This window comes from Ancylomarina euxina (assembly GCF_003863355.1).
In the GTDB taxonomy this organism is placed as follows: domain Bacteria; phylum Bacteroidota; class Bacteroidia; order Bacteroidales; family Marinifilaceae; genus Ancylomarina; species Ancylomarina euxinus.
Window position 1 is genome coordinate 115,343 of record NZ_QQWG01000006.1, and the last position, 96,470, is coordinate 211,812.

General features: G+C 36.4%; 73 protein-coding genes, 1 tRNA gene and 1 riboswitch (1 of these 75 cut by a window edge). Of the genes, 32 read left to right on the forward strand and 42 right to left on the reverse strand.

Translation table 11 applies throughout. The features are described from left to right. A protein-coding gene (locus tag DWB61_RS08015; RefSeq protein WP_125030380.1) for a ligand-binding sensor domain-containing protein crosses the window boundary here: on the forward strand, nucleotides 1–2,849 show its 3' portion. 544 nt of this gene lie to the left of the window's left edge; 2,849 of the gene's 3,393 nt are visible here — the last part of the coding sequence; its start codon lies beyond the left edge, outside the window; it ends in the stop codon at nucleotides 2,847–2,849. Nucleotides 2,850–2,933: 84 nt separating this feature from the next. Here the strand turns inward: DWB61_RS08015 and DWB61_RS08020 are convergent, their stop codons facing one another. Further along, entirely contained in the window at nucleotides 2,934–3,752 is an 819-nt protein-coding gene (locus DWB61_RS08020) for a TlpA family protein disulfide reductase (RefSeq protein WP_125030381.1), read from the reverse strand. Nucleotides 3,753–4,154: 402 nt separating this feature from the next. On the opposite strand from DWB61_RS08020, the gene gatE reads away from it, so the two are divergent. Together gatE and gatD are read left to right on the forward strand one after the other, a co-directional pair. Further along, on the forward strand, nucleotides 4,155–6,125 hold the full coding sequence (gene gatE / locus DWB61_RS08025) for a Glu-tRNA(Gln) amidotransferase subunit GatE (RefSeq protein WP_125030382.1): 1,971 nt from the start codon (nucleotides 4,155–4,157) through the stop codon (nucleotides 6,123–6,125). 9 nt (nucleotides 6,126–6,134) lie between these two features. Next, entirely contained in the window at nucleotides 6,135–7,517 is a 1,383-nt protein-coding gene (gene gatD / locus DWB61_RS08030) for a Glu-tRNA(Gln) amidotransferase subunit GatD (RefSeq protein ID WP_125030383.1), read from the forward strand. Nucleotides 7,518–7,627: 110 nt separating this feature from the next. On the opposite strand, the gene DWB61_RS08035 is transcribed toward gatD, so the two are convergent. The 3 genes from DWB61_RS08035 to DWB61_RS08045 form a co-directional block, all read right to left on the reverse strand. Beyond that, a complete protein-coding gene (locus DWB61_RS08035) occupies nucleotides 7,628–10,822 on the reverse strand; it encodes an efflux RND transporter permease subunit (protein ID WP_125030384.1) in 3,195 nt (1,064 codons plus the stop codon). A 132-nt stretch (nucleotides 10,823–10,954) separates the two neighbouring features. Next, nucleotides 10,955–12,040 (reverse strand): efflux RND transporter periplasmic adaptor subunit, encoded by a 1,086-nt coding sequence (locus DWB61_RS08040; RefSeq protein ID WP_125030385.1) that lies wholly within the window; start codon nucleotides 12,038–12,040, stop codon nucleotides 10,955–10,957. Nucleotides 12,041–12,078: 38 nt separating this feature from the next. Further along, entirely contained in the window at nucleotides 12,079–13,410 is a 1,332-nt protein-coding gene (locus DWB61_RS08045) for a TolC family protein (RefSeq protein ID WP_158614382.1), read from the reverse strand. Nucleotides 13,411–13,702: 292 nt separating this feature from the next. Between DWB61_RS08045 and DWB61_RS08050 the strand changes: the two genes are divergently transcribed. The 4 genes from DWB61_RS08050 (at nucleotide 13,703) to DWB61_RS08065 (ending at nucleotide 17,715) form a co-directional block, all read left to right on the forward strand. Next, nucleotides 13,703–14,923 (forward strand): 6-phosphofructokinase, encoded by a 1,221-nt coding sequence (locus tag DWB61_RS08050; protein WP_125030387.1) that lies wholly within the window; start codon nucleotides 13,703–13,705, stop codon nucleotides 14,921–14,923. 168 nt (nucleotides 14,924–15,091) lie between these two features. Continuing rightward, nucleotides 15,092–15,535, forward strand: a complete 444-nt coding sequence (locus tag DWB61_RS08055; RefSeq protein WP_125030388.1) for a hypothetical protein — start codon at nucleotides 15,092–15,094, stop codon at nucleotides 15,533–15,535. Between the two features lie 1,031 nt (nucleotides 15,536–16,566). Continuing rightward, a complete protein-coding gene (locus DWB61_RS08060; RefSeq protein WP_125030389.1) occupies nucleotides 16,567–17,145 on the forward strand; it encodes an acetate uptake transporter in 579 nt (192 codons plus the stop codon). A gap of 153 nt (nucleotides 17,146–17,298) precedes the next feature. Further along, nucleotides 17,299–17,715 carry a BLUF domain-containing protein gene (locus DWB61_RS08065; protein WP_125030390.1) on the forward strand — a complete coding sequence of 139 codons (417 nt, stop codon included), beginning with the start codon at nucleotides 17,299–17,301 and terminating at the stop codon, nucleotides 17,713–17,715. A gap of 60 nt (nucleotides 17,716–17,775) precedes the next feature. On the opposite strand, the gene DWB61_RS08070 is transcribed toward DWB61_RS08065, so the two are convergent. Then, nucleotides 17,776–19,383: a BCCT family transporter gene (locus DWB61_RS08070; protein ID WP_125030391.1), complete on the reverse strand. Its 1,608-nt coding sequence runs from the start codon at nucleotides 19,381–19,383 to the stop codon at nucleotides 17,776–17,778. 20 nt (nucleotides 19,384–19,403) lie between these two features. After that, on the reverse strand, nucleotides 19,404–20,528 hold the full coding sequence (locus DWB61_RS08075) for a hypothetical protein (protein WP_125030392.1): 1,125 nt from the start codon (nucleotides 20,526–20,528) through the stop codon (nucleotides 19,404–19,406). Nucleotides 20,529–21,135: 607 nt separating this feature from the next. On the opposite strand from DWB61_RS08075, the gene DWB61_RS08080 reads away from it, so the two are divergent. Beyond that, nucleotides 21,136–22,299 (forward strand): ATP-grasp domain-containing protein, encoded by a 1,164-nt coding sequence (locus DWB61_RS08080; RefSeq protein ID WP_125030393.1) that lies wholly within the window; start codon nucleotides 21,136–21,138, stop codon nucleotides 22,297–22,299. Between the two features lie 76 nt (nucleotides 22,300–22,375). Here the strand turns inward: DWB61_RS08080 and DWB61_RS08085 are convergent, their stop codons facing one another. Continuing rightward, entirely contained in the window at nucleotides 22,376–23,671 is a 1,296-nt protein-coding gene (locus DWB61_RS08085; RefSeq protein WP_125030394.1) for a voltage-gated chloride channel family protein, read from the reverse strand. Nucleotides 23,672–23,695: 24 nt separating this feature from the next. Then, nucleotides 23,696–23,758, reverse strand: a riboswitch (Fluoride riboswitch). 351 nt (nucleotides 23,759–24,109) lie between these two features. On the opposite strand from DWB61_RS08085, the gene DWB61_RS08090 reads away from it, so the two are divergent. Next, nucleotides 24,110–24,499 (forward strand): hypothetical protein, encoded by a 390-nt coding sequence (locus DWB61_RS08090; RefSeq protein ID WP_125030395.1) that lies wholly within the window; start codon nucleotides 24,110–24,112, stop codon nucleotides 24,497–24,499. Nucleotides 24,500–24,576: 77 nt separating this feature from the next. On the opposite strand, the gene DWB61_RS08095 is transcribed toward DWB61_RS08090, so the two are convergent. The 6 genes from DWB61_RS08095 to DWB61_RS08120 all read right to left on the reverse strand — a co-directional run bounded on the left by DWB61_RS08095 (nucleotide 24,577) and on the right by DWB61_RS08120 (nucleotide 32,963). Beyond that, nucleotides 24,577–24,912, reverse strand: coding sequence for a heavy-metal-associated domain-containing protein (locus DWB61_RS08095; protein WP_125030396.1), 336 nt, complete (start codon nucleotides 24,910–24,912; stop codon nucleotides 24,577–24,579). Nucleotides 24,913–24,976: 64 nt separating this feature from the next. Then, nucleotides 24,977–26,851: an efflux RND transporter periplasmic adaptor subunit gene (locus DWB61_RS08100; protein WP_125030397.1), complete on the reverse strand. Its 1,875-nt coding sequence runs from the start codon at nucleotides 26,849–26,851 to the stop codon at nucleotides 24,977–24,979. Beyond that, nucleotides 26,832–27,194, reverse strand: coding sequence for a four helix bundle protein (locus tag DWB61_RS08105; protein WP_225423365.1), 363 nt, complete (start codon nucleotides 27,192–27,194; stop codon nucleotides 26,832–26,834). The genes DWB61_RS08100 and DWB61_RS08105 overlap by 20 nt, the downstream gene beginning before the upstream one ends. Nucleotides 27,195–27,302: 108 nt before the next feature. Then, nucleotides 27,303–28,550 (reverse strand): TolC family protein, encoded by a 1,248-nt coding sequence (locus DWB61_RS08110; protein WP_125030398.1) that lies wholly within the window; start codon nucleotides 28,548–28,550, stop codon nucleotides 27,303–27,305. 43 nt (nucleotides 28,551–28,593) lie between these two features. After that, nucleotides 28,594–32,400: an efflux RND transporter permease subunit gene (locus DWB61_RS08115; protein WP_125030399.1), complete on the reverse strand. Its 3,807-nt coding sequence runs from the start codon at nucleotides 32,398–32,400 to the stop codon at nucleotides 28,594–28,596. Between the two features lie 89 nt (nucleotides 32,401–32,489). Then, the gene (locus tag DWB61_RS08120) at nucleotides 32,490–32,963 is read right to left on the reverse strand and encodes an HYC_CC_PP family protein (RefSeq protein WP_125030400.1); all 474 of its coding nucleotides are present in this window, start codon (nucleotides 32,961–32,963) and stop codon (nucleotides 32,490–32,492) included. 204 nt (nucleotides 32,964–33,167) lie between these two features. On the opposite strand from DWB61_RS08120, the gene DWB61_RS08125 reads away from it, so the two are divergent. Then, nucleotides 33,168–36,002, forward strand: a complete 2,835-nt coding sequence (locus DWB61_RS08125) for a PAS domain S-box protein (RefSeq protein ID WP_125030401.1) — start codon at nucleotides 33,168–33,170, stop codon at nucleotides 36,000–36,002. A 188-nt stretch (nucleotides 36,003–36,190) separates the two neighbouring features. Continuing rightward, nucleotides 36,191–37,414, forward strand: a complete 1,224-nt coding sequence (locus DWB61_RS08130) for a class 1 isoprenoid biosynthesis enzyme (protein WP_125030402.1) — start codon at nucleotides 36,191–36,193, stop codon at nucleotides 37,412–37,414. A 5-nt stretch (nucleotides 37,415–37,419) separates the two neighbouring features. Here DWB61_RS08130 and DWB61_RS08135 read toward each other — a convergent pair whose 3' ends face one another. Next, nucleotides 37,420–37,932 carry an RNA methyltransferase gene (locus tag DWB61_RS08135; RefSeq protein WP_197091164.1) on the reverse strand — a complete coding sequence of 171 codons (513 nt, stop codon included), beginning with the start codon at nucleotides 37,930–37,932 and terminating at the stop codon, nucleotides 37,420–37,422. A gap of 69 nt (nucleotides 37,933–38,001) precedes the next feature. Then, the gene (locus DWB61_RS08140; RefSeq protein WP_158614383.1) at nucleotides 38,002–38,724 is read right to left on the reverse strand and encodes an RDD family protein; all 723 of its coding nucleotides are present in this window, start codon (nucleotides 38,722–38,724) and stop codon (nucleotides 38,002–38,004) included. A 176-nt stretch (nucleotides 38,725–38,900) separates the two neighbouring features. Between DWB61_RS08140 and DWB61_RS08145 the strand changes: the two genes are divergently transcribed. From DWB61_RS08145 to DWB61_RS08170, 6 genes are all read left to right on the forward strand, one after another. After that, nucleotides 38,901–39,878 (forward strand): stage II sporulation protein M, encoded by a 978-nt coding sequence (locus DWB61_RS08145; RefSeq protein ID WP_125030404.1) that lies wholly within the window; start codon nucleotides 38,901–38,903, stop codon nucleotides 39,876–39,878. A gap of 26 nt (nucleotides 39,879–39,904) precedes the next feature. Then, on the forward strand, nucleotides 39,905–40,753 hold the full coding sequence (locus tag DWB61_RS08150; protein ID WP_125030405.1) for a hypothetical protein: 849 nt from the start codon (nucleotides 39,905–39,907) through the stop codon (nucleotides 40,751–40,753). Further along, nucleotides 40,746–41,498, forward strand: coding sequence for a DUF4129 domain-containing protein (locus DWB61_RS08155; protein WP_125030406.1), 753 nt, complete (start codon nucleotides 40,746–40,748; stop codon nucleotides 41,496–41,498). Before DWB61_RS08150 ends, DWB61_RS08155 begins: the two co-directional genes overlap by 8 nt. Nucleotides 41,499–41,580: 82 nt before the next feature. Continuing rightward, nucleotides 41,581–42,780, forward strand: coding sequence for a DUF4350 domain-containing protein (locus DWB61_RS08160; protein ID WP_125030407.1), 1,200 nt, complete (start codon nucleotides 41,581–41,583; stop codon nucleotides 42,778–42,780). Nucleotides 42,781–42,798: 18 nt separating this feature from the next. Further along, on the forward strand, nucleotides 42,799–43,779 hold the full coding sequence (locus tag DWB61_RS08165; protein WP_125030408.1) for an AAA family ATPase: 981 nt from the start codon (nucleotides 42,799–42,801) through the stop codon (nucleotides 43,777–43,779). A 165-nt stretch (nucleotides 43,780–43,944) separates the two neighbouring features. Next, complete coding sequence (locus DWB61_RS08170) at nucleotides 43,945–45,276, forward strand: DUF58 domain-containing protein (RefSeq protein WP_125030409.1); 1,332 nt, start codon at nucleotides 43,945–43,947, stop codon at nucleotides 45,274–45,276. A 147-nt stretch (nucleotides 45,277–45,423) separates the two neighbouring features. On the opposite strand, the gene DWB61_RS08175 is transcribed toward DWB61_RS08170, so the two are convergent. Continuing rightward, nucleotides 45,424–45,765 carry an MBL fold metallo-hydrolase gene (locus tag DWB61_RS08175; RefSeq protein ID WP_125030410.1) on the reverse strand — a complete coding sequence of 114 codons (342 nt, stop codon included), beginning with the start codon at nucleotides 45,763–45,765 and terminating at the stop codon, nucleotides 45,424–45,426. 26 nt (nucleotides 45,766–45,791) lie between these two features. After that, nucleotides 45,792–46,094 carry an MBL fold metallo-hydrolase gene (locus DWB61_RS08180; RefSeq protein ID WP_125030411.1) on the reverse strand — a complete coding sequence of 101 codons (303 nt, stop codon included), beginning with the start codon at nucleotides 46,092–46,094 and terminating at the stop codon, nucleotides 45,792–45,794. Between the two features lie 220 nt (nucleotides 46,095–46,314). On the opposite strand from DWB61_RS08180, the gene DWB61_RS08185 reads away from it, so the two are divergent. Continuing rightward, entirely contained in the window at nucleotides 46,315–49,209 is a 2,895-nt protein-coding gene (locus DWB61_RS08185) for a sensor histidine kinase (RefSeq protein ID WP_158614384.1), read from the forward strand. Between the two features lie 182 nt (nucleotides 49,210–49,391). On the opposite strand, the gene DWB61_RS08190 is transcribed toward DWB61_RS08185, so the two are convergent. Both DWB61_RS08190 and DWB61_RS08195 read right to left on the reverse strand, forming a co-directional pair. Next, nucleotides 49,392–50,249 carry a restriction endonuclease gene (locus tag DWB61_RS08190; RefSeq protein ID WP_125030413.1) on the reverse strand — a complete coding sequence of 286 codons (858 nt, stop codon included), beginning with the start codon at nucleotides 50,247–50,249 and terminating at the stop codon, nucleotides 49,392–49,394. A gap of 241 nt (nucleotides 50,250–50,490) precedes the next feature. Next, nucleotides 50,491–51,207 (reverse strand): hypothetical protein, encoded by a 717-nt coding sequence (locus DWB61_RS08195; protein WP_125030414.1) that lies wholly within the window; start codon nucleotides 51,205–51,207, stop codon nucleotides 50,491–50,493. Between the two features lie 411 nt (nucleotides 51,208–51,618). On the opposite strand from DWB61_RS08195, the gene DWB61_RS08200 reads away from it, so the two are divergent. The 6 genes from DWB61_RS08200 to DWB61_RS08225 are packed head-to-tail and all read left to right on the forward strand — an operon-like array spanning nucleotide 51,619 to nucleotide 57,702. Next, entirely contained in the window at nucleotides 51,619–53,160 is a 1,542-nt protein-coding gene (locus tag DWB61_RS08200; RefSeq protein ID WP_125030415.1) for a hypothetical protein, read from the forward strand. 21 nt (nucleotides 53,161–53,181) lie between these two features. Continuing rightward, nucleotides 53,182–53,898: a 3-oxoacid CoA-transferase subunit A gene (locus DWB61_RS08205; RefSeq protein ID WP_125030416.1), complete on the forward strand. Its 717-nt coding sequence runs from the start codon at nucleotides 53,182–53,184 to the stop codon at nucleotides 53,896–53,898. Beyond that, the gene (locus tag DWB61_RS08210; RefSeq protein WP_125030417.1) at nucleotides 53,889–54,548 is read left to right on the forward strand and encodes a 3-oxoacid CoA-transferase subunit B; all 660 of its coding nucleotides are present in this window, start codon (nucleotides 53,889–53,891) and stop codon (nucleotides 54,546–54,548) included. Before DWB61_RS08205 ends, DWB61_RS08210 begins: the two co-directional genes overlap by 10 nt. A 35-nt stretch (nucleotides 54,549–54,583) precedes the next feature. After that, entirely contained in the window at nucleotides 54,584–55,939 is a 1,356-nt protein-coding gene (locus DWB61_RS08215) for an aspartate aminotransferase family protein (protein WP_125030418.1), read from the forward strand. Nucleotides 55,940–55,952: 13 nt separating this feature from the next. Further along, nucleotides 55,953–57,155, forward strand: a complete 1,203-nt coding sequence (pcaF, locus tag DWB61_RS08220; protein WP_125030419.1) for a 3-oxoadipyl-CoA thiolase — start codon at nucleotides 55,953–55,955, stop codon at nucleotides 57,153–57,155. Between the two features lie 55 nt (nucleotides 57,156–57,210). Continuing rightward, nucleotides 57,211–57,702 carry a GNAT family N-acetyltransferase gene (locus tag DWB61_RS08225; protein WP_197091165.1) on the forward strand — a complete coding sequence of 164 codons (492 nt, stop codon included), beginning with the start codon at nucleotides 57,211–57,213 and terminating at the stop codon, nucleotides 57,700–57,702. 118 nt (nucleotides 57,703–57,820) lie between these two features. On the opposite strand, the gene DWB61_RS08230 is transcribed toward DWB61_RS08225, so the two are convergent. Beyond that, nucleotides 57,821–61,528, reverse strand: a complete 3,708-nt coding sequence (locus tag DWB61_RS08230) for an ABC transporter permease/M1 family aminopeptidase (RefSeq protein WP_125030420.1) — start codon at nucleotides 61,526–61,528, stop codon at nucleotides 57,821–57,823. Between the two features lie 2 nt (nucleotides 61,529–61,530). Then, nucleotides 61,531–62,406 (reverse strand): ABC transporter ATP-binding protein, encoded by an 876-nt coding sequence (locus DWB61_RS08235; protein ID WP_125030421.1) that lies wholly within the window; start codon nucleotides 62,404–62,406, stop codon nucleotides 61,531–61,533. 431 nt (nucleotides 62,407–62,837) lie between these two features. Between DWB61_RS08235 and DWB61_RS08240 the strand changes: the two genes are divergently transcribed. Then, nucleotides 62,838–63,227, forward strand: coding sequence for an FKBP-type peptidyl-prolyl cis-trans isomerase (locus DWB61_RS08240; protein ID WP_125030422.1), 390 nt, complete (start codon nucleotides 62,838–62,840; stop codon nucleotides 63,225–63,227). A 129-nt stretch (nucleotides 63,228–63,356) separates the two neighbouring features. Here DWB61_RS08240 and DWB61_RS08245 read toward each other — a convergent pair whose 3' ends face one another. The 4 genes from DWB61_RS08245 to mnmE all read right to left on the reverse strand — a co-directional run bounded on the left by DWB61_RS08245 (nucleotide 63,357) and on the right by mnmE (nucleotide 68,870). Next, nucleotides 63,357–63,872 (reverse strand): tetratricopeptide repeat protein, encoded by a 516-nt coding sequence (locus DWB61_RS08245; protein WP_125030423.1) that lies wholly within the window; start codon nucleotides 63,870–63,872, stop codon nucleotides 63,357–63,359. Nucleotides 63,873–64,201: 329 nt separating this feature from the next. Continuing rightward, on the reverse strand, nucleotides 64,202–66,667 hold the full coding sequence (locus DWB61_RS08250; protein WP_125030424.1) for a DUF294 nucleotidyltransferase-like domain-containing protein: 2,466 nt from the start codon (nucleotides 66,665–66,667) through the stop codon (nucleotides 64,202–64,204). Nucleotides 66,668–66,718: 51 nt separating this feature from the next. Continuing rightward, the gene (locus tag DWB61_RS08255; RefSeq protein WP_125030425.1) at nucleotides 66,719–67,348 is read right to left on the reverse strand and encodes a metallophosphatase domain-containing protein; all 630 of its coding nucleotides are present in this window, start codon (nucleotides 67,346–67,348) and stop codon (nucleotides 66,719–66,721) included. Between the two features lie 124 nt (nucleotides 67,349–67,472). Further along, nucleotides 67,473–68,870: a tRNA uridine-5-carboxymethylaminomethyl(34) synthesis GTPase MnmE gene (mnmE, locus tag DWB61_RS08260; protein ID WP_125030426.1), complete on the reverse strand. Its 1,398-nt coding sequence runs from the start codon at nucleotides 68,868–68,870 to the stop codon at nucleotides 67,473–67,475. Between the two features lie 283 nt (nucleotides 68,871–69,153). Between mnmE and DWB61_RS08265 the strand changes: the two genes are divergently transcribed. Together DWB61_RS08265 and DWB61_RS08270 are read left to right on the forward strand one after the other, a co-directional pair. Next, complete coding sequence (locus DWB61_RS08265; protein ID WP_125030427.1) at nucleotides 69,154–69,501, forward strand: hypothetical protein; 348 nt, start codon at nucleotides 69,154–69,156, stop codon at nucleotides 69,499–69,501. A gap of 382 nt (nucleotides 69,502–69,883) precedes the next feature. Then, nucleotides 69,884–69,965 (forward strand) — tRNA-Leu (locus DWB61_RS08270). Nucleotides 69,966–70,852: 887 nt separating this feature from the next. Here the strand turns inward: DWB61_RS08270 and DWB61_RS08275 are convergent. Then, a complete protein-coding gene (locus DWB61_RS08275; protein WP_317124881.1) occupies nucleotides 70,853–71,353 on the reverse strand; it encodes a GNAT family N-acetyltransferase in 501 nt (166 codons plus the stop codon). Between the two features lie 87 nt (nucleotides 71,354–71,440). Continuing rightward, nucleotides 71,441–72,301 (reverse strand): YkgJ family cysteine cluster protein, encoded by an 861-nt coding sequence (locus tag DWB61_RS08280; RefSeq protein WP_125030429.1) that lies wholly within the window; start codon nucleotides 72,299–72,301, stop codon nucleotides 71,441–71,443. A gap of 876 nt (nucleotides 72,302–73,177) precedes the next feature. On the opposite strand from DWB61_RS08280, the gene DWB61_RS08285 reads away from it, so the two are divergent. Next, nucleotides 73,178–75,646 (forward strand): PAS domain S-box protein, encoded by a 2,469-nt coding sequence (locus DWB61_RS08285; RefSeq protein WP_125030430.1) that lies wholly within the window; start codon nucleotides 73,178–73,180, stop codon nucleotides 75,644–75,646. Nucleotides 75,647–75,764: 118 nt separating this feature from the next. Here the strand turns inward: DWB61_RS08285 and DWB61_RS08290 are convergent, their stop codons facing one another. The 5 genes from DWB61_RS08290 to DWB61_RS08310 form a co-directional block, all read right to left on the reverse strand. Next, nucleotides 75,765–76,469, reverse strand: coding sequence for a type 1 glutamine amidotransferase domain-containing protein (locus DWB61_RS08290; RefSeq protein ID WP_125030431.1), 705 nt, complete (start codon nucleotides 76,467–76,469; stop codon nucleotides 75,765–75,767). 29 nt (nucleotides 76,470–76,498) lie between these two features. After that, complete coding sequence (locus DWB61_RS08295; RefSeq protein ID WP_125030432.1) at nucleotides 76,499–77,491, reverse strand: NADP-dependent oxidoreductase; 993 nt, start codon at nucleotides 77,489–77,491, stop codon at nucleotides 76,499–76,501. A gap of 132 nt (nucleotides 77,492–77,623) precedes the next feature. Continuing rightward, the gene (locus tag DWB61_RS08300) at nucleotides 77,624–78,286 is read right to left on the reverse strand and encodes an NAD(P)H-binding protein (protein ID WP_125030433.1); all 663 of its coding nucleotides are present in this window, start codon (nucleotides 78,284–78,286) and stop codon (nucleotides 77,624–77,626) included. A 10-nt stretch (nucleotides 78,287–78,296) separates the two neighbouring features. After that, the gene (locus tag DWB61_RS08305) at nucleotides 78,297–78,875 is read right to left on the reverse strand and encodes a TetR/AcrR family transcriptional regulator (protein WP_125030434.1); all 579 of its coding nucleotides are present in this window, start codon (nucleotides 78,873–78,875) and stop codon (nucleotides 78,297–78,299) included. Nucleotides 78,876–78,878: 3 nt separating this feature from the next. Continuing rightward, on the reverse strand, nucleotides 78,879–79,268 hold the full coding sequence (locus tag DWB61_RS08310) for a DoxX family protein (protein WP_125030435.1): 390 nt from the start codon (nucleotides 79,266–79,268) through the stop codon (nucleotides 78,879–78,881). 255 nt (nucleotides 79,269–79,523) lie between these two features. Between DWB61_RS08310 and DWB61_RS08315 the strand changes: the two genes are divergently transcribed. Further along, entirely contained in the window at nucleotides 79,524–81,647 is a 2,124-nt protein-coding gene (locus tag DWB61_RS08315) for a tetratricopeptide repeat protein (RefSeq protein ID WP_125030436.1), read from the forward strand. A 99-nt stretch (nucleotides 81,648–81,746) separates the two neighbouring features. Here DWB61_RS08315 and nhaA read toward each other — a convergent pair whose 3' ends face one another. From nhaA to DWB61_RS08340, 5 genes are all read right to left on the reverse strand, one after another. Next, nucleotides 81,747–83,078, reverse strand: a complete 1,332-nt coding sequence (nhaA, locus tag DWB61_RS08320; protein WP_125030437.1) for a Na+/H+ antiporter NhaA — start codon at nucleotides 83,076–83,078, stop codon at nucleotides 81,747–81,749. Between the two features lie 232 nt (nucleotides 83,079–83,310). After that, nucleotides 83,311–83,964: a response regulator transcription factor gene (locus tag DWB61_RS08325; RefSeq protein ID WP_125030438.1), complete on the reverse strand. Its 654-nt coding sequence runs from the start codon at nucleotides 83,962–83,964 to the stop codon at nucleotides 83,311–83,313. Nucleotides 83,965–83,987: 23 nt separating this feature from the next. Continuing rightward, nucleotides 83,988–85,238, reverse strand: coding sequence for a sensor histidine kinase (locus DWB61_RS08330; protein ID WP_125030439.1), 1,251 nt, complete (start codon nucleotides 85,236–85,238; stop codon nucleotides 83,988–83,990). Between the two features lie 222 nt (nucleotides 85,239–85,460). Beyond that, nucleotides 85,461–86,399 (reverse strand): universal stress protein, encoded by a 939-nt coding sequence (locus DWB61_RS08335; protein WP_125030440.1) that lies wholly within the window; start codon nucleotides 86,397–86,399, stop codon nucleotides 85,461–85,463. 19 nt (nucleotides 86,400–86,418) lie between these two features. After that, complete coding sequence (locus tag DWB61_RS08340) at nucleotides 86,419–87,246, reverse strand: adenine nucleotide alpha hydrolase family protein (RefSeq protein ID WP_125030441.1); 828 nt, start codon at nucleotides 87,244–87,246, stop codon at nucleotides 86,419–86,421. Nucleotides 87,247–87,989: 743 nt separating this feature from the next. Between DWB61_RS08340 and DWB61_RS08345 the strand changes: the two genes are divergently transcribed. Further along, nucleotides 87,990–88,613 carry a YqaA family protein gene (locus DWB61_RS08345; RefSeq protein WP_125030442.1) on the forward strand — a complete coding sequence of 208 codons (624 nt, stop codon included), beginning with the start codon at nucleotides 87,990–87,992 and terminating at the stop codon, nucleotides 88,611–88,613. A 54-nt stretch (nucleotides 88,614–88,667) separates the two neighbouring features. Here the strand turns inward: DWB61_RS08345 and DWB61_RS08350 are convergent, their stop codons facing one another. The 3 genes from DWB61_RS08350 to DWB61_RS08360 all read right to left on the reverse strand — a co-directional run bounded on the left by DWB61_RS08350 (nucleotide 88,668) and on the right by DWB61_RS08360 (nucleotide 90,537). Continuing rightward, complete coding sequence (locus DWB61_RS08350) at nucleotides 88,668–89,060, reverse strand: DUF302 domain-containing protein (RefSeq protein ID WP_125030443.1); 393 nt, start codon at nucleotides 89,058–89,060, stop codon at nucleotides 88,668–88,670. 175 nt (nucleotides 89,061–89,235) lie between these two features. Then, nucleotides 89,236–89,925, reverse strand: coding sequence for a spondin domain-containing protein (locus DWB61_RS08355; RefSeq protein ID WP_125030444.1), 690 nt, complete (start codon nucleotides 89,923–89,925; stop codon nucleotides 89,236–89,238). A 186-nt stretch (nucleotides 89,926–90,111) separates the two neighbouring features. Next, on the reverse strand, nucleotides 90,112–90,537 hold the full coding sequence (locus DWB61_RS08360) for a GNAT family N-acetyltransferase (RefSeq protein ID WP_125030445.1): 426 nt from the start codon (nucleotides 90,535–90,537) through the stop codon (nucleotides 90,112–90,114). A 366-nt stretch (nucleotides 90,538–90,903) separates the two neighbouring features. Here DWB61_RS08360 and trpB point away from each other — a divergent pair, with 366 nt between their 5' ends. Next, nucleotides 90,904–92,124 (forward strand): tryptophan synthase subunit beta, encoded by a 1,221-nt coding sequence (trpB, locus tag DWB61_RS08365; RefSeq protein WP_125030446.1) that lies wholly within the window; start codon nucleotides 90,904–90,906, stop codon nucleotides 92,122–92,124. Between the two features lie 64 nt (nucleotides 92,125–92,188). On the opposite strand, the gene DWB61_RS08370 is transcribed toward trpB, so the two are convergent. Both DWB61_RS08370 and DWB61_RS08375 read right to left on the reverse strand, forming a co-directional pair. Further along, entirely contained in the window at nucleotides 92,189–93,103 is a 915-nt protein-coding gene (locus DWB61_RS08370; RefSeq protein ID WP_125030447.1) for a YitT family protein, read from the reverse strand. 374 nt (nucleotides 93,104–93,477) lie between these two features. Further along, nucleotides 93,478–95,514 (reverse strand): M3 family metallopeptidase, encoded by a 2,037-nt coding sequence (locus tag DWB61_RS08375; RefSeq protein ID WP_125030448.1) that lies wholly within the window; start codon nucleotides 95,512–95,514, stop codon nucleotides 93,478–93,480. Between the two features lie 314 nt (nucleotides 95,515–95,828). Between DWB61_RS08375 and DWB61_RS08380 the strand changes: the two genes are divergently transcribed. Beyond that, entirely contained in the window at nucleotides 95,829–96,131 is a 303-nt protein-coding gene (locus tag DWB61_RS08380) for a Dabb family protein (RefSeq protein WP_125030449.1), read from the forward strand. Nucleotides 96,132–96,470: the final 339 nt, after the last annotated feature.

Consider the following 96,470-nt stretch of genomic DNA (forward strand, 5'->3'; position numbering starts at 1 on the left):
CTTATCAAGATGAAACTCTTTTGATTGCTTCGGATAAAGGGCTTCTTTATTACGATAAAAATTCAGATGAAATTCGGACTAGCTCTTTTACTGAATTTAACTCAATAGAAGTTAATTGCCTTTATTCTCAAGACAATAAACTCCTAATCGGTTCATCTACCGGACTCTTTACATTAAACAGTCAAAACAACTTAAATCAGATCAGTTCTGATATCCTCCTCAATAAACAACATATTGAAAGCATTCATATCGATAAAAAAGAAAACCTCTGGATAGGGAGCCAGGAAGGGCTTTACAAAAAAAGGAAGGGCGAAAATCAGTTTAAACTATTCCTGGAAGCTCATGATTCTTCAAATAGCCTAGCGACCAATACAGTCAAGCCTATTATTGAGGACAAAAAGGGCAATATTTGGTATGGTACCTTTGGTTCTGGTCTCTATAAAGTTGATAGTAATAGCTGTATAATTAGTCATTACAGTCACAATTCAGCCGATCCTCAAAGCTTATCTCAAAATTCTATAAACTGCTTATACGAAGACAAATCAGGTTCGATTTGGATTGGAACCTTTGGTGCTGGTATCAGTATTTACGATCCTCAGGCACATAAATTTGAATTACTCAAACACAATGCTCTATCAACTAACAGCCTGGCAAGCAATTTTGTTTGGAGTATTTGGGAAGATCACAAGCAAATAGTATGGATTGGAACAAATGATGCTGGACTGAGTGCTTATGACAGATCAACAGGAAATTTTAAGCATTACACCTTTGATAATACGCCAGCTATTCGCGACGTTTATGAAGATAGCAGGGGACAAATCTGGGTTGGAACCCATGGCGAAGGCCTTTATAAGCTAAATCCTGAAACAGGACAAAAAACAAACTACAGAAACCATGCGAACAAAGCCAATAGTCTATCTCATAATTCAGTTCGCGTTATTTTCGAAGATAGTGAAGGTATCTTATGGATTGGAACCCGCCAGGGCTTAAACCGTTTTGACTCTAAAACAGAAACCTTTAAAAGGTATTTACACTCGAGTTCAGATCCACACAGTATCTCACACGATTTTATTTATTCTTCGATATATGAAGATCGTAATGGGCAACTTTGGATTGGGAATTATGGCGGTGGCTTTAACATTTTAGATAAGAAGACAGAAAAATTCACCTCCTATCAATTTATTCCAAACGCTAAAAACTCACTATCTGATAATATTGTCTTCTCTTTTTATGAAGATACTGATGGAGTCATGTGGATTGGCACCAATAATCAGCTCAATCGCTTCGATTCCGAGACTAAAATCTTTAAACATTTCTGTGTTAGCGAAGGACTACCTAATAATGTGATTTATGGCATTTTGCCCGACCATCAAGAGAATATCTGGTTGAGTACCAATTCAGGAATTTGTCGATTCAATACCAAAGATTTTTCAGTTAAAAATTTCACAATCCAGGATGGACTTCAATCCAATGAATTCAATGGAGGAGCCTTTCATAAGGGTAAATCAGGTCTACTCTATTTTGGAGGTGTTTATGGTTTAAACATTATCGATCCGAAAAAGGAAATCAAAGCTGAGCCCGTATATAATGCAATCATCACCAAGATGCAAATATTAGGTAAAGAGGTCGTTGTGGCTCAAGAGATAGATTCCATCAAAGACTATTGTCTGCACTACGACGCCATTAAGGATCGTTACAAGATTCAAAAAAGTATCATTTCTACGGATAAAATTATACTCGACTACCAGCAAAGACATCTCTCTATGGAGTTTTCATCTCTATCAAGCTTTTCACCTAAACAAATACGATACAACTATAGAATGCTTGGTCTTGATAAAAATTGGATTGATGCCGGGGAGCGAAATTTTGCATCCTACTCAAACCTAAAACCAGGTAAATATCTATTCCAACTAAAAGCTCTTAATTCTGATAGCATTGGGAGCACAGAGATTCGAGAATTAGGCATAAAAATCAATCCGCCTTTTTGGATGGAATGGTGGTTTATTTTGCTTGAGATACTACTGGTGATTGCCATCATCATTTTTAATTACAGATATTTATTGAAAATTAGAACAAACAAACTGCTTCGTGTTCAGAATGAAAAAATCAGCATTGCCAATCAAAAATTAACAAAATCGGAGCAACATCTCAAGGAACTCAATACTACAAAAGATACTTTCTTTAGAATTATTTCGCATGACCTTAAGAATCCTTTCACCAGTCTGATGTCGATATCTCAAGTGATACTCGAAAACTATGACGCTATAGATAAGGATGAAAAGAAAATGGGTGTTCAAAAAATTAATCAGGGCATCAATCATATTTATGCACTATTGGAGAATCTCTTAACCTGGTCGCGATCGCAAACGGGTAAGATTACATATAAACCTGAAAGCTGTGATCTTGCCGATCTGATAAAAGAAAACATCAATCTTTATATGATGAGTGCTCACAAAAAAGGGATTAAAATCGATTATCAGTTACCTGATAAAGTCATAGGTTATGCAGATAAAGAAATGATTAATACCGTCATTAGAAACCTGCTTAATAATGCCATAAAGTTCACTAAGCTGGATTCCACAATCAACATTTCGCTTAAATCAGAGGATTCGAACTATAAAGTAGAAATTACTGATAAAGGTGAAGGTATTTCAAATGAGAATATAGACAAGCTATTCCGAATCGATAAAAAATACAAGACTGTGGGAAGTTCTGGCGAAAAAGGAACTGGTTTGGGCCTACTCCTTTGTAAAGAATTTGTTGAAATCAATAAAGGTCAGATTGGCGTCAAGTCCACATTGGGGGAAGGCTCTTGTTTTTATTTCACGGTACCTAAGGCATCGAACTAAAGAAGCTCTATAATAACAACACCTCAAACAATTATAGTTTGAGGCGTTTTGCATTTACATTCATTGCTACTACACGTGTTTTATTTATTTCTCTGAGACCTTCAATAATTCATCAATCTTCTTAACCAATTCACTCAATTTCTCTTCGCTATAACCTACCGAAGTGTATACAACTTTTCCATTTTGATCGATAAGAAAGTTTCGAGGAATAAAGTCAGTCGCATATTGCTTATAAATAACCTGATTAAGATCTAATCCCGCATTAAATACAATGTCTTTGGTTTTTAACTTCTCCATTCTTTTTCTTACCACATCTTCTTGTTCACCTCGTGAAACCGCAAGTAAAACAAAATTATTAGAAGCAAAAGGCTTAATAATTTTATCAGGAAACTCGTAAAGTTCTTTCATACATGGTGCACACCATGTAGCCCAAAAATTAAGCAAAACAACTTTCCCTTTCAGATCCTTCAGTTTAATTTTTTGTCCATCTAACATATCAACTACAAAGTCCGGAGCCATATCACCTGTGCTAATCAATGTCGATTCCTTGATTTTTCTTTCACGCTCATCAGCATTCTTTTTATTAATTACAGCAGCTTCTTCTGGTGTAATTGATTTTACAGTCTTCATTTCTTCATCGGTGTAAAGATCAAGTATTAACACAGTACTTTCGTTAACTCTTTCGCCGTACTTTTTTATTAGGGCTTCTTTGGCCTCGCCTGAAACGCCCATATTCATTTGTTTAATTCGTTTAGTATCCAAACTAAACGCATACTCCTGAGTCACCTCTTCACCATTAATGATAAACATTTTTGCTGGTTTCTTACTATTGGAATCCTGAGCAAAAGAGCCCAAGGCACAGGCTAGGCTAATTAAAACGACAAATACTAATTTTACTTTCATATCTATATTATTTTTAAAATTGTTACTAAGCTTATTTTATTCTTTTTACAGAAAAAAGAAAAGCTCTATTAAATTAATCATACTAAGACTAACAACAATCATACTAAACAGTATTTTAATTTAAAGTAAATTTAAAATTCCACATAAAATAGAATGAGTCTTCCTAATTTGCATAAAGATTAAATTGGGATTCCTTACTTAAATCGATTTTAAAATACGCCTTAGTGCATGCCTCTTAAAATGCTCTAAATATTCTTCAAGCACAGAGTATGCCTTTCTTCCAACAAACTTGACTACTTCACAGAAGCCATATAAGCGATTAAGACCTAGCCAATTCAACAATTCAGGCTTGGTAAACTTAATAATCTTATCTACCTTATGGCTTCCAAAATTAAACCCACTATGCCTAAATTCAACCCAGTTAAAAACTACCAGAATACCCGCAAAACCATAGGGTATGTCACCAGAAAAGAAGCGACAGAAAAGGACTATAAACGAATCGGATTTATGTCTGGCTTGGAAGTTCATCAGCAGCTTAAAACCGAAAAGAAACTCTTCTGTCATTGTCCAGCAGGTGTCCTGCACAATCACAACGATTTTGATGCTGAGATTATTCGCCATATGCGTCCTACGCTTTCGGAGCTTGGCGAGTATGACGGAACGGCTTTGATGGAGTTTAAAACCCGTAAAGAGATCACCTATCGTTTGAATAACAATTCGGCTTGTACCTACGAAATTGATGACACCCCACCATTTATCATAAATAAAGAAGCCCTGGAATATGCGCTTGAAATCTCCTTGCTTTCCAATCTGAATATTGTGGGAGAAGTCCATATCACGCGTAAGCAGTATTTGGATGGCAGTATCCCCGCAGGTTTCCAGAGAACCGCTATTCTTGGAGTAGAAGGTCATATTCAGTTGAAAAACAAGAAAGTTCGTCTGATTCAGTTGAGTATAGAAGAAGACTCCTGCCGGGAAATCTCGGATATTGGTCACAATAGAGTCTACAAGACAGATCGCCTGGGCATGCCCTTAATTGAAACAGTAACCTATCCTGAATGTTATACACCTGATGAATTGAGGGAAGCAGCGGAATATATCCGTTTTCTTAATCGAAGTACAGGAAAAGTACGTACCGGCATGGGTGCTGGGCGCGAAGATGTTAATGTGAGTTGTAAAGGTGGTACGCGTATCGAAATAAAAGGTGTCGCTCATAATAAATGGATACCTGAACTTTCGCACAATGAGGCTTTCCGTCAATGGGCTTTGCTTCATGTGCAAAAACGACTGAAAGACCAGGTTAAAAACCCAGAGGCTTGGAAAATCAAAAGTCAAAAGATTGATCCTACTCAATTGAAGCTTGAAAACAAGTTGATGACAACTATCGATTTCTCCGAAAAAGAGGTTTATGCTGTCAATCTGGAAGGTTTCCAGGGTATACTCTCCCACTTTACCCAACCAGGTCAATGCTTTGCCAATGAAATCACCGATCGATTAAAGGTTGTGGCTTGTATCGAAAAGCCCAATATGATTCATTCGGAAGAAATTGATGGCTCAAGCATTGAGGCAGACTTTAATCAAATCAAAGAACTTTTAAAAGCAGATGATAAGGATGCTCAAATGATTTTCTGGGGTCCCAAAGACGACATACCTACGGCACTTGAAACCATAGAGGAACGCTGCACTATGGCATTCGATACCATCCCAGAGGAAACTCGTAAATCCTTTAAGGATGGGACGACCATCTTCGAAAGAGTTTTGCCTGGTGCCGATAGAATGTACCCTGACACCGATTCGGCTCCTATTCCACTGCCTAACGATTATATCGAAGGACTCAACAAGAATTTACCCATTGATATTTCCAAACGATATGAGCAACTCCGAAATTGGGGTATCCCAACTGATGCCGATCATTATATTTTAAGGAACAATTTGGTTCCGGTTATCGAGAAAATCGAAAAACTAAAGATCCCTGCCAAGTTTGTTGGAACCTTCTTCGCACATAACTTAAAATATGCAGAAGGGAAATACAAAAAGCACGACGAGTTCAAATATAATCGTATTGTAAAAATGTTTGAATACATACAAGAGAACAAACTTCATTATGCCATCTCCAAGCTGATGCTTCCTGTTCTATTAGAGCACCCTAATATGGATTTCTCATCGATTCTTACCAGCATTAATTTTAAGAAAAGAAATATTGAGGAATTACTGGCTCCTGTTAATTATCTGATTGAAAAATTCAGAGAGACCAATGGTCAAACTGATAAAAAGAAAACCGTTGATTGGATTATGGGCCAGCTTCACAAGCAGGCTACAGGAAATTTAGCATTAAGCGAATTGAAAACTAAAATCGAAAAAGCTATTAAATAGTCGACTATTATGGAAGATATTTTTCAAGGATATAAAGGCGGTGCGTTAGAAGTACTCAAAAAATATAATGTCAGAGTTTGGGGAACGGCAAAGATTACCACAACCCGTGGCGATTTTGAAGGCACCATTCTACCTCGATCGGAAAATGATGATGATCAGCATATTGTTTTAAAACTTATAACGGGTTATAATATTGGTGTTGATATCATCACCATAACCGACATGAAGGAAACTGGCTATAAAAAGGCCAATTATAAAATTCCCGAAAAGGAATTCCCGACTACAGAAGGCTTGCCTAATGTGAAGCTGTTCGGAACGGGAGGTACAATTGCCTCGCGTCTTGATTATAGAACTGGTGCTGTTATTCCAGCTTTCTCTCCGGGAGAATTGTATGGTGCTGTGCCCGAATTGGCTGACATTTGTAATTTAACTACCGAGAAGGTCTTTGCAGTATTCAGTGAGAATATGGGTCCCAAGCAGTATTTACAACTGGCTAAGGCTATTGGGAAAGAAATTGAAAATGGTATTGATGGTATTGTTATTGGTCATGGTACCGATACCATGCACCACACGGGAGCTGCCCTAACTTTTATGGTACAAAACTCACCTGTGCCTATTGTTATTGTGGGATCACAACGTTCGTCAGACCGCCCAAGTTCCGATGCCGCTTTAAACCTGATGCATGCGATGTTTGCTGCGGGAAATTCGGATATTGCTGAGGTCATGGTTTGTATGTTTGGGCCTACTTCTGACGAATATGGCTTATTACATAAGGGAACCCGTGTTCGTAAAATGCACTCCTCCTACCGATCGACCTTCCGTACCATTGGCGATACGCCGCTGGCTATGGTTAACCGTCATAAGATTGAGCCTATCAAAAAGGAATATAAACACAGACGTAAAGATAGGAATGTAACGATAAAGCCTTACTTCAGCGATAAGGTCACCATGTTGTATTACTATCCGGGCATGAAACCTGACGTTTTGGATGCTCTGGTTGACTGTGGTTATAAGGGAATCGTGTTTATTGGAACAGGCTTAGGTCATGTGAATAAAGAGCTGTATCCATCCATTGCTAGAGCCAAGAAAAAAGGCGTGTATATGTTTATGACCCTTCAAACCTTGTGGGGCTATGTTCAAATGTTTGTTTATGAAACCGGTCGTGAGATGATGGCCAGAGGCATTGTGCCTGGTGGCAATATGCTACCTGAGGTTGCCTATATCAAACTGGGTTGGGCATTGGGTCAGACTGACGACCTTGAAGAGGTGCACAAATTGATGATAACCCCTATCAACGATGAAATAACTGAAAGAGAACCTTATAATGGTTATCTGCTGTATCAGGGTGGCATTCCTGAAGTTGAAGCGTTTATTAAGGCAGTTCATAAATAAAACAAATTACTACCCTTCGACTCCGATCAGGGATCAGGAAGATAGAAATTGTATTAAAAACGCCCCAAACTTTAACTAGTTTGGGACGTTTGACTCAATACAAAATCGTATTACTTATAATTTTTCTTCTCAGTGATGTAATAAATCAATGGGACAATTAACAGAGTTAAGAATGTTGATGCGATAGTTCCACCCATGAGTGAAATAGCTAATCCCTGGAAAATCGGGTCGAATAAAATTACTACGGCTCCAATCACAACGGTTCCTGCTGTTAGTAGAATTGGTGTTGTTCTTACGGCTCCCGCTTCAATAACTGCCTCTTTTAAAGGACTGCCCTCAGCCAGTCGGAGGTTAATAAAGTCGATGAGCAATATGGAATTCCGAACCATGATACCCGCCAGTGCAATCAAGCCAATCATCGATGTTGCGGTAAAGAAAGCACCCATCAACCAGTGACCAACCAAAATACCTACAAGTGATAACGGAATAGCAACCATCATCACAAAAGGAACCTTAAAGTTTTGGAACCAGCCAATAATCAGCATATAGATTACGAGTAGAACCACAGCAAAAGCAGTTCCCAGATCGCGGAACACCTCGTAGGTTATTTGCCACTCACCATCCCACTTCAGACTATAATCATCCTCGAATAGAGGCTGTTGTGTATACTCCTCGGTTAAAGAAAAACCTTGTGGTACCTTAATCTCATCCAAGTTTTCTGAGATGTCCATAATACCATAAACCGGGCTTTCAAGTTTGCCTGCAACGTCAGCTGTCACATAAACGACACGCTTCTGATTTTTGCGGTAAATACTCTTCTCTTTGGTAATTTCCTTAATCTCCACGATATCGCCGATGGCAAGCATCTCACCTGTTTGAGTTAAAATGTTCACCTTTTTCAGATCATTCAAGCTTGATCTCTCCTCCTCTTTCAAACGTAGATTAATTCCAATTTGGTCATGCTCTTTTTCTCGATAGAACTGAGACACATCCTGTCCATTCAGGGTCATTGCAATAGTCTGAACAACTTGCTGTGTATTAACACCTGCCAACATAGCCTTCTCCTTATTCACATCAAACTGGTATTCTTTCTGATCATCTTCAATCAACCAATCCACATCAACCACATCAGGTGTTTTGCTAAATAGTGTTTTCAATTGAGAAGCAATAGCGATTTGTTCCTGATCATTAGGACCATAAATTTCAGCAACAAGAGTCGACATAACTGGAGGGCCTGGAGGAACTTCTACAACTTTAACATTGGCATTAAACTTCTTACCAATGGCTTGTAAACCTGGTCGCATCGCCTTTGCAATATCATGTGATTGTTCGTCTCTATCGTGTTTATGAGTCAGATTCACCTGAATATCGGCCATATTAGCCCCACGACGTAAATCGTAATGACGAACCAAACCGTTGAAATTCATTGGAGCAGCTGTTCCAATGTAACACTGATAATCCATTACATTGTTTTGCTGTGCTACATAGGCCGCAAGCTCTTTAGTGACCATTGCTGTACGCTCAAGAGTTGTCCCCTCAGGCATATCAATAATCACCTGAAATTCATTTTTATTATCAAAAGGCAACATCTTAACCGCTACCATTTTGAAATAAACCAAAGTAGTCGAGGCCAATAAAAGAACCGTTACTGAAATGATAAATGACCAGCGTAATTTTGGAGATTCCAACATAGGACGCATGGCTTTATTGTACAGTTTGTATATCAAACCATCCTCCAGCTTAAACTTACTCTCAATATCTTCTTCTTCATGTTCTCCGCCTTTCAATAAACGATAGGCTAAATAAGGCGTAATGGTTAAGGCAACCAATAGTGAAAATATCATGGCAATGGATGCACCAATAGGCATAGGGCTCATATAAGGACCCATTAAACCTGATACGAAAACCATAGGAAGAACTGCTGCAATCACAGTAAAAGTTGCCAGGATAGTTGGATTACCCACCTCGTCTATTGAAGTAAGAGCTGCTTCCATAAAGGATTTCTTCTTCATCTTAAAATGCCGGTGCATATTCTCTGCAATAATAATGGAATCATCCACCACAATACCCGTTACAAATACCAATGCGAAAAGGGTAATTCTATTTAAAGTATAATCCAGATAATAGTAGCTAAACATAGTCAATGCAAAGGTGATAGGCACCGATAGGAAAACCACTAAACCACCACGCCAGCCCATAGCTAACATCACCACAAAAGTCACAGCTAAAATAGCACCTAAAAGGTGTAATAAGAGTTCTCCTACCTTATCGGATGCAGTCGCGCCATAGTTTCGGGTCACTTCAACGTGAACATCAGAAGGAATCAAATCCTTTTTCAAAAGCTCCAGTTTATTTAAAATCTGATCTGAGATTTTCATCGCATCGGCACCTCTACGCTTAGCAATAGAAAGTGTTACAGCTGGATATTCACCTTTAAAAGAGGCCTGTTTATCGTTAACTTCTCCATAACCAAAACTCACATACTGAGAAGGAATTTCTGGTCCATCAACAACCTCAGCCACTTGTTTCAAATATACTGGGCTACCCATACTTATTCCTATAACCAGATTAGAAAGCTCTTCAGAATTCTCAATAAAACGACCTGTTTTAACAAGAAATTGATTGTCATTATTATTAAAAGAACCTGAACCCATTTGTTGGTTCGAAGCTTTAATTTGTTGAGCAATACTTAATGCATCAATATGGTAGTTGGCCATCAACTCGCGATTCAAAACAACTTGCATCTGACGTGAACGTCCCCCACGAATTGATGTTGATGACACTTCGCTAACTTTCTCAACCTCATTATTCAATTCCTGAGCCATTCGACGCAACTGAAAATCATCATACTTCTCACTCCAAAGCGTCAATCCTAAAACGGGAACATCATCAATTGCACGCGTTTTGATTAGTGGAAACGAAATACCTTTAGGCATTTCATCCATATGTTTCATGATCTCATTGTACATCTTGACAAGAGAACGCTCTACATCCTCTCCCACATAAAATTGCACAATCAGCATAGCCTGTTCCGACATGGAAGTTGAATACACATACTCTACACCTGGAATGTTAGCCACCACTTTTTCAAGAGGCTTCACAATTCTGGATTCAACCTCGGCAGGGCTAGCACCTGGATAGGCTAAAAAGATATCGGCAATGGGTACATCAATCTGAGGTTCCTCTTCTCGAGGTGTTAGGTACGAACTATAGGCTCCAATGATCAAAAAAGCAATCATTAATAGAGGTGTTAGTTTCGATTTTATAAAGAGTTTGGCAATTCCGCCAGCAAATCCTGTTTTCATATGTTTATAATTTCATGTTCTGCCATATGGATATCGCCAAATAATCATCTTCCTGTGTGTGGAAAGCTTTGATTATGGCTCGTTTCATATGATATAGAAAATTAGTCTTGTTTTTTTGAGAAACTTAATTGATTACTTCACGCTGCTTACTTTTAGTTTAGCGCCATCCCAGATTTTACCTTCATAGGATAAAATATATTTCTCACCCGAACTTAAACCTGAAAGAACTTCAATTGAATTTCCATATGTTTTCCCAACACGAATCCAACGTAAGAGGGCTGTTCCACTCTGACTTAAAGTATATACACCTATTAGTTGTCCTCTTTCTACCAATACCGATTTTGGAATAATAATGCGATTTGATTCTCCCATACAAATAGAAACTTTTGCAAACATGCCTGTGTAAAGTTTCAATTTAGGATCTTTAATCTCATCAAGTTGTAATTTAACTTCAAACTGATTGCCAGAATCAAGAGCTGAAGGGTTTATTTCAGAGACTATAGCCTGAAGACGGCGATTATTCAGTGCTGGCAATTCAACCTCTACATAATCGTTAAGCTTAATCTGTGAAATCTCCGACTCAGGAATACGAGCAAGAACTTCATAATTCCCTTTTTTCTCAATCGATAATAATGGCATTCCGGGAGAAGCCAAATCACCGGTCTTTACAAAATGCTTGGTAACACGACCTCTGTATGGTGCTCTAATATTCGCATATTTCAAACTTTCGTTTATGGAAGCCAACATGCTCTTTGCCGCTTCCAATTTCGATTCAGCAACTTTTTTCTGAATTTGCATATCTTCCAATTCTTTCATCGAAGCTGATTTCTTATCGAATAAGGATTGATAACGCTCCAAATTCTTTTCAGCGTCAGCTAATAAGGTTTCTGAAACTGCAATATTAACTTCAGCTTGCTTTTTATTTGCAAGAATATCATTATTGCTGATTTGTAATAGAAGTTGTCCTTTACTAACCGTCTCTCCTATTTTCACATGTATTTTTTCAACTTGTCCCATAATTCGGGTGCTCAATTTCGAAGATGTAGCAGCCTCAAGTTTACCTGTAAAACTCAATAGTTCTGGCTGCTGAACATTTTTTGCTTGTGCAACCTCTACAATTAGGTCGAAACCCTCTGCTTTCTTTTTAGCTGGTTCATTGCTACATGAAGCTAATAATCCGAGTGCAATAAAAAGGCTTAAATAATATCGTGTGTTCATAATATGTTTATTGGATGATTGTTATCGATTTTTTGATTTTATTTTAATTCTTTTTCTAAAAGAAATTCCAGGTAAAACTTAGCTGAATAGTAATTATTAATAGCATTCAGATATTCTAAATTTTTAGTTGCGTAAAGGGTTTCTGATTGGATTAAATCAGTCATTTTCTCCAAACCTTGTTTAAAACGGTTGGTACGAATTCTCAAAGCTTCGCCTGACTGCTCTTTAGCCAAACGTCCAGTTTCAATTTTCTGAATACTCAAAACCAATGAACGTTTAGCTTCTTTCACCTTCAGGTTATTTTGCTCTAGATAATCATCGAAATCAAGCTTTTGAAGTTGAAGCTCTGCTTTTGCTTTTTTAATCATACCAATGTTCTTATAGCCTTTAAATAAATCCCATGATAATGAGGCTCCAATCATATAATTATTAGCACTTGTACCTAAGAATTCTTTATCGTTCCATTCATAGGCTCCAAAAGCATTTAAGCGAGGTAAGAACTTATTTCGGGCTGATTTCAACATTTGCTCCTTGGCCAAAACACCTTTCTTGTAAGCTAAAATATCTGACCGATCTTCGTTGGTCTTCTCATCATCAACACGTGACCCCATAAATGGCTCCTGAAAGGGATCAGAAGCGATTAAATCATTCGATGATTCAAATCCTAGCAGAAAAGCTAAATAATCTACTGCTCCTTGACGTTGATTCTTTGTTTGGTTCAGTTGATCTTCAACCTCTAATGCACGAACCTTGGCAGCTAAAACATCAACTTCCTTAATCAAATCCTCTTCAAAGAAATCTAAGCTTTGTTTTAAGTTAGCATCAGTACTTGCTTTAACTTCTTCAAAAACATTGACCGCTTCTTGTGCGATCTGTAATTGTTTATAGGCTTTTTTCACTTCGAACTTGACATACTCTGAGGTTCTTTCCGATTGCAAACTCACAGCCTCATAACCATATTTAGCTGCTTTGCGTTCATGTATACCGTCGAAATTTAAAAGAGGTTGTTCTACTTTAATCTGAGTTTGAAAATTCTCCATAGAACCTGGATCATTTAATAATACAGGATTAAAGTCAGCAGTTGTAACGACCTCTTGCTTCAGTTTAAATCCAAAACTCGCTAAAGGATCATTTGTTCTAACTGCTGTGTGGGATAAATTAATTCCTGGTAAGAACAAGGAATGAGATTGTAGATAACTTGCCTTTGCAATATCTACTCGGGCTTTTGATTTTTGAATCTCTTTATTATTCTCTTCAGCCTTTAAAAGAGCTTCCTCTAGACTAATGTTATTACCATTGGTCTGAGCAAGAGCAAAAAAGGGAATAAAAAACACTAAAAAGATAATCAATCGATAGGATAACTTTTGCATATATTTTTGATTTTGGATTCTTTTACGTCTCAAAACTATATAAAAACAAGCACACATCCAACTATCTACATATCTAAACTATCTATCTTGTCATAGATTAACCACATCATTTTTTATATTAAAGAAAATTAGCACTTTAGCTCGATAACTGCAAATTATATTTTGTATTAAATCTGATAGGTTTATCTTTGCCAACTATATCATGAAAAAACAAAAATCCAGTTTGATGATTTTTCTTTTAAGCTGGATCGTAAAAATTGAAGACTAGACTTATAATACAACTAATAAAACCATGAGAGATTCAATAGTAATATTATGTGGCGGAGGACCTGCTCCGGGAATAAACACAGTAATAAGTAGTGTAGGAAAAGTTTTCTTAAGGAATGGCTACCGCGTCATTGGAATGCACGAAGGATACAAAGGTCTTTTTTCTGAAACTCCTGAAACTCAGGATCTGGATTTCCCATTTTTAGATGGCATCTTCAGTAAGGGTGGTTCTTCTCTTAAGATGAGTCGTTTCAAGCCCAAAGATTCGGATTTCAACACGAACTTCTTCGTTAAGAATAATGTCAAACTATTGGTTACTATTGGTGGTGACGATACGGCTTCAACAGCCAATCGTATTTCTAAATATCTGGAAGACAACCAAATTTCAATCTCAAATATTCATGTTCCTAAAACCATTGACAATGACCTTCCATTGCCAATAGGCTCTCCGACCTTTGGATTTCATTCAGCAAAAAACGAGGGGGTTCGTATAGCAACAACGGTCTATGAAGATGCACGCACCTCACAAAACTGGTTTGTGTTGTCAGCAATGGGACGTGAAGCAGGTCACTTAGCTTTTGGTATTGGAGCATCCGCTCATTTTCCAATGATTATTATTCCTGAGATGTTTAATAAGACAAATATTTCTGCTGAAAAAATCGCTAATTTGGTTATTTCATCAATCATCAAACGTCGAATCCTAGGTCTGAATTACGGAGCTGCTATCATTAGCGAAGGGGTTTTCCATTTTATGGATACGAAAGAAATTGAGAGTACAGGTATTAATTTCACTTACGATGCACATGGTCATCCAGAGTTATTTAATGTGAGTAAATCACACGTATTCAACATGTTTATTCAACGCAAGATTAAATCTTACAATCTAAATATTGGGACTCGCCCAGTAGAATTAGGTTTCGGATTGCGTTGTTGTCCTCCTGTAGCTTACGACTTGGATTTATGTACCATGCTAGGAAATGGTGTATACAAGCTATTTAAAGCTGGACAATCAAAATGCATGGTAACTGTTGATCCCAAAGGAGATTCTTCGCCTCTATTTCTTAAAGATGTTGAGGATGAAAACGGAAAGGTAAAACCTCGTTTGGTTGATGTCAATAGTGAAAAAGTTGAAACAGTCATGAATAATAACCTACACTACCTGTGTGAGGAAGACTTGGAAGCTGCTAAAGCATACCTACCAGATGCAGAGAACTACTTATTTAAAAAGATCTTGAACTGGGAATAAACTATCCCACACGATAAATTTTAAAACCCATTTCGTTTCGATTTGGGTTTTTCTTTTATAAAGTAGGTCCTTTTCAAGGCTGATAAGAACCTGATTTTTGATAAATATTTCTATTGTAGATTTTTTTCGCTAATTTGTATACTGCTATTAATCAAATCAAAAGGAAAAATGGAACTAATTAGTCATTATAAAATTTTTCATAACAAAAGATTTGTTGTTGAATATCATGAAGGTGTAGGTACGCTTGAAGAAGTTAAAACTTTCAAAATAAAAGAGGCGAACGACCCAAGCTACTCGCCCGACTTTGATTTACTCATGGATATTAGAAAGGTTACTATTAAAGGGATAAAAAATGATGTAAAGGAATATATCGAGTTTGCAAACTCTCACCAAGGCATTTCTGGACATCGTAAATTAGCTGTTATTACCAATACGCCTCGCCAGGTCATTTTCTTTGCCTTTCTGAATATGTTTAAAATGAAATTACCCCAAATCATGAAAATATTTAGCTCTGTGGAAGCAGCGCTGCTCTGGCTTGGGGAACCCATTTCATTAGAGGATATGGATTCTTGCTTAAATAATTTGAAGGATAAGGCTAAATCATATTTATAGAACAAATTCCCTATAAACTCGACTTTAAATTTAAAGTGCTAAAAAAAACAGCTCACTATAGACATCTGACAGATAACTCATTAGTCATACTGTATTAAATTGTTTTCAATAAAAAGTCAGCAAACACTTGTTTTATATAATAAAAGCAATACTTTTGTCATCGCTTTGAAGCTATACAAACTCTGTAAGTTGATAAGTTTAAACTGATCAATCATTCTTTTAATAAGAATTCGATATAAAGATCTTTCTCACACCTGGCTTCCACCTGTGTGAGTTAAGCTAAACCGTCATCATTTATTTGATGACGGTTTTTTGCTTTTAATATTTTTCAAGGCAAAGCATCAGACCAGCAACTCACAGGTATCATCAAATAAAAATATTTTTATTTGCTTTATCATGCCTTACTGATAAAAAAACAGCATATCACTGACTAATAGAACCTTCTCTCGAATACCTCAAGTACTAACAAACATGGGTATTTTCCATTAACATCTCCTAATGGAAATCAAAATCAACAGAATTGACTTTCACTATTGTTTTATTAAATAAAAGGTCTACTTTTGCAGCTCTTCTGAACAAAACGAGAATTTCTGGTTTCATACTTCAAACTCCGATTTTGTAAAGAATTTAATCGATCAATTGTCCTGCATTATAGGATCAGATATAAAGATCTTTCTCACACTTGGCTTCCACCTGTGTGAGCTAAGCTAAACCCTTATCATTTATTTGGTAAGGGTTTTTTGCTACTAAATTATCACGTTTTCACCTCTCTAAAAAATCATAATTTATCTACTTTCAAAATGAGTTTTCTTATTTAAAATGACTCTAATCACAAATAAAAACACACATACACCAAACCGTAAAATACTGCATATCAATCCATTTTCAATGTAATAACAAAACTCAAATAAAAGTTTTATGTTGCCTCAACACTAAGTTTAATAGAGTTCCTAGTATTATTTAAATAATGGCGTTGCTATATCTAATAAAAAGAATACTTTTGCGGCTGCTTTTTACAACAAAACTTAAAAATGGAAAACACTCAATTCATTATTCAGAAGGACAACACAGCGAATCCTGGACCATTAGGACTTTGCGGATTTGGATTATCAACTATCCTATTAAATCTTCATAATGCAGGTTTATTCGGAATGGATACTATGATTCTTGCAATGGGAATCTTTTTTGGAGGAATCACACAAATCATTGTGGGAACTATGGAATGGAAGAAAAACAACATCTTCGGAACCATGGCTTTTACATCTTACGGTAGTTTTTGGTTGATTTTGGTATGTCTATTAACAATGCCTAAAATGGGATTAGGAGAAGCACCTACATCTACTTCAATGGGATATTTCCTATCAGTTTGGGGTATTCTTTCGTTAGGATTCTTCGTAGTAACTTTAAAGTTAGGTAAGGCTATGGCAATTCTATTTGCTTCTGTAGTATTATTATTTGCTTTATTAGCTGCTGCAAACTTTACAGGCAGCCACATGATTCATACAATTGCAGGTATCGAAGGTGTTATTTGTGGTTCTATAGCTATTTATATCGCAATGGCTCAACTTTTCGAAGCTGTATATGGCAGACAAATACTTCCTTTGAAGTAATATATATAAAGATCTTATTTACACTTGGCTTCCACCTGTGTGAGTAAGTTAAGCCCTTATCATTAATTTGGTGAGGGCTTTTTTAATTGGCTTTATTTTTCCTCTTAGAGAAGTATTGGTATATTTAGTAGACATGAATCAAAATCCCCTACTATGGCAGATTTAATCCATATTGTCTATTTGAGTTATTCCGAAAAAGAATTATCCGAAAGTGAATTGAATGGCTTTCTGGCAACAATTCGTAGAAAAAATGAGATTCAAAATATCACTGGCTTACTTTTATATAATGATGAAGCCTTTATTCAAGTCATTGAAGGTAAGCGAGAAATAATACAGAATCTTTTCAAACTCATATCTAAAGATTCACGACATTCCAACATGGTTAAACTTTTGGAAGAGCCAATTGAAAAACGAGATTTTCCTGGTTGGTCAATGGGATTTCGTAAGCTGAATAAACAGCAAACCCCTCGAGTACCCGGCTACTCGGATTTCATGCAAAATAAAGATGCTATAATGGATTGTAGTGATGCAGTTATGCATCTTTTATATAGCTTTCGAAAACACACATAAAGCCAAACATCCTAAAATAAAAAAGAGACGCAGTACCTCATACGTCTCTTTACATTTATTCTAAAAAATACAATCGACTTCTTTCTCTTCCGCTTTCAGGTCTTCAAGTTCATCCAGATCTACAAGAGTGAAATCTTCCTGATAATCCGATAAGGATTTATAAAAACTATAACACATGACAATCAAAATCAATGAAAAAGGTATTGCCGTCAATATCGATGCCGTTTGCAAAGCTGTCAAACCTCCTCCAATCAAAAGGATTGCGGCAAGTAATCCTTCCATAGATGCCCAAAATATCTTCTGCCCCTTTGGTGCATCGTGTCGTCCGCCAGAAGTCAATGTATCCACCACAAATGAGCCTGAATCTGAAGAGGTAACAAAGAAACTAGCCACCAAAATCACCGTAATGATCGACGAAAAGGTTGTGAATGGATACTGCTCGAGAAGGTGATATATGGCAGTTGCTACATTATTATTCACTGCTTCAGTAATCACGTGGTTTCCTATCAATTCCTGAAAGATGGCAGATCCTCCAAACACAGTTAACCAAAGCATGGTCAATAAGGTTGGCACCAGCATAACACCTAAAATAAACTCTTTGATTGTTCTTCCTTTTGAAATTCGGGCTATAAAAATCCCAACAAAAGGCGACCATGAAATCCACCATGCCCAGTAGAAAACTGTCCATGAGCTTTGCCAATTTTTAGCTTTACCTACTCCGTTGTAGGTATTCGTCCAAAAACTCAATTCGAAAAATTCACCGATATAATGCCCTATATTTTGAATAAAAGATTTGAATAAGAACAATGTTGGACCTGCAAAAAGCATAAAAATCAACAAGAATATAGCCAAGCGCATATTCCATTCACTCAACTTTCGTATCCCCTTGTCTAAACCTAAAATTAGAGAGAGTGTTGCGAAAAGAGTGACAACAACAATTATGATAACTTGAACACGATCACTGTTTTCCCACTGAAAAAGGTATTCCAAACCAGCATTAATTTGTTGAGCTCCTAGTCCTAAAGATGTTGCCAAGCCAAATAGGGTTGCAATCACCGAAATGATATCAATTACGTCTCCTATAGGCCCATAAATTTTATCACCCAACAAGGGGTGAAAGATAGACCGTATGGTCAAAGGCAATTTCTTGTTAAATGTAAAAAAAGCCAGGGCTACCCCAACAATTGCGTACAATCCCCAGGCGTGAACGCCCCAATGCAGAAAAGTAATACCCATTGATGTTTTTGCAGCAAATACATCAGCCCCTGGAGATTTCAGGAAAGGGTTACTATTAAAATGAAAGATAGGCTCAGCTACACTCCAAAACAAGAGGCCTATTCCCATTCCTGCACTAAAAAGCATTGCAAACCAGCCCATTCTCGAAAACTCAGGTTTGGCATCCTTACCACCAATTTTAATCTTGGAGAATTTTCCAAAACCAAGATATAAGGCAAATATTAGTAAGGCATTTACCAAAAGGATGAAGAACCATCCAATTTTATTAGCAACAAAGTTTTGTGTATCGGCAAACCATTGTTCCATAGGCTTGCCAACGATTAATGTCGTACTTACCAGTGCCGCTATTATAAGTAAAGAGGTGATAAAAACCGGTCCGTTGGCTTTTATTCCTAAAAATGTTTTTTTGTCACTTCGTATTATTTCACTCATTCTATATAATTCCTTTTTGATTAAAAGTAGTAGCCTATATTAATATTGAAACGCATCTCCCAGTCGGCGTCACGAGTTCCTGCAGCCAAGGCATTGGTCCACTCAGATCCTAACCAAGGTTGATTTTTAGCCGCAGCCAAATCGAAATAGGTGTAAATATTACCTGCGGTAAACATGGCACCCGTTACATTCATGATGGAGTTTTCGAAATGACTTTCAGCCTTATCCATATACCCAAAATCGTTATAGATAACCACACTCGATACAAGCCCCCATTCAAGAGGAATGGCATAACTTAAGCCAAGGGTATATATGCTTGCTTCGGCGGCAACCAAATAAGGCGCACCATAAGCCGTCATAGCGATCACATCATCAGGTTCTCCAGTCAAATTTTCAGGACTGTATTTGTAGTTGGCTATCTGGGCTTTTACACCGAATTTACCCGCTTGAAGTTCGTAGTAGGTAGCTAAAGCATAGTGTTCTCCCATTTGTTCAGTATCCAAATTGAACAGAGCTCCATGTTGCGCTGAAACACCAAAGCGATGCTTGGCATTCGCATTATCAATTTTATAAGATAAATTTCCATTCAATTGATTCACCTCTTTATTTCTAATATTGAGATTGCTATCACCATTCAAATCGATTGAACTGACATCATAAGAATAACGACTATTTGAGACATCGGAATTACTCCCAAAGCGAAGTTCTTCGGCATTCTTAAAGAAAGCCAAGCTGTAGTCCCATTTTTCACCCAGATGAATAAACTTAAGCCCCATATCGTGATCATCTTCGAGACCAACATAGTAATTTAAGCTAAAGAACCAGGAGTTTGAATTGTATTTTGTGATGCCAAAAGGTACTTGAATCAAACCGAATTGCAGCTCGTCATTTTCATTAAAATTATAAGCAATCCAGCCTTGTTTTAACATAGCGCCTCCAAAATCTTGAGAATAGAATCGATATTCTGCATTGAATTTTAAGCCTTTATATTCTGCTTTGGCATTCAATCGGAACACATCGTAACCCAAATCGCCACCACGTTTTTTTTGTGCGTCTTTCCAGCTGGAATAATTGTAATTGAATCGCAATGCTCCGCCAATGTCGACAAGAGGTTTCTCCTGTGCACGCACGGAAATAGTGGACATGAGGAAACAGATCCCCAGCCACGTTTTTAAATAAAACATAAAAGAGTATTAGATGAATATAACATGCAGAATAATGGGTGCATGCAATTGGATTCCGTCTAAAAAACGGAAATTTAGGAAAGCTTAGATGTTGGTGGTGGAATGAATTTATTGGACAGTATCCTGAAAATTAGAAACTGAAAACTATAGATTCTGGTATTCCTTTTATCGTGAAGTTCACTTGGTTTTAATCCCATAGCGCGCAAATGTAGTCATTAATTACTCCCTCGCAAGATAATTAACTGATTTATAGATGCATTTTATTTTGAAACCGATCAACAATCATCCAACTACTGTTAAGCAAAGTCAACGATATACGCTGATATAAAGTTAAATGATGGATGCTTAAGTTGACTTTTGTCTCATGAAACAAAAGATCTCATGACTTGGCTCAAATAAGACCAATCATCACATAAATCTTAAAGTTTATTCCTATACTGGAGTATTTTCACAAGAGTAAAATTTAATACCCCAGTATAAGTCTTCATCTTAGAGTACAGGATTAGAATCACAAATTTTGTAGCTTTGAAAACAGTGATAAGACCTACAAACACCTAAACCTATAAATATGATTTTATTAGATAAGCCCTATGTTTCCCAATTTCTAAAGGACACAATTACCAAATATAATTTTTCAGCACTTGATACAGGCAATATTATTGAAGATGGAGAAATCGCTTTGATAAAGCCTGAGGCAATCATCCAGCAATTTGAGCACGAACCCAATAGTCGTCTTTATACCAATTCAGAGAATTCAATAAATTGGGTCAGCACGCATTTAGCCTTTACAAAGCTTCCTGAATATATCAAGCTCTTCAAAAACAAGATTGAATTTAGAAAATTGATCAAAAGTATCTATCCCAATTTCTTTTTTAAGGAAGTTTCTCTTCAAGATCTTGATCATATTAACTTAGAAGATCTTCCTATGCCATTTATTATCAAACCAACGGTTGGCTTCTTAAGTTTGGGCGTCCATAAAGTCGTAAATAAAGAAGAATGGCTTAAGGTGAAGCAAGACATACATAAGGAATTTAGCAATGCTAAAAGCTTATTTCCAATCGAAGTAATCAATGCCTCATCTTTTATCATCGAAGAAGTGATTGCAGGAAATGAATTTGCTTTCGATGCCTATTTTGATGAAAAAGGAGAAGCTGTCGTTCTTGGTATAACACAACATTTATTTGCATCTGAAAAAGATGTGAGTGATCGTGTTTATTTCACTTCAAAAGAGCTTATTCAAACTTACTTGCCTCAATTCACACTATTTGTTAAGTCTCTGGGCAAACAAGCCGATATTAAAAACTTCCCTGTTCATATTGAGGTTCGTGTAGATCATAAAGGCAAGTTAATCCCAATTGAAGTAAATCCTATGCGATTTGGAGGCTGGTGTACCACCGCTGACTTAACTCATTTAGCAATGAGTTTAAATCCTTACCATTGCTTTTTAAAAAATATCAAACCTGACTGGGAACAGATATTAAATGATATGGATGATGAGATTTACAGTTTAATCATACTTGATAACTCAACAGGTATTTCGTCTGGGAACATTGCACAATTTGATTACGAAAAGCTCCTTAAACAATTTTCAAACCCACTGGAATTACGCAAAATCGATTACAAGACCTATCCTATTTTCGGGATGTTATATACCAAAAGTGAGAAATCTAAATTCAGAGAGATAGAAGAAATCCTAGTTTCAAATCTTCGCGAATTTGTCACAGAAAAATAGAAATGATTAACATACTATATATAAAGAGGCCTGGCAGATTGTTAGACCCTTTATGTATCAGGCTTTATAGAACCATTTATACTTCACCCAATGTTCGACCCGTCTCTCGTAGTTTGGTAACCGATTTAGCATCACCAATAACCTGAGAGCTGTATATACCATGATGCCCCGAAATGAGATAAGCCACAATACAGGCAATAGCAACATAGGGACTACAAGCTATACCGAAGAGCTCGATGGCCATAATACTGGATGCTAGTGGTGTATTGGATGCACCGGCAAAGACAGCTACAAAACCCATTGCTGCCAGGAGACCGACCGGCAGTGGAAGAAACAGAGACAAAGCACTACCCAAAGCAGCTCCTATAAAGAATAAGGGCGTCACCTCTCCCCCTTTAAAACCCGCCCCTAGCGTAATAGCTGTCAGTAAGAGTTTAAAGAAAAACACGTAGGGAGCCTGCTGTACCGTAAAGGACTCAACAATAGTAGGCAAACCTAAACCCAGGTATTTGGTCGTTCCCAAAAGTCCTGCAATGGCTATTATCAAAAGCCCCCCAAAGAAAGGTCTCATGTAGGCTTTTTTGATGAATTTGCTACTGATTTTACTGTAAGAAGTTGTCAGCTTAATAAAGCTGAGAGAGGCTAAACCAAAGCAAATACCTACCAAAATCGTGATAAGAAGAGCTTGCAGATTCATATCGGGCACAAGGCCTAAAATGTAATGGGAATGGGATACGCCATAAGATTTGGTGACATAATCAGCCATAAAGGAAGAAGCAAAGGCCGGGAAAATAGCATTGTACTTGATTTTTCCCATGTGATAAACCTCTAATCCGAAAATTGCTCCGGCAAATGGCGTTCCGAAAACAGCACCAAAACCGGCACTCATTCCTGATATTAAAACAATCCGTCTATTATACTTGCTTAGTTTAAAAACACGGCTAAGTTGATCGGAAATAGCAGCAGCCATTTGGATTGCTGTTCCCTCACGACCTGCCGATCCACCAAAGAGATGGGTAAACACGGTTCCTCCCAGAATAAAGGGAGCCAATCGAAAAGGAATGATCTTTTTTGGCTTATGAATGTTACTGATCACCAGATTATTTCCTGGTGCAATTTCTTTTCCCCAACGGTAGAACACGTAGCCCAAAAGAATTCCTGCCAAAGGCAAAAGATAAATAAGCCACTCATGTGCATTTCTAAAATCGGTGGCATATTCCAAACTGATTAAAAAGAAGGCACAGGCCGAACCCACACAAATGGCAATGACCATAGATAACAATAGCCACTCTAATATGGATAAAAGAGCAGGTTGCTTACTTAGAATAAATTTACGAGCAAGTGAATATGAGCTGTACAGATTTTTTTGCATAACAATCCTGTGAAATTGAAAAAAATATTCGCAGGAGTCATCAGCCATTGGGCAGTTAAGTAGGAAAACTCCATTTCCTTTGGGTTGACAAATTTATGACTTTTTTTTAAGATCAAAAATCTCTAGGTCAAAAAAAAGCTTATCTAAGTTCGCAGAGCAATATAATGTCACAAATCAATCTTTTGTAATTGTTGTCTTTTCATTAAAAAAAATAAATAAAGATTAAACCACTAAGCACACTAAGAACGCTAAGAAATAATGTATATCAACTTTGTGTTCGTTGCGTTCTTTGCGGTTAATATTAATGATTTATGAAATCACAGTGGAATTTCGTAAATTAGATCGTATGTGTTTTCAATAACAATCAAGCTCTACCCTTGTCTCTAACACGAATAAATCTTCAATAATTCATAATACTCACTTTAAAAATATGAAGCTATGGGAACCAATTATTTATGCCCACATTGCAGAGGAATATTGAATGTTAAGGGGCATATTATTTTGTCTGCAAAAAATTCTAAAGATGAAAGTGGACTGCTTTTGCTACATCCTGAGATCGGCAACTATACCAGTTATAAGAATACCGAATTTAAGCTCACTATTGGCGAAAAACTTTCTTTATACTGTTCTATTTGTCATTCAACTCTAGATAGCAATAAACACGAAAACTTTGCACAAATACAGTATCAAAACATCAAGGAGAAAGAATCTACAGTTATTTTTTCTAAAATTTATGGCGAAAAAGTAACGCATCTTTTGGAGGATAAAAAGGTATTCTCTTACGGTGAACATTGTAAAAAATATGCTGATCCTGAATGGTTTTTATAGAGATCTATCGATTATAAAAGAGGGTGTCCGTCTACTTTATGGACACCCTCTTTATCAATATCTAAAATTCTAACCGTTTATTGGGCTCTTTCGTATTGACAACAGCCAGGTAATTTCTTGTAGGCCTCATCACTTGCCTTATGCATCTCGGTATCGTAGCCTACTTTAGCTATTGCCATATGCACTTTATGAAGGTTTGTTTTCGACTCATCAAAGGTCACTTCTATCATCTTCGTTTTCTTATCCCAATCAGCAGAAGTGACTCCTTCAACTGCTTTGGCAGCTTTTTCAATTGTTTTTTCACACATGCTGCAATTGCCAAACACCTTGAATTTTCCGGTTTTGTTTTGTGCAAATAAACTTGCAGTTCCCATTATAAAAATAACCAGTAGACTTAATAATTTTGTTTTCATCTTTTAAAATTTTAATTCTGTCCCGATAAAGTTCGGGATCAGGATAACACATTTGTTTATAGAATTATTTTCTATCGTACTGACAACAGTCTGGTAATTTCTGATAGATCGAATCAGAAGCCTTATGATTTTTTGTATCGTAACCCACAGCAGCAATCGCTTTTTCAACGGCATCAACATTGTTTGAACCCAATTCAAAATCTAAATTTAGGGTATGTGTCTCTCCGTTCCAATCGGCACGAACAACACCTTCAGTAGACATGGCAGCCTCTTCAATTATTGCTTTACACATATCACAATTCCCATTAACCCAAACAGAGGCTTTTTCCATACGGGAATATTGACAACATTCAGGCAATTCGGTATATACCTTATCGTCTGCACGCAAAGCACCTGCATCATAGCCCTTTTCGGTAATTGCTTTTTGCACTTTTTCAGGATTCACTTTTTTCGCATCGTAATGCATCGTAAGTTCCTTAGCTTCCTTATCCCAGACAGCATGAGCAACACCCTTCACTCCATAGGCAGCCATTTCAATATTCTCTTTACACATTTCACAAGCACCATTTACAAAAAACTTAGCCTCATCCAGACCTGACATCATTTTTTTAGTCTCTCCTCCATGATTATGACCTGCAGGAGCAGCTCCTCCAGCAGGATTCATCATACTTCGTAAACCAACCAGTTGAGCCGCAGCATCGATTTTAAATACACCATTGGTTGCAATTTCCTCACCTTCCTCTAAACCTTCCGAGATCACATAATAGGCACTTGCTTCTGGCCCTAAAACAACTTCGCGATAAAGAAATGAAGGTGATTCTCGATCGGCAATTTTCACATAAACCACTGATCGTTTCCCTGTCCACAAAACAGCAGACTTAGGCACCATGATCACACTGCTACTTTCAGCAATTTCAGATTCTAAAATGCCTTGAGCAAACATTTCTGGTTTTAATACCTGTTCCTTATTTGTGACTTCCAATCGAACTTTAGCCACACGGGTTTTCCCATTAATAAAAGGATCGATATAAGTCACCTTTGCCGTATAAGATTTCCCTGGCAAACTCTTCAGATAAAAACTCACCTTATCCCCCAATTTAATCCATGGCAAGTCACTCTCATAAGCATCAAACATCACCCAAACTTTTGAAAGATCAACGACTTTAAATAAAGCCTTACCTTCTTTCACATAGTCGCCCAAAGCAACGTGTCGCATGCTTACAGTTCCTGTAATAGGTGATAATATATTGAAATAAGCCTGAGGCTCTCCATTTTCTTCAATCGCTGCAATTTGCTTATCTGTTAAATCCCAAAGTTTCAACTTACCTTTAGCAGCAGTATATAAACCAGGACGACTTTCTTTAAAACTAATTGCCTCAAGCAGTTCTTTCTGAGCACTCAACAATGCCGGAGAATAGATACTTGCAAGTTTTTCTCCCTTACGGACATACTGCCCCGTATAATTAACAAAGAGCTTCTCGATACGGCCACCAAAACGGGCAGTTAGTTCTGAAATATTTCGCTCGTCAACCTGAACTTTTCCCTGAAGGTTGATTGTCTTTATTGGTGTTCCCTTTTCTACTCTTATTGTCTGAATAGAAGCTAACTTAGCTGCCGATTCCGACATTACAATTTCATTAGAATCCACATCATCACCACCCGATTGCATGCTTTTTAACGGAATTAAATCCATAGCACATATAGGACACAAGCCCGGTTTATCCTGCTTGATTTGTGGGTGCATAGAACAGGTCCAGATTTTTGGATGTGATGATGTGTTGATGTGTTGATGCGATGATTCGCTCACATCATGATTGCTGAGCGAAGTTGAAGCATGATTTGTTGATTTGCCAATGACAAAACCGACAATACTCCCAATCACAAGTATGACTGCAATCAGTTTTATATTCTGTTTCAGACTATTTATTATTTCTTTCATAACTTTTATATTCTGGTTTCTTCTTTGCTGAAGAAATTATTTTATTCAATAGCTTTTTAATTGAAAGCAGTTTGTCTTCTAATAAAGTCGATGGATTCGGATAAGTTTCACTGTGTTTCATTAAATCCATCCAATATTCTGTTTCGAGAGCTTCTTTATGTGCAATTTTTAATTTGTGTACAAAATCAGCTTTGCTCTCTGCACTTTGTGCTTCTTTTACATTTGCACCAATCGAAGTTCCTGCTTTCAATAATTGTTTAGCTACAACATATTTACGTTTAGTTTCTAAAACTTCACTCATTTCAATAATGAGCAATGCAAATTCAAAACTAATTTCTACTATTTCGTTTTAATGTGTCATGATTGTAATGTGTTTAAAATGAGAAAAAAGAATTATTAAATTAATCAATTTTATTTAATCAACTTATCCTCAAACCATCACATCACCGCATCAATTTCCCATTAGGTAGGAGATAAATGAAATAGCTGCTTGCTTGTCTGCTTTAGCTTTTTCTAATTCTAAATTATATTTCAAGACTTTGCGTTCCATTCTTAAGATTTCCTCGAAATTCTTATTCCCAGTCGCATAGTTCGTTTCTAATAGGCGTAAGGCTTTTCTGGCCAACTCGAGTTGTGAATGAAAAAGATGGATGCGCCTTTCGCCATCACAGTAATCTTTCCATCCCTTTTCAAATAGACTCTCAAGAATATTGCTTTTGTTATCCTGTTCAAGAGCTTTAGCTTTTTCCAGATAAACCACCTCTTTAACCAATGCCTTATACTTATTTCGATAAAGAGGAATGGTTAACCCTATTTTAGGAAAAACAAACGCATTGGTTCCAGCCAGATTCATATCACCTTTACCCGTTACGATATAGTCAAAGCCAATATTGATATTAGGATTTCCAGCCTTCCTGGCCACCTCTTTTTTGAAACTTAAAGCTTCTTGTTGAAAACTTAAGCTTAAAAGTTGGTGATTATTGCTTTGAATAGAATCTAGTATAGCCTCTTTGCTTAATGCCAAATCTGTACGCCATAATTCTTTTGGAAGCCAGATCTCTTTTTTACTTTCTGAGTTCAATAAATTATGAAACACCACCTCCAGAACAAACTGCTTATCCTTAAGCAAGGCCAGCTGGTTTTCTAAATCACCCATTTCAATCTCAATACGATAACCATCGAGTGCAGATACGAGCCCTGCCTCTAACTTAATCTCAGACACCTTTCTAAAAGATTGAAGAATTTCTATATTCTCGAGACTAATGGCAATGGCTTTTTTATTAAAATAGAGGTTGTAATAAGTGGTTCGAACCTCATGAAAGAGCTTAACCTTTGCTTCTTCAAAGGCTTCATATTTAGCCTTAGCAGCTTGAATGGCACTATTTTCTTTTGCCTTTAAAGTTCCAAACCATGGAAACATCTGAGAAGCAGAAAATTTAAACTCCTGTGGTCCCATTCTTGTTTCAATCGGCTTTATAAAATAAGCAAACGCCAATTGTGGATCTGGCAAGGCCTTTACCTGAGGAGCACGTTCCAATGCTGCCAAATAATCGTTGAACTTAGATTTAAGTCCGGGATTGTTTTCTGCAGCCTCTTCCAAATAGTCCCCAAGTTCGCTTTGTCCCAATCCTGTGATAGGAATCGCGATCAATAGAAAGAGATAGAAACAGATCGATATATATTGTTTTTGTATGTTCATGTCTATATATTTTAATGAAATCTATTCAGGCTTTGTTTTCAACTTAATTCGTAATTCCTAAATCGTCATTCTTAATTTTCCTCTCCTGCCACATGCTATAAAGGACTGGAACGACCAACATGGTTAACACCTCAATGGTCATACCTCCAAATAGAGGAATTGCCATCGGAATCATGATATCCGAACCTTTTCCTGTGGATGTTAATACAGGTAGAAGAGCGATAATCGTTGTAGCTGTCGTCATTATGGCTGGACGTACTCTTTTTGAACCCGCTTCGATAATCAGATCTCGAATTTCCTTTACTGATTTAGCTGGATTCTTATCCTGTAATTGCTTGATATAAGTACTAATCAAGACACCATCATCAGTTGCTACACCAAAGAGAGCGATAAAACCAACCCAAACGGCGACACTCAGATTAATGGTCTGTACCTGGAATAAGTCCCTAAAATTCATGCCTGCCAAAGAAAAATCTAAGAACCATGTCTGACCATATAACCAAAGCATGATAAATCCTCCTGAGAGCGCAACGATAATTCCTGTAAAGATCAATGAAGTCGAAACAACCGATCGGAACTGGAAGTACAGAATCAAAAAAATAATCATTAGCGATACAGGAACCACAATCATCAAACGTTTGGTCGCTCTTATCTGGTTCTCATAATTACCCGTAAAAACATAAGAGACTCCTGCTGGCAAGACAAATTCACCTGATTCAAGTTCTTTATCCAGATATTCCTGTGCATTCTCTACCACATCGATCTCAGCAAATCCATCTTTTTTATCGAAAATCACATAACCTACCAGGAAAGTATTTTCTGACTTGATCATTTGAGGGCCACGTACATAATGGAATGTAACTAAATCACCCAAAGGAATCTGAACACCTGTTGGTGTTGGAATCAGAATCTTCTTTAAAGCTTCAGGATTATCTCGGTATTCACGTGCATATCTCAACCTTACAGGAAAACGCTCACGACCTTCTACTGTCGATGTCAATTTCATCCCACCAATGGCAGAACTGATAACAGCTTGCAGATTCTTAATCGATAAACCATAGCGCGCAATAGCATCACGATCGATCTCCATTTCAAGATAGGGCTTACCTACAACTCTATCTGCAAAAACAGACATGCCATTTACACCCTCAACGAGTTTCAGCTGTTTTTCCAATTCGAAACCTACTTTCTCAATACTTTCCAAATCAGGTCCAAAAACCTTAATCCCCATAGGAGCTCGCATACCAGTTTGTAGCATCACCAATCGGGTTTGAATGGGTTGCAACTTAGGAGCTGAGGTCAGACCTGGTATCGTTGCATTGCTGATAATCTCATCCCAAATGTCATTGGGTGATTTGATTTTATCTCGCCACTGACGGAAATATTCACCGTTTTTATAAACAACTAAGTTTTCCTTAGCAACCAAACGGAATCCTTCTTCTTTGGGATTATAAACCGATCCATCCTTTAAAATAAAAGCTTCATCTCGATCTACTTTAAAACGCATCTTATGCCCATCTTCATTTAGAATGTATTCTGACTTGTAATTAATCACATTCTCGTACATAGAGGTTGGTGCTGGATCGAGTGCCGAATTCACACGTCCCCATTTACCGACTACGGATTCTACTTCAGGAATATTGTTTAATTTTTTATCAAGTATACGAATCACTTCCAAATTTTCTGCAATACCTGAGTGAGGCATCGTAGTAGGCATCAGCAAGAAAGAACCCTCATCCAAAGAAGGCATAAATTCTTTTCCAATACCTGGCAAACTTTCATCCAGACTCTGATAAAGAGACGTTTCCTTTGCAAAATTAGGTGCAAAACCAAACATCTTATCGAAGCCCTGCCAGCTGGTAATTCCAAATAGGACAATCAAAATTGGCAGACTCAAGAACTTCCATTTGTTATTTAAACACCAAGTCAAAATTCTTGAATAGAAATACACAAAGCTTGACATCAATCCTAAAATCAATGTAACAATTAGGATAACAAACGTGAAATTGGCAAACATGCTGTATTGCGCCCCCATGGGCATCCAGGCCTTTGTCAGAAAGAACACAATGACCACTATTGTGATGGCAACATTGATCACATTTACCCAATATTTCTGGCTTTCTTTCCATCTGTCAGCCATGAAGCTATTTAATCCATAGGCCGAAATCACAATGGCAATATAATAACCCGAAAAAATGGAAATGAGTACACCTGCAGCGATCAAAAAGATATTCCAGATTTTCTTATACTTATTTTTATCTACTCGAATTGAGAAAATTAAGTGAGCCAAAGTTGGGATAATAATCAATCCAATTAAAAGGGCTGCAAGCATGGTAAAGGTCTTTGTAAATGCAAGAGGTCTGAAGAGTTTCCCCTCGGCAGCCTCCATGGCAAATACAGGTAGAAAACTGACAATGGTAGTGGTAAGCGCCGTAATCACAGCACCCGCTACTTCAACAGTTCCTTCGTACACCACATTCAGTAAGCGCTTCCCCTTGGCTCCCAGGTTTTCAGGCAAGTCGATATGACGAATTATATTTTCTGTGAACACAATACCCACATCAACCATGACACCAATTGCAATAGCAATACCTGAAAGAGCTACAATATTAGCATCTACACCAAACTGACGCATGGTAATAAAGGTGATTAAAACCCCGAGAGGCAATAAAGAAGAGATCAAAAATGAAGCTCGAAGATTCATAACTAAAACGATCACAACCAGAATACTGATGAGTAGTTCAAGTGAAATTGCCTCTTCAAGGGTTCCAAGTGTTTCTTTAATGAGACCTGTCCGATCGTAAAAAGGTACTATCGTTACTTTCGAAACCGTTCCGTCTTCTAAAGTTTTTGAAGGTAAGCCAGGTGTAATTTCTGCAATTTTTGCTTTTAAATTATCAATCGCTTCTAGGGGGTTAGCTCCATATCGAGCAACAACCACACCACCAACGGCTTCTGCTCCACCTTTATCTAAGCCGCCACGACGAGTTGCCGGACCAAAATTGATTTTCGCCACATCTTTCAATCGAATAGGCACATTATCGCGCACCGCAACAACTGACTTCTCCAAGTCTTCAAGGCTCTTGATATAACCCAAGGCTCTCACTAAGTATTCAACCCGATTGAATTCAAGGGTACGAGCACCAACGTCAAGATTACTATTTTTTATAGCAGCCATAATCTGAGCCACATTCACCCCATGCGCTCTCATGGCATGTGGATCTATATCAATTTGATATTCCTTTACAAAACCGCCTATTGAAGCGACTTCTGCAACACCTTTTGCAGCTGTTAATGCATAACGAATTTGAAAGTCCTGAAGACTTCTCAACTCATGAGGATCCCAACCTCCTGCAGGATTACCGTCCTTATCTCGACCTTCAAGAGTATACCAATATATTTGCCCCAAAGCCGTGGCATCAGGGCCTAAAGCTGGAGCGACATCATCTGGTAGTGTACCCGATTGAAGCGAATTTAGTTTCTCTAAAATTCGTGTTCGACTCCAATAAAACTCCACTTCCTCATCAAATATGATATAGATACTTGATAGGCCAAAAATGGAGTTACTTCTAATGGTTTTTACACCAGGTATTCCCAATAGTGAAGTTGTTAAAGGATAAGATATCTGATCTTCAATATCCTGGGGCGAACGACCTGGCCATTCAGTATATACGATTTGTTGATTCTCTCCAATATCAGGAATAGCATCGACAGGAACTGGGTCTTTCGGTAAAATACCAGTATCCCATCCAAAAGGTGAATTGATAACACCCCATGAAATGAAAATAGTAAGTACCAAAAAAGTAACCAGTTTATTCTCAAGGAAAAAACGGATAAGTTTATTAAGCATAGTTATATTTTTATGACTTATTATACATTGTAATTTATGCAAAAAGAATGCAATATAACGCATTCATTCACATGATTATAATGTTTAAATCATAAACGATAGACTTGCAAATTGGAAAGGACAGTTTGAATTCTTAGCGGTGGAGGCTTATGGTAAGCAAGCTGCTCAATCTCTTCTGCGAAAGCAGGAACCAAAAGAAGTTCAATGAATGCCGGTAAAAAAGAAAAATCTTGTGTGAAATCAAAATTTATCATTTGGATCGTAAAATCATCCTCAACTTTCACCTTAATAATTTCATTGTGACAGGAGTCACAAGAATCACCACAACAAGAATCTGATGCGGTCACTAGCTGAACAGATTTCAGTTCACCACCACAATAATGTGCAGATACAGTCATTCCCATAGTGGTCACCAATACGAGCAGGGCTATAATAATATGACTGATCTTTTTCAACATTATATTTAGATTCTTTTTACAAATATAGCTTAAGATACTTAAATCAAGGGTTAATGAGATGTTAATTCTACTGAAATTATCAATCAAGAATTGATACTTAATCATAAAAAAACACCTTTAAAAACTCAATAAACTTCAAAAGAAATATAAGAATTTACAATATTCATACCCATAACAAATAAAACTAACACTTTAATAATCATCAAAACCAAATCTTCAATATTCTTGCATTTTACAGCTGTCCTAGATCTAAAGTTGCAATAAAATAGGTATGTTTAAAGTAGGAAAAAAAACGTTCACATTTAGCCTATGAAAATTCAATATACCGCCGCTAGTTCAAAATATCATTTTCCTGATACAACTGTGTCCAAATGGCAAAAATTAATTGATTTACTAAGCAAAACATTTAAGCTGCCATCAACTCTCATTATGGAACTAGATGGGGAATGGATGAAGGTGTTTGCAAGAAATGAAAACACACAAAATCCATATCAAATTGGATATCGTGAAAGCTTACATGGGCTGTATTGCACGACCGTTATAAATACCGGTAAAAAACTAAGTGTCCCCAATGCCTTAAAAGATCCAGATTGGATGAAGAATCCAGATATCAAACTGGGCATGATTGCCTATTTAGGCTTTCCTATATACCTACCTAACAAAGAACCATTTGGGACAATTTGTGTTTTAGACAACAAGGAAAATGTCTTTTCTAAAGATATTGAACAGCTTCTTTTACAAATAAAGAATATTATTGAATTGGACATTGCCAGTTTCCAAACCTTTGAAAGTAAAAGTCAGCTTTTGGAAGAGAATGCTCTGGAACAGATGCGGATTATTAATCAAACTAAAAAATCGTATCAAAAAATTAGTCGCGAATTAAAAAAAGAACAAGACTTACACCAAAATCTCAATAACAACAATAAGCAATTAAATCATAAACTTAAACAAAGTGAAATTAAATACACCACTCTTTTTTCTAAACTGAATTCTGGTGTCGTTCTTCTTTCTCCAATTTGTAGTCCTGATGGTAAACTGGTTGATGCCACTTATCTTGATATGAACCCTATGAATGAGAAACTATTGGGGATGGACAAAAAAATTCTAATTGGTAAAAATCTCATGTCATTTTTTCCAAAAACGGAACAAGCTTGGCTTGACACTTTTGAACCCGTTATTAACGAAGGGAAAACAATAAACATTGAGCTTTACAACAAAAACTTTGATCGTCATTTTTCAGTCAATGCATTTCCAATGGGCGATGGTTCCTTTTGCATCAACTATTTTGATATTTCAGATCAGATCCACTTGAGAGAGAAAATTGAAGAAAGTGAATTTCGCTACAAATCTTTTTACAATTCAATAGAAGCAGGCATTGCTATTTTTGAACCCATCTTCAATACATTAGGCAAACTAATAGATATCAGATATGTTGATATGAATCCTGTCAATGAAACCATAATAGATGCTAAATGTGAAGATTTAATTGGTAAAAGACATTCTGAATGTTTTCCTGATACACATGATGAATTTCTAGAATATTTTAAAGATGTTTTGACACATCATAAAGGGAAACGATTCGAGAAATATTATCCATACTCATCAAAATATTACTCAACTAATATTTTCCCTATCGACAAAGGACTCATTGCTTTCACCTGCTACGATATTACTGAAAGCGTTCAAGCCAAACAAGAGTTAGAAGCAAGTGAAAAGAGACACAAAGCCATATTTGAAAACAGCAGTTCATCAATGGTGTTGATTGATCCTGAAACAGGAACGATTCTTGACGCAAATAAAGCCGTCCTGGCCTATACTGGCTATTCCAAAGAGGAGTTTTTAGACATGGATCTGGGGCAGATCAGTCAATCAGGTGAAGAAGAATTAAAAAGACAGCTCAAACTGGCTCTTGATAATGAGAAAAATTATTATGAATTAAAATATCGCCTTGCATCCGGAGAAGTTAGAGATATAGAGGTTTATACCGGAAAGATTGAAGTGAAAGGAAAAGATGTTTTACATTCGGTTGTACATGATATTACGGATAAAAAAAATGCCTTTAAGGAGGTTCTAAAACTATCGAAAGCTGTTGAGCAAAGTCCTGTATCGGTTGTCATTACAGATCTTAATGGCAACATAGAATATTCGAACCCCCGAAACTGTGAACTGACGGGTTATACTGCTGACGAATTAATCAGTAAAAACCCACGAGTATTGAAATCGGGAAAATTATCAAAAGATGTTTATATAGATTTATGGAACACCATATTAGCAGGAGAAAAATGGGAAGGTGAATTCTATAATCGAAAAAAAGATGGCAGCTTTTATTGGGAGGTTGCCAGCATTGCTCCTATTACGAATGAAGAAGGTACTCCTATCAATTTTATCAAGATCGGTAAAGATATTACTAATCGAAAAATGATGGAGTTGGAACTCCGTAAATCTAAATTAGAGGCTGAGGAAAGTGATCGATTAAAAACAGCTTTCCTTGCAAATTTAAGTCATGAAGTCAGGACACCACTAAATGGAATAATTGGGTTTACGAATCTTATGATGAATGAGGATACGACAGCTGAAGTTAAACATGAATATGGAAATGTAATTCTAGAATCCGGAAATCAGCTAATGATGATCATAGACGATCTTGTAAAAATTGCTGAAATTGAAGCTGGAAAACTAAGTATTAAACAGACAGAATTTTTAATTATTGATCTTTTTAATGAGATACTTCAATTTTACAAACCTGAAATTGCTGACAAGGCATTGAAAATTAAAATTTCAAACACGTTTAATATTGCCTGTCAGATTAAAAGCGATCATAAAAGAATTCGTCAGATTATGGACAACTTGATTAAGAATGCCATTAAGTTTACAAATAAAGGTGAAATAACACTTGGTGCCCAATGCCACAAAACGCATGTATTGTTCTCGATAAAAGATACTGGGATTGGGATTTCAAAGACACATCAAAAGGTTATTTTTAATCGTTTTAGGCAAATAGAAAATCATAACACAAGACTTTATGGAGGTAATGGTTTGGGGCTATCTATATCAAAAGAAATTGTGGAATTAATGGGAGGTGAGCTCTGGGTGGAATCTGAAGAAGGAAAAGGATCAACATTTAATTTTACAATCCCCATATAAAAATGTAAAATGACAAGTATGGCCTAGATAAAAACATGTCTCAGATCTAAACTATGAAGAAGTCTACTATGAATTGGACCATGCAATAGTCTATTTTATCTTGTATATATTCCCCTACAACAATTTTAATTTTCTATTCCATCTTTTTTTATTCTATTTGTTATAAGTCAAAAATCAAAAAATATGTCATGACCTTCCATTCAGACTTGCGCAATAGAATACAAAATGAATACACAGCCCAATGGATGAATTGTCCTGATCATTTCCCTGAGTCTAAAAGGCAGTTCTCATATTTAGAAAAGCGAATTTGGGAAATCAAGTTCAATCACTTTTTACGATTAATAAAAAAGGAATTTAAGCTTCATCATCCCAATAAAACGAAAATACTGGATCGATCTAAGGCCTTTTTTGAAGAAAATTTGGCTTATCCTCATGAGCAACTCACAATGATCTTCTCTGCTGAGATGCTTAATGCCACAAAAGACTTTATTCGAAAAGCTTGGACCTTTGATTCAGAATTAAGTCAGATTGAAATCTTCCAAGCCCTACGTAATGTATGGGTCATGCTTGGTTTGCAATCCTTTTTCGGGAAAGAAATCAAAATTACAGCTTCACTTCTCGCCTATAGTCTACTTTATCCTTACACCGACAATTTAATTGATACCCCAACGATTAGTAAGAATGAAAAGCTGGATTTCTGCGATCGCTTTGCACTCAGATTAAATGGCAAACATGTCGATGCTAAATCTTCGATAGAAAGTCGAATCTTCGATTTGGTTGCGATGATAGAAAGTGAGTTTGAACGAAAAACACATCCTGAGCTATTCGAAAGCCTTCTTGCTATTCATCATGCTCAAACTCAAAGCTTAAAACTGGTCAGTACAAAAACAGAACTATCAGAAGATGAACGTTTTCAAATCTGCATAGAAAAGGGAGCCACCTCGGTTATTGCTGATGGCTTTTTGGTTATGGGTCATCTGGATGAAAAGCAGTACCATTTTCTCTACGAATATGGTGCCTATCTTCAAATTTTAGATGATTTACAAGATGCCCGAGATGATTATGAAGAAGGTATCATGACCTATTTTTCTAAAAACATATCACAAAGCCAGTTAGACCACTTACTTTGTAAAACGTATTATATGGGAAAATCATTCTATCAGAATATAGAGAAATGGTATCCTAATGAACTTTCGTTTAAAGACCTTATCCAGCGTAGTTTTAGTTTCCTTCTTTTGGCTTCAGTCTATCAGAATCAAGCCGATTTTAGTGATGTTTTTGTTCAAAACATTGAAAAACACGCCCCATTCCGCTTTTCTTTTCTTCAAAAGAAAAAAGTAGAACTGGACCCGCTTCGTCATTACCTATTAGAGAAGGTCGAAGCATATAAAGCCAAGGAATTTGCACACTAATTCATCTAAAGGCTTCTGAACTTCAGCTTCAGATTTCTATCGTACATGATAATACTACCAGCGACGGATACATTAACACTCAATCGCGTATCAAACTTTACCAAATGATGTGACTTATCGATAGCATTCTTAGTTAAACCATTATCCTCAGCACCCAATAAATAAACACAACGACGCGGGTGCTTAAATTCTTCTAAAGTAACCGCCTTTTCATCGAGCTCAACCCCAACCAGTACGGCTCCCTTTGGTAAATGATGATAAAAATCCTCGAAATTTTCGTAATGAAAATAAGGCATGGCTCCTACAGCCTTGTGGGTATCGCAAGCCTGCTTGGCGTAACGCTTCCCAACTGTAAATATAAAGCTGGCACCCATATTCTGAGCCGATCGCCAAAGCACACCCAAATTCTCAGGTGTTTTTCCATTCTGTATGCCTATGCCAAAAAATCCTTGCTCTAGAGTATCTATCATCGCCTTGTAATATATCTTAAATGGTGGCGCAAATATATAGCTATTCATGCATTGAGCAAATAATAAAAGCTGCACTTTTCAGTACAGCTTTATCCACTAATTACAATACATTATATATTACAGTTTTTTGGTACGATATAAGTAGTTATAATCTCTTAGTAGGCATACAAAAAACAAATCTGGTTTCATCTGAGTTACAATATCTAACTGTTCCATCACTCTTTTACGGGCACGTAATCCAAATTGAACTTTCTCTATTGGGTCATCAAGACTTGCCAGTTGTGTTATAACTTTTCTAATCAGACGCAAATCTTTTTCTGTTAATCGACTTGCCTCTGGAAAACTCAACTCATAATCTTCTGGCAGCTTCTCGAGTATTGTATTCTCCAATTGAATTTTCTTTCCAATACGAATGACACACGTTTCAGCAAGCAAATCACCCAAACGTTGCCCTTTTCCACCTATTACAACTGTTAGTATAGCACAGATATAAGAAGTTAACAACATATCAACCAAACGAAACAGCCATCGAACAAAATAATGACTGAATCTAGGAGCACCACCATCAATTCGACTTACCTTAATTTTCATGACTTTTTTTCCTGGACTTTGTCCATCCATAAAGGTTTCAAATAGCAAGGAATAAAACATGGGAATAATGAAAAATACATATAAAATTGGTGACGGACCTCCAGTAGAACCAACAATAAATGCCAATACCATATATAAAACAAACAAAAATAACCCATCTAGTAAGGATGCTACAATTCTTTCTCCTACGCTCGCAACCTTATAACTTATCTGTACGTTTTGAGAAGTTTCTACTCTTATGTTTTCCATTCTAATAATATTTTTTACTTTTGCTAAGATAGTTATCATAAAGAAAAATCAAAGCAAATATTCTTTCTTATCCTGAAATAAAAGAATAAAACTCTTGATTTCAAGCCTTTATAATAGCACATAAAAAAAAAATCTTTTTTTATGATAATGGGAGAGCTAATACAAATTAAGACAGTATGAAGGAAGTTGTGTTTTTAGATAACAACGCTAATCGATGGAAAACGTTTGAAGAAATGTTAAACTCTCCAAAGAAAATGGAGAGTGATAATATAGCTGACTTGTACATCCAACTTACCGATGATCTATCATATGCCCAAACCTACTATCCTGAATCTGAAACAACTATCTATCTGAATCAGCTTTCAGCTAGAGTTCATCAGCATATATACAAAAATAAGAAAATGAAAACCGGGCGCCTCAAAACGTTCTGGACAAGAGAATTGCCTTTAATCATGTACGATGCAAGAAAACAGCTGCTTTACGCCTTCTTAATCTTTGTTGTATCTATGCTTATAGGTATTATTTCTGCCAAAAATGATTTGAATTTTGTTCGCATCATCATGGGAGATAACTACGTCAACATGACACTCGACAACATTAAGAAGGGAGATCCTTTAGCGGTTTACAAACAAAGTGGAGAAACACTGATGTTTCTTCAAATTACAATTAATAATGTAAAAGTCGCCTTTATCGCATTTCTCTTTGGCATATTCACAGCATTTGGAACCGGTTTTATGCTCTTTAAAAATGGGGTGATGTTAGGCAGTTTTCAATATTTTTTCGTTCAACACGATCTATTTTGGGAATCAACTCGTGTTATCTGGATACATGGCGCTCTCGAAATATCAGCAATCATTTTAGCCGGTTGTGCGGGTATGGTTATGGGCAACAGTTTAATTTTCACCAAAACCCTTCCTCGTAAAACATCACTTAATATCGGTGTAAAAAAAGGATTAAAAATAGTCGTCGGAACCGTCCCTCTATTTATAGTGGCTGGCTTTCTTGAAGGCTTTGTTACGCGACATACCGAAATGCCAATTATTATAAGTTGGATCATCATTCTACTTTCTTTTGCATTTATAATTTGGTATTTTATTTTATACCCCTACCAATTAATAAAAGCAGACCAAAAGCTGCTAACCACTGAAAACTAATTTTACTATCTATTAAAACTTAATTTATGAACGAAAACTATCTTAATCTGCATGAGAAACGTGAATTTGGTGATGTTATAAGCGCTATATTCTTGTTTCTAAAGCAAAATCTTGGACGTATTTTTAAAATTTTAATCATTTATGTTGCTCCTTTCGCACTATTATATGGCATCAGCTCTTCTATAGGAAGCTATAAGATTTTATCATCAATAGGAAATGGGAATGCTCTTGATCCATTCGCAAATTTCAACTCTGCTATCCTATTGAGTTACGTTTTTATGTTTTTATCATATACCATGGTATATGGTGTGATTTTGGAGTATATGAAATTATACCAAGCAGAAGGACCTCAATTCAATTTATCACGCGTAGGAACAGAATTGATGAAGGATACGCGTAAAATTTTATGGACCAGTTTTATTGTAGGTTTGCTAACAGTTGTAGGCTTTATATTTTTCCTAATACCTGGTATTTTCCTAGGTGTCTGCTTTAGTTTGGTATTATCGATACGTATTTTCGAAAATATATCTTTAGGCGATGCTTTAGGTCGTAGTTTTAAACTTATTAAGAATAATTGGTGGTGGACATTTTTGATTCTGTTTATCGTTGGTTTAATTGCTGGTGTACTACAAATGGTTTTTGGAATTCCTGTAACAATTTACCAAGGTATTTCTGCTCTGCATATGACGCAAAACGGAGGCATGGAACTTAACCAGCCTTTAATGATATTGCTTTATACAATAGCATCACTCGGAACAGTAATGCTTCAAACACTCCCTATAATGGGCATAGCATTCCAATACTTTAACCTAGTGGAAGAAAAAGAGAGTGCCAATCTTCTAAAAGAGCTTGAAACCATAGGTGGAAATGAATAATAACTTTCGATACATATTATTAGTATTCTGGTTCCTCTTAACTGCAGGAACTGGAATTACTTTTGCACAACAAAATCAATCTGCTGATACTCTGAGTTTCGATCATGGACAAGAACCAATCTGGAAGAAGGAGATTGGTCATGGGCTTATTGAGGAATATCGTCAGATGCCAGAATATATCTACGATTTGGATCCTGTAGAACAGGAAACACCTTGGCAACGATTTAAAAGGTGGTTTTCCCGACTCATTTCAAGCTTTACAAAAACGCTTAGTTTTCTATGGTTTCTACGTTATGTTTTGATAGGTGGTTTGTTTGTTTTCTTCATCGTTGTGCTTATGAGAGGTTCCTTAACGGGATTGTTTCGCCCCGATAAAGCTGTATTACCAATGTCTTATAGTTTAAGCGAAGATCCAACTCAAACCGATTGGGAAAAAATGATTACCGAAGCTCTTGGAAATAAAGCATACCGCCAAGCTACTCGATTTCATTTTCTACAAATACTGAAACTACTTAACGATTCAGGCTGGATCCATTGGAAACTGGAAAAAACCAACCGTGATTACCAATATGAAATCAAAGACCAAGATCTTAATCAACATTTCAAGGATCTGACTCGCCTTTACGAAGCGGTTTGGTATGGCAATTTCCCCATTTTAGAAGGTGATTTTATTCAAATTCAAGATGATTTTACCGATATGAAAAAAGTCATGCAAAATAAGGATAAACCAGTTGCTTCGGCATAAAATCAGAAATTTCACTTTCGCTCATAAACCAGAAAAACGGGCTAATTTAATCATACAATAACTATTACCAATCCACAGAAATATGAAGCTTCACTTCTCCAGAAACATGATTCCTGCATTAATACTGCTTATACTAGTTGTATTACTGGAGCTTTTTGGCCCTAAACCTATAGATTGGACACCTAATTTTAATAAAGACGACAAAAGGCCTTTTGGAGACAAAATTCTAGTTGAACTCATCGAAAAAGATTTATTCCCTCAACAAGAAATTGAAACACGGTACGTGCCCATCTATAACTATTCCGCAAAGGATAGTCTTAATGCAGGTAAAAACTACATCTATATCACAAAAAATCTGACTCTAGCCCCTTGGGATGGTAAAAGATTACTTCATATGGCTGAAATAGGTAATCAGATTTTTATAGCTGCCGACTATATTGGTGATTACCTTGCTGATACTCTTAAACTGAGGATAGAAGATAACTTGAATTGGAAAAATATTTCAGGACTTAAAGAGCAAAGCCAACATTTTGAGCGCTCAGAATTCAAAAACAAACAGACTTATTTATATAAAAAAGGACATGGACGAAGCCAAATTTTAGGCTTTCCGAAAGAAAAAGTTGTCGTTTTGGGGCGAGACGATAATAACAACATTCAGTTTATTAAAATTCCTTTTGGAAAAGGGAATATATTTTACCACACTCAACCACTAGCATTTACAAACTACAATTTACTCCTAAATAGAAATGCAGAATTGGTTTATAAAGCTTTTAGCTATCTGCCCCAACAAACAACAATTTGGGATGAATATTACAAACCTCTATCCGAAAATGCTGACCAATCTCCTCTATCCTATATCCTTAGTAGCCCTCCCATAAAACTGGCCTACTATATACTTATTATTAGCTTGATTCTGTTTATGTATTTCGATGGCAAACGTCAACAACGAAGCATACCCATAATCAAGCCGCTTCGTAACAGTAGTCTGGACTTTCTTCATACCGTGGGACGTCTCTATTATAATAGAAAGAATCATAAGGATATTGCACAAAAAAAGTTTCTGCATTTAAAGGAATACTTACGCAGCAAGTATCATATTGAACTGCATGGTGAGAAAGAAAAATACCTGCATCAACTCAGTTTGCGCTCAAACATATCAGAACGAACTCTGATTTTACTGTTTGAACAAGCCGAATTGCTATTAAAAAATGAACAAATTAATGACGAGGATCTTGAAAACTTCCACGCCAAAATAGAATATATTTACGAAAATTGTCAATAAGATTAAACCACATAACCAATGGAAAGTAAAACCCTATTTCAAAATAGAATCGACCTTGAGGATCTAAACCAAAAAGTTAATCAGATAAAAAAAGAGATTGGAAAAGTAATCATAGGTCAGGAGAAAATGCTAGACCTTTTAATGGTATGCCTTCTTTCCAAAGGACATGTCCTGATTGAAGGTGTGCCAGGAGTGGCAAAAACACTTAGTGCAAAATTGATGGCAAAATGTGTTTCTGCCGATTTTTCACGTCTTCAATTCACCCCCGACCTAATGCCTTCCGATGTTTTAGGAACCACAGTATTCAATATGGCCAAATCGGAATTTGAATTCAATAAAGGTCCTATTTTCTCAAATATTGTCCTAATTGATGAGATCAACCGTGCCCCTGCTAAAACACAGGCAGCTTTATTTGAAGTTATGCAGGAGAATCAGGTTAGTATGGATGGAACAACCTATCAATTGGAGGATCCATTCTGGGTTCTAGCAACTCAAAACCCAATCGATCAGGAAGGAACTTATCGCCTTCCTGAAGCACAACTTGATCGATTTCTGATGAAAATCGAAGTGGGTTACCCAAGTCTTGAAGAAGAGTTGGAGATTCTCAACACCAAACACAATAGAAGAGGAAAATGTGATATGGAAGAAATCAGTTCTCTAATCAGTGTAAACGAGATATGCAATTTTAGAAATCGCATACAGGCATTGCATATTGATGAGAACCTTCGCAAATACATCGCAACGATTGTTCACAAAACTAGGAATCATCCAGCTCTGCTTTTAGGTGCATCACCTCGTGCTTCTCTTGCTGTAATGATTGCTTCAAAAGCTTTTGCTGCCATACAGGGACGCGATTTTGTAACTCCAGAAGATATACTTGAAATAGCTATACCATGTCTGCATCACCGCCTAATTCTAACTCCGGAAAAGGAAATGGAAGGTGTGAGTTCTGCTCAGGTCATGTCTCATATTATCGAAGGTATTGAAGTTCCTCGTTAGTATTAAAGACCAATTTAGATTTGCCCATGGGCTAATTCATTATCATGGATTTATCAATTTTGAGGTCCCTTATATATTATAAGGGTAATAAAATATTAAAGGCCAACTAATTCAAATTGAAAAAGAGCTTCACCTCTATTTCATTATAGCATACAAAAAAAGCAGATGAATTTCATCAAATCGCTATATCTAACCGAACGGTTCTATATGAGTATGATCGGCATTGTCGTTCTAGCTCTACTTGGGCATTTTATCCCAATACTTTTCCCATTTGCTAAAATCAGTCTTCTCTTGTTTTTAGCATTAGTTGTTGTGGATAGTTTAATGCTATATCGTAGCAAAAAAGGACTATCCGGGAAGAGAATTTGCCCTGAAAAACTATCAAATGGAGATGAAAACCCAATTGATATAAATATTGAGAACAACTACCCCTTTACTGCAAAAATAAAGGTCATAGATGAAGTACCCCCTCAGTTTCAAATGAGGGATTTTGAATCGAATATCAGCTTAAAAGCAGGACATGTAAAAACCATTAGCTATAACCTTCGACCAGTAGAAAGAGGGGAATATCAATTTGGACATATCAATTTATTTGCTGCGACACCATTGGGTTTACTACAACGTAGATATCAGGAAGAAAAAAAGAGAACCCTACCTGTTTACCCATCCTTTATGCAAATGCGACAATATGAACTTTTAGCGATTTCGAATAGATTAAGTGAAGTCGGGGTAAAAAAAGTTCGCCGAATTGGGCATCAAATGGAATTCGATCAGATACGAGAATACGTTAGAGGTGATGATTACCGAACCATCAACTGGAAAGCTACAGCTCGAAAAAGCCAGTTAATGGTGAATCAGTATCAGGATGAAAAATCACAACCCGTGTACTCAATTATAGACATGGGCCGATCAATGAAAATGCCTTTTAATGGCCTATCTCTATTGGACTACGCCATTAATGCCAGTTTGGTTATCTCAAACTCAGCCAGTTTAAAACAGGACAAAACAGGATTGATAACCTTCAACAAGGCGATTGAAGCTATTGTACCAGCAAACAACCAGCGTACCCATATTCTAAAAATTATGGAAGTACTTTACAATCAGAAAACGTCCTATTCTGAACCCAATTTCGAGTTGTTACATGCTACCATTCGTCATCGTATACCGCAACGCAGTCTATTAATCCTGTTCACCAATTTTGAAAGTTTAGAATCGATGAAACGACAACTCCCTTACCTTACAGCTTTATCGCGTCATCATCTTCTTGTCGTTGTATTCTTCTCTAATTCAGAGATTAAAGAATTGATCAAAAAACCAGCTAAAACACAAGAAGAAATCTATATCAAAACCATTGGTGAAAAATTCATCTACGACAAAAAACAAATTGTAAAAGAACTGGAAAAATATGGTATTCATTCTTTATTGAGCGATCCAGAAAATGTTACGATAAATACCCTCAATAAATATCTGGAATTGAAAGCCAGAGGACTTATTTAATAATTTGTGAAATATAAGATACAAAGAAAGCTGTTCGTTTAAGAACAGCTTTTTCTACTTATAATACCTGATGTATCCTATAATAAAAAACAAAGCAAACTTACATTCTAATAATGAATTATTGAATCAAATTCTCAGAAGGAACAGTTAATTCAACCAAGAATTATTATCTCTTTCATAGCCTATACTCGACTCATATCCATGACCGGGATAAATTAAAGTGCTACCTGGAAGAACCATCAATTGGGTTTTGATACTTGTCAGCTCCATTTGCGTGTATTTTTCATCACCTTTATCGGTTCTACCTGGTGTGCTGCCTATTCCCTCTCTTTGTAAGGTGTCTCCTGTAATCAGAATATCGGCTATATGCAAAGCAATACTGCCTTGTGTATGCCCAGGAATGTGATAGACTTTTATATTGGCAAACCCCTCTATACTCGGAATCGCGTTTTCATAGAAAAATGAGATTGCATTCTTATCCCGATACATATAGGTCTCCTTGGTATGAGCATATATTACACCTTATAAAGCTCCTGATAATGAGCATTACCACCCACATGATCGCCATGTCCATGCGTATTGAAAATAGCCTGAACAATCAGATTTTTATCATGAATAAAGCTTTCAATTTGCTGATCGATCTGACCTGGATCTACAATAAGCGCATCTCGCGTTATAGTATTGTATAAAACATAGCCGTTTTGCCAAAATCCACTACCATGCTCAATATCAATCATTTGCATCATATACTGATCACCGGCAAATGAATTCGCCCAAAAAGTTAAGACAAATAAGATGACGCCAAATATCTTCTTCATAGCTATATTTTTCAGTTAAGATCAACCTAAACAATTCAGACACATAAATATATGTGGAAATGTGGAATAGCACAAATAAATTATCTTTTTGATAATCTAATCAAGACTTAACAGAAGAGTTGACAATTTGTTTTTTTTAACATTACTCTCATTTGTTATGCTAATTATTTACTATATTCACTCACCGACTTACAGTTACTTTAAACAATTTCAGCATACCATGAAAATACGTACCCAATCAGAACTTATCAACACCGATTTATACAAAATTGCTGATACCGTTCGCATGGTATTTGAAAATACAGCCTCTGAATATGGACAGGAATACTTCAAGCAAATGGTCCTTCAACTGGCAAATTCACTCGGTGCAGATTATGCTTTCATTGGAGAACTTGACAAAGATAAAATAAACACAATCGATACCCTTGCACTCAGTGAAAAAGGAAAGATTATCGAGAACATTTCTTACCAACTTAAAAATACACCCTGTGAAAATGTTGTCGGTAAATCGCCCTGTTTTTACCCCATCGATGTGGTAAAGCAATTCCCTCAAGATGAATTCCTTAAGATAAATAGTATTGAATCTTATATCGGTATTCCTCTTTTTAATTCTAAAAACGAAGCTATTGGACTCATAGTCTGCATGTTTTTACAAGCCGTGAAATCACCCATATTGGTTCAGGATGTTATTCAGATTTTTTCTTCCAGAGTTTCCTCAGAAATTGAACGTGTCCATTTGGAGTCTAAATTAAGGAGGAGTGAGAATCGTTTTCGCCATATTGCTGAAAATACAGCAGCCTGGATTTGGGAAATAGATCCACAGGGAAAATATATTTACACGAGTAAGAAAGTAAACGAAATTTTAGGCTACCATCCATCTGAACTTATAGGGAAAAGATATTTTTACGAATCATATCCTGAACCAAATATAGAGGCTTATAAGAAGACTATATTTTCTTTATTCAACAAAAGAAAAGCCTTTACTGATTTTGAAAATCAAAAATTACATAAAAATGGTGAAATAGTTTGGTTTCGCACTTTTGGGGTGCCAATTATTAACCCAGAAGGCGAACTATTAGGTTACAGGGGAACATCTATCAATATTAGTGAACAAAAAAAACATGAGCAAGAAATTCAAAAACAGAATGAATTCTTAACAACAGTTTTAAACTCTCTAAGTTACCCTTTCCACGTAATTAACGTAAAAGACTATTCAGTTTCCCTTTCAAATCACGCAGGAGCGATTTCAAACAATACACAGAAGTCAACCTGCTACAAGCTTAGTCATAAGCTTGAAACACCATGTTGTGGTACAGAGCATCCCTGCCCTTTGAAAATTGTAATGGACACAAAAAAATCATGCATTGTTGAACACATACATACCAATAAGGAGGGTGTTAAATACCCTTGTGAAGTACATTGCCACCCTATATTTGATAAACAAGGCAACGTATCTCAAGTGATTGAGTATAGTATTGATAGAACTGAAAGGGAACAGTCCAAGTGGACCATCACACAAAGGGTTAAAGAATTACAATGTATACACCAACTGACTCAAGCTTTAGAAAAACACAAAAACCACCCAGATGATAACTGCAACAAGGTAGTAGATGTTATTCCCAGTGGTTTTCAGTACCCTGAAATAACAGGCTGTTCCATTATATTCTATGGAATAGAATATAAAACAGATAACTACTGTAATGGTCCATGGATGCTAGAGAGTCCTCTTCACAATGGCAAAAAATTGGTTGGAAAAGTTCAGGTCTGTTTCAATCAAGAATCAGATACGAACCCATTCCTTAAGGAAGAGAATGACTTGCTCAAAACCATTGGTCAACATCTATCCTCCTTTATTGAACAACAACACTATGAAAACCTCCAGAACGTTATTTACAAAATTTCTGAAGCTGCTAATATCAGCGAAAATCTTCATGATTTAATCGGCATAATCCATCTGCATTTAAAATCTTTAATTGATACCAGCAATTTTTACATGGCGCTTTACCACGAACAAAATGATTACTTTACAGTGCCTTACTCTGCAGACAAAAAAATCAACTTTCGGTCCTTTCCTGCTGGAAAAAGTCTGACCAAATATGTCCTACTGCAACAATGCTCAAAATTGGTCACTAGCAAAATTTTAAACCAGTTGGAAGACAATGGTGAAGTTATTTCTGTTGGGGAGCGTTCTAAAGCCTGGCTGGGGGTTCCTCTGTTGATAAAAGGGAAGGCAATTGGAGTAATATCAATACAAAATTATTTAGACGTAGAGGCATACGACCTGAAAGATCTTGATATTTTAGAATTTGTTTCCAACCAAATTAGTATTTCTGTGCAAAGAAAAAAGGTCGAAGATGATCTAAAAAAAGCACTCTTGAAAGCTCAGGAGTCTGATCGCTTAAAAACGGCTTTCCTTTCGGCTATGTCTCATGAGTTGAGAACTCCCTTAAATGCCATTATCGGATTTTCGGGATTAATAAATGAAGAACTAAAAAAAGAGGAGACCATTGAATTTGCACAACTCATCAATCAAAGTGGTAACGATTTGCTAGGTATTATAAATAACATTCTAGATGTAACCCAATTAGAAGGTCGAAACATAACAACTAACATAACTCAATTTCAGGCGCATGACTTATGCTTAAACTTATTAGACAAACTGCATAGTGAACAATATCAAAATAATTACAAAAAAATAATTATAAATTTTAAGCCATCATTAACCGATCAAGACATTAGTATTCTATCTGATCAGGATAAATTATTCAAAATACTCTATAATCTGCTTAGTAATGCCATAAAATTCACGCCAGAGGGAGAAGTCGCATTGGGTTATCTGATAGAGAACAGAGAAAATATGCCTTACGTAAAATTTTTCATAAAAGACTCAGGAATAGGAATTTCACACGACAAACAGAATATTATTTTTAATCTCTTCAGACAGGAAGATGATTCTCAAGCTCGAAAATTTGGAGGAACGGGTGTCGGCTTATCATTAGCAAAAAAATACACCGAACTGCTTAATGGCCATATCGAGGTAGAATCAGAAGTAAATAAAGGCTCAGAATTTACTGTTTGGATTCCACTGGAACCAGATCTCATTCTATCTAATTAATCACCACTTATCTGAACTCATTAAATGTAGATTTGACAATAAACTTGTACTAATTTAAAAATTCGGATAACTAAATCCTAAAAGTTCGAAGAATTTACCCTTTAAAACATCAAGTAAAAACCAGCATTTGGTTTTATATCTTGCTCACAAACTATATTTCTTTAAAACATGTGGCATTATAATTAAATACAAATATCCATTAACTCCTGATACAAAGCCGCTTCTTTTTTCTTAGTCAAATTTAAATTTTGCACATGCGACATATCATTAAGAAGTTGAGAACAAATTATAATGCCTTGTTTAATCAGAACCTGTTTTTCCTTTCTATTAAGCTTGTGTAAAATAGTAATAGGGTATAACTTCAAATCTTCCACGAGAAACTTTAAACCCTTATTTTGAGGATAATCCCAAGCTAAAAGATGCAAATCGTTGTATTTTGCATATTGTATTGAATCAGGCGTAAAACGCGTATTGGTTATCACCCAGCCCTTAAAAGATACGTTTTGATATTCAGGCATATCTTCTCGTTTGCGAATAATATCATTCACCCTAGATCTTACATATAATGGAACTTGAACACTTACCTGCTTCCCCTGATCTTTGTGGTATTTACACTCAACTAAAATCTGAACACTTTCTTTATTAGCAATCACATCCATTTCGTGAGTCACAGAGTAACCATCAACCACTATACCTACCTCAATCTTATACCCTTGCTTTTCGAATAACTGTCCAATAAACTGCTCAAATGGGTATCCGGTTGGTCCCAAAGCAAAAATGGCTTCTTTCAGCCTATAACGCATAGCTGAGTGTGCTCTTTCACGTCTCAATATTTTAAAAGCGCGCGAATAAATTTGTTTGGTCGTTACACCCGAGTAGATCCAAAGACTTACGTCAGTTACTATCTTTAAAATGGTGGAATGCTCTGCCCCTGCATTTCGCAAAGAGTTTTGCAGTTTTACTACATCAAATGGTTCATCATCACCCGATGCCTTTTTAACAAGAATAAGTTTATTTTTTAACGATGTTATTGCATCCATATATATAGTACTAAGATTGTTCAAATTCTCTTTAGGTATGAATTCCAATATAGAGTCTTTCTCTATTCAACCAAATTGATATAAATCTATACAATCTTCTGACAAATTAATACTGTCAAGTCTGTCAATTTTCATCTAAAGCATTTTATATTGACAAATCAAATAAACTACTCATAAAAATCAGGGCAAGAGAAGGTTTGAATTTTGATATTAAACTGATGATAAATCAAGTCATCCTTTATCAACCCTGTTTCAATTTTTCGAATCGCCATTCGCATAACTGCTTAAAGCGGTTCATAACATTCAATGTGACCCTATCGTGTATCGCTTCCCACATTCTATTGATTAGATTTCTGTTAGACCATTTTTCTTTGCCATAAAAGTTAAATCCTACCATCAGAAATAACTGGGCCTGTTCCGTTTCTTCCAGATCAGGAATTGAAGATCGCAAATACATTGTAAAAACACCAATCGGATAACCTCCTCTGCTCTTGTACAACAAATACCTCGCATTATCAGTTCCTACGGGATCAGGAATCCTCTTTATACTAATCGCATTGAGATTGAACAAGGGAATAAAATTTCTTCCCAACAAACTCTTTTTAATCCATGTGGGAAAATTTATCCAGCCAAATAAATAAATGGAAAGATTTTCCAGACTATTATTCCTGTCAACAACTCTAGCAATATGATTTGGCCAACAACTTGAATCACCATCCCATTTAAGTAATTCCTCAAAAATATATTTTGCAGGTGCGTTTATACCTATTTTATGGATATTTAGTATTTTAAAAGAACTAACCTCCACACCAAGACGTTGTAAAATACGATAGGTATAATTCTCCCTCTCCAAAATAGTATCAAAGTGAATTAATGTAGGTACCTCTGGTTTATGTATTAAGAAATACCTAATATCAGTAAAAATATTTGTGCTTTTATTGGGAGGTTTTAGTACCATTGATTGTATAGCTTCGTTGATCAATTGAAAAATAAAGGTTTCTATCTGTTAAAGTATCCATCATAAGTTACAAAAGATACACTGGATGATCCTGATCTTTCTGGCGTATTCTGCATTATTTTTTTCATCCTCAATACCGATTTTCAAATTTTATTCGAGATAATTCGCTTCAAATAGACGCAAACATTAGATTTTACATCTGCTAATTAATATTACTAATTAAAAGATGGCATTTTTAGCATATTGTTGTAAATTGATAGGTATAAGTAGTTTAACAGACAAATAATTCTATAGATGAATTGGCATTTAGGAAATGTATTTTTGCAGAAAGACATTCCTGAATCTACAAAACCTGTAGGGCTTTGTGAATTCTAAAGACTACTATTTTCAGAAATAAAATTTTAGTGGATTATGAAAGATACATTAAAAAGCATTTTGGAGAGACACCACTTAAGTGATGAGGCAACTTCAATTATTGAAAAAGAAAACCTCTTACCTTTAGGCTTATTAAACCGTTTACATTCCAATTATGCAAAAAGTTCTGGAATTCTGGAATCCTCCAAACGCATGTTTGACACGAGAAATCATTACTCAGGACTAAAAGGATTTAGAGAAATTATTGAGATACTCAATAATCATGGTGTTGATATTGGTTTTATTCAAGAACGGGAGCTTTTCATTCTTGTGTATCGTTTTTTGGCAACCAAGTTTGTCTTAAATGCCATAAACTGGCAAAATTTTGAGAATGATTCTCTTTTTCAACTTGTCTTTCCTCAGCCTGGGATGATACACCCGCATACTGTACAAGCATATAATGAGGCTAAAACTGAAGAGGCTAAAAAGACCTTAATCATAAATTATATCAAAAAAAACACTAACCCCCACGATGGCAAACAACAATTAAACAAACCTTGGTTCGAAAATGAAGAGGGTGAACTGGTCATTTTGGAAGGCAGTCAGCACAAATACCCGCAGTGCCAGCTTATTTTTGATCAAACAACCCAATCTTGTTTTTCCTTCTGTACCTACTGTTTTCGTCACGCCCAGGTGAGAGGTGACGAAGACATATTTAATCAGCTTGATATTAAACCAGTACATGATTACTTAAAAAAACATAAAGAAGTAACTGATATGCTACTTACCGGTGGCGATGCTGGCTACATGCCCTATGAAAGACTCAGAGATTATACGCTGCCTTTAATTCAAGATCCGGAGCTTATTCATATTAAAAGCTTACGAATTGGATCCAGAGCATTAAGCTATCAACCTGAAATGTTTTTAACAAAGGATTACAAAAGAATTCTGGATCTATTCAAAACCTTAACTGACCATGGTGTACAGGTCGTATGGATGTCACACTTTTCGACCCCCCGAGAAGTTTTAAATCCAGCAACCATTGCTGCAATACGTAGACTGCGCTTATATGGAGCTGTAGTAAAAAGTCAAAGTCCAATGATGAACCATATCAGTTTATTTACCGATAAAAATGGTCAAGTGGATATAGAGCGCTCTGCTCAAAACTGGATTGATCTTGGAAATGTGTTTGCCATGTTATCAGTAGGTTTCCATTCTATCTACTGTGCACGACCAACAGGCGAGCACCACTATTTTACGGTTCCCCTCTCTGAAATAAATAAGGTGTTTAATAAAATTTACCGTTCGCTACCTTCAATCAATCGCCCTTCCCGCTACATTACGATGACATCATCAGCAGGCAAAACTTCAATTCTTGGCACGGTTGAGATTAATGGACAAAAAGCCTTTGCCTTAAAATTCAACGAATCGAGAAATATGGAATGGATGGATCAGGTGTTTCTAGCCAAATATGATGAACTTGAAAATACAGTTGAAAACCTTATCCCCTTTGAGGGAGAAAAACATTTCTACGAGGATGAACTGATACAAATAGAAAACGACAAACTGGAAGCTCTACTAAAAAGGATGAAAGAATAATGACGATTAACATCATAGATAATGATAAATAAAATTGTAAAGTCAACGACTGAAGCGGTTGCAGATATATTTGACGGAGCCGTCATCATGATTAGCGGATTTGGTAATGCAGGCAGCCCTATTGAGCTCATCCACGCTCTTATTGATCAGGGAGCTAAAGATCTTACTATTGTAAGCAACAATACGGGAAGTGGTGAGGTTGGACTTGCTGCCCTAATTGCACACAAACGGGTTAAGAAGATGATTTGTTCTTTTCCAAGAACAGCCAATTCCACTGTTTTTCCCGACTTGTATACTAAAGGAGAAATCGAATTGGAACTCGTGCCACAAGGTACATTAGCAGAAAGGATAAGAGCTGGAGGTGCGGGTATTCCAGCCTTTTACACACCAACATCGGTAAATACCCCATTGGCAGAAGGTAAAGAGTGTCGAACTTTTGATCAAACGACCTGCGTCATAGAATATGGCATTAAAGCTGATTTTTCTCTCATAAAATGTGAAGCCGCTGATCGGTATGGCAATTTAATTTACAATAAGACGGCTCGTAATTTTGGTCCAATTATGTGCACAGCTGCCAACAATACTATCGTTCAAACAAGAAGAATAGTAGAACTAGGCGATATTGATCCTGAATGCGTTGTAACGCCTGGTATTTTTATAAAAAGACTTGTGGAAGTCAGTCATCCTGCTGATGAAGCAAAACTTGTATCTGAAAACAGGAGGTATCCATGGAGTTAGAAAATAACAAAAAAGGTTGGAACAGGAACGAGATGGCCCAAAAGGTAGCTTTAGATATTCCTGATGGCGCCTATGTCAATCTTGGCATAGGTCTACCAGAATTAGTTGCGGACTTTGTACCTGAAGGCCGAGAAGTGATTTATCATACCGAAAATGGACTACTTGGCATGGGCCCTGTGCCCGAACCAGGGCAAGAGGATCCAGAACTCATCAATGCTGGAAAAAAGAAGATCACAACGATAAAAGGCGCCTGTTTTTTTCACCATGCCGATAGTTTTACAATGATTAGAGGCCAGCATATCGACATCTGTGTTCTTGGGACCTTACAGGTTTCAGAAACAGGAGATCTTGCCAACTGGTCTACTGGCAAGCCAGGTTCAGTCCCTGCAGTAGGTGGAGCAATGGATCTGGTTTCAGGTGTAAAAACCATATTGGTGATTACAAACCATTGTTCGAAAGATGGGAAACCAAAAATAGTTAAAACATGCACCTACCCACTAACCGGTAAAGCTGTTGTTAATTGCATTTATACCGATTTGGCAATAATTGATGTCTGCGACAATAGCCTTTTTGTTAGAGAACTTGCACCAGGTATAAGTTTTGACTACTTGCAAGAAAAAACAGGAGCAAAGCTCAATCAGTACGAATAAAAGAAATATTCAGTCTAATTCAATTTATTACGACCATGGATACTGATCATATTAATTCGCTAAGTCATAAAAGAACCAGCGAAGAAATTTACAATCAAGCTTGTAAAATAATTCCTGGTGGTGTAAGTCGAAACACCATTTTCCACCATCCCTACCCTCATTATATCAGTCATGCCAATGGCTGTTACGCTACTGATATTAATAACATTCAAAGACTGGATTTTGGGAACAATATGGCTGCCTTAATACATGGACATGCCCATCCTGATATTGTAGATGCGGTTATCAAACAAATCCGAAAAGGAACCGCATACACCATGGCAACTGAAGCCGAAGTTCTCTATGCTCAATTGCTGTGCGACAGAACGCCATCCTTTGAGAAAATACGATTCGTCAATTCAGGTACAGAAGCCGTAATGGCCATGATAAAAACCGCACGAGCCTATACAGGCAGACCTAAAATAGCCAAAGCCGAAGGTGCCTATCACGGTACTTACGATTTTGCTGAGGTCAGCCAAACGGCCAATCCAGCAAACTGGGGCGACATCAACCAGCCTAATTCTGTGCCAGTAGCCAATGGTACACCACAATCTGTATTGAATGATGTTATCATATTTCCATACAATGATATTGAACATACATTGGCGATACTGGATCAAAACGCAAGCGAAATAGCCTGTGTTATTATTGATCCCGTACCACATAGAGTGGGACTAATGGAAGGGAAAACTAATTTTATTGAAGCGATTTATGAATGGACCCGAAAAAATGGAGCACTGCTCGCTTTTGATGAGGTTGTAACCTATCGCGTTAACTATGGCGGTGCTCAACAAAATTATTCTGTAAAACCCGACCTAACAGCTTTGGGTAAGATCATTGGTGGTGGTTTTCCTGTTGGAGCCTTTGCTGGTCGTTCTGATATTATGAAAGTTTTGGACCCTAGAGAAAGTAAGCTTCTATTTCCACATTCTGGAACATTCTCAGCAAACCCTGTAAGCATGACCGCAGGGCATACTACTATGAAGATGTATAATAAAGACGCTATTTTGAAGTTAAATACCCTAACTCAAAAAGCCACAGACCAAATAAGAGAAGCCATAAAAATTGCTGACGTTCCTGTTTCCATAACTGGAACTGGTTCGATGTTTCGATTACATTTAAAACCAAGTGCGCCGACTAGCTATCGTGAAGCATATCAAAACTGTGAAACAAAAACATTAATCAATGAAATGCTGGATTATCTTTTCTTAGATGAAAAAATAATGATGATAAACACCCTTACCTGTATGTTTTCAACAGTTATGACTCAAAAAGAAATCGATATGTTATCTCAGGCTCTTTTAAATATGTTTAAACGTTTTAAAACACAATTACATTCATTAGATAAATAAACCAGAAAACGCTATGACAGATGTCTATATTTGCGATGCAGTAAGAACCCCCGTAGGCAAATACGGTGGATGTCTATCGTCTTTACGCGCCGACGATCTTGCTGCAATCCCCTTGAAGGCTTTAATGGAACGTAACCAAAATATCAACTGGTCAGATATTGATGATGTTCTTATGGGCTGTGCCAATCAGGCAGGAGAAGATAATCGAAATGTAGCCCGCATGGCTCTGCTACTTGCCGGCTATCCGGAAACGGTACCAGGAGCCACCATTAATCGCTTGTGTGGTTCGGGTATGGACGCCATTGGATCAGCTGCCAGAGCCATAAAGGCTGGCGAAGCTGAACTAATCATTGCTGGTGGTGTGGAAAGCATGTCGCGCGCTCCATTTGTTATGGCTAAAGCTTCCAATGCTTTTTCCCGATCGCAAAAATTTTACGACACCACCATTGGCTGGCGATTTGTAAATCCGGCATTGGATATAGAATATGGAACAGAATCGATGATAGAAACGGCCGAAAATATTGCTAGTGATTTTAAGATCAGCCGGGAAGATCAGGACAAATTCGCACATTGGAGCCAAGAAAAGGCGCATACTGCTCAATACAAAGATTTTCTTGCTGATGAGATCATTCCTGTACTTATTCCTCAGCCTAAAGGCGATTCTTTTAAAGTAGATAAAGACGAACACCTGCGATTAAGCTCTCTCGAAAAGTTAGCTTCATTAAAAACACTGATTAGCGAAAATGGAAGCATTACAGCCGGAAATGCCTCGGGTGTGAACGACGGCGCAGCAGCTTTAATTATTGCGTCAGGAAAGGCTGTGAAAAAGTATAAATTAAAAGCCAAGGCTAAAATTCTAGGCATGAAAACTGCCGGCGTTCCTCCTCGAATTATGGGAATGGGCCCTGTACCAGCGACCAATAGTCTCTTAAAACATTTGAGTTTGGAGCTAAAAGATATGGATATTATCGAACTTAACGAAGCTTTCTCTGCTCAGGCTCTTGCCTGTATTCGTGAGTTTGGTCTTGATGATCATGATCCTCGGATCAACCCATTGGGCGGAGCCATAGCATTGGGACACCCACTGGGAATGAGCGGGGCCAGAATTGTGATATCGGCCCTTTATCAGCTTCAACGGTCGAACTCAAAAAAGGCCCTTTGTACCATGTGTATAGGCGTTGGCCAAGGGATTGCTCTCGTACTTGAAAAAGTTTAAATGACAATTTATTCTGTCGAAGAAACCACAGATCACTACAGTAAAATAAGGAACTATGACTAAAATGAACATCGCCAATACCGAATCTGATTTCCAAATCATTGCAGAATTGTCCTCAATCATTTGGAAAGAGCATTATACAGATATTATTGGTTCCCGACAAGTTGATTATATGCTTAAAAAATATCAATCGGTAGAAGCTATAAAGGATCAGATTGAAGAAGGGGCCTTGTATTACCTAATTACACATCAAGGCTCAACAGTGGGTTATCTCTCCTATTACAAAAAAGCGGACTGCTTGTTCTTAAGCAAAATTTATATTCTAAAAGAATACAGAGGCAAAGGTATCGGTAAAAAGACCATGCACTATCTTGAAACGACAGCAGAACATCTGGGATATAAAACCCTATCGCTGACCGTTAATAAAAATAATATAGAAACAATTAAAGCCTACGAGAAAATGGGCTTTAAGCAGGTAAGAGATATTGTGATAGATATTGGAAATGATTTTATAATGGACGATTACATAATGGAAAAAGAACTTTAATTTTAAATTAAAAGCGCAATCTGCTATCGCTTGCATCTTTCAATAATCTGAATCATTTGGATATAAAAAAAATCCCCATGACAAATCATGAGGATTCTTGCTGTGTTATTAGTTAAAACTATAAGCTCGTGATTTTCTCATCAGCTTTATTATCGTCTTTTTCCTTTAACTTTTCTGAATTATCAGATGTTTTTCTGTCAATTAGTTTATGGTAAGGATCAATAGCAACACTGTGCGGTTTTTTATCGACAATAAAGGAGAATTTATTCTCTTTAGCTGTAACATGGACTTTCTTAAATAGTATTTCCTGCTCCTCTTTATTTTCATCTTCTACAAAAATGGCAAGGTCAATCCAGTCGTTCATATCAACATACTGTTTATCCTCTTTTTCATCACTATTCGTTTGAAAAGATATTTTAACAGCACCGTCACCACTTTCGACCTCAGTAGCATCTTCTTTTATCGTTTTAACAACTCTGTATTTCTCAGCTTCAACAGTAAAATCAACTCTATATTTACCATCCTCAGTTTTACTAACATAAGCACTATCAACTTTATTATCGAACAGTGTGATGGTCTCCAACATATCGGTAATCACATAGTCCAGAGAATCCGGCATATGACGTCTCATCAAATCAACAAACTCAAGCGAAGTCGTATATGGAGGCTCCTGAAAAGCAACATCAGACACATACTCACTAAGTGCTTTATTAAGATTAGCCTCGCCCATATAATCAGATATCGCATACATGGCTACAGCACCTTTATTATAGTGAATATATTGCTGATTCTCATTATACATCAATGGTTGCTCTTTAACACTTTCAGATCCCCGTCCTCTTAGGTAGCTATTTAGCTCCTCTTTCATAAACTTACGGATTTTGCTTTTTGGATATTTCTGCTCTAACACCTTTATGGCCGAATATTCAGACAAACTCTCAGACATTAAAGTTGCTCCCTGAACATTGGCACCAATCACCTGATGTGCCCACCATTGATGCGCCATTTCGTGTGCCGTTACATGATAGGCATAGTTGACAGCTCCTTTATCCGATTTATCTTCCTTAGCAATAAATCCGATAGCCTCTGAGAAAGGAATGGTATTGGGAAAGGACTGAGCAAAAGACCCTATAGTTCGAGGAAATTCAATGACACGAACCTGTCGATGTTGATATGGACTATAATTATCTCCATAATATTTGAGTGACGCTTTTAAGGCATCAGCCATATCGGCAATATTATAATCATGACCTTTATGGTAATAGATTTCAATATTGACATCCTCATATTTATCGGTATAAACTTCATATTTTGCTGATACCCATGAATAGAAATTAAGAATTGGCGAATCCATTTTATAATGAAAATACGCTCGATCACCTTCGATCCATTTCTTTTGCAGATAACCCGGCGCAATAGCAATTTGATCGGCAGCTGTACTTACAGTCGTTTCAAAATTCACCCAATCGGCACATTCCGAAATATAAGTGTTCCCAAGAGATGTTGTATCAGTTGGTGGCGCCATACGATCTCGCTTAGGTAAATCATATTTCTTACGTACAGTATTGTCTTTAAGCTCACCCGAACGTGAATAGCCAATGCTTGGAAGACCTCCACTATTAAAAAAAGTTCCATTAGCCAAAACTGGAGAACTATTTCTTAAGAAATGAATCGTTCTATTTCTCATCGTAAAGCTCAATTTCAACGAATCACCAGGCATAAGCGGTTTATCAAGCTTATAAATATTGTATTGGAACACCGTATCCTTACTTACCAAATCGGCAGGGCGCGAAAACTCAATTGTCGTGTGTTTATAGGTATAGTTGATATGAACTGAATCTATAGCTTCATTAGATTTATTCTTAACAATATAGCGACCCTGAACTTTTAAGTCGTTGGTCTCAGGAAACAAATCCACATCGACTTTAACATCAGTAATACGTGGCTGAACGATATTGTAATACTTAGAATATTTATGCTCCCACTCTACTTGATCAAGCTCTCTTTCTTTTGCTGATTTATGCTCGTTCTTGATATTATCGAACCAATAAATAAATCCACCAATTGCAACAAAACCAATCGTACAAGCAGTAAGTGAGATGTACAATGTGCGAGTTAGGTTCTCTTTGGCTCTACGGAAACGAATCTTAACCGTTTCGCGAATTCCACGACGCCATATGGCCAAACCAGCAATTAACAATACCGATGAAAATAGCAACCAATACAATCTGTAAAATAGATAGGCTGGAATATTGCTGCCATAACCGTTCATATCGGAATAAGTGAAGCCCGGTCCTGAATTGAAGTTAAATATTTGTTGCTCGATACCCAGCTTTGATAAAAACGGACTAAGAATAGAAAATATAAACAGAGCAAAAAAGCCGATGTAAAAGTTAGATAAGAGCGATTGTACAAATAGTGAAATTGCAGCCCACACAATATAGACTGGCAACATTAATATAAATAGCTCCATAAAATAATGCAGAGGCTCAATTTCGTAATAAGCTTCTGAAATCTGAATAACAATACAAGTAGCCATTACTACGACTAATAAAAGAATCTGTACCTTTATTAAGGCAATAAATTTAGAGAAGTATTGCACCCAGTTAGGTGTGTGAGTCGCATCGACCAATTCGAACATTTTTGCACGGCGCTCACGCTGAACAAGCATACCTGAGTATAAAAAGGTAATCAGTAAGAGAAAAAGTCTAAACATAGAGCTTGGAATCAGCAACATTTTCCAGGTTGTAGGATAGGTTGTTGTACCAAAAAGACTCATGGTTGTTGTATGTCCAATAACCATAAACAGAATACCGAAAGCCACAAGTACCATAAACGGAACCGACTTGATAATGAACTTAAAGTTCATAATTGAGATATTCCACATCAACTTTAGATTCCAAGAGTAACTGTTATCAATAGTCACCTTAGGCAAATTTATATCCCTTAAATTATTAAAGTTGTCTTTGACCACAACAGCACTCTTTTTAGAGAACCATCGGAAGGATAATGCTTCTTGTGTAAATTGAAACTTAAAGTAAGTTGCTGCAAAAATCAACATGGATACAGCAAACCAGATAAGTCGGTTAATTAAAACCAAGCCACCCATTGGTAACAAATTGGTGTTGCGCTCGGCTACATTCCAATATTCGGTAGCGTGTGTTATGGCAGACGCACCAAAGGGATCGAGCAAGGCCCCGAAAGTCTTACTCTCAAGCTCTCCCATTAAATTCTGCGATATCGCCTGTACAAAAAACAGGATGATCATCGTAACGAAACCAGCACCCAGATTTCGGCTAAATGTGATCACAGCAAAAACAATAGCTCCGAATAGAAGAATATTGGGTAAAACAACCAAACCATATATCTGTAAAAAGGCCAATGGACGTGAAGGTCCTAGCATTTCGGGATTTACGCCTGGCAATAAGGGAGCAATAAGGAAACCAAGGCCAAATACCAAGAAAATTGCCAAGGTGATAACAATTGAACTAAGAAATTTAGCCAAAATATATTCTGATTTCTTAAAAGGGTAAGAATATAGAATGGAATGCATTTCGGAGCTAAAATCACGATTCACAGAACCTCCAACAATAGATGGCAATAGGAAATATCCCAAAGTTAGAATACCAAACATATTGAATAACGCAATGGGCGAGTTTGCCAAACGAACCGAAGCCGTTGTGGCTGTTTTGCTGTCGAATACACCAATACTACCAGCCATTATCAATGTTGAGATAATAAGCAGCACAGCTGCATAAATATAGGTAGCTGGGTTCTTAAGCCAGTATTTTAGTTCGAATTTAAATAGAGTTATAAATTTACCCATGATTAGTTAACGTTTTTTAGTGTAACAAAGTAAACATCCTCTAAATCGGCCTCTTTTTGAATAAATAATTCGTCAGGCTGAGTTTCTGAGTAAACGTTGATATTCATACTATTATCATCATTAAACTTACTGGATAGAATCTCGAAACTATCTTTGTGTTCATTAAGCGCAGATCGATCGATTCGTTTGGTCCACATCTTACCCTTTATTTGCTCAACAGCCTCACGAGGTGTTTGATGAGTCAGGATCGCACCACCATTCATAATAGCCATGTCGGTACATAACTCTTTAACATCCTCAACAATATGGGTTGAGAAAATAACAATATGATTGGTTCCAATCTCACGCAAAACATTAAGGAAACGACTTCGCTCTGCAGGATCCAGTCCAGCGGTAGGTTCATCAACAATAATAAGTCTTGGGTTATTGAGCAAAAGCTGAGCAATACCGAAACGTTGTTTCATTCCTCCAGAATAACCTGCCACATTTTTCTTACGAGCTTCGGTCAAGTTAGTCTGTTCCAGTACAGCTTCAACAATCTCTTTTCGTTCTTGCTTATTGGAAATGCCCTTAAGTTCAGCAAAATGCATCAACAAATCTTCGGCCGACATTTTTGGATAAACACCAAATGATTGAGGCAAATAACCCAGCGAGTTGCGAAGGGTCATCTTATCCTCCATGATATTAACACCATCAAATACGATGCTTCCAGAATCGCCTTCCTGAAGGGTAGCGATGGTGCGCATTAGCGTCGATTTACCGGCACCATTGGGTCCCAAGAGACCAAACATACCTGCTCCAATTTTTATATTTACATTGTTTAAAGCCTTAACACCATTACTATAAGTCTTAGTAAGATTCTCAATAATTAATTCCATCTATTTTATATTTAGGGTTATTCATTAATTAAAACACCTAAACCCACCTTCAAATTTTACTGGTTTCACAATCAGTTATCACTTGCGCTTTCATGAGTGTAGGTTAGTTACTAAACAAACCTAAACAATATAAACTAACATTAATACTGTCAAATGTGTCAACTTAAATAATTTCGATAAAGCCCTTGTTCTTTCATATAAAAACATGTGATTACTCTTTAAATTGAGTATTATCTCAAATGAACCATTTTAGCGGTTTCTGTTTAATAATAAATTAGCCATAATTACAAAATGTCTAGATCTTTTCTGGTTTTGTACATTAAAAAAATCTCAGCTTAGACTGAAATTGTCATTATCAACAATAAAAATCTTAATTTTACACCTGTTTCGAATCCTGAAACAACATTTTACAAACTTGAAGTTATTAAAACATGAAAAAGCGCAATTTCAAATATAAAAACGAAGAAGAAATCAAAGCCTATATTGCCGATAACAAACTAGATGCTCAGAAAACTGATACAGGCTTATATTACCTGATAAACAATGAAGGAAAAGGCGCACAACCCAACATCAATTCGTATATCAAGATTGCATATATTGGTTATTTTATAAATGGTGATATTTTCGACCAAAATGACAAATTAGAGATTAATCTGACTGAGGTTATAACAGGATGGATCGAAGGTTTACAACTTTTTAAAGAGGGTGGTGATGGCGTTCTATTTGTACCTTCGCATTTGGCTTATGGAAATAAAGACAATGGATCCATCCCTGCTGGCTCGGTACTAATCTTCGACATTCATCTCATTGCGGTTAATTAGGTCCTTCTTTTGAAATTTGACTTCAGATTAAAGTCTCACTCCAATTTCAAATCAATTCAAAAAAGAAGACCTGACAAGCCCGATTTATCGGTCCTGTCAGGTCTGAATATTTTTATCTTAAGTGAAGACTTAGATGCGTTTCATCATGGCTTCAATTTCCTTAATTTGTGCCGATAGCATTTTTTTCTTGTCCAGTTTTTTGGCTTCCACCAAATAATGACTAGCTAGTTTCTTATTACGCTGTGACAAAGCAATACCTGACAAGTTCAATTTTGCAACTGCCTGATCGGTTGTTAGTCTAAGACCCGTTTTCAGTGCTTTCTTGAAGGCCTTATCAGCCTTTGAACTGTTGTTTTTTTGTGATTCGACTAATCCTGATAGATAGTAGAAATAAGCTTCCTGCTCCTTAATCATTCCTTCGGGATGTTTTACTCTGGCTAATACGCTTGCGGCTTTTTCAAACTTATTTTTCCTAACAAAATAAAAGGCTAGTAGATTCATTATATTCTTGAAATGGAATAAAACGAACAAACCAGAAACTAAAAGCGACCAAATGCCCATCGATATCATACCCTCTACAAAAAGGTAAATAGATCCTAAAAATAAAATTCCAGCAATAATCAGCCAAAGGTATTTTCTTATCATGATAGTGTTTTTTTAATATTTAATACTGCAAAACAAACCATTTTTTAATATAAACAAGCATAATAGGCCTGTATTTTTTCTATTAATTTATCGGCAATTTCCAAGATTAACTATGAAATGAAGCATAAGCTCTCTGTATCAGCTTCTATACATCTCACTTGCCATAATCACAAAATTAGAGATCAAAATTTTAAAGCTCCACATCTTACTATATGATATATTGTGAATTTAAAATGACCTGTCTGGATATATAATGTTGAACAAAAGAAAAGCCCTGTCTTAATTAAAAAACAAAGCTTATGGATTATTTCATTAAATATCCTTAGATCTTATTGCTGATACTCCGAAATCTTGAAAGATTTCTGTAAATCGTCCTGAAGTTTTGAAATTTCACTCAATATAGTTTTTAAGGTCTGCTGATCTATATCAGTTAAGTTTTTTAACAAAACGGTATTATCGGGCCAATCGTTATCAAGAAGTAAATCAACCTGACATTTAATGCGTAAATGCATTAAGAAATTGTAAATCTTCTCAATCTCCTCTCCTGTCTTCTCAGGAATCACAGAATGAGCCATCAATTGATTCAATCGCAATAAACTATTGGTTTCTGGAATCGCATGATAAAGGGCGTGAATTCTCAAATAACCAATAATGGGCTGTAGAAACTGCTTTAGGTTCACTTTTTTATTCTCAATAACAGGTTTCTTTCGAATCACCGTTTTAGCCAGTTGATTAAAGAAGGTCATATTCCCATCTAGAGTAGCGTAAACATGATCAAACAACTGATTTACCAATCGATCATTTCCATAAATTAAACGCAAGTCGAAGAAGATGGAACTATCCAAAACATTGGACATATCAGGATTATCAATCCAATTCGAAAAATAATCTTTCCAGACATCAAGAGCATTACACCACTCCGGATTTCCAGCCATCAAATCACCTTTACATCTGGAATAACCAATTGCATGAAGATTTTCGTTAATGATTTCGGATAAGCGTAAAAAGTAGCTCTTATTCTCTTCGGTGTGAACTTCAAAAATAATGGCATTATCCTGATCAGCTTTTAAAGTCTGCTCCCCGCGTCCTTCACTGCCCATAGCTACAAAAGCAAATTCACATGGGGGCTCTCCCACTTCTTTCAAAGCCATTTCAATTATTCTCGTATTGATCGCATCGGCTATAGAGGTGATAATGCGCGAAACACTATTGATATTATCGGTGCTGGTAAAAATTGCCTGAATTAACAGGGGAACCTTATTGTAGATTCTTTTCAGGTCACTAATAACGAAACAGGCATCAATCTCACGAATTAGATAACTTAAGGAATTGCGTTGCATTTCCAAACATTGCTGATTACTAATATTTCCAATAATACTTCCGTAATTATTCTCAACCAGCAAATGCGTAATATCTTCTTGTTCAAACAGTAGAACAGCCTCATATAAAAGCGCATCCTGCTTTATAGTTTTTACGGGTGAAGTCATTACGGCATAAATGGGCTTATCTGCAGCTTCCTCTTTGGCCAAAATACGACTCCTCAAATCGGTATCGGTTACCACACCAATAATATCCTCCTTTTCCTTCACACAAATCAATTTCGATCGATTATCAGTCATGATTCTTGCAACCTCATTAATGGTATTGCTTAGGCTACAGGTCACATTCTTATTGATTAAATTGAGAACAGGCTGATTCATCAGTTGCAAAGACAATTGAATATCATCTGAAAGTTTCTGAGCATCCAAACGTAAGCGTTTGTTCTCTGTTACATTTCTAACGACAAGGATATAGCCAATTTGGCCAGAATGGGTAATCTGAGTCAGAGAAATGATCACATTGTGCATGCCAGCTCTTGCGTCAATCAATTCTGTTTCGAGTATATAAGATTTATTGGGATTCTCAATGGTTGCAACCAATGCCTCCCAGGTCATTTTGAATAAACTTGAAAAATCGGAACCTATAATTTCAGCACCTTCATTATTTAATAAATTAATGAATTTCTCATTTGCAAAGGTGACCTTTTTGTTTACTAGCATAAGTGTGCCTTCGGTAGAGGCATCTACCAGACTCTTGTACTTTTGTATGGATGATCTTAATTTCTTCTCTGCCTGAACTCGTTTCTCCTCAATAATTTTGGTTTGTCGTAATACATAAATCAGAATAAGAACAATCAGTAAAATGATAACGAAGGACACTTTTAATAAAAACTTTTTTAATTCTTGAATTTCAAGCTTAACATCCTCCAAGTAAATTCCGGTGCCTATAACCCAATTCCAATCGTTAAAACCTTTTACATACGAAAGTTTGGGCACAACCTTTGAAGCATCATCTTTCCATTGCCAGTAATATTGAATAATACCTTCTCCCTTTTCATTCACCAATTGGGCAGCATCTACAAAAAGTTTATTCTCATGATTATCGGCATAGTTGGACAGATCACTTCCATTTAAATCAGGTCTGTAGGGGTGCATAATCATTTTAGGACTTGAAGTGATGATCCAAAAGTAATCCTTCTGTTCATTTCCATACCGCATCGTCCCAATTTGTTCGGCAGCTCTTTGCTGAGCTTCCTCCTTTGATAGTCTCCCTTTTTTGTAAGCTTCGTTATTTTCTGACAGAACACTCCAAGCTGTATTGGTCAACTCCTGAATCATCTCCTTTTTACGATCCATCATACTATCCTCAAACAAAGGAATAATAATCACATAAAATGATACGATAAACATGCTTATAGCGAGTAGTGTCGGTGCGACTATACTATAAATAAACCTATTGCCTTTTAAATCATTCATACTAAGACATATATTACAGATAATAATTTGAACTTGAAGATAAGATGTTTATTATGGATTCACATCAATGATGATGGGCTGATTTGCATATTCGTATAAAAAATCTAGATTACTCGAATTGACATAAGTAGTTCCATTATTTTCAAGAATCCCATAACTTTCGTGTATGTGCCCAAAGATATGATATTGTGGCTTCACCTCTTCAACTCTTACTGTTAAATGTGGACAACCACATGACTCTGCTCTCCTGTTCTGATCTAAAATATGCTGTGGTGGCACATGGGTGATCAGAATATCGGTATCATCAGGTATCTCATTCCAATGTTTACAAATACTTTTTTCACTACGATTAAAGGCCCAATTATAAAACCAGGGCTGAACCGGCGATCCCCATAACTTCAGGCTTTCTATCTCAACACCGGAATCATTCAAATAAATCACCCCTTTGGGTATCATTTTTTTAATTTCTTTCGATGTGGCCTGCTCTAAAAAGAAATCATGATTACCAGCAATCAACACTTTATACTGATAATCGAGAGATGAAAACCAATTTAAAAAATCGGTGATTTGCGCTCTAGTCCCCATCTCACTCATATCACCAGCATGAATAATCATATCAGCTTCTGCCAACTTTACATCTTGATGCCTACCATGTGTATCCGAGATACAGATTATTCTCATATCCTTTTCTTATCCTTAAATTTAGATTTCGAAGTTATTCATTTCATTTATGATTCAAAAATAAAGGTGATCCACATTATGAACCACCTTAAATTTAAATATATTTCTATTCAATCTCCAAAACCTACTTTCCGATACAAAAGTTCTTAAATATATTCCCAAGAACCTCATCCGTAGATATATTCCCTGTGATCTCACCCAGGAAGTGCAGGCATTCGCGAATATCCTGAGCCAGGAAGTCGGTTGGGATCATGTTGACCAAACCGTCGTTTACGCGCTGGATGCTGCCAAGAGCAGAATTCAGGGCTTCGAAATGGCGGGCATTGGTCACAATCACATCCTGTTCGTTCAGGGTATCCATATTCACCACTTTCAAGAGTTCAGTAGCCAGCTCGTCGGTATGGATTTGTTCTTTGGCTGAGATAAACATCAACTTGTCTTCTTCATTCAAGCCAATTAGTTGCTTGCTCAATGCTTCGGTATCCTTACACAGGTCAATCTTATTCAGGCAAACAATCAATTTCTGTTGATCTCGATCGATGGTCTCATTCACTTTTGCGATAGATTCGTTCAACATATCAACCGGACGGTTAGCATCGATCAAAAGCATCACGATTTGAGCCTGGCGCATCTTCTGGAAGGTACGCTCAATACCCATATTCTCAATTTTATCGAGGGTGGTACGGATACCTGCCGTATCGATAAATCGGAAGGTCACACCGCCCAGGTTGATGGTATCCTCAATCACATCGCGGGTTGTCCCTTCAATATCCGAAACAATGGCCTTATCCTCCTTTAGCAAGGCATTCAAAAGGGTTGATTTTCCCACATTGGTATTCCCTACTATGGCAACGGGAACCCCATTTTTAATGGCATTCCCCAGCTCAAAGGAATTCACCAATTTATTGATGATGTTTTCAATTTCGTTCACCAAAGCCTGCAATTGGGTTCTGTCAGCAAACTCCACATCCTCTTCACCAAAGTCGAGCTCCAGCTCTATCATTGAGATGAAATGAAGTAATCGTCCACGTAGGTTAGCAATCTCATTGGAAAAGCCACCGCGCATTTGCTGTAAAGCAACCTTATGGGCCGATGCCGAAGAGGAAGCAATCAAATCGGCCACAGCCTCAGCCTGCGACAAGTCCATCTTCCCATTTAAAAAAGCACGCTGGGTATATTCACCCGGATTGGCCATTCGGGCACCAGCCTTTAGCAAGACCTGTAAAATGCGTTGCTGTATATAGGGTGCACCATGGCAGGCTATTTCAGCACTGTTCTCTCCCGTATAGGAATATGGCGCTTTAAAAACTGTTAGCAAAACCTCATCCACAATTTCTTCACCATCCATCAAGTTACCGAAATGAACGGTATTAGCCTTTTGTTCGCTAAGAAGCTTATTTGTTTTCGATTGGAATATTTGGTCACAAATTGTTAAAGCCTTCTCACCCGAAAGTCGGATAATGGCAATGGCACCATGTCCTGTAGCTGTAGAAATGGCACATATAGTTGATTGATCGATCATGTTCAATTAATAATTAGGAATGAACAATTCATAAATAAGCTCATATCATTGTTCAATATTAGAGTCTACAAAGATAGTTGAGAATTTAGGAATTATGAATTATGAGTTAGGAATAATGAATTATGAATTACCCATACCTGCCGCAATGGCTTCCCAGCCCTTATAAGCACCAGAAAAATTAAAGAATTGATACAAATCAAAAGCAGCTTTTACAGGCTTTTTGCAACATTCTACTTTTCCTCTACCTTTGTTTTCAGTTTATGAATTTGATATACGAACAAGAATGAAGAATATTACAGGCCGCTGGTCATTCAATGAAGATTTTGGATTTGGGAAAGATGAAGGCTTTGCTGAGTTTACTCAGGAAGGCGAAAATCTAAAAGGAGTATTAGTTTATACTGAAAGAATCGAAGGCGACACGCCTTTTCGTGTGCAACAAGAGGTGGAAGGTACCTTTGATGGCCAACGATTAAAGATGACAGGCACAGTAGTTGAAATATTGGATGCTGAAGAGGAGATCGAATACCACCTGGATTGTTGGGAAGGTATTTTGAATGATAAGAACCAAATTGTGGGTCACTCTTACGACGATCACGAGTGTTTTGGTGTGTTTGTAATGGAGATGATATAAAGGATAATCCCGATTGATCTGGAGAAGTATCCATATTGAAATTAATCTGTGAAAATCAGTGTTAATCTGTGGTTGGTTCTTTGGGCTTGTCAGTTTTCGGTTATCGATCACTTTTACTCCGCTCAGTGACCATCAACAACTTGATAATTTTATGACTCAAGCCCTTAGCTTAGGCTTAGAATATTTTCATTCAAACAGGAGTGATTTCACTTTCCAATTTACCTGAAAAGTTTATCAAAAAAAAATCAGTCATTAAACTCTACTTCACAGACACTTAACTCCAAACACCCTATAAACATTGATCTTTTTGGGATTTATTTTCAAAAAACATTTGGAGCTTATAAAAAAACACACCATCTTTGCATCGCAATCAGAGAGAAACGCGGATGTGGCGTAATTGGTAGCCGCGCTAGACTTAGGATCTAGTGCCGAGAGGCGTGGGGGTTCGAGTCCCTTCATCCGCACAAAAAGGATCAACACAAAAGTGTTGATCCTTTTTTTTATCCCACAACTTTTCGACTTGATCCCCTATAAATGGATTTTGCTAGCTATCTTCTTTTCATAAACACTGGATCAGTTACATTTTCTGGGTCTGATTCAAGAATCGTTCTAATTAAGCATGTATTTTTGTTAACCGGCAAAGGATGAAACCAACCTCTGAATTCTTCTTTTTTGAATTTAAAGATCTAGCGATAGCATTTACACTCAGTATTAAATGTTGTATACAACCTGAAGGTGATGAGGATGACAAGTTTTTTTTATAGATCTGAAAAGTTATTCTTTCCTAATTAGCTTCACTCAAGCCGTTAGGCTCCTACTTTCTCCTGCAGTCGAGAAAGTAGGCAAAGAGTCCGCCGACTGCAGCACTCGGCGACCCATGACAGCTCAAAGTCTAAAAAGAATAAACTCTCTCGTCCCTCGATCACACAGTATTCTTTTCTTAACGACTTTTTCACTTATGGGTACCCCACCTGCGTTGCTGATGTCGGTGTCTGGTGCGTTCAATTATCTTGCAAATCCAAGCCCCCATACCTCAGAGGTAGCTTAGTCCAAACATCATTTCAAGTTTTTGTTTAGCACGAGATTGATCTGTGAAGTTAATTCAATAGATTAACTTGAAGATACTTATAGTGAGGGTTGAGCGGGAGTCGTCAGCCTGCCGTGAGGCGTGATAATCTTGTTTCTACAGAATAAAAACAAGGATCAGGCTGACTTGATTTTTTGCTTACTTTTTTATCGAAGAAAAAAGTAAGAGCCCAGCGGCTTGAGCGAAAAGATTAACACATATTCCCTATTTTAATCTGCATCCTACTATGGTTACAAAATCACCCTTGGAAATATATTTATTGCACTAAGACCCAACTTTTGCACCTGATCCTAAACACTTGGCAAAACAAAGACAGTCAGCTATTTTTGCCAACTTTCCATACTTCTGAATCTGCATATAAGCATTCCTTTCATAAAGCCTCTTCGCCTCGGGTTGGTTCATGCCTATGAATAATATACACCTAGAGTATCCCAATTCTTTTACCCAATTCTCTAATTCAAGCAGAATATGAGTTCCAATCTTTTTCCCTCTTACTTCGGGAGAGGCATACACTCTCTTTACTTCCATAGTATTCAAATCAAATTCTTCGATGGCTCCACAAGCTATAGCTTCATTATTTTCATAAGCCAAAACAACATGCTTTATATCATCAATTACATTGAATTGAGATAAGGGATGATTCTCACCATCCCTATTTGCAAGATCCGAATTCAGTAAATTAACGAGTTTTTTAAATTCCTGATTTCTGGAGTTTGTTCTTATTATCGTTATAATATGCTTTTGAGATGATGTACAAGGTTTTATTGTAAATACTAATTCATAAAATTAGACTTAGTCTGAATTTCCTCCTTTAACAAATCATTCCTTCATCTGAACAGATCATCCCGAGTACTATTCCTCAGCCCCATGACTCTTTGCAATATCTATCCAATGTTCAGCAAGAATTTGTGGATTTGCACCTAAGCCACGAGCCAGGTGTAATGCAACTCCCATCATTAAAACAGAAGCTTCGTGTAATCCTTGATTTGTTGGCAAGGCTCCAAATTTTTCTTGTGCTTTAAATTGGAGTAGATCATTATGTTTTCGAACAAATGCAATAGGATCATCATCAGAAATTTCAGGAATCATCAAACAATCGCCCCACTCATCTCCTAACCTGTCTGCTAATACTTCTGGAAGCTCATTGCCCATTTTTCTCCATAGCGCTAATGTTGCCTTGTCTCCAGATTCAGCCAAGCCCGTATCCAGCAGTAATTCAAATGCTAAATCAGCTATATTTTGCATCAGTTCTAAATATTCATCCTGAGCCTTTTCAAACTTATCTGTAATCTGGCCTTTAAGATATTCACCAACGCTCAAATGAGGTAATCCTAAAACTTCAGGACATCCTTCCATACAAGGAAATTCATCTCCTTGGTACATATAGTGAACTTCTTTACTTTGAATTTGACGACCTAGTGGATATAAGCGACAAGCAAGTGGACGCCCTAAATGTACACTACATCCAAAATTATCGACATATTGAGAGCATGCTTGTTTCTCCCTCCAATCTGCTTTTCCGTTAAAGCGCAAACGAATCCCTCCGTACTCACAATAAAGGTCACGAAATTCCCTAGCTGCCATTTTTTTCTCTCTGGCAAGACTAAGCAACTCCCATGGATTAATCAGTACCTGGTTCCCATGGCAGCAAGTTCCAGTTCGTGAGCAAGTAAGAGGTAATATATCTTGAATACTAAGTTTGTTTGTTTGCATTTTTATTGCTTCATTTTTGATATTACAATTATGATACCTATTTGTATTTGTCGCAAGCCCCACACACTCATTTCAACACTGATTGTCAGACACATAAAAACACTCAGTCAACTTGGCTTGATCTTTAAATGGGATTACCAACAACAAGTCAAATAGTTAATCAATTGCAAAATTATTAAAACATTATTTAAAATCACAAAGCTATCAAATTCCATAAAATGATATTTCCTATTTTTCATGAATTCGCGATAGTTGGCTTAATAGCAATTAACATGTGATGCAATGCCCACCTGGCCCTTAGTTGATCTATGTTTTATGATTCAGCTGTTGTTTATTTACTCCGCAACAGTTTTCAAATGCCGACTGACCGTCTATGGAACAGCCGCATATGGTCTCGTCATTTTGGTTTAATCTCGAGATATAGCAACAGAGTAAATTAGATCCAACAAGAGGAGTATATGTTACAGCAAATCAATCTAACACTGATTTTTTTCAACAAGAATAGACCTTTTAATTCTTTACAGCATCGCCCAATAAGAGTGGCAATTGAATAGCCAGACTCACGGCCTCATCCATCGATCCGAATTCTGTATCCTTAAGATAAAAAATATGTCACAGGCCAAATAATGACGGACAAAACAACTTGCTTACTAGTATGCATATTATACATTTTCGGGTTTGGCGATCATATAACTTATAAGTCAATATGGGTGCCTCATTCAGAACTAATCTCGTTCATTTTTCATCCTTCCAAACCTGATAGACTAAACACCTGATTATTTATTAAAAAATCAAATTATCCACATCTTATATAAATAAACATGGAATAGAAAGAAGCCATACATTAAATTAAAAAAAAATTGATATTTTAGTTTAATGAAAGAACTCTCTACTCTAAGATCAAACATACTCGAATTACTATATAAAGGCACACCAGAAACAGTTTTATTAAATAAAATTGTTAAAAATGCCCAGGATTATGCTCCTGACTCAATCTGTGCTATACTATGCATTGACGAAGAAGGGAAGCACTTATTACATGGGGCAGCGCCCAATCTTCCAGACTTTTACAATAAGGCCGTACATGGAATACCCGTCGGATTTGGAATCGGATCATGCGGAACTGCAGCCTATACGGGCGAAAGAGTCATTGTAGAGGATATCAGCACACATCCTTACTGGGTAGAAGCCAAGGAAATAGCACAAAAAGCCAATTTAGCCTCCTGCTGGTCTCAACCCATAAAGGATCCTTCAGGAAAAATATTAGGCACTTTTGCGATCTATCATCAATCCATTCATAGCCCAAGTACTTCAGATCTTCGTCTAATCTTAAGCTTAGCAAATCTAACTGCAATTGTTATCGATCGCTGCAGAATGATCAGCCGATTAGAAGATAGTGAAAATAAATTCAAAACGCTAGCAAATGCCAGTTATGAAGCCGTTTGCATTCTTGATGAAGATAAAATTATAGAGGTCAATCAGAGAGCTGAAAAAATGACGGGTTATTCGGAATTCGAATTATCTAATATGTCAATTTATGATTTTATTCCTGAAGAAAACTGGGACAGACAGTACAATGGTAAAACTAAATACCACTTTGAAACTATTGGTGTAAAAAGAGATGGAACCAAAATAAATATTATTGTAAATGTTAAGAATTCCATTTTTAATAACAAATCGGTCTCACTCCTCTCTATTAATGATATTACAAGCCTGAAACAAACCGAAACAGAATTAAAAATCTTGTCTCAATCTGTTATTCAAAGCCCTGTATCAGTAGTTGTAACAGATTACGACGGGAAAATAGAGTTTGTAAACCCCAAATTCGTTAAACTATCAGGCTATGCTCTGCATGAAGTAAAAGGTGAAAATCCAAGATTATTAAGTTCAGGGAACACTTTTACAGAAACCTATCAGGATTTATGGAAAACAATTAAGTCTGGCCAGGAGTGGAAAGGTGAATTGCAGAATAAAAAAAAGAACGGTGAATTGTTTTGGGAACTTGCCTCTATTTCAGCCTTAAAAAATAGACAAGGAGAGATTACACATTTTATCGCTGTTAAAGAAGATATTACCGAACAAAAACGTCATCAAACGATTCAACAAATCATTCTCAACATATCGAATGCTGTTTTTACGCATAACACCTTATTTGACTTTATTGAATACATACGTCTCGAACTCGGCAGGTTGATTAATACAACCAACTTTTTTGTTGCCCTATATGATGACACAACCGAAACCTTCCATTTGCCTTATATGAATGATGAATTAGATTCTATAGAATCTTTTCCAAAAGGTAAAACCATTTCTGGATGGGTAGTTGATCATAACACATCGCTTTTAGCAGACCATCAAGAACTGAAAGAAATGGCATCTAGAGGCGAAGTGGAACTACTAGGTGCACCCTCTAAAATTTGGCTTGGAATGCCTTTGAAAGGGCCTGATAAGGTTATTGGTGTACTCGCCATTCAAAGTTATGACGACGAAAACACTGTTACAGAGAAAGATAAGGAAGTACTTGAATTAATTTCACATCAAATTAGTATTTCTATACAGAAAAAACGAAACGAAGATAATTTACATAAAGCCTTATATCAAGCTAAAGAGTCCGATCGATTAAAATCGTCTTTCTTAGCGACTATGTCGCATGAATTGCGTACACCCTTAAATGCTGTTCTGGGATTCTCTCAATTGGTAGACCTTGACACACCCATTGAAACTGCAGTTGATTTCTGTAAAACCATTAATCAGAGTGGTTTTCAACTCCTGGGTCTTGTCGAAGATCTATTTGATATTTCTTCAATCGAATCTGGGAATATAAAAATCGAATGTAAAGATTACCCTCTAGCAGCTATTCTTTACGAGATTAAAGATCTAATTAAAGCTGAGCAATATGCCTTAAACAAAACCCATCTTGAATTAAAACTAGTTCTCCCTGCAGATGCATCCTTGTATATGATCAATACAGACCCCAAACGCTTTAAACAAATCTTTTTAAATCTCTTAAAAAATGCCTTAAAATTTACAGAAAAAGGTCAGGTTGAATTCGGGTTTTATAAAGATAACAATGGATCAGTATCGCTCGTTAAGTTCTATGTAAAGGATACAGGTATTGGAATTTCTGATGAAACTCAGGAGAGTATCTTTGATATGTTTCGCCAGGCCAATGAGACCAGCTCTAGAAAGTACGATGGTATGGGCATTGGTTTATCTATCTCAAAGAAATTAGTAGAACTTATTGGTGGTCAAATATCATTGACATCAAAACTGAACGAAGGTTCAACTTTTTATTTTACCCATCCAAACGTTCGAATTGAACAGAGTGCTTTAAACGCCAATTAGGTCAATTAAAAACCTATATTTTTTAACTGAAAAACAAGACTACAGATCTTTAGAAATAAAAGCCATTGCTAAGTTCAACTTAGACAATGGCTTTTGTTCTTTTAATATAAGTAACAAATTAATCTTTTTGTAACATTTTTAATAAGATTTCAGCCACAAGAGCCGATGATGCAGGATTTTGTCCTGTAATCAGATTTCCATCCTGGACAGCATAAGCCTCCCAAGTTTTTCCACGACTGTAGATACCACCATGCTCTTTAAGCATATCTTCTACCAAGAATGGAACGACATTAGTCAACTGAACCGCTTCCTCTTCCTCGTTTGTAAATCCGGTAACCTTCTTACCTTTCACTAAGAACTCACCATTTGCATCTTTCACATGTTTTAATGCTGCTGGAGCATGACACACAAAGGCAACTGGTTTGTTTGCTGCATAAAAATCCTGAATCAATTTCGCTGAAGTTTTATCCTCTGCTAAATCCCAAAGCGGTCCATGACCACCTGGATAAAAAACAGCATCGTAGTCTTCAAAATTAATATCGGCAAGGGCTATTGTTTCATTAATCATTTTCTGAACAGCCTCATCTTTACTAAAACGCTCCGTATCTTCCGTTACATTCTGAGGCAAATTCGAGGTTGGATCGATAGGTGCTACTCCCCCCTTAGGTGTTGCTATAGTAATCTTTACTCCAGCATCTGCAAGAGCGTAATAGGGGTTGGCAAATTCTTCAATCCAAAATCCTGTTTTATGTCCGGTATCCCCCATCTGAGAATGAGAGGTCAGCACAAATAAAATATTTATAACTCCAGTTTTAATTAACATGCTATTTGTATTTAATGGTTTATAATTGATTAAATCTTAACAATCATTTTTCCTTTGTTTTTGCCTTCGAAAAGATCGATGAAAGCCTGAGGCGTCTTCTCAAATCCCTCCACTATTGTTTCTGTAGAAATCAGTTCCCCTACCTTCAACCACTTGGCCAAATGAGAAATAGCTTCAGTATATTTGTCCTGAAAGTTGAAGACAATAAAGCCTTGCATCAATACTGAATTTTTAATCAAAATAGGCTGAATTCTTGGCCCCATAGGCATAGATGTCGCGTTATAAAGTGAAATAGCCCCACAAACAATAATCCTTGCAAATCGATTCACATTCAGCATCACCCCATCAGAAACTTCACCGCCTACATTGTCGAAATATACATCAACACCATTGGGGCAAGCTTCTGCAATGGCCTGATTCATATCTGTGGTTGTTTTGTAATTGATCGCTTCATCAAAACCATATTCTGCTTTCAATTGCTCAACTTTTTCGTCGGTACCTGCAATACCTACCACACGGCAACCTAATAATTTAGCAATCTGACCAACAACGCTACCAACTGCACCTGCTGCTCCAGAAACCACAACAGTCTCCCCTTCTTTGGGTTTACCAATTTCTGTCAAACCTAAGTAGGCAGTCAAACCTGTCATACCCAGTACACCTAAATAAGCGGATAAAGGGGCCATATTGGGATCAAGCTTCATCAAGTCTTCACCATTGTGATTCTGATATTCTTTCCATTCCAGCATACCCGTCACAAACTCGCCTTTACTGAATCCCTCGTGCTTAGATCCAACAACTTCAGCCACCATACCTGAACTCATCGCTTGGTTCAACTCAAAAGGCTCGATATAAGACTTCCCTTCGCTCATTCGTCCTCTCAAATAGGGATCAACTGAAAGGTATGCTGCTTTTAAAAGCACTTCTCCTACTGCTATTTGTGGTTGCTCCTCGTTAACCAATTTGAAATCTGACAATTGAGGTGTTCCAACAGGTCTTTTATTTAATTGTATTGTTTTCATGTGTTTATTTTTAATTTATTACTGTATACGCTAATCATCTGATAAATGTTCTTAAAATGTAAAAACATTTCAGCAGTTAATGAACGTTCATTCATAGATTTAATTAAAAAAATGGACAAAAGAACTGAATGCTTATAAGAAGCTTCCCAGTTCTTCTATCTTATCCGATTCTATGATTTTAAGCTTCGGTTTCGATTGTGCCAAACGATGCATAGCCTTGGCAATGGTATCTGCTTCTATAGCCCTATATTTCTTATACTTGCCTATCAGAAAGACCTGAGCAATTCTCATTACAATAGCTCCGATAGCTTCCCCTAGGCGCTGCTCTTCTCTAAAACCTTTAATTAGAGACGGCCTCAGAATATATGTATTGGGGATATGCTGCATTAAAACAGCCTGTTCCATTTCCCCTTTTGTTCTATTATAAAAAACCCGACTATCAGCATTAGCTCCTAGAGCAGAAACAACCAGAAAGCTTTCAATCCCATGCTTCTTGCATAATTTTGCAGCTGATACGGGTATTCCAAAATCTATCTGTTTGTATGTATCTTTATCTTTGGTTTTGTTGGCTGTTGTTCCTATACAGCAAAACAATTCATCTCCTTTAAAATCAGATTCAAAATGTGCTAGCTTCAAAAGATCACCTATGAATATTTCCAACTTTGAATGTTGAAGCCCCAATGGTTTGCGTGAAAATACTTTAACACACGTATAAGCTTCATCAGCTAGTAAGCGATTCAATAATAGTTTGCCAGTCAATCCTGTCGCACCAAGTATTAAGGCTGTTTTTCCCATGTCAACTCTGTTAAATTCTAATACTATCCCAAGCCGCCTGAAAGGCAATGGTCTTAAGATCATCTTTTAATTCAAAATCACCTCTTTGATGCGATGTCATTAAAAATGCCAGAGGATAAATGGTGAATGCATAAAGAATATAAGGACAAATGTCTTTGATTATCCCTTCGCTCTTTCCCCTCTCCCAAAGATTTAATAAGGGTTCGATATTCTTTAAGCCTTCTTCCCTGCTTTTCTCATCAATCATAGGTGTATTATCACATTGAGATAAGAAGTTAGATTCTTCAGGCTGATTAATTTTATAGCTTGCCATATTATACCAAATGATCTCAAAACCCTTTTTTACTGGTAAGCCTTCGGTATAATTATGAAAGGCTTGTTCACTAAAGTCAGCCTTCACTTCAAGATATAACTGATTGATCAGGTCTTGCTTATTCTCAAAATAGATGTATATAGTTGCAGGAGACACCATAGCCAACTTGGCAATTTTAGACATCGGTGCCGCATGAAAACCATGATTGTTGACCAAACTAAGAGTCGCTTTTAATAAGGCTTTGCGTTTATCTGGACTTTTCACTCGTGTTGCCATAATTTATTGACTTATAAGAGATGAGACTTGCTTAATTTTCCAGGCTATTGCTAGAAATAAAAATTGAAATGCTAATCGAATTAAGGCTGCTTTATGGGACCCAATAGCTGGCGTATCAGTGATGATATCCCAAACATGAACGGGTAAAAAAAGTAGCATCAGTAAAAAAATACCGACAGCCGCAATTTTTGAATACTTCTTAAATAAAAGAAGCAAACCTAAAGCAATCTCAACAAATCCCGACACATAAATAATTGTCATTGGGAAAGGTAAAAAGCCGGGTATAAAGGGTAAATAAAAATCTGGCTTTAGAAAATGTTGCACCCCTCCCATAATCATAAAAAGAGTAAATAAAATTCTAACACCTACCCATATTTTACTCGTCAGACTCATTATTCTGTTTTTAATTAATTCTTAATATTCCATCAGCTCAAATCAATCTAATGATTCAAATCATAGTACAAAGATATAAAATTATCCTATAAGTAAATGAACGTTCATTTATTAAAATAAAATATGTACTTTCAGTTAACGAGGCATATAATCTATCTAAACTATTGAATTCTATACCACAATGTCAATAAATATGACATTTTTCACTATTTTGACCGAGCTATATAAAAAGTCTGAACTTACACAAAACGCCCAATGAGATATCTCCCAACATTTATTCTAATCATTTTGCTATCCCAATTTAGCTTTGGGCAAAGCAAAATTGATAGTCTCAAACAGGATCTAAACCAATCCGAAGAAAAAGAGAAAGCTTATATCTATTTCTTATTAGCCAAAGAAGTTTTCTATAAAGATGCCTATCTGCTCAAATCCTATTCAAAAAAAGCGGATTCTCTGGCTGAAAAATATCAAATTGATAGTATCCGGGTTAATGTTCTTAACTTTTTATCATATGCTGCAACAAATACAGGAAGACTTAATGATGCCATCACCTACAATAAAAAAGCATTGGATATTTCAGAATCGAAACATCTAAAGAAAGAGAATATTTCATCTCATTTTTTCAAAGGCTATATTCTTTATGCCACCGGACAATCTGATAGTTCAATAAATGTATTAAATGCTGCCTATAAAGAAGCTCTTCTTAGTAAGGAACTAAAAATCCAATTGCAGTGCCTTAATACCATTGCCGCTAATCATCTCAACCAAGGTCAATATAAAGAGGCTCTTGAAAAATTCACATCGGCATATCAATTGGCTGATAGTCTAAAGCTCTACGATAAACTCATTAACCTCTCATTAAATATTGGAACAACTTTTTTATACAACGAAGAACTTGACAAAGCCATTGAATATTTTGAAAAGGTAATCGCTCAGTCAGATACTTCGAGTATTACACTTGCCTATGCATCAGCCCTGAATAATATGGGATCTTGCTATAGCCGCATGGCAAAACATGAAAAAGCACTTGAATATTTTGAAAAAGCGCTACCTGCATATCTTAAAATTAATAACAGTTTGCTAATTGCTCAAGTTTATACCAACTTAGGACAATCACATTTCTTTTTGAACAACAGCGAACTGGCATCAAAACATTTACAAAGTGCTATCCAACTAAACCGAAACAATAAATCAATAAATCAACTTATTGTTAATTTATTACTCATAGCAAGACTTGATATTTCGCAAAAAAAATTCATTCAGGCAAAATACCATCTTGATGAAGCTTTAGAGCTCACGAATAAATTCAATATAAACTATAACAAAGCTGATTTGTATCAAACCTATAGTTTGTACTATACAAACAGGGAACAGTTCAAAAAAGCACTTGAATACAAAGAAAAAGAACTAAACATAAAAGATAGCATTTTCGATATCACACGCCAACAACAGATATCTGAGTTGCAGACTAAATTTGAAACCAAACAAAAGTTAATTGAAAATGAATCTCTCCGAAAAGATATTGCTCTAAATAAGCTACAAATCGAAAAACAAAATCAAAACAACAATTATCTAATACTACTTACTTTCATCGTCATTATTCTAATTTTAATCCTACTAAATAGAGCTCGATTAAAGAAAAAATCACATCAGATTATTCAGGATCAAAAATCGGAGTTAGAGATTCTCAATAAAACAAAAGACAAATTCTTTTCAATTATTGCTCATGATTTAAGATCCCCTTTTAATGCTTTAATTGGCTTAAGTAGTCTGCTACAGTCATCTTATGATAATTTAAGTGATGAAGTTCGAAAAGATTATATAACAGATTTAAATAAAGCTTCGGAAAATGCCTATGGCCTGCTTGACAATTTATTAACATGGTCTATGATTCAACAAGGAAGTATTGTTATCCAAAGAAAAGAAGAAAACATCTCAACATTAATAAATGAATGCATTCTTCCTCATCAGGCTACAGCAAAACTCAAGCATATTTCTATTGAATATTCCGAAACTGAAGAACCCATTGTATCTATTGATCGATTCTCAATTAAAACAGTCATTCTAAACTTGATCAATAATGCTATTAAATTCTCGCATGAAGGAGGAATCATCAACATATCAACAGAAAATAAAGGTTCCAAAACGATAGTCTCTATTTCAGACCATGGTATAGGAATGAGTCAGGAACAAATAGATCAACTTTTCAAAATAGATCAAGGCTATACGACCCTTGGGACTAATAAAGAAAAAGGAACAGGATTAGGCCTCATTTTATGTCATGAGTTTATACAGAAAAATAAAGGACAGATTTGGGTAGAAAGCACTGAAAAAATGGGCTCTACTTTTAAATTCTCACTAAATAACATGCAGGTTTAAACAATACAACCTAATCAACTACAAACTAAAAAAAAAGGTCGGAACTTTCGTCCCGACCCACAAACTAAACTTGAAAAACTAAACTTGATCTAAAATTAATTATTTAGGTTCCTGACTATAGAATTTTAGAATTAAGAATCCTATCAAGCCAGAAAGCACAGATGCAATCAGCACAGCAATCTTCGCCAAACTTAAAACAGCAGGATCAGTAAAAGCCAATTGTGACACAAAGAAAGACATGGTAAAACCGATTCCTCCAAGGAAACCAATTCCAATAATCTGTGCCCAACAGACATCAATAGGTTTTTGTGCAAAACCCAAACGCACACCTGCCAGTGCAAAAAGATAGATACCTAAGGGTTTCCCTATGAATAGCCCCAAAATAATACCTAAAGATATAGGCTCGAATACCTGCCCTAATAATTGATTGTCTATAATAATACCTGCATTAGAAAATGCAAAAAGAGGCACAATAAGATAGGCTACCCAAGGATGTAAAGCATGCTCTAATCGTTGCAATGGAGAAATAACCTCCTTACAGTTTTCCTCAATCGCTTCAACTGATGACTGCGTGTGTTTATCCTTCTCAGCAATTGATGATTCTGCAGAAACGTTCCCCATTTGAGTCAACAGCGATGTGCCAGACTTAATGAATTCAAAGACCTCACTATTGGCACGAGCAGGAATAGTTAAAGCTAAAAGTATACCTGCCAGAGTAGCATGTACACCTGATTTTAACATGACATACCAAAGGAGTAATCCTAAAAACAAATAGACAGGTATACTCCTTACTTTAATAAGATTTAGACACCAAAGCAAAGCATAAATACCACCTCCATAAATCAGATACATCCAATCAATCTCTGAGGTATAAAAAAGAGCAATCACAATAACAGCACCAATATCGTCCACAATGGCAATAGAGGTGAGCAGAAGTTTTAAGGAAACAGGTATTTTATTTCCAAGTAGAATCAGTATACCCAAAGCGAAGGCAATATCAGTTGCCATTGGCACTCCCCATCCATGTGTTCCAGCACCTGTTTGATTAAAATACACATAGATTAAAGCTGGAACCAGCATACCACCTATAGCAGCGAAGATAGGTAGAGTCGCATTTTTAAATGAGGATAAACCTCCTGTAAGCATTTCTCTTTTGATCTCTAGGCCAACCACAAAGAAAAAGATAGCCATTAAACCATCATTAATCCAATGGATTAGGGTCTTACTCAATTCCCAATCTCCGAAATGCAAGCCAACGTATTTTTCCCAATGTGCCAGGAATTCCTCTCCCATTGTCGAATTTGCAATTCCCAATGCCAGTAGGGTAAATACCATAAGAACAATCCCACCAAATGCTTCTAACCTTACAAATTCTACTAAGGGGTCTTTTATGCGTTCCAGTAGTCGTTTTCTCTTAATAAATTGTATCATTCTATATTCTTTTAGTATATGTCTGCGTTAATTATACAGACCTGACATAGTAAAATAACCAAGTCAGGTCTTCGGAATGAAGGTCGATTCATTCCATTCTGTATGCTGCAAAAATAGTAGGCTCTACAAGTTTTGAAAAGGGGGAATTCCCTACTTTGATGGGAATTTCAAACAAAAAAAAAGTCGGATTAAAACGTCTTCGTTTTCTTTAAGTTTAAATATAATGATAAATCTAGAAGTTTACAATTTGATTTTTAAAAGCATAAATCACCAAATTTACGGTATTGAAAGTATGGGTTTTTTGAAAGAGGTTACTCTTATGCTTTTCAACGGTTTTAGGACTTAAAAAAGTTTTCTCAGCAATCTCCTTATTTCCGTACCCCTTACAAATAAGATCAATTATTTCCTTTTCTCTTTCAGTAAATACAGGTAGCGTAGCTTGTTCCTTTTTACGCTTTCTAAAACGATTTAACTTATCCGATAATAAACTAACGATCTCGTCGGAAAAATAGTTACCCCCATTATGCACTTTCATAATGGCCTTTTCAAACTCATCCAATTCAGAATTCTTCAACATATATGCCTCAACACCAGCCATAAGCATCTTCTCTAGATAGTCCTCATCGAGAAAAGTAGTAAGTGCAATAATTTTGATATCCGGAAATTGCTCAACAGCTCGTCTGCTAGCCTCTACACCATCAACATGTGGCATATTAATATCCATAAAGACAATCTCAGGAACTTTCGATTCAAGGAGATCAAGAAATTCCTGTCCATTTGAAGCCTCACCAATAATTTCTACATAGGGAAAACTCTGCAACAAAAGACGAAAACCATCTCTAAAAATCTTATGATCGTCAACTAAAACTATCTTTATCTTTTCCATCTTCTAGCAATTTATTCGTTCCTTTAATTAAACTCGATGTTCATTACAAAGCCCTCTCCTGGCGATGTCTTTAGCTCACAATGTCCACCTATAGATTCGACTCTCTCAACAATATTAGAAAGCCCCATCTTATCATTTCCATGCATAGCTAACTTACTCATATCAAAACCAATTCCATTATCTTGATAAGAGAGAATGATACGACCTTTTTGTCGGGACAAGTGAATACTTGCCTTATCAGCACTGGCATGTTTCAAACTATTATTCATTAATTCTCCCGAGATTCGATAAAGCATGACTTCAGTACTCTTAGTCATTTCCCCACTATATTTACTGCTATCAAATTCTAATTTCATCTCACTTATACTGTTAATCTTCGCACATAATCGGTCGAGAGATTCAACAATATTATAACGATTTAAAATAGAAGGATTCAAGTTATTGATAACCTCACCAACAGCCTGTAAAGCCTGATTTGAGAGATTTGTTATATGCTTCAACTTTTCAGCAGCGGGCCTATTCTCTAAAAATTCTTTCTCCAAAATCTTACTATACATGCCTACACTCGACAGAATCGCACCTAAACCATCGTGTAAATCCATAGCAATTCTTCTTCTTTCGCTTTGCTCAACATCCATTGTATTGCTGAGAATTTGACGATCTGCTTTTATAAGTGAGTCCATCAATCTGGCGATCAAAGTCAAACTCACAAGAAGTATAAAAAAGATAGCTACAAGTAGAAAGAAAATCTCTTTTTTAAGTCTGGAATTACTTTCATTGATATAATTCTGTAGAGCTTTTTCGTATTCCGTAAAAATTCGATTAAAGTTCAGATAGGATCGTAACATTGTACTATCCAAACTTTGTTTCTTGAGATAATTTCCAGACTTAATCAACTGGTCCAAATGCGCAATAGAAGCCTTAGTTTCAGATAATTTCAGTTCAAATTGCTCATTACTTTCGGGAGCGGCATTTTTATTTTCAGATAGAATACTCTCTAATCGATTTAAATATGAGTCAGCCTCATTAAAGCTCTTTGAAATCCCATTAAATGACAGGCTATCCCTTTGCATGAGAAAGTTGTCCATTTCGATTCTACCATTGAACACTTCAACTTCTACTTTCTCAGAATACTCAATGAGTTTGATATTTCTTGAATCGATTATTGAACTGGTTCGGAAAGTATAAATAATCCCACCAAAAGCAAAAACACTAAATAGTAGTAAAACTGAAATAACTTTTTGCTTGATAAGAAAACTCTTTTTTGTAATCATAAATTAAAGGTCTTAAATATGCTTTATTCACACGAGGCTAAACAAATTTACAATTAATAACGAGCTCTAAACATATTTAAATAACATTTTCAGGTCAAAAAGGGAAAGCTTCCTACCCCAAGTTAAAGAAACTCTCCCAAACGCTTACTACAACAATTTGCCCCCTAATATAAGCTTATGTAGTGTACGATTAATTGACCTTTCATGCTTGTTATTATCTCTTTAGATCACTACTTCTTCCGAAATTGATTCTTCAATTTTTATACTAATTGGTACTTGAACGCCTAATAAGCCTTTTAAATAAACTGCTTTACCATTATCTAATCTTAATACCGGTTTTATAGAATCATGTAATAATCTTGAAATAAAGTTCTCAGACTGCGAATCACCAAATAATACATCTTGTGCTCCTTGTGCTAAAACCAGATCCGCTTTCTCTTGCTTAACGTATTGTAAAACCGTTTCAATCTTGTCTTCACCTGTGTTTTCAAATATTTTCACCTCACAAGAAATCCCTTCGTTTCTGATTGAACGTTCTAGTAATTTTGCCTTTCTATAAGCTAAACTCTTTTCTACCTCAATGTTCACATTCAAAACTGAAATTAATGTGATATGCGCATTTAATTTCTTCCCTAGATAAATAGACCAGTTTAATAAATCTCTCGACTGCTGTCTGATATCAACTGGAACTAATATATTACGAACACCTCTATATGTCCATCGATCTTTAACCGACAATACTGGGCATTTAATATATTGAACAAACTTGTCGGCACTATGTGTTTTCAACTTCCCGACTAAGCCTTCTATTCTTTCATTTTTACGAATAATAACTAAATTATAACTCTCACTATTAGCCACTTCAATAATTGTGGAAACATGCTGTCCAATTTCAACACGCAGATCTACATATTCAGGAATCCTTCCCTTAAACTGAAGTTTTGCAAATCGAATCAATCTAATCATTGCTCTCGCCTGCAACCTCTTATTAAGTTCTGATTGTACCAAACTCTTTAAATTTGATGCAGCAGGCGTCACATGAATAAGTGTAATTTTAGAATTCATTTTCTTCTTGAAAAAAACAGCTTGCTTCAAAGCATCTTCACCATCTCCACTAAGACTAACGGGTACAAGAACACGTTCAAGTTTAATATCTTTCATATCAATCTACCTAATATTTTTAAACACGAATACCTTTACTTTTCAACAACCAAGAATCCAAACATGCCTTAATCCCATTCTGAAATTTTCGTTGCGGATTCTTCTCAAACATAATCAGCTGACTCCTTCCTTTTTGTGCGAACTCATGAATTTCTTTTTGTCCTTCTCCTTTTTCAATCTGGGCGAATGTTACCCTTGCTCCCTTACAATTTTCAATCAAGGGTAGCACCCTATTCTTTCTCTCTTCAGCTGATTCAAATAGGCGAGATAAACAAACCTTGATATTTGGATTTTCACTAATGGCTATTTTCTTCAATACAGATAAATTTGATGAAGTAGTCTCCAGGGCATCAGCAAGTATGAAGATTTCTGATATCGCATTATTATCTTCAAGCCCTACCAAAACAAATAAATCTTGAGACACCTGATTTATAAGTTCATTCATTCTAATCTTATTGGGAAAAAGGCTTTCATAATTCCTAGATCCCATTACAACCTGCCACTCTTTAGATTGATACGACTCTGTTTTAAAGTAGGCACATAAATCACCTTCAAAGGGTATTAAGCGAATTTGATCATCAGGCATTGAATAGCGATTTTGTAAATGTGATTTTAAACTGTCCAACTCACTATTGGCTATTCCTTCAAGCATAGGTGATAAATCACGCACCATAGAAGACCCAAAATTGGGTTTTTGCCAGGTTTGAATAATATGAATCAATGAGCCTGGACGATAAAGGTATCGCATGGCAAAATGAATGGCTGCCCTATTCCCTTCTGAATAATCTGCTAAAATCAAAATATTCGATTTTCCCTTTATAGATGTGCCTATTTCCTTTGTTTGCATGTCTCAATTTTTATTGGACAAATGTATGAGGTCTATTAAATGCAGGAAACAGGGTAGGTCCTAAACCTGATGGGGGAAAACCCTACATTTTATCCTATTATAATAATTTAACAATCACAAGAGTCAGTATTAACATCCTTATTATCAGAGTTTCATCTCTCGAATAAATCAATTTAATGATTATAAAAATTGGTTGGAAGATAATAAGCGGTACTCCCCCTCCTTTTTTTATATACATTTACATTATCAGAAAAAAAAATGAAAAACTTTAGCATCCGTTTTATACTACTTATTTTACTAGTTGTTATAGTCCCTACAATCCAAAAAATGGTATTAGGAACACAACAAAAAGCTCAACTTAGCACCCCTATTTCTGATCTTGAAGAATCTAAGTTCGAAAACGATTATGAGGAACCTGATAGTCAGTTTATCTGTTCTTTTCTTAAGTTTTTTAAGCACTTTAAGTTGCCGAATCAATTCTCGTATAAAGTTTCAGCTCTATCCCATAGTCTAGCTGACTCGATTCTTTTACCCCCCCCTCAATTTTAATAATCAACGGCGTATTAGTGTTCTTCTTAAGCAACTGCTTCGAGAATTATACTATTTCATCAATAGTCTACATAACTATCTATTGGTCAGTAACCAATACATAAGCCTATGTGCGCCTAAGATTAGACTAGCAACAGCACATCCTTTTCTCAGGATCTGCTCTTCATTTTATCACCATAAGAATAGAGAAAATAATGAGATCACAATTAGCACCAAAAAATCGAAAATCTAAGCTTCAACTGATACATCAATACTATTCCTATACTGGATTTTATAACTTTATCTGGGATAATATTAAGAAATCGATTCTACCATTTATTTTAATTATAGGTGGGCTTATTTTAATTGATCGATTTGTCATCGACTTTAATTCCTTCTTTGCATATATTACAGAAAACTATTCTGCCATAAGTATTTTTTCTCTGTTTTTCACGTCAGAATCATTACTCGGCTTAATTCCACCAGAACTTTTTATTGCATGGGTTAAAACCTTACCGACGCCATTTTTAAATCTTTCCTTATTGGCTTTACTTTCCTATTTAGGAGGTTGTGTGTCTTATTTCATTGGCCGAGGCATACTATCCATACCTAAGGTTAGTCATTACCTTGAGTCCAAAATGGCAAAGCATATTATCAATATCCGAAAATGGGGTGGTTTTCTTATCATTGTGGGAGCCCTACTGCCTATTCCATTTTCCATGGTTAGCATCGCATCAGGAATCATTAGTTTTAGCTTCAAAAGATATTTAATGTATGGCCTTTTTAGGTTCTTACGTTTCTATTTATACGCTCTTGCTATCTTTTCATTAATGAGCTAACAAAAACAGATCCCAGCCTATTGGCTGGGATTTGTCTTTTAAAAGATTACAATCTTAATTAAGATTACCAATTACAATTTTCAGTTTATTTTGAATCTCAACAGCAATCTCTCCTAAACTATCATTCTCGACTTTGGCCATTGATGCAATAGGATCAACTACAGATACTTCGATATCACCATTATCGTGTTCCTCAACAATAACATTACAAGGTAGAAAAACGCCTATTTTATCTTCTCGTTGCAAGGCTTTATAGGCATAATGTGGGTTGCAGGCACCCAAAATCACATATTTTTTAAAGTCTGCATCAATTTTCATTTTCAGAGTTGCTTTAACATCAATTTGTGTTAAAATACCAAAACCTTCTTTCTTCAGCTCTTCAGTTGCTTGCTCAATTGCTTCATCAAAGCTTTTCGTTTTTAAGACCTTATTAAAATAGTAGCTCATAATTTGATTTCTAAGATTATCCTAAATACATTTTAATGAAATTAGTCGCTGAATACTATATAATTACCCATGACTTTACTCTCCTCAATTTAACAAATATTTTTCCATCAAAAAAAATCCCAGACATTTATATCTGGGATCTATATTTATAAATAATACAGTCTTCACTAATCAATTATTCAGCATTAACTTTTTTAGTAAACGTTACTGTGGCAAAATCTGCTGATAAATTTGTTCCGTCCCCAAGAGGACTGTCTACAAATAATGATATTGATGCTTTGGGATCAGTTTCAACATTTTCAGATGTAAATGTTGTTCCACTATCAGTTCCTGCATCGTAAACAGCTGCTGTTACGGTTTTAGTATCAACAAAATTACTACCATTGTATAAGTTAACATTGAGAACCGCAACATACCAATCAGGGCTAGGCGCAACCATTGATACTAATGTAACGGCTGAATTAATGGCATCAACTTCTATTTCAACAGTAATCTCCCCTGTTCCACTTCCTAAACCGCTTCCAAGTACAAAATCTAATCCTTCATTATTAGCAATTTTAGCTTCTAATTCAGTTTTTAAGGTTTCAGTACCACCCGTTTCAGCCATCTCTTGAATTCCTGCAGATACAGATGTTTCAACTTTAAAGAAGGTACTCGTTGTTGGATGAGACCAACCAATTAAAGGCGAAAAATGAGCATTTGAAGGATAATCTGTAGGAAAATCAGTATTATTCCAATGCATCGTAAAAGTAACTGTATAAGTCGCAACTCCTTCAATTCCGGTCTCAATAGGTCCATCACTTTTACTACAGCTCACGAATACCAAACCAACTAACAGGTATAAGGATAATCTAAATTTTCTCATAATTCTTATTTATAATTTCCAACTAGCTTATTTCATAGTAAGTATATCAACAAACAGTATTAACCTCTCTTTGATAAATAAAAATAAGCATATTTCCTTACAAATTCGACTCATATCATGTCTACTTAACATCAACCAGAAAAAAAAACCTCAGCTTTTAAAAGCTGAGATGACAATTTAGATGGCTTATTTTTTGAACCTCAAACGAAGTAATCTATTATTCGTTTCCTTATGTACAAGCTCTTCAAGTAATTCAAAACCATACCTATCGTAAAAGGCTCTACCAACCACATTTCTTTCAAAAACTTCAACTTCCATTATATCGTGAAAATCAGAAACAAAGTCCATTAATTGTCTACCAATACCCTTTCCATGATAATCCGGACGAACAAAAATAGCTCCCACCTCATTTCCCATCATCGAGATAAAACCCAAAATAAGCCCCTCATTTATATACACCCAGGTCGAAGTATTAGGAATATAAACATCGCGAATATTCCTCTTCTCCATACCCATAAAATCGGCATCTAAAAAAGGATGAGCCATTCTGGAAGCTTGATACCAAACCTCTAAAATTTCATCAATATCACTTTCTATATATTTTCGTATCATTTTTTCTTTCCGTTTTTCAATCTCAAAACCTAACAACAACTAGAAGACTGACATGCTCACATTCAGCAATTTAAACACGTTGTTTGATTTAAAAATCATAGCCGTATAAGTTACGAATCATAGAGCAAAGAGTCAATTTCTGTTTCATTTATTTTGAAACGAAATTTGTTTTAAAGGAAAATTTACAATAACATTGCAGCATGAAAACAAATATGACACAAAATAATTTTTGGTGGAACTTCTCAATAATCATTATCGAGAAGGGATAGCCATATGCACATAATTCATATACTAAAAGACCTGCTTCTCGCAGGTCTTTTTTTTTTGCACTAAATCGTAAAATTCTAACTATAAAACCAAAAAACCATGACATTTAAAGACTATTTTAAAAAGTACCCTAACGAAGAAGGTTATTTCGGCGAGTATGGCGGAAGCTTTATACCTCCAACTCTGGAAGAAGAAATGAAACGTATTAATGAGGCTTATTACTCAATCAGTAAATCTCATGAGTTTATTTCAGAATTAAGAAGTATTCGTAAACACTTTCAAGGACGTCCAACTCCGGTCTATTACTGTAATCGTTTATCTGAGAAATATGGTGGACGTATTTACCTAAAGCGTGAAGACTTAAATCACTCAGGAGCCCATAAATTAAACCACTGCATGGGCGAAGCTTTACTTGCCAAGTATATGGGCAAAAAGAAACTTATTGCTGAAACTGGAGCAGGTCAGCATGGTGTTGCTTTAGCCACAGCAGCAGCATACTTTGGTTTAGAGTGTGAAATTCACATGGGCGAAGTTGATATTGCTAAGGAGCATCCCAATGTGATGCGCATGAAGATACTTGGTGCTACCGTTGTACCTGTTACACACGGTTTAAAAACCTTGAAAGAAGCTGTTGATTCCGCTTTTCAGGCTTACTTAAAAGATCCCATCAACACCATTTACTGTATTGGATCAGTTGTTGGACCGCACCCCTTCCCCATGATGGTTCGTGAATTTCAACGTGTTGTTGGTATCGAAGCCCGTGATCAATATCAGGAAATGACTGGCGAATTACCAGACAATATTGTTGCCTGTGTGGGTGGTGGTAGTAATGCCATGGGTATCTTTTCTGCCTTTTTAGATGATAAAGATATTAAGCTTCACGGCGTTGAACCAGCTGGTCGTGGAATTGATAAAGAGGGTGAACATGCTGCAACTTTAACTCTTGGAAGTCCTGGTGTTATTCATGGTTTCAAATGTTATATGCTTCAGGATAAAACTGGAGAGCCAGCACCAGTTTATTCTGTTGCGAGTGGATTAGATTATCCGGGTGTAGGTCCTGAGCACTCTATGCTTAAAGATCTGGAAAGAGCTGAATATCATCACATCGATGACAATGAATGTATTGATGCTTTTTTCGAACTAAGCCGCTTAGAGGGTATTATTCCAGCACTTGAGTCGGCACATGCCATTGCTTATGCCATTAAATTAGCTAAAGCCAATCCTAAACAATCGATTCTTGTGAACTTGAGCGGACGAGGCGATAAAGATCTGGATTTTGTGGTTGATACTTATGGTTTACCTGAAGACAGAGAAGCTTAAGTCACTTTTATGAAACAAAAATGGCGACCAGTGTGGTCGCCATTTTCTGATACTATATAAGAGTCTAGTGACCCGCTTCTTCATCATTCAAAGATTGAAATCCTTTACCGATAATTTCGTTTGCTTCAGTAACATTTACGAAAGCTTCAGGATCAACTTCTTTAATATGTAGCTTAAGAATTTCAAGTTCTCTACGGCTCATTACCGAGTAAACCATTTTTCTTTCTTGTCCTGAGTATGCTCCAGTTCCAGTAAAGATAGTCGCTCCACGCATCAATTCATTCTTAATTTTAGCAGCGATAGACTCATATTCATCAGAAACAATCATAACCGTTTTGTGATAACTAGCACCACTTACAACCATATCGATAATCTTACCTTCGATATAGATAATAATTAATGAATAGATTGCAAATTCCCATCCAATAGTACCCGATTCAGTAGGTTGAATAAGTGTGAACAATACAATAATACCATCAACAATCATTACCAATTTACCCAGAGATAACTTGGTATACTTTGCTAAAATCATAGCAATGATATCAGAACCACCTGAAGTCGCACGCGACTTAAAGATTAAACCGATAGAAATACCATAGAATACACCGGCAACAATGGTGTTCAACATTGGATCAAGAATAACCTTAGGATAACCAACAGAAACGAAAGTTTCCATTATCCAAACAGTAATCAGAATTGTTGCAATACTTACGATTGTCTTAATCCCAAATCGAGGACCAAGAATGATTGTACCTAAAATAACCAATGGAATCTCCATAGCGAAGGTACAATAACTAATTTTCCAGCTAAACATTGTGTTTAGAACTGTAGCGATACCATAAACGCCACCTGGCGCTAATTTGTATGGAACCACAAATAAAATGTCAGAAACAGCGAAAATAATACTCCCTAGAATAAGGTAAGTATAGGCAGCAAGCCATTCGTTTGACAAAAATTTTTCTTTAGTAATAAAAGCCATTCTATGTGTTGTTTAGTATTTAAACGATTCGACTTGTCCTCTAGACTGTTAATCTTTTGAATAGTATCGAAAAGTTTAGATATGTTTAAAATCGGCGACAAAATTAATCGGCTTAAGCACAATAACAATGGCTTTAACAAAGAAAATTACATGTCGAGAAACAGCATTTTATCACGTTTAAACTATTGTAATAATGAAAATTTTAATTCGTCGTAAAATTAGTCTCATACATGCTCATGTATAGTGAGTTTACAGCATTCCTGCAAGTGGTAAAAACTCCCTTCTTTACAGTAAAAATGGTGGCTTCTGATAAATAAGCAAAAAAAAAGACCTCAGTTGTAAAACTGAGGTCGAATATCATTGGTAATATAAGCCTAATTCAAGCCACTACGCTTCAATAATGGTGCAATGGATGGCTCCTGTCCGCGAAAGCGTTTATAAAGAATCATAGGGTGTTCACTACCTCCTCTTTCAAGCACATTCATTCTAAATGAATCAGCAATATCAGCATTGTAAATACCTTTCTCTTGAAAAGCAGCAAAAGCATCTGCATCTAAAACCTCAGCCCACTTGTAGCCATAATAGCCTGCAGCATAACCACCAGCAAATATATGCGAGAAAGCTGGGCTCATACATGAGGTTTCTAATCTAGGGAAAAGCTCAGTAGCCTGCATAGCTTCTGCTTCAAATTCTGAAACAGTCCCGTCGATTGATTTTTCAATAGAATGCCAAGCCATATCATTCAAACCAAAACTAATCTGGCGAACAAAAGCATAACCCGAATGGAAATTTCCACTATCGATAATTTTCTGAACCAGATCAGCAGGGATCTTTTCTCCCGTTTTATAATGCTCAGCAACCTTATCAAGCCATTGCTTCTCAAAAGCATAATTCTCCATAAACTGAGAAGGTAGTTCTACAAAATCGCGATAAACACTGGTTCCTGACAAGCTAGGATAAGAACATCGAGAAAGCATGCCATGCAAAGCGTGTCCAAATTCGTGCAAGAAAGTTGTCACCTCACCAAAACTCAACAAGGACGGCTTTGTTTCTGTTGGACGAGTAAAATTACACACAATAGAGATGTGCGGGCGGTGATCTTGTCCATTTTGAAGAAACTGCTCACTGTAAGATGTCATCCAAGCTCCACCTTGTTTGCTATCGCGGGGGTGAAAATCGGCATAAAAAACCGAAAGAAAATCTCCTTTTTTATCTAACACTTCGTAAACATCAACTTCCTCATGATACTTATCAATCTCCGTATTCAACTTAAAAGTCAACCCGTATAAATCTGTCGCCAAATCGAAAATACCTTGCTTCACACGCTCCAATTCAAAATAAGGACGTGTTAACTCATCATTCACCTGGTATTTCTCGGTCTTCAACTTCTCAGCATAGTAAGCCCAATCCCAACGTTGTAATTTGAAGTCAGCACCTATGCTTTTTGCATAAACCTGCAGCTCATCGAATTCTTCTTTGGCTTTAGGCATCGACGCTTCAAGCAATTCATTAAGGAAACCGATAACTTTATCAGGATTCTCAGCCATACGCTCCTCTAATACGAATTGAGCATAGTTTGGATAATCAAACAACTGCACTTTTTCTAAACGCAGGTCAACAATTTTCTTGATGATTTCCTGATTATCAAACTTATCATTAAAACATCGAGAAGAATAAACCTTAAACATCTTTTCGCGCAGTTCTCGATTGTCGGCATATTGCATAAAAGGCACATAACTTGGGAACTGAAGTGTAAATACCCAACCTTGTTTATCCTTAGATTTAGCAGTAGAAGCAGCCGCCTCCATTACGCCTTCAGGTAAACCTGCCAATTCTTTCTCATCAGTAATATTTAGTTCGAAATTGTTGGTTGCGGCCAATACATTCTCGCCAAACTGAAGCGTTAATTGAGAAAGTTCTTTCGATATTTCACGAATTCTGGCTTTCTTCTCTCCAACCAAATTAGCACCCGAACGAATAAATGATTTATAACGTTTATCCAAAAGCATGCTTTGCTCTTCATTCAAACCCAGAGCTTCCTTATTGTTATAAACAGCCTTCACTCTTGCAAAAAGTGGCTCGTTCATTACAATATCATTAGAGAATTCGCTTAATAAAGGCGAAACCTCGCGAGCCAAAGCTTGCATCTCGTCACTGGTATCCGCATGATTCAAGTTAAAAAAGACAGATGATACCTGATCCAAGAGCTCACCTACAAAGTCCATAGCCTCAATTGTATTCTCAAAACTAGCAGCTTCTGTATTATTGGCAATTTGGTCAACTTCCTCTCTGGCAATTTTGATACCCTCAAGAAAAGCGGGCATATAATGCTCCATTTTAATTTCACTAAATGGTGCGGTATGATGTACTGTGCTAAACTTACACAACAAAGGGTTTATATTCTTAGTCATAATTTTATTTTTTTTTGGATGAGTATTGAGAATAAGCTATAAAATCCAATTCTCAAAGAATAACAAATATAGGAATTATCTAATTCTTCCTGACCATAAAGTAGACTAGACAATTTCTATCTCACTTATTTAACCTTTATTCACCTATTCCATTTCAATTGCCAATTTGATTGGGATTTGATAAGATAGAAATCTCTCAAAATATAGACATAAAATAAAAATTTCAGCTTGTCTATAGTCATAATATGACCGACTAATTCCTTAAAAACGCCTATATTAGGCGGAAGAATTACTCATTTATAAAAAACACGACAATGATTAAGCATATCGCCCTGTTTAAGTTTAAGGCTTTTGAGTCAGAAGCAGAAAAGGAAATGTATTACGAAAGACTCAGAAAAGCCTTTGATGGACTTGATAAAAAAGTTCCCGAAATCAAGTTCCTGCAAATTGGATTTGACGAGCTACAGTCTGAAGCATCCTTCGATTTCGTTGTTAATGTGGTTCTTGAAAATATAGATTGCCTACCAGCTTATGCAAACCATCCTGAACATCTTAAAGCCGCATCAGTTGTAAGGGAAATGATGGTGGATAGGAAAGTGATTGATTATTCCTTTTAAGCATCGGTCTATGTCATTCATTAAACAATAAAAACACAAAAGCGCCTAATATTAAGCAATATTGGGCGCTTTTCATTTAAGTAAAAACGATAAAACCCTATATTTTATGGGATTATAATAAAGGACTCTAGCCCTTTTCTACAAAAAAATGCTTCTTTTCAGTATTCCCTTAGACGTTTTACGCATTCCCTTGGTCTACTTTCGCATTCCCTTGGACTTGCAACAAAAATGTGGACAATAAGTTAAGTCATGCCGCTCTCTTTTGATTATTTAATAGCCTTCCGTATTCTAAAGGCGAAAGATAATTTAAAGAAGAATGCCTTCTACATGTATTGTACC

Excerpts from the sequence above, each read along its gene's own strand:
- DWB61_RS08020 (WP_125030381.1), bottom strand. The coding sequence starts at position 3,752 with ATGAAAGTAAAATTAGTATTTGTCGTTTTAATTAGCCTAGCCTGTGCC.
- gatE (WP_125030382.1), top strand. The coding sequence starts at position 4,155 with ATGCCTAAATTCAACCCAGTTAAAAACTACCAGAATACCCGCAAAACC.
- gatD (WP_125030383.1), top strand. The coding sequence starts at position 6,135 with ATGGAAGATATTTTTCAAGGATATAAAGGCGGTGCGTTAGAAGTACTC.
- DWB61_RS08035 (WP_125030384.1), bottom strand. The coding sequence starts at position 10,822 with ATGAAAACAGGATTTGCTGGCGGAATTGCCAAACTCTTTATAAAATCG.
- DWB61_RS08040 (WP_125030385.1), bottom strand. The coding sequence starts at position 12,040 with ATGAACACACGATATTATTTAAGCCTTTTTATTGCACTCGGATTATTA.
- DWB61_RS08045 (WP_158614382.1), bottom strand. The coding sequence starts at position 13,410 with ATGCAAAAGTTATCCTATCGATTGATTATCTTTTTAGTGTTTTTTATT.
- DWB61_RS08050 (WP_125030387.1), top strand. The coding sequence starts at position 13,703 with ATGAGAGATTCAATAGTAATATTATGTGGCGGAGGACCTGCTCCGGGA.
- DWB61_RS08055 (WP_125030388.1), top strand. The coding sequence starts at position 15,092 with ATGGAACTAATTAGTCATTATAAAATTTTTCATAACAAAAGATTTGTT.
- DWB61_RS08060 (WP_125030389.1), top strand. The coding sequence starts at position 16,567 with ATGGAAAACACTCAATTCATTATTCAGAAGGACAACACAGCGAATCCT.
- DWB61_RS08065 (WP_125030390.1), top strand. The coding sequence starts at position 17,299 with ATGGCAGATTTAATCCATATTGTCTATTTGAGTTATTCCGAAAAAGAA.
- DWB61_RS08070 (WP_125030391.1), bottom strand. The coding sequence starts at position 19,383 with ATGAGTGAAATAATACGAAGTGACAAAAAAACATTTTTAGGAATAAAA.
- DWB61_RS08075 (WP_125030392.1), bottom strand. The coding sequence starts at position 20,528 with ATGTCCACTATTTCCGTGCGTGCACAGGAGAAACCTCTTGTCGACATT.
- DWB61_RS08080 (WP_125030393.1), top strand. The coding sequence starts at position 21,136 with ATGATTTTATTAGATAAGCCCTATGTTTCCCAATTTCTAAAGGACACA.
- DWB61_RS08085 (WP_125030394.1), bottom strand. The coding sequence starts at position 23,671 with ATGCAAAAAAATCTGTACAGCTCATATTCACTTGCTCGTAAATTTATT.
- DWB61_RS08090 (WP_125030395.1), top strand. The coding sequence starts at position 24,110 with ATGGGAACCAATTATTTATGCCCACATTGCAGAGGAATATTGAATGTT.
- DWB61_RS08095 (WP_125030396.1), bottom strand. The coding sequence starts at position 24,912 with ATGAAAACAAAATTATTAAGTCTACTGGTTATTTTTATAATGGGAACT.
- DWB61_RS08100 (WP_125030397.1), bottom strand. The coding sequence starts at position 26,851 with ATGAAAGAAATAATAAATAGTCTGAAACAGAATATAAAACTGATTGCA.
- DWB61_RS08110 (WP_125030398.1), bottom strand. The coding sequence starts at position 28,550 with ATGAACATACAAAAACAATATATATCGATCTGTTTCTATCTCTTTCTA.
- DWB61_RS08115 (WP_125030399.1), bottom strand. The coding sequence starts at position 32,400 with ATGCTTAATAAACTTATCCGTTTTTTCCTTGAGAATAAACTGGTTACT.
- DWB61_RS08120 (WP_125030400.1), bottom strand. The coding sequence starts at position 32,963 with ATGATTAAGTATCAATTCTTGATTGATAATTTCAGTAGAATTAACATC.
- DWB61_RS08125 (WP_125030401.1), top strand. The coding sequence starts at position 33,168 with ATGAAAATTCAATATACCGCCGCTAGTTCAAAATATCATTTTCCTGAT.
- DWB61_RS08130 (WP_125030402.1), top strand. The coding sequence starts at position 36,191 with ATGACCTTCCATTCAGACTTGCGCAATAGAATACAAAATGAATACACA.
- DWB61_RS08135 (WP_197091164.1), bottom strand. The coding sequence starts at position 37,932 with ATGAATAGCTATATATTTGCGCCACCATTTAAGATATATTACAAGGCG.
- DWB61_RS08140 (WP_158614383.1), bottom strand. The coding sequence starts at position 38,724 with ATGGAAAACATAAGAGTAGAAACTTCTCAAAACGTACAGATAAGTTAT.
- DWB61_RS08145 (WP_125030404.1), top strand. The coding sequence starts at position 38,901 with ATGAAGGAAGTTGTGTTTTTAGATAACAACGCTAATCGATGGAAAACG.
- DWB61_RS08150 (WP_125030405.1), top strand. The coding sequence starts at position 39,905 with ATGAACGAAAACTATCTTAATCTGCATGAGAAACGTGAATTTGGTGAT.
- DWB61_RS08155 (WP_125030406.1), top strand. The coding sequence starts at position 40,746 with ATGAATAATAACTTTCGATACATATTATTAGTATTCTGGTTCCTCTTA.
- DWB61_RS08160 (WP_125030407.1), top strand. The coding sequence starts at position 41,581 with ATGAAGCTTCACTTCTCCAGAAACATGATTCCTGCATTAATACTGCTT.
- DWB61_RS08165 (WP_125030408.1), top strand. The coding sequence starts at position 42,799 with ATGGAAAGTAAAACCCTATTTCAAAATAGAATCGACCTTGAGGATCTA.
- DWB61_RS08170 (WP_125030409.1), top strand. The coding sequence starts at position 43,945 with ATGAATTTCATCAAATCGCTATATCTAACCGAACGGTTCTATATGAGT.
- DWB61_RS08175 (WP_125030410.1), bottom strand. The coding sequence starts at position 45,765 with ATGTATCGGGATAAGAATGCAATCTCATTTTTCTATGAAAACGCGATT.
- DWB61_RS08180 (WP_125030411.1), bottom strand. The coding sequence starts at position 46,094 with ATGAAGAAGATATTTGGCGTCATCTTATTTGTCTTAACTTTTTGGGCG.
- DWB61_RS08185 (WP_158614384.1), top strand. The coding sequence starts at position 46,315 with ATGAAAATACGTACCCAATCAGAACTTATCAACACCGATTTATACAAA.
- DWB61_RS08190 (WP_125030413.1), bottom strand. The coding sequence starts at position 50,249 with ATGGATGCAATAACATCGTTAAAAAATAAACTTATTCTTGTTAAAAAG.
- DWB61_RS08195 (WP_125030414.1), bottom strand. The coding sequence starts at position 51,207 with ATGGTACTAAAACCTCCCAATAAAAGCACAAATATTTTTACTGATATT.
- DWB61_RS08200 (WP_125030415.1), top strand. The coding sequence starts at position 51,619 with ATGAAAGATACATTAAAAAGCATTTTGGAGAGACACCACTTAAGTGAT.
- DWB61_RS08205 (WP_125030416.1), top strand. The coding sequence starts at position 53,182 with ATGATAAATAAAATTGTAAAGTCAACGACTGAAGCGGTTGCAGATATA.
- DWB61_RS08210 (WP_125030417.1), top strand. The coding sequence starts at position 53,889 with ATGGAGTTAGAAAATAACAAAAAAGGTTGGAACAGGAACGAGATGGCC.
- DWB61_RS08215 (WP_125030418.1), top strand. The coding sequence starts at position 54,584 with ATGGATACTGATCATATTAATTCGCTAAGTCATAAAAGAACCAGCGAA.
- pcaF (WP_125030419.1), top strand. The coding sequence starts at position 55,953 with ATGACAGATGTCTATATTTGCGATGCAGTAAGAACCCCCGTAGGCAAA.
- DWB61_RS08225 (WP_197091165.1), top strand. The coding sequence starts at position 57,211 with ATGACTAAAATGAACATCGCCAATACCGAATCTGATTTCCAAATCATT.
- DWB61_RS08230 (WP_125030420.1), bottom strand. The coding sequence starts at position 61,528 with ATGGGTAAATTTATAACTCTATTTAAATTCGAACTAAAATACTGGCTT.
- DWB61_RS08235 (WP_125030421.1), bottom strand. The coding sequence starts at position 62,406 with ATGGAATTAATTATTGAGAATCTTACTAAGACTTATAGTAATGGTGTT.
- DWB61_RS08240 (WP_125030422.1), top strand. The coding sequence starts at position 62,838 with ATGAAAAAGCGCAATTTCAAATATAAAAACGAAGAAGAAATCAAAGCC.
- DWB61_RS08245 (WP_125030423.1), bottom strand. The coding sequence starts at position 63,872 with ATGATAAGAAAATACCTTTGGCTGATTATTGCTGGAATTTTATTTTTA.
- DWB61_RS08250 (WP_125030424.1), bottom strand. The coding sequence starts at position 66,667 with ATGAATGATTTAAAAGGCAATAGGTTTATTTATAGTATAGTCGCACCG.
- DWB61_RS08255 (WP_125030425.1), bottom strand. The coding sequence starts at position 67,348 with ATGAGAATAATCTGTATCTCGGATACACATGGTAGGCATCAAGATGTA.
- mnmE (WP_125030426.1), bottom strand. The coding sequence starts at position 68,870 with ATGATCGATCAATCAACTATATGTGCCATTTCTACAGCTACAGGACAT.
- DWB61_RS08265 (WP_125030427.1), top strand. The coding sequence starts at position 69,154 with ATGAAGAATATTACAGGCCGCTGGTCATTCAATGAAGATTTTGGATTT.
- DWB61_RS08280 (WP_125030429.1), bottom strand. The coding sequence starts at position 72,301 with ATGCAAACAAACAAACTTAGTATTCAAGATATATTACCTCTTACTTGC.
- DWB61_RS08285 (WP_125030430.1), top strand. The coding sequence starts at position 73,178 with ATGAAAGAACTCTCTACTCTAAGATCAAACATACTCGAATTACTATAT.
- DWB61_RS08290 (WP_125030431.1), bottom strand. The coding sequence starts at position 76,469 with ATGTTAATTAAAACTGGAGTTATAAATATTTTATTTGTGCTGACCTCT.
- DWB61_RS08295 (WP_125030432.1), bottom strand. The coding sequence starts at position 77,491 with ATGAAAACAATACAATTAAATAAAAGACCTGTTGGAACACCTCAATTG.
- DWB61_RS08300 (WP_125030433.1), bottom strand. The coding sequence starts at position 78,286 with ATGGGAAAAACAGCCTTAATACTTGGTGCGACAGGATTGACTGGCAAA.
- DWB61_RS08305 (WP_125030434.1), bottom strand. The coding sequence starts at position 78,875 with ATGGCAACACGAGTGAAAAGTCCAGATAAACGCAAAGCCTTATTAAAA.
- DWB61_RS08310 (WP_125030435.1), bottom strand. The coding sequence starts at position 79,268 with ATGAGTCTGACGAGTAAAATATGGGTAGGTGTTAGAATTTTATTTACT.
- DWB61_RS08315 (WP_125030436.1), top strand. The coding sequence starts at position 79,524 with ATGAGATATCTCCCAACATTTATTCTAATCATTTTGCTATCCCAATTT.
- nhaA (WP_125030437.1), bottom strand. The coding sequence starts at position 83,078 with ATGATACAATTTATTAAGAGAAAACGACTACTGGAACGCATAAAAGAC.
- DWB61_RS08325 (WP_125030438.1), bottom strand. The coding sequence starts at position 83,964 with ATGGAAAAGATAAAGATAGTTTTAGTTGACGATCATAAGATTTTTAGA.
- DWB61_RS08330 (WP_125030439.1), bottom strand. The coding sequence starts at position 85,238 with ATGATTACAAAAAAGAGTTTTCTTATCAAGCAAAAAGTTATTTCAGTT.
- DWB61_RS08335 (WP_125030440.1), bottom strand. The coding sequence starts at position 86,399 with ATGAAAGATATTAAACTTGAACGTGTTCTTGTACCCGTTAGTCTTAGT.
- DWB61_RS08340 (WP_125030441.1), bottom strand. The coding sequence starts at position 87,246 with ATGCAAACAAAGGAAATAGGCACATCTATAAAGGGAAAATCGAATATT.
- DWB61_RS08345 (WP_125030442.1), top strand. The coding sequence starts at position 87,990 with ATGAGATCACAATTAGCACCAAAAAATCGAAAATCTAAGCTTCAACTG.
- DWB61_RS08350 (WP_125030443.1), bottom strand. The coding sequence starts at position 89,060 with ATGAGCTACTATTTTAATAAGGTCTTAAAAACGAAAAGCTTTGATGAA.
- DWB61_RS08355 (WP_125030444.1), bottom strand. The coding sequence starts at position 89,925 with ATGAGAAAATTTAGATTATCCTTATACCTGTTAGTTGGTTTGGTATTC.
- DWB61_RS08360 (WP_125030445.1), bottom strand. The coding sequence starts at position 90,537 with ATGATACGAAAATATATAGAAAGTGATATTGATGAAATTTTAGAGGTT.
- trpB (WP_125030446.1), top strand. The coding sequence starts at position 90,904 with ATGACATTTAAAGACTATTTTAAAAAGTACCCTAACGAAGAAGGTTAT.
- DWB61_RS08370 (WP_125030447.1), bottom strand. The coding sequence starts at position 93,103 with ATGGCTTTTATTACTAAAGAAAAATTTTTGTCAAACGAATGGCTTGCT.
- DWB61_RS08375 (WP_125030448.1), bottom strand. The coding sequence starts at position 95,514 with ATGACTAAGAATATAAACCCTTTGTTGTGTAAGTTTAGCACAGTACAT.
- DWB61_RS08380 (WP_125030449.1), top strand. The coding sequence starts at position 95,829 with ATGATTAAGCATATCGCCCTGTTTAAGTTTAAGGCTTTTGAGTCAGAA.